Source organism: Vibrio sp. PBL-C16, from assembly GCF_034321865.1.
Lineage (GTDB): Bacteria > Pseudomonadota > Gammaproteobacteria > Enterobacterales > Vibrionaceae > Vibrio > Vibrio alginolyticus.
This window is the reverse complement of sequence record NZ_JAXLNY010000002.1, coordinates 1,499,241-1,614,583: the sequence shown is the minus strand read 5'-3', so window position 1 is coordinate 1,614,583 and position 115,343 is coordinate 1,499,241. Positions and strand designations below refer to the sequence as shown.

Sequence of the window (115,343 nt, the reverse complement as noted above, 5' to 3'; positions counted from 1 at the left end):
CGGTTTAACCAAGGAGGTTGCTCGTGATCTTGCGCGAGCCGTTCCAAATAATTTCCTTTCGGAACATTGGCTAAAAAGACCAGAAGAAGCGATACGTTTCTGGCAAATGGGGCGAGATCTCCATGACTTACGCATCGCCTCTAAACATACCGTTGGCATTGTGCGATCCGTAAAACAATTGGGGCGCACGGATATCGACTTGGATGAAGCGATTAACATCAATGATTCAATCAATCGCGCATTGGCTCTATTGCAAAGTGACTTAAGACGAGTGAGTGTTCGTTTTAGCCCTGCGGATTTACCTGCTTTTATTGGTTCTCAAACCGAACTCGTCCAAGTTTGGGTAAATATATTAAAGAATGCGTGCGATGCACTTGGTGAAACGGAGAAACCCGGTATCGAAATACATACTCGGGAGAGTAAGGGTAAAATTTTGGTCACGATTGCTAACAACGGACCAGAAATTGATGAAGCGACACGTAGAAAAATTTTCCGGCCAAACTTCACCACTAAAAAGGGGGGATTGTCGTTTGGTTTAGGGTTAGGTCTGTCGATTGTGAAGCGCATTATCGCCGGATATAACGGCTCTATTGTAGTAAAGAGCGACAGTGAAAAAACGATTTTTAGAATCAAGTTACCAGTAGAGGGTGAACATGGAGAAGCTTAATGTAATTTGCGTTGATGACCAACGAGAGGTACTAAGCGCGGTTCTACAAGATTTAGAGCCGTTAAATCAGTGGTTGAATATCGAAGACTGCGAATCAGCAGGTGAGGCTCTAGAACTGATGGATGAATTTGATGCAGAAGGCGAGATGATCGCATTGATTATTTCCGATCATGTGATGCCAGGTAAAACGGGAGTAGAGCTGCTGACCGATGTATCAAAAGACGGTCGTTTTGGCTTTACGAGGAAAGTGCTTCTTACCGGGCAAGCGACGCACACCGATACGATTAATGCGATCAACTCCGCAGGCATTGACCGCTACTTTGAAAAACCATGGCAAGCAAGCCAATTAATAGAGTGCGTTAGAAACCTGGTGACCCAATATATCTTTGATGTGGGCTTAGATTACACTCAGTATCACGAACATTTAGATCAGAGTGTGGTGTTTGAACGCCTACGTTAATAGGGGGCATTAAGCTTTGTTTTCGTCACGGCCAGTTAGTGTCTGAAATCTATAGTGAATAGTTCAGCATGTTTAACGTGGCCGTGCGGAATATTGCTCTAGTATGCTTAACTCAACGAATAGCGGCTTGCACTGGCAACAGAAAGTGGCTTAGAGAACCAATAACCTTGCAGATAATCGACGCCCATTTCGGTAAAAAATTCACACATTTTGGCGTCTTCAATTCCCTCAATCACTACTTCAATATTATTTTCCTGGCACATAGTGATAAGAAACTTCAGATATTCTTGTGAAGAGCGGTTGGTTAGTGTTTTCCACGCCATCGACCTATCAATTTTGATTTGTGTCATCGGAAGGTCGAAGAAGCTATTTAATGAACTGTAACCAGATCCAAAGTCATCCAGAGAGAGTGCAAATCCTAGTTCCCTGAGGGTATTCAGAGGGGCAATGGCTGTCTGATTATTATCCAAAATAAATGTTTCTGTTAGTTCCAACACAATAGACTCAGGAACGACACCAACCTCATCCGCCATGGCTTTAATTCGCGCAGGGAATTCACTATTCATTAACTGAAGTACAGAAACATTCACGTTGACACGAACTTGGTTTTGGTAACGCTCACGGTAGTTTTTGATAAATTCACACGCTTTGGCAAAGACTTGATATCCGAGTTCGACAATCAAACCTTTGTTCTCTGCGACGGGGATGAATTCGTCTGGATAAATTTCGCCAAACTCTTTGCTACGCCAGCGAACCAGAGATTCGAAGCTCACCACTTTTGAGCTTTTGGCGTCAATAATTGGCTGAAACTTAACGCTTAATGTCTGTTTTTCTAGTGCACTTTTTAGACCTTGTTCAATAAAGAAATAACGGTCTACGGCATGCTGAGTTTTCTCACTGTAAACCGCAACACGGTCTTTATTCTGCTCGCTTGCGTACTGACAAGTTCGTGCTGCTTTACGTAATATTTCCTCTGCTGAGTGACTTGGATCTATGCAAGGATACAAACCAATACTAATGTTACTTCCTAAGTATTGGCCCTCTTCAATCACTGCCTCGTGGTAGGTTTCCTTTAAACTTTCGGCATAACTTTGCAGCGTTTCTACCGAGCATTCATCGTGAATCAAAATCGCAAAGTCATCATCATGTACGCGATATACAGAACTATTTGGAGAAGGTAGGTGACTGAGAGTTTGTAGCAATTTTTCCACTAACCCATCGACCAACTCGCTGCCATATTGATTTAAGTAAGATTTAATCTCTTCTATCTGAATGTAACAGATAGATGCACAAGAATCGGTGGCTCGCACACTATCTTCAATATCCAGCAAGAGATGGGCGCGATTAGCCATACCTGACGCATTGTCATGAAATGCGACTTGATGAATGTAGCTTTCCATCAGCTTGCGTTCAGAAATATCACGGTGGCTACCAACCATATAATGACCATGTTCTGTTTCTTTGGTCATGGCTACGCCTTCAATCCAGACGTACTGTCCATTGGGTTTACGCACGCGGTAGGTCGTTGTGACCCTCGTGTTGTTGGTAATGATGTGAGCATCGACCCGAGTGGAGAGTCTTTCTCGATCGAGAGGGTGAACAAGGTCTAACCATTGCTCTAAGCTGATTCGACCAGCGTTGATACCAAGCTGCTCATAAAAGCCCTTGTTATAAAATACCATGGTTCCAAACTCATCCATGTAAAAGAGGCCTTCGTTAAACACATCGAAGATATGAATGAATCGTTCTTCGACGATTTTTAGGAACTCTCGGTCACTATCTGAGACTTGTTGGTCAAATATGGTGGTCAAGATATTTCCTCCTCGAGCCTTTTAGCATCAGAGATGAGTGTTGGGGTTGATAACATAGAGTTGATCTGCTGGCGTACATTACAATCACAAAAGTGTCAGTTCAAATTGTTTGGCTATCATTTTATGCGCTACTAGGTTAATAACATACTAAGATTAGGCGGCTAATCATCGACATTTATAAAAAATAGTCAACAGTAAAAATCATTTATAAAATACAGTTATTGATGCCGTCCGCAATCTATAAATATTTATGAATAATTATCCTAAAGTTATTTTCAGTTGTGTCGGTATCAATGTGCTGTTTTCTAACGTCATTTGTATATATGTTATCTTGGATAAAACCATAATAACAAAAAGGACTTAATGAGCGCGACCGATTATTAATTGACAGGATGCTCATTAATTGTAATCAATTCAAATTTATTATCACGCCAAGTAATCAAATCTCTTATAATGCGGACGTTAATATCGAGTAAGCCTTCTTTATATGCAGTACGATCCGAAAAATTCAATCAAAATTGCGCTCGCTGATATCGGCGTTGGTATGTTTGTTACCGCGATAGAGCACAACAAGCGCGTCAATTTAGCCAATGCAGGGCGGATATCTAGCCCTGAAGGCATTAAGAAGCTTGCTACAAGTGGCGTAAAGTATGTTTGGGTAGATCAAACATTATCTTCGCAGCAGTGTGTCTTCAAGCCTGTAGATGAATCAACTGATGCCACTAAAGAGACGAGAGAGCAGAAACACTCAGATTTTAAGAGGGGTCAACGAACTTATCGTTCGAGAGACATCCAACACAAGCGAGCCAAAAAGCTGATCGCCGAAGCAAAAGATTTGGCGCAGAAACTATTGAATCAAACTTTTGAAGGAAAAATCATTGAAGTTGATGAAGTAGAAGCTTGGGCTGACGATGTCATTGAAAGTGTTTTGATTGACTCAGATGCGTTGCAGTGTGTCTCTGCACTCCGAAAAAAAGACTCTTACTTATTGGAACATTCCGTCAATGTCGCTTGTCTTTTAGTGTCATTCGGTAAGTACTTGGGCTTGGATAAGCCAACGCTAAAACAGCTTGCTGTAGGTGGCATTATTCATGATGTAGGTAAAATTAAAGTCGATGATAAGATCTTGCACAAGCCAGCGAAGCTAACGCCTGAAGAATTTGAACATATGAAGCTACATCAAGTGTTCGCAGGTGAGATTATCCTTCACGTAAAAGGACTTAGTGACGTAAGCCGTGATGTTTGTTTGATGCACCACGAGAAGTTAGATGGCAATGGTTATCCTAGAGGCTTGAAGGGGGAGGAGATTCCAATTCACGGCCGTATGAGCTGTATTGTAGATATCTACGATGCGCTAACGGCTGATCGCTGTTACAAAAAAGGCATGAGTTCTGCCGAAGCGTTTAAAATCTTGTTGAGTCTAACGCCATTTCATTTAGACGCCGACTTAGTTTACAAATTCATTAATTGCATTGGGATGTACCCCGTAGGCTCTATTGTCGAGTTGAACGATGGGCGTGTTGGTATTGTTTGGTCTTCAAATGAATCTCAAGCATTAAAGCCAGAAGTGAAATGTTTCTACTCCCGCAAGTATAAACGATACATTGATGTCACGATGGTGGATTTAAAAACGAGTGCGTACAAAATTGAAAGAGCGATAGCGCCTTCATCGTTAGAGATCGATCCTAAGCCTTTTTATGATTAAGAGAAATGGATAAGCTTATACAACAGGCTTTACATCCTTGCATGTAGATCGTATTTTATTTGCATAACTATCTATTAATTTTTTCTAAGTTATTTAGATGCAAGATGGTTCTTAAGACCTCGGCTTCATGGATAGAAACCGGGCGATAAAATAGTTCTATACACAATGGGCTATAAACCTCTTTTTTCTGGAAGGGATTCCAATGCAAATAGATACATGGATTTTTTACACTCTTGCCATTCTCGTGCTCACTGCTTCACCAGGACCAAGCTCACTGTTGTGTTTGAGTAAAGGAGTGAGTAGTGGGTTTCGTATTGCTTTCATGACTGCACTTGGCAGTTTGTCTGCGATTACGATCATCCTTACGCTCTCATTTACCGGGCTGGGAGTTGTCATTGCTTCATCTGAGTTAGTTTTTAATATTATCAAATGGTGTGGTGCCGCTTATTTAATCTGGTTAGGTATTCAAGCGTTGCGCTCATCTCAGACAGATTTTAATAAAACGGCAACGACTCAAAGTTCCGCGACAGCGTTCAGCGCGTTCACTAGTGGTTTCATTGTTGGCGCTAGTAACCCCAAAGCGATAGTCTTTTTCACCGCTTTGTTTCCTCAATTCATTGAACCTTCCGCACCGCTACTGGCTCAATACGCGATTTTCGCGTCTACATTTGTGGTTTTTGAGCTTAGCTGGCTAACATTTTATGCATTGTTAGGGGTAAAAGCCTCTGATTGGTTGTTTGTCGCTGGAAGAGCGAAGTTGTTCAATCGTTTGACTGGTGGAGTATTTATTGGTGCTGGCGTGATGTTGTCGACGGCAAACCGATAAATAAGACAGACTTCGGTACGCAGTTAGGTTTTCCCATATAGTAAGTTGGAATGCGCTAATTTAGCTTTGTCTTATTTCCAGAATGGAAATAGACGTTTTGTTTATTTTCATTAGTGGCAACAGCCAAGCAGGAGTAAAATCACGTTACTCTTTAGGGGTAGAGCTCGTATTTTGTCTTGTGGGCTTGTGGTTACTTTGTAGGAATATCTTAGATGACAAGCCTTTCTAAACTACAACAACGTTTTCTAGATATCGCGACCGACGTCCGTCTTTCTCCAAAACAGAAGTCGAGTTTTTTAGCTTTAGAGGCGGAAGCGTGCATTCCTTACATGACCGTATCTCCATCACTGAGACAAGCAATGGATGAAGGCATCATCTGCGATATGTTTGAAGGTCATGCACCGTTTAAACCTCGCTATGTGTTGCCTGATTACGCTAAATTTCTATCGCAAGGCTCAGACTATTTAGAGTTGTCTCCGGCTGATGATTTCGATGATGCGTTGAACATGCTGACCATCATTTACCATCATGTTCCTTCGGTAACGAACATTCCGGTTTACTTAGGCCAGTTAGATGATGTCTTGTTGCCTTACATAGGCGACCTAACAGAGAGCCAGATTTACAAAAAGTTAAAACATTTTTGGATCATGCTGGATCGCACATTGCCAGATGCGTTTATGCATGTGAATGTCGGACCGACAGACAACATTATTTGTCGCACTGTTTTAAAAGTAGATGCGGAGCTCAAGCAGATCGCACCGAATCTCACCTTTATGTACGACGAGACAGTTACACCTGATGATTTACTTCGTCAAGCGACACAGAACATTTGTGAATGCAGTAAACCGCATATCGCCAATTACCCAATGCACGCGAAAGCCTACAACGGCTCACGCTTTGGTATTGTAAGTTGCTACAACTCGCTTCCATTAGCAGGTGGCTCGAACACATTGGTGCGAATGAATTTAAAAGAAGTTGCAAAACGAGCATCAGACTGTAACGACTTCTTAAATGCGTTGCCTTCTTACCATCGATTAATGGTCGAGCTCATAAACGCAAGAAGCACGCACTTGCATGAAAAATCGAACTTCTTTCAAGGCTTTTTGACGCAAGAAGGGTTGATAAAAGAGTCCTATTTCGCGCCAATGTATGGCGTTTACGGCATGGCCGAAGCGGTAAACCTTCTATTTGAAAAAGAAGGGCAAATAGGGCGATACGGAAAAAATGATCGAGCAAATACTTTTGCTCATGATGTTTCAGCAACACTGGCTAAACTGGTGGACTCAACCCCGGTGAAATATGGTTTAGATGGCAAAGCGCTCTTACATGCACAAGGCGGCATTAGCTTAGATCATGATGTTACGCCAGGTGTACGTCTGCCTTATGGTGCAGAGCCAGACCCTGTCACTTATGTACAAGCAACGGCGAAGCATCATCAGTATTATCGTGCGGGTATCAGCGATATTTTGACGATTGATGAAACGGTGAAATCTAACCCAGAAGCGATGTTCAATTTATGTAAAGGGGCACTAAATGCTGGTTATCGTGAGTTTACCGCGAATGTCACTTCAAATGACTTAATTCGCGTGACAGGCTACATGATCAAACTTTCAGATGTCGCGAAATATGATAAAGAAGGTTCGAGAACCAACACGACGTTTCTAGGTGCAGAAGCAGCAAAAAATACCAAAATTTTAGAACGCTCGCCACGTGTGGTGAGTCATGAAGTAACACCGACTTACACGCAGGCATAAGTTCGGTTTAGGAAAGAACAAGATGTCTAGACGAAGTGGAAGCCTTTTGGCAAAAGTCACTCGTATCCTTCCTTTCTCTTGTGTTGATGGGCCAGGAAATCGTCTAGTCATCTTTCTACAGGGTTGTAACTATCAGTGTTTGAACTGCCACAATCCTCACACGATAAACCATTGTAATCATTGTGGTGAGTGTGTGAGTGAATGTTCAGCAGGCGCATTGAAGTTCGACGAAAACAACAACGTTGTTTGGCTTAAAGAGGAGTGCACCCACTGCGATCATTGTATAGAGATATGTCAGAACCAATCTACTCCAAAAATTACTGACTACTCTGTAGTAACAATGCTCGATTTGATACGCAAACATCGCTTTTTCATCAGTGGTGTTACTGTATCCGGTGGGGAATCTACCTTACAACTTCCTTTCATTATTGAGCTGTTTAAAGGGATAAAACAAGATCCTGAATTACGGCACCTCTCTTGTTTCATCGACAGTAACGGTTCTTTAGCGGTTGCTGGTTGGCAGCGTATTCTACCTTTTCTGGATGGCGCAATGATCGATTTGAAAGCGTGGCAGACGGAGACGCATCAGTGGCTAACTGGGCGTGATAATCATCGTGTATTTAAAACCCTTCAGTACCTTGTTGAGCACGAAAAATTGTACGAGGTCCGCTTACTGCATATTCCCCAAAAAAGTGATTTAGATATAGAAATCGTAGCAATTGGACGTTACTTGAGTACTCTTCCTGAATCGGTGCTTATACGTTTAAATGCCTTTCAGCATCACGGAGTAGTGGGGGAGGCGTTAACTTGGGATATGTGCTCTCATCATGATATCGAACGCTTAAAATCAGAGCTTCGATGCTACGTGAGTAACCCTATCACAGTGCCGACAGTACTCACGTAGTACCGTTGTTTATCTATGCTTACGCATCACAGGCATCTAACATGGCGCAGGCGTCGAGTAATTGTTGCTGTAACCATTTTAAAGCGGGATCGTTTAAGCTCGCTTTGTTCCAAACGAGGCTGTAGGCTACCTGTCCGTAATCGAATGGAAGAGCTTGTTCAACCAAACCTTTTGCTTGCATTGCCGCTCTTGCCCAAAGCTTGGAGCATGTGAACAAGTAATCCGAGTGCTGACACATCACCGCAGCTGAACCAAAGTCGGCTACACGCATGGCCAAGTTTCGCTTTGAATGCCTTTGGGTGAGATTTTGCTCAAAATAAGGTTGTGACAGATCTTTATCATGAATACCGATGTGTCTTGCACAAAGGTAACTTTCAACAGATAAGGGTTGCTCAGCGAGTGGGTTCGATGCTCTCATTAAGCAAACCATTTCGTCTTTCAAAATGGTTTTCCAGACCAAGTCTTTATTTTGTGTGGGTGGTTGGCTGAGATCGTGAGGAAGCAACAAAAAATCCACTTGACCTCTTGCTAATGCATCGAAGCTCATTTCCTCTTTCGCATGGACATTCAAGTGCGCGTGGTTGCTCAGTTGTTGGGACAAGTGCTGTAGAACTGGCGCAAAGAGCTCAAATGAACTTTCACGCATTGCTAATGAAAAACTACCTTGATAGTAAGCCGGATTAAAAGAGCCTTGATGTAATAATCCATTCATACTGGAGAGTATGCCATGGATTGATGGGCCTATATGCAGCGCAAATGCTGTCGGCACTAAGCGAGTGCCATCACGGTAAAAAAGGTCATCCTTTAGCGTTTCGCGCAACTGTCCGAGCGTTTTACTGACGCTCGATGGTGTTACACACAAGCGTTCTGCCGCAAGTGTGACGCTGTGAGTGGTTAACAACATATGTAAAACAGTTAGATGTTTAAGGCTTATACGCGAAAGAGCAATGTAGTCCATAAATAGCATGGTTTCTTATGATTTTTGGCAGTATATCAGCATGAAACAAATTTTTACTATTGTTTATCTCGGAAACACGCCTGTTTCTCTTTGAGCTCAATGCATTTAATGGGTTGCATAAGGATTGATGGTGCTTATAAGTCTAGAAATTTATCTTAGTTTTGTTGGACTTTAATGCTTTCATTTATTCAATTCTAAAGCTTCTATGTAATTTTAATCAATTTGGAGGAGTTGATTGATTTGTACACGAATTAAACTTGTTTCTTGTTAATTAAAATAGATATTGTTTTGTTGATTGTTTGGTGATTTACTCATGATCCCTCAGTAACAAAGGTATAAATAATTAATGGACGACCCCTTTAGTCGACAAAACCCTTCACCATATGTCTTCTTATTATTGGAGACATGCTCATGCTAGAACTTTTTATGCAACCAGAAGCTTGGGCTATTTTCGCCACTTTGTTTGCGCTTGAAGTTGTCTTAGGCGTTGATAACGTCGTTTTTATCTCTGTCTTATGTGAAAGACTGCCGCTGCACCAACGTAAGCTGGCAAGAAGCCTTGGTATTGGTCTGGCTGTTGTTGCTCGTATTGGTTTAGTGTTTTCAATCTCTTGGATCATGCAACTGACTCAACCGCTATTTTCTTTGGCGAACCATGCGTTTACCGGAAGAGACGTCATCATGATTGCGGGTGGTGCATTCCTCTTGGCTAAAAGCCTGAAAGAGTTGTGGAGTTGGTTAAATCACAACGAGTCTGCTCACTCAACTCACGCCCGTACTGGTTTAGCGGTAGTTCTGTTGCAGATTGTTGCCGTGGATGCTGTATTCTCGATGGACTCGGTGATAACCGCCGTTGGTTTGACAAGTGATGTCCCACTTATGGTCGCAGCGATTGTTTCTTCTGCTATCGTGATGGTCATGACAGCAGAAAAAATCAATAACCTGGTGTCGTGTTACCCTGGTTTTAAGACACTTGCTTTGTTATTCCTCGTTTTGTTAGGTGGTTTATTGATGTCAGAAGGCTTCGAAATTCATATCAACAAAGGTTATGTGTATTTTGCGATGGCATTCGGCTTAATTCTGGAACTTTGTCATATCCAGTTAAAAAACAAACAACGCCCGACTATTAAACGTCTTAGTCCGTTGCGAGTTCATCCAACCAGATTAGAAGCTCGTCAATAATAAAAGATATTGCCGCTCATATGAGCGGCATTTTTATTTTCAGCCCTAAACCACCTACTTCAGTAGGTGGTTATCATCCGTTTCGGCTTTGCCTGTAAAACTACTCATGCTAAATGCGTCTTTGATTTTTCCAGAAGTCAAAGAGGACAAATAACATGAGTAGATACAATCAAGCTTCCCACGTATTTTGGCGTTGTCAATACCATATAGTGTGGACGCCAAAGTATCGATTTAGGATCTTGAAGAACAATATAGGTAAAGAAGTTTATCGATGTATTTATGTTTACTGTAATCAACTTGGATGTGAAGTCGTAGAGCTAAACGTACAAGTTGACCACGTACATTTAGTTGTAAAGGTCCCACCAAAGCTTTCGATATCCAAGTTGATGGGGGTATTGAAAGGCAAAATAGCCTTAAAGCTATTTAGCAAGTTTCCTCACCTTAGGAAGAACAGGCTTTGGGGTAATCACTTTTGGCAAAGAGGCTATTTTGTCGATAGTGTTGGAATCAATGAAGAAATAATACGCCGATATGTAAGACATCAAGAGAAGCAAGAGCGAGTAGAGCAGCAGCAATTGGCGCTGGACTAAACAAAGGCCCCCTTTTAGGGGGCTCACACAAAGCCACCTTCTTTAGAAGGTGGTAATTTACATTCGTCATCACCTATTTTTACTCTCTTTTTATTTTGTTGTCGTTTCGACAAAAAATCGCATTTGTTGTGGGGTTGAAGATTTTTTATATAGACCGCCCAACTAATATGAGTGAACGACAATAATGAATAAAATGATCGATGCGTTAGCAACCCATGGTTACTACATCTGGGATGATTTTCTTTCTGAACAAGAAGTGGATCAATTGCGAGACTGCATTCCAAGTAACTGGAAAAAAGCGCGTATTGGTCGTAATGACGATGTGACTCGTATTGAGTCAATTCGAAGTGACAAAATTCAATGGTTATCGCCCAATATGGGGCACGCGGTTACTTCTTACTTAGATAAGATGGAAGAAATACGCCAAGAAGTGAACCGTCACTTGTTTCTGGGACTTTTTGAGTATGAAGCTCACTTTGCCAAGTACGAGGAAGGGGATTTCTACCAAAAGCATCTAGATTGTTTTAAGGGCAATGAAAACCGTCGATTGACAACCGTTTTTTACATGAACGAATCTTGGACGGAAAAGGATGCAGGTGAATTGGTGGTTTACGATCTAAATGATAATAAGATAGCAACCATCCCTCCTCAATCAGGACGCTTACTTTTATTCTTATCTGAGCAATTCCCGCATGAGGTTTTACCGACCAACGCAGAGCGGTTCAGCATTGCAGGTTGGTTCAGAATCAATGGTGTGCGAGACAATGTACTTGATATTGCAAAATGATTGGTTTGCAACCTGTACAAAATCAGCAAAGGGCGTAGATACGCCCTTTATCGATTAAACATTAGTTGATAGCTCGTAACACTCGGTCATGTTTCGCTCTAGCACTGCATAGACGTCAGAACAAAGTTCTTGATTAGCGACTTGCTCGCCCATAATCGCGGCGATTTGTGCTTGAGCCATTCGTCCTCGGTAGGGACGGTCCTGAGACAGAGCTTGGAAGACATCCGCGACAGCAATGATACGCGATGGAACATCGAGCTCGGCGCCTGTTTTGTGATAGGGATAGCCCGACCCGTCTAAACGTTCATGATGATTGGAAGCCCACTCCGCTATTTTCGCGTTAGGGAAGACCTTATGCAATGCGAGCTGAGTATCAATTGTATGGCGTTTGATACGCGTATACTCTTGTTTATTAAGAGAGCCTTCTTTATGAAGAATCTCATCTGGTGTTTTTAACTTTCCGATATCATGCACCAACCCAGCAATAAATAACATCTCTTGGTCGTGCTCACAGAACCCAAGCTTGATGGCTAGATACCGAGATAACTCCGCCACTTTTTGCGAATGTTGATAAGTAAATGGGCTTTTTGCGTCAACAATTCGAGCGATAAACATTCCCAAACTATTCATATCTTGGATAGTGAGCTGTTTTTGAAGCCAATCAATGCTTTTAAAGTTTAATCCGATGGTTTCTATATTTTCAGACTCCATCGCGAACCAAAATGCGTCGGTCATAACGAGCTTAACCATTGCCTTAGCCATGTCTGGATTAAACAAAGTTCCAGCGTTTGCCATGATGCATTCTGCAATTAGTTCTTCATGAAGTGTGACAATGTCACAGTGGCAGTTCATGACGTATTTGGAACGCATAAAATCGAGACGGTCGGCTAAATAGAGTAGGGCAGCGACCTCTTTTTCAAAAGGCGGTAAATCAAGATATTTTAGTTCACTCCAATGTGTATGGTGGTAAAGAACAGGTGTAGCAAACTGACGCAACAAACGACACTGCTTGAGGCTTCGGTATCCTCTTAAGCAATGTGTTTTTACATCTTGTGGCACCAACTCCTCAAGTAACATTTTATGTTCTTGTGTTTCGGAGACCCCACAATCGTGGATCATCCCTGCGAAGTAGCAAAACTCCGCTTTTTCTGGTTCCCAGTTCATGACCCGAGCACATTGGTAAGCGATGTAAGCGACACGATGGCTATGGTGCGTATCATCAACACCTACATAGTCGAGTGCTCGAGCAACCCAGATAAGTGCTTGTTTCAGATCGACTTCAAAGCCCATGTCCGTATGGGAATGGCAAGAATGATTCATGGTTTATACCGACATTGCTAATTAGCCCACGCTAAACCCAAATCAGAAGGTGATAGGAAAAATTGGGTACGACAGCGAATAGACCCCAAAAAGGTGGGCGTTTAGACATAGTTTTGATTATGGGCGGGATAATAATCCTAGTTGCATAATAATATCACCTGAAGCTCATGGTTAAGAGTCAGATATTTGAACTAAGTATAAGTTTTGAAAGATTATTGTTGCTCTTGTTGACTTATTTGAAAACGACAATAAATCATGATGTAACGCATTCTTATTTTTATTTTTGTAAATCGTGCTCGCGCTCAACCAGAGACACACGGTATTGATGTGTGGTTAACAGAATTCATATTGTTGCTTTTGGCAAAAAATAAGAAGACTTCTTCGAGGCTCGCTCTGTAACTAACAGAGTAATAGGGAAAGAAGCTTGTTAACTACATGACAATAGAGCGTCGTTGAAAACATTTTCTCTGTAGCTCATGTCGTTGAGGAAAGATAATAAAATGGTACGGTTTCCCAGCGATGCTAGCCCTTTTAGTGAGATAAGTTTATTGAAAATGTGTGATTGCAAAGTAAGCATAGGTAGTAAAAGTAGCTAGAATGATAGCTCTAAATGAAAAGGATTTCGTATGTTGAAGCATCGTTTATACCGGAGTTACACCGCTGGGTTAAAAATTGCAGCCCATATCCTTCCTATGCCGAGACCAACCTTGTTTTCCGGCCCTGGTTCGATGAATGAGCTATTAGAATCGATGACCGAGCTGGGATTTAAACGCGTTTTGTTAGTTACCGACGAAGGGTTGGTCCAAGTCGGTATTGTAGATAAGGTGCTTGAGGCAGCAGCACAACTCGATTTACAGTTAGATGTTTTCTCGCAAGTTAAGCCCGATCCTACCTATGATCAGGTTGAGAGCGGTCTAGAGGCTTATCATCGTTTTCATTGTGAGGGCATATTAGCTTTGGGTGGCGGCTCTGCAATGGATTGTGCAAAAGTCATCGCTGCGAAAGTTACCAATAAACGGCCAATCAAAAAATTAGCTGGACTATTGAAGGTATGGCGAATGCCAGCGCCGCTTTTTGCTATTCCAACAACGGCTGGAACCGGAAGTGAAGTTACTATCGCTGCGGTCGTGTCAGATCCCTCCTCACACATTAAAACCCCTTTAATGGATCCAAAGTTGGTGCCACTAATGGCAGCTTTAGATGCGAATTTAATGATTGGTTTACCTCCTAAGATCACGGCTGATACTGGCGTTGATGCATTAACCCATGCTATTGAGGCCTATGTATCGAAAAACGCTACTCAAGAAACGATGGCTTATTCGGTTGCCGCTATTAAACTCATTTTTAAATATCTTCCTAGGGCTGTGATGCAAGGGGATGATGTCGAAGCTCGTCATAAAATGGCTATGGCATCCTATTACGCGGGTTTAGCATTTACCAAAGCGAGTTTGGGTTATGTTCATGCCTTTGCTCACACATTCGGTGCGAGATATGGAATACCTCATGGTATGGCAAACGGATTAGCCTTGTTGCCTGTGCTGCGCTTTTCATTATCAGAGATTGAGCCTCAACTAAGAAAGCTCGATGAGTTGACGGCCGAGGGGCAGTTAGGTAACGCAAGTGCTCAGCATTTTTTGGCGAATCTGGAGTCCTTGTTTTCAACTATTGATATTGAGCAAACCAGTGCGCTCATTCAACGTGAAGATGCTGATGCGCTTGTTGATTTAATTCTGAAAGAGGCGCACTGGAATTACCCTGTTCCCAAGTTCATGAACAGGGAAGAATGCACACAGTTATTGTTAAATATCAGTAAGGTGTAAATTATAGTTTACATGTGTGGTTTTTTATCCTTACACTTTGCTTGATCTTCTGCTAAAGATCCTACAATATCGACGGTAATACAAATATGGTGTTGGTTTCGGTCCGCCGTTGCCCGATCTAATACTGATAATTTCTAATAAAGTGTAAAGATTAATATACAATGAGTCGTTCTAAAGTATTCGGTAGTACGCTAATTATTGCGGGCACTACAATAGGCGCTGGTATGCTAGCGCTTCCACTTGCCTCTGCCGGCATTGGTTTTTCAACTTCTATTATCATCATGCTAGGCTTATGGGCTCTGATGGCTTTCACTGCCTTGCTTATGCTTGAGCTTCATCAACATGCGGAGAGTAGTGCTACACTTCATACTTTGGCGAAACAGCTCCTAGGTCAAAAAGGCAAGTGGGTGGCAAGTTTTGCGATGTTGTTTCTTTTCTACTCATTATGTGCAGCGTATATCGCTGGCGGTGGTGCTCAGTTCGGAGACCGCCTTGCACAATGGTTTGACCTCGATATTTCAGGGCCTACATCAACGATAATCTTTACCTTGATTGTGACTTTAGTTGTGACAGTGGGTACCGGTACGGTCGATAAAGTAAACCGAGTTCTGTTCGCGATGAAGCTCATTGCGATGGTTGCGGTGCTTTCTTTTCTTGCTCCAAACGTTACGGAATCTTACTTGTTAAGTATGCCAATCGAACAAGGCCTTGTTGTAGCGGCGATTCCGGTGATCTTTACTTCGTTTGGTTTCCACGGAAGTATACCTGCAATTGTGAATTACTTAGACGGTGACACTTCTTCTTTACGCAAAGCCGTTATTATTGGTTCGACGATTCCACTCGTTATTTATATCTTTTGGCAAATCGTGACGTTGGGTGTGGTTAGCCAAAGTACGCTTGTTGAGAACGGAGGGTTGAGCGCACTGATTGGTCAACTATCTCAGACAGTACACCAATCAAATTTGGGTAGCATTGTTGGTGTGTTTGCTGACTTGGCATTGTTGACATCGTTCCTTGGCGTGAGTTTGGGTCTATTCGAATTTTTGGGTGATACCATCAAAGGAAGTAACGATAAGCCTAATCGTTTGATTGCGGCACTAGTGACGTTTACTCCACCGCTAGGCTTCGCACTTTTCTATCCTCAAGGCTTTATTATGGCTTTGGGCTATGCAGCGATTGCCTTAGCGATTTTAGCCATCTTTTTGCCTTTGGTTATGGTGATCAAGGTTCGTAAATCGGATGATTTTACTGGGGAGTACCGCGTCGCTGGTGGTCAAGGTGCGCTAGTGATAACGGGCATCGCTGGCACTGGCATCGTATTCGCTCAGGTGTTAATTACGCTGGGTGTGCTTCCTGCTCTAGGCTAGTTGTTTAGAACGTTCTTTGAATAACCTCTAGTTACTGAATCCATCGTAATCAATCTGTATTGTTAGGCCAACGAGTTTCGCTCGTTGGCTTTTTTAATCTGGATCAAATTACCGTAAGATATCCGGTGAAAAAATTGGTAGAAATGTGCTTTTATTTCGTACACTTAAGTTGTGGTATATCGATAATTTAAGTGGAGAAAACCGCTCAAAATACCATTGAATTTGCAACACAATGAGCTTTTCTTGTTTCTCTGCTTTGGTGTGGAGGTGAAGCATGGCGCACCGGAGTTTTTACCCGTTTGCAAAACCGCTTAACGAGCAACTGCAAACGCTAAAAGGCAGGATGCAGGCGCACTTGCCATGTATTGATAGGGTGTCATTTGCAAAATATCACCCAGACCAAGATGTGCTCAAATCATTTGCAGAAAGTGAGTTTGACACTTGGTGTTTAGCCCATCACGAATCAGCATTCCGTAAACTCCACCACCTCAATATTGCCTCTAAAAACGCGGTTCCTCGTATCGTCGAAGACCTTCATGATATTAATCACTGTCCTCGGGTTCAAATTTTACTCAAACACGGATATCAGTCGTCGGCTGCTATTCCTTGTTATGACAACAAAGCTTTTACTGGTTTTGTATTTTTGAACTCCACTCAACGTGATGCGTTTAGTTTAGAAGCGCTGAATGGTCTTAAACCTTATTTCGAAATGATTCGATTTGCGGTTGAATCAGAGACTCAAGTAGTCAATGCGATAGAAACGCTAGCGAACCGAATGCAATGTATGATGCCAGGCTATTCACCTGAGTATTACGCGCATACCAAACGCATGAAGTACTACAGTCAAATTATCGCAACGCAGTTAGCGGATCGTTATCACCTGAATGACGAAATGGTCGAAGATATTGGTATTTTTGCTCAGTTCCATGCGCTCGGTGATAGTCAGCTGCCAGTTGAAATTGCTAGCCGCCGAACAAATTACTCTCAAGAACAAGAGGCGATATTGATTCAACATATTGAGCGTTGTATCGATTCAGCGGATGACATAGTTGCCCGTATCGGAAATCCGGTTCACCCGAGTGTGACTTTGTTTTTGCAGATGGTTACTTATCAGTACGAAAACTTAAATGGCACTGGTTATCCTTATGGTTTAACCAATGATGATATACCAATCGCCGCGCAAATTACGGCTGTCGCGAATGCCTTTGATTTTATGACGACGCACCATCCGTACAGACAAGCGTGGTCCATCCCATACGCATTGTTAGAACTTGAAAAATGGGTATATCAGGGATGGTTATCTCGAGAATGTGTTGATGCTCTGCGAGAGCATCAAGGTTATATAAAGCAAATCATCCACAAATATCCCGAGCACTATACAGGCTTGGGGTTAATGTGAAGAGCAGTAACAAAGTTGAAATGTTGACGAGGAGGAATATTTAAACAATACTGTTTTTATATACAGTAATGAGTTTGGAGGTGAAGTATGTTGTGGGAAACCCTTGAAAGAGTAAACCGCTTACGCCAACAAGCACTTGCAAATCCTGAGTTTGTTGAGTCAGCAAAAGAGCACGAACAAGCACTTCAGGAGCAAGAATACCATTATCAAACTAAGAAAAAGCGTTCAGCCAAAGACAAACAAGGTAAAAAGTCGCTGGCCGATATCTATAAAGAAGTAGAGTTTGGCGCTGACGCTCGTCATTAATGTATTCACTGCGGTATTTTTCATTTCTTCATACGCTGCAGTATTCGTTCAAATTTATGCGAGAGCAGTGGGAGACCGCTGCTCTCGTTGACCTGCCTATAATTTACTAATGAAGTTCAGCAGAGCAAATTATCACTAACACTTAGCAATTCTCTCAATGATCTTGTTGATGTAATGATAATGACAACGGTTTGCATTTGTATCTTTGTTGTTATATAAAACCTCCCTTATTAATCGTTCTGTTGAATAAGAACGGCAAACGTGATCAACGAATGAGAGCTCTGAATAACTGTTATTCGTAAATGGCTATTAGGTGAAGTAGGGATGTTGGAAGCTAAAGCACTCCAGTTTGAGATTGAAGGCAAGTCATTGCTAAAAGCGTTTGATGTGACATTTGAACCCGGAAAAACATACGCTCTTGTTGGACACAATGGTTCAGGAAAATCCACATTGTTAAAGTTGCTGGCACAGCAACAGCCATACACCGCTGGTGACGTGGTTCTGCATGGAACGAGCATTAACGATCTCTCAGCGAAAAAATTCGCCCAACACATTGCCTACTTGCCTCAGCATCTTCCAGTGACCGACAGTATTTTAGGTCGAGATTTAGTCGGTTTTGGTCGTTATCCATGGCATGGTTTACTTGGACGTTTGAGTAAGAAAGATCACGACATTGTTGAAGAAGCAATGGCGATGACAGGCACACTAAAATACGCAGATCGCTTAGTGGACACGTTATCTGGAGGAGAGCGTCAACGTGTGTGGCTAGCTATGCTGTTAGCCCAAAAAACCGAGTATTTGCTTCTTGATGAGCCTTTGTCTGCGCTAGATATCAGCCATCAAGTCGATATGTTGAAGCTTATCTCTAAACTCAGTCAAGAACTGGGCTTGGGCGTTATTATCGTATTACACGACATCAACTTGGCTGCACGATTTTGCGACTACATCGTTGCATTACATCAAGGTGATTTGATTGCACAAGGCAATGTTGAACAGGTGTTTACTGAACCTAAGTTGAGGGACATATATGGGATAGAGATGATGATCTCTGACCACCCTGCGGGTTACCCGGTGGCGATGCCAAGCTAAAGGTTGGAATAATGAGCAGTACAAACACTCGACTTAAACATTTCTCTTTCGCTCTCTCACTTAGTGCGCTTTTGGTCAGTTCTTTTCAAGCACTAGCTGACGCATCACCTCGGGTGATGTCGGTTGATTGGACACAAACTGAAACGATGTTGGCGTTAGGGGTTGTGCCCGTAGGCGTCGCTCAAGGGCAAGATTACGATGCTTGGGTAAAATCGCCACCGTTACCACCTCAAACTAAGGATGTAGGGTTAAGAACTCAACCCAATATAGAGCGTATTTACGAGCTCAGACCTGACCGTATTTTTATTGCCCCGTACTTCTCCTCAATGAAGCATCGTTTAGTCGATATTGCCCCCGTTACCACGATTGACTTATATGAAAGCGGGATCACAGATTGGTCGGTACTTACTCGTTTCACTCGGAGGTTTGGTGAAGAGCTGGGAAGAGAAGCGGAAGCAGAGGCGCTTATCCAACAATATGAAAAACGTTTCTCTTTATTAAAACAGCGCATAAACAAAGACCAGCCGCCGCTTTTAATGATTCAGTTTATGGATACGAAGCACGTTCGTGTTTTTGGTCAAAATAGTCTTTACTCTCAGGCTATCGAAAAGATTGGGCTGAGTAATGCATGGAATGAAAAGACGAATAGCTGGGGCTTTAGCCTAGTTGGCATCGACAAGTTAGCTGGCATAAAAGCTCAAATTGTTATCGTAGAGCCATTACCTTACGGTGGAGCGGAGCAGCTCTCTCAAGACCCATTTTGGCAATATGTTGTTCAACAATCTGGTGAAAAGGTCATGCAAGTCGCACCCGTTTGGAGTTTTGGTTCTATGCCTTCAGCTCTCCGTTTCGCAGAGTTAGTTACGGCGAGTAAGGTCGAGGAGTTAACACAATGAAAACGATGCCTTTAAGCTTTGTGGTGTTACTTTCGGCATTTACCTTTTCTATTGGTGCTTTCCAATTGTACCAAGTAAGCTCATTTTCGTTGGCTCTAAGCAGTTTATGGGAGCCTAACTTTCAATCTATCGATTCTGTTTTACTTCACTTTAGCTGGTGGCCTCGAGTCTTCACCACGATTATATCTGGTGCTGGATTAGCGGTTGCTGGGGTATTGATGCAGCAAGTGCTGCGTAACCCTCTCGCTTCACCCACGACACTTGGTGTGGCGAGCGGTTCAAGTTTTGCTTTGATGTTAGCTACGCTATTCGCACCTTGGATGTTGGATATCGCGCCTAATTTGGTTGCTCTCATCGGCGGTGTGATATCGATGGGGTTGGTGATGCTGTTGTCATGGCGACGAGCGTTATCTCCAACGGTTGTCGTCGTTTCTGGGTTAGTGATAAACCTGTACTTTGCATCATTAAGTACGGTTATTCTGATGATGAATACCGAAAAGCTGAATGGGTTAATGATATGGGGAGCCGGTTCGCTTGTTCAGAGTGGATGGGGAGATTTCTCGTATCTTGCCCCTCGAATCGCACTTGCTACGGTCGTTGCATTTGTGATTGCAAAGCCGTTAAGTCTGTTGGAACTCTCCGAGCAAGGTGCCAAGAGTTTAGGTGTCTCGCTAGCTAAGTTGCGTTTTGTCTGTCTTGGGCTTGCGGTGTTAATCACTTCTTGGGTGGTTTCTGCCGTAGGAATCATCGGTTTCATCGGGTTAGCGGCGCCAGCGATTACTCGATTGATAGGTATCAATAAAATCCAGCATAAGCTTTGGGTATCAATGCTGATTGGTGCCATGTTATTGACTTTAACCGATTTGGTTATTCAGCAACTGCCAGGGCTAATGGCGAGTTTTATACCAACGGGAGCAGCAACCGCTGCACTGGGCGCTCCGCTACTGTTATGGCTGTTACCTCGCTTATCACAAAAGACGCAGGGCCATACTCAAACAGTGTTAACTCGACACCGTCAACATGTTTACAAGCTAAACCCTAAAGCGATCTCATTGGCGTTGATCGGCACGTTAATTTCTGTTGTTCTTTTTGCCACGGTTGCTGTGCAAAATGAAGGGTGGGCAAACTTATTTTCTAGCCAAAATTGGATTTTTTTGGAATGGCGCGCACCTAGATTATTTGCAGCAGCAATTGCGGGGGCAATGTTGGCGATTGCTGGAACCATGATTCAACGCCTAAGTGGAAACCCAATGGCAAGTCCTGAAGTGATCGGTATCAGTTCAGGGACAGCGATGGGATTGATCATCGCGATGTTTACTGGGTTTGATTCGTCAATTTTCACTCTTTCTCTAGGCGGGCTCGTAGGCGCATTAGCGACGGTATTAGTCATTGTGCTGCTAAACCGTAAGTCAGGCTTTCAGCCGGAGCGTATTTTGTTGACTGGTATTGCGATAACCGCACTGATGAATGCAATACAGAGCTTTATTCTAGCCACTGGTGACCCAAGAAGTTATCAAGCATTGGCTTGGTTGTCTGGGTCTACCTACTATGTCTCGGTTGAAACGTTACTCCCATTGTCTTTATCTGCGCTTGTCTTTATAGGGTTGAGTTTTCTCTGCGTAAGATGGCTAGATATTCTTCCTGTCGGTGCCGCTTCCTCTAAAGCACTTGGAATTCGAGTTGATCGTTCACGCGCAATACTGCTTCTTTTAGTTGCTTGTCTCACGGTCAGTGCGACATTGGTTGTTGGCCCGATTAGCTTTGTTGGGTTGTTGGCTCCGCATTTAGCTCGCTTATTTGGTTTTAACAAAGCGTCACAACACATGTTATGCGCCGCGATACTGGGGGCAGGGGTGATGTTGTTGGCTGATTGGTTGGGACGACAGGTCCTTTACCCGCAAGAAATACCAACAGGGCTTATGGCGTCTCTCATTGGCGGTTTGTATTTAATGTGGGGTTTACGCCGCTTATAGAAATGAGCTAAGCCTCAACCAAGAAAGTACTTATACAAATAAGCACTCGTAGTGGCATTCGTAACCTATGCGAGTGCTTTATGCAAAACCTCTGGTTTGTCTTTTACGGAAACAACTGGCGATGCCGTAACTCGCTTTTCTTTCAGCGGTCGCTGAAGTCATGAAGGGTTGGTTTGGCTGCCGACAAAAAGGAGAAGAATATGACTCGGCAGTTTATGCTGACACCAACGTCGATGGCGGTTGTATTAGCTTTATCAACGCCAAATGTCTTGGCTCTGGAAGATGAAAATATAGTTGTGATTGGACAGCAGCAAGACAGTGCAGTTGGTCCTGATTTTAGTTATCTTGGAGCGAAGAGTCGGGCAGCGACGAAAACTGATATTGCCATCAATGAGACTCCAAGAGCGGTGTCTGTTGTTACGCGAGAGCAAATGGATGATCGTGCCTCTATTAGCATTTCTGACGCGCTACAGTACACACCAAGCATTCAAACTAACTATTTTGGCGAAGATAACAAGCAAGATTGGTTTATTATTCGTGGTTTTAAACAGGCGAACAGCGGGTTGTATCAAGATGGTACCCGTTTATATTCTTCTGGCTTCTATAGTTGGCAAATAGATCCGTTTGCGTTAGAGAGGGTTGAAGTTTTACGTGGTGCAGCGTCTGTTCTTTATGGGCAAAACCCTCCAGGTGGGGTTATCAATGTTGTCAGTAAGCGACCTCAATTTGATGGGGGGTCAGGACTTGTATCTTTGGAGTACGGTTCTGAAGACCGTAAACAACTTTCTCTTGACGTAAACTCTGAGGTGAGTGAGCAGCTAGCTTTCCGCTTTCAAGGGTTAGCGAGAAAAAATGGGACGAGAATTAGTGGGGTAGAAGCAGAGCGCATTCTTCTCTCTCCATCGATGACGTACAAATTTAATGAGACGTCTGAAATTACCTTTCTAACGAGCTATCAAAAAGACGACTCAGATCCTTATCTGCAATTTTTGCCAGTTGAAGGAACGTTAACGCCAAACAAAAATGGAAAGATCAGTGATAGTTTAGCGATAGGCAATCCTAACTGGGAGACGTTTGAGCGTGAGCAGGTGTCTTTAGGCTATGAGTTTTCTCATGCATTTAATGATACCACTTCATTTGTTCAAGCAGCTCGTTACAGCGAAATGGATGTTAAGCTAAGACAAATGTATTCGTACGTTTACTCGGCTGACGTGCCTGCGTTGGGGCCGGCTTTGGACCCATCAAATGAACGCAAAACCATACTTCGGGGTGCTTCAACAGAAGATGGGTCATCTGATGCTTTTAATATCGATAATCGTTTGATGCACCAAGTAAATTGGGGAAGTGTTGAGCATAACTTGATGTTGGGCATAGATTTTCAAATGATCAGTATCGATGGTAAAGATTTTGCCAATGACCCTATCGTTGCTAATGGTAATGCATTATTAAACACACCAATGGGAGCTTTGCCCGATCCTAGGTTTAATGTATTTAATCCTACTTATTCGGATAACATAATGTTACTCGATCCGAATATGCTACAACCATTGAGCGAAACCGATAAGCAAAGAACGAAAATCGATAATCAGCAGCTCGGCGTCTACTTTCAAGATCATATGCTGATCAACGATAAATGGGCGATGTTATTGGGCGCACGTTACGACGATACAAGTAATGAAGTACATAATGTTACCACGGGTGCTCGCACGAAAGTCGATAATGGAGAGTGGACGTTTAGCGTGGGAACGGCTTATATTTCTGATTCTGGCTTCACGCCATACTTTAGTTACTCTCAGTACTTTGATCCAATTATTCAAGAAGACAGCAATGGTAAGTCAGCGAAGCCTGAAAGCGGTGATCAATTTGAAATCGGTATGAAATACCAACCGGATTCATTTGATGGTTATTTCAATATTGCAACGTATCGGGCAACAAAAGAAAACTTGGCTCGTATCTACTTGAGTGAATTAACGCAAATAGGAAAAATAGAAAATAACGGCGTTGAGTTTGAAGCTGTAGCTAATGTGACACCATCCTTAACATTGATCGGGAACATTGCGTACGTTGATGCAGAGATAAAAGAAGACATCAATAAGGCATGGGTTGGCAAAACACCTTCCCAAGTGGCGAATACCGTATCATCAGCTTGGGCACATTATCGTTTCTTTGATGGACCTCTTGATGGCTTTGCTGTTGGCTTAGGCGCGCGCTATACAGGTGAGTCATACGGAGACAATGAAGAGAGACTAAAAGTACCAAGTTATTTCTTAATGGATGCGACGGTCAGTTATCGAATCGGCGATTACAAGCTACAAGTCGCAGCTAAAAACATCGCGGATAAAAAGTACATAGCGACATGTGATGGCTTTTGTTGGTATGGCGACCGACAAAATGTTATTGCAAGTTTAACTTACGACTGGTGAGTTAACGTATAAATAAACACCCCTCACTTTAGGGGTGTTTATTTAGAAATCGGCTTTACGGACAAAGTGCGGGTTTTTGTACTTTTTCTGCGGGCCAAACGATGATACGACAAGTTTGTTCCATAATGTTTTGTCAAACTCACCCTTTGGAATCGAAGGGTAGAGGGTTTCCTCTTCTTCTCTTGCAAAGTTCATATATTGTTTCTTTTTAATTTGATTGTACTTTTTGGCGATCTGGTTATGTTTTCTTACCCACTCCAGCTTGTAATTGTGGAGGACTTTTTCACCATCTTCGAGACTCATTCGAGATAGGAACAGTCGCTTGTATGAGACCTTTCTGTCCAGCATTGTGCGCATAACGGTTTGGATATATTTACCGTGATGCGTAATGGTAATGTCGTTTTCATCAATAGGAGTGACACACCAGCCTTTAGGTAAAAAGTCTGGCTTCTTAAATTGCTTATTACGCTCCATTAGCGCCTGATGTAAAACTAAATCAGAGGTGCCGCGGAACGTCTTTTGCCATTTACCGATACGAATTTGAATCGAACCAGGCAAGCGATAGATGTTAGTAAACTTATCTTTGTCCATGGACTTGTGTCATGAGATTAATGTGCATAATTAGAAAGCGGAATTCGGCCCAATGCCACAGGCAGTAGACTTAAGTACCGTACGATTTTACAACGACCTTGCGTGATATAGCGAGGGGTTATGTCAATAATAGGTAAGAAATAGAAAATTAGTTCACATTATGAAGAAATTGGAAGCTAACAAGGCTAGATTTTGAAGTTACACCAATTATGCCCATACCAACTAAATAAAAAGAAGGCACGGGCATAAAATCACACCGCTTCTTCGAGTTGCTTGGTGTCTTCTTCAATCTGTTGTAGATGTCGGTTTGCTTGCTGTAACTGATACATTTGAGCATAACGACCATTTTGCGTTAAGAGTGCTTTGTGTGTGCCTTTCTCGACTAACTCCCCATGATGAAGAACAATGATTTGGTCTGCATCTAAGATAGTTGAAAGCCGATGAGCAATAACAACGAGCGTCATGTCTTGTCTGAGTACCGCCAAGCTCTTTTGGATTAAAGCCTCTGTTCCTGAGTCAATATTTGCGGTTGCTTCATCTAATATCAATATCTTAGGTTTTACCACAAGCACACGTGCTAATGCCAAAAGCTGTTTCTGACCCGCAGATAAATTAGTTTCGCCTTGACCTAACTGCGTGTCTAGCCCGTTAGGGTAACGATGAATTTGTTCTGCCAAACCAACCTTGTCTAACGCATCCCATATTTGATTGTCATCAACCGCCCGACTGAGAGAGATGTTTTCTCTGACTGAAGCAGGGAGAATATGTGGATCTTGTTGAACCATTGCCACATCTTTGCGAAGTACGTCTTTCCCTAATGTTTTAAGTGGACGACCATCTATGAGCAGTTCACCACATTGAGTTGGATAAAAGCCCATTAACAGTGACGCTAATGTGCTTTTACCGCTTCCTGTATGCCCGACAAGCGCGATAAAGTCTTGGTGGTTGGCCTTCAACGAAATGTCTTTTAGGACGTCCTGTTTACCATCGTAGCTAAATGTGAGGTCTTTAAGTTCGATAGCACCTGACCTTAATGGTTGATGATCGCCCCCGTAAGTTTGTTCTTTCGCATCAATCAATTCAAAAACACGTTCGCTTGATACTAACGCCTGCTGAAGTAGAGCAAGTTGCTGAGTCATCTCAATTAGTGGTTCAGTAACTCGCGCAAGATAACTGATAAATGCATACAGTACCCCCACACCAATCAACTCAATACCATTAAAACCAAAGATCGCAACCAAGCAAAGCAACGCAAGACCAGCGAGTAAGTCCATTAATGGTCTTAGCAGATAGCCGTTTAGCCGAATCACTCGTTTAGATGCCACCAGATGCTCTGCGGTTAGCTCGTTGAACTGTTTATTAAAACGCTCTTCTTGTTGCATTAATTGGATGACACTCATCCCTTGAATGGATTCACTCAGATTCGCATTTATATCGGTCAATAGGTCACGCATCTTTCGGTAGCTTTCTGTACTTAGCTGCTTAAACAAGTACATAAAGCCGATGACGATCGGCAGCAATACAAGCACAACGAGTGTGAGCTTCCAACTCATGAAAAACATAACGCCAAGCATTACGACAATCATGACCACGTTTTTCACCACGGTCGCGATCAAAAGCTCATAAAATTGCTGTAAAGATTCCGTATCGTTGGTGATTCGCGACACCAATTTTCCAGCAGGAGTGTAATCAAACGCAGATAACGGCTGCTTAATCACGCCAGAAAATACTTGCTTACGAATCGCTTTGATCGTGTTAGCCGCGACAATGCTAAATTGCAATGACTGAAAATACTGGAATGTTGCCGATACGATCTGAAGAGCGATATAACCTACTGCTAGCGAAATCAGAACATTTTGTGAATAGTCACCTTTAGCGATGTGCTCATCAATGAAATATTGAATCAACCAAGGGCCGCCAGCGCTGGCTAACGCAGCAATAAACAGCAAGGCGAGTCCTTTAATCATTGGCTTTGGTTGAGATAATGGGTAAGACATTAACCGTTTAAACGTGCTGGTCTGGTTCATTCATTATTCCTCCATCGCCTGCTCTAGTTTCTGATACTCGAACATCTCGGCGTACCAGCCTTTATGCGCTAATAAAGCGCTATGTTGCCCACGTTCAGTAATGTGTCCGTGATTCAATACAATGATCTCGTCTGCTGCTTCCAAAGCGGTGAGGCGGTGCGCAATAACGATTAGGGCTTGATTACGGTAGTATGTTTCTAAATTCTTAAGGATTTGATGTTCGGTCCGTCCATCAACAGCGGAAAGTGCATCGTCCAAAACCAACACTTGAGCATTCAGCAGCATAGCGCGTGCTATCGCAATACGTTGTTTTTGCCCGCCGGAGAGTGTAATGCCTTTTTCACCAACTTCTGTTTGATAGCCTTCAGGAAACTTTTCAATATCGTCATGTATACAGGCTAACTTTGCTGCTCTATAGACTTCTTCTTTCTCTGCATTAGGGTTGCCTAAGGCAATATTGTCGAAGATAGATTTGGAGAATAGAAACGGACTTTGGTTAACGACAGCAAAACGGTTGCGCCACTGTGGTAGTAGGGCATCCTTGATCTCGACATCACCGAATTTAATTGAGCCGTTTTCTAAATCATGTTGACGCAAAAGTAGTGTTAACAGGGTCGATTTTCCGCTTCCTACCGGCCCTGCAACTCCCAACATTTTTCCGGGTTCCAGTTCGATGTTTACTTCCGTCAAAGCGGGCGGTAAATCACTAGACCAATGGAAATCGTCGATATCAATTTTTAACGGAAGTGGTTTATTTTCTATTGGCTTATTGCCACTGATAATTTCTGGCTTTTCATCAAAGATCTCTTGTAATCGATTCCATGCAGCAGAGCCTCTTTCTAAAATGTTAAATAGGAATGCGAATGCCAGCATCGGCCATATCATCAACCCTAAATACATCGTAAATGCGGTCAGATCACCAAGCGTGATCTCACCTTTATCAACAAGGTAAGCACCAGCAGCGACACTAAGAAGGAAAGAAAGACCGATGGTTAACTGAATTGCCGGGTCAAATCTAGCATCGACTCTTGCGACAGCGATGTTCTTTTCGCCAGTATCATCCACAACCTCTTCAAAACGTTGCTGCTCTTGGTTTTCTAATCCGAAAGCACGCAGCATTCGCACGCCATTAAGTGACTCTTGTGTCATGTCTGACATGGTAGAAAAGGCTTCCTGAGCGACACGAAAGCGTTGATGTAGGATACGCACAATAAAGAAGATGATGATGGCAAGAAATGGCATTGGAAGAAGCGCCATTACGGTGAGCTTCCAGCTTACTTGCGTTACCATAATGATTAAAACCGCAATACCAGTGATCAAAGAGTCTGCGGCGGTTAAAACCCCTTCGCCGGCTGTCATAACGATATTACGCACATCATTAGTGCCACGAGCCATCAGATCCCCCGTCTTGTAACGTTCAAAAAAACGAGGTGGCTGTGTCGATAAATGCCTATATAGACGGTTACGTAGAATGGTCCCGAGCTCCCAGCTTGCGCCGAAAAGCCAAATTCGCCATAAGATGCGACACCCATAAATAGTAAAGATCAGTACAGTTAACCCTGAGAGCCATAGAATCAGCGTATTTGTATCTAAAGTGTTGTCTACGACGCCGTCAACTATGATGCCAACTGCTTTGGGCGGAACAAGCTGTAGTGCTGATATCACAGCGAAAAGCAGAATGGATCCGACATAGTGCCTCCACTTTTGTTGGAAATACCAACGTAGCTGCCAGAATATTCTCATTACGCCTCCCGCTTTAAATTATTGAATTTGTTATAGAACTATTATTGAGCGAAATGATGAGTTTACAAGCACAAGTTATAGGCGGGTTTAAAAACGATAGATTGTTTCAATTATAGCCATGTGTCGGCGCAAATTACTGGTTTTATCTCTATGAGCTAACTGTGCGACGACATTATGTGAAATAGTTGTTAATGGTGGTTTTGGAGCCATTACCTTGCAATAACGATGAAGACACCAAAAGTAAAAGTGTTACTGCCACTCTCTATGGGAATTAGCAATCGTCAGTTTGTATTTTGTATTTCACTTGGCCACCAGGAGTTTCTGGGTAGTAAACTTCGACATAACACATATGTTCTGGACCAACAGGCTTGTTTGCAAAACCAATAAGGAAGTAGGGCTCGTCTGGACTGTCTACCCCGTACCAAGTGTTAATAGTGAGTTGTGGATCAAAGCCTGCTAGCTCTTTTGCTGGAATAACATTTTTGATAAATCCAAAGTAACCAATTAGGTCGTTATGGCCGTCATTATCTAGATCAATGTTATATTTTATGCCGCCATCTACTGTCTCTTGAGATTGAATCACTGCTTTGGTGTAGACAAAGTTGTTGGCGGTCATGAGTGCTTCTCTGGCTCCATATAGAACCGCTACTCTGGCATCTTTTTGTAAGTCAAGAAATTTAGGAAATGCAACGACGCTTACAATACCAAGAATGATGATGCACACAATGAGTTCAATAAGAGTAAATCCTTGAGAGCGACGCACAGCCTTTCTCCATGTTTTAGAAACGAATAGGCGGCTATTCTGATATAGAAACTTTCAGGTCAAGTATTAAAAAAGAATGATAGTAAGAGATCGGGATTGCAAATCTCAAATATAAAACAAGTTGCTTATTTTCGAGATGAGGAGTGATTTTGATAAAAACCAAGGAATGAACTCGAGAGGATAAAATCCTCCCGAGTAAAGCGACTAAGATTCGTGTGTCAGATCACTGCTGTTACGTTTAAAAATGAATCGCCAAATAAATAAGACAATTGCGATGTAACCTAATCCTACCCCAAGCGCTTGCCAGTGCATGCCGTTATACATCGCGATTGGCATCAAAGAGATGATGAAGATGTCAGTGATTGAGCCAGGGACATAAGCGATGGCGTAATCATCAAGCACCTTGCTACGCATTTTTGGATCAACAATACGAAGCAACGCAATACCCATGGCAACCGTACCGGTTAACCAACCCCAAGAGAAAATGCCTTTCTCGAACCAATCTTCTCCCATGATACGTGGGGCAACCCAGAAGATTAGCCATAGTGTGAAGGCGATACCGCCGATTGCAAGCACTACCATCGGCATTAAATACTGGGCTAAGACGGTAATCTTGATGGCTGAGATACCAAAGATAATCAAATAATCGGTACTGATGCCCGCAGCGTGTTTGAATGCACCGTCACAAAGATAGCGTGAAGCCTTCGTTTGTTTTGCGATGATTCGCACAAGCATGCCGCCAAGGAAGCCGGTTACGAACGTAGGAATTTGTACCTTATCGTGGAAAGAAGATAAGTAGTTAGCCGCTACATACGAGAAAGCCGTTACCACTACAACCAACGCCGCGTGAATCGCAAAAGAATCAACCGACAGGGAAGACATGGTGTCTTTCATTACCGGCGCTTGATCATCAGGCTTAACGAGCCCCTTGCGTTCGTGTTCATCCATGCTATCGAAGGTCGTAAAGCTACGAATCCAACCCATCTTCAATGCGAATTGCAGCATGAGCATGCCGACAGAAATTGAAATGAAAATACCCACGGTTGCGAATGTTAAGCCAAGTGTGAAGCCATCTTCCCAGCCAAGCCCCGTGAAGATTTCACCAACAACAGAGGCAGACCCGTGACCACCCATAAAGCCCGCAGACATTGTCACACCAAAGCCGGGATTAATCTCTGGCCAGAAGAAGGTTGTGAGAACTAGACCAAACATTGCCGCAAACAACCACTGAGAAACAGAAGCGATTTGGTTAAACGCCCACAATGAGCCAGCACGCTGTGCGACGGTTTTAGGTGATGGAACATCCGTTGCCAGACCTAACGCAGAAAAAAGTGCAGCAGTTAATAGGCTTGCGTTAGCGGTAAACGTATCGGTCCAAGGCAGTACGTCTAACAGGGCTGGTCCAAAAATTAGACCGAATAATCCTGCGAGAACCGCCGATGGAATGTACATACGCTGTAGTAATGGCGCGTGAACGCGAATGACTTTTGCCAAAATCAATAGTAAGCCAGCGATGGCTAAGTCAGTCAGCATTAGACCTTTAGGCATCTTATCCTCCAGTAAATGCAGTCAAGGGGTAGCGTCCTTGTGACCTACCTTGAATAAAAATCTCTCTCAAGCCAAAAAGTCACATACGTGACTAAAAGCGTTGAGAAATCAATGTCGTTTTCATAAGCAAAGGAATGTGCTTATGCAATTTGAAATGAGTGCAAATGTCGTGATTGCGCACGAACTTGAAGAGAAATTTGATGAAATTTCTCGATGTTATTTTGATAGTTCACTCAGGAAAGGCGGCAATCCTAGTCACTTTGTCAGAGCAATGCAATTGATGGGAATCAACAAATAGTGTTCACTAAATGAGCGTTCTATACTAACGGACTGAAAAATAAAGACAATTAACAAGAAATAATATTTGTCATATCGACAATAAAAGTTGATTGAGTGGTTAAATTGTCGCCGCTTTATGAGGTGGCGTTACGGATTCACATGCGAAAGAACAAAATCAACCAAGGTGCGGTTTTTAAGGGAAAGCTGTTTTGAACGGTAAAGCAGGTGGATCGGTTTTGGCTTGGGAGCATGTTGCTGGAGAATTTCTACCAAGGCACCAGATTGAATTTCCTGTTCAACTAAGATCTTTGGCTGCAGAAGAACACCAGAGCCTTTTAACGCGGCAAACTTAAGTACATCGCCATTATTAGATGTTAATCGGGTGTTGCTGTTTCCAAAGGTATTAGATGGCATGTTCACCACTTGTTGGCTTTCTCCTTGGTGATACTGAAAACCCAAACAATGATGATGTTCAAGGTCATCAAGCGATTGGATAGGGGCATGTTGCTCAAGGTAAGAGGGTGAGGCGCAGTAAGTCATGTGGTATTCACCCAATTTTCTCGCGACTAACGACGAATCGACCAATTCACCGATTCGAATAATCACGTCAGCTTCGCTTCGATATGGGTCAATCAAATTGTTATCCAACATCAGCTCAACGTTCAAATCGGGAAATTCAGCTAAGAAGTCAGCCACGACAGGAGCAATGACCTTTTTGCCATACGTGACAGGGCAGTTAACTTTTACTGTTCCGGTGGGACGGTTGATCAGCGTCTGGATCAGGTTCTCTGCGTTGGTGATGTCTTCAATAATGCGGTGGCACTCTTGGTAGTAGAGTCTACCGGCTTCGGTCAGGGACTGTTTGCGCGTGGTGCGATGAATCAGCTGTGTACCTAAGCTTTGCTCAAGAAAGCTCACGTGCTTGCCAACCATGGTCGGTGAAATATCAAAGTGGTGTGCTGCATTACGAAAGCTGCCGTGTTCGACCACGTAAGCGAAAACTTTCATGCTTGTTAATTTATCCATTGCACACCCAGAGTTGATAAAGAAATAACTAAAGCAGAGTTTATCAATCAAACGAGGTTAATTACAGTGGGCGTATGATTAAGAATGGAGAAAGAGATCCATCATGAATGATACGATTTTTGTTACCGCCGAACTGAAAATGAATGCCGATAAGCCAAGACAACAAGTAGTTGAAGCCATTGAACAATTTTGCCTTGATATGCAAAGCGAAGCGGGGTGCTTGCAAGCGAATGCGACCTACGATTCTAAAGATCCACAACGTGTGATTCTTTGGGAGCGATATGAAAACCGCGCCGCGATTGAAGCGCATTTTGCTATGCCGCATACACAAGCGTTTATTGCGGCTGAAATGGCAGAGTTAGTTCAAGCATTCGAAACCCAAGCTCAATAGGAGAGGCGAACATGAAATGGGGTATTTTAGGCACAAGCTTTATCTCAGGTGTCATGGCTGAGGCAATCCAAGGCGATGACAAGAGTGAACTGTACGCGGTTGCTGGGCGTTCGGAGCAGAACTTAAAGGCATTCGCTGAGCAATATGGCATCGAGAATACGTTCACCGATTACGATGCGTTGATTGCCGACGAGCAAGTCGACATTATTTACATCGCACTGCCAAATCACCTTCATCATGACTTTATCGCAAAAGCGGCTGAGCAGGGCAAAGCGATCCTGTGTGAAAAGTCACTGTCGGTAGATATGGAAAAAACCGAGTTGGCACTAAAAGCCGTCGAAACGCACAAGGTATTCTTTGCTGAGGGTTTGATGTACTTACATCACCCATTGATCAGCGAGTTGGTTTCTGTGCTTAAATCGGGAGAGATTGGTGAACTTCGCTCCATCCACACGTCTTATATTGCGTCGATTGCGCAGTTTGTTAATCCAGACAGTAAAGGTGCTTTGTATAACTTAGGTTGCTACCCAATGTCATTGGTGCATTTGGTGGTGAAAACCATGTTGGGTGAACAAGCCTTTGGAAACCGCTCTATGACGGCGATTGGTCGACGAGGTAACGATGGGAATATCTGTGAATCGAGTTTGATTATGCAATTCGGTGAGCAACAAACGGCGAGCGTACACACCGCCGAAGATCATGGATTGAAACACCAATTCACTATTCTGGGTAGTAAAGGCAGTATTACGTTAGACTCGAATCCATGGCTACCAACGCAAGACAACCAGTTTAGTGTGGAAATTTACGAGACGTCGAAGCGCGAGGTGTCTGTATCGGCAGCTGGAGACGCTTTCTTCTATCAAGTGCGCAATATTCGCCAAGCGGTTGAAGCAGGGCGTACATCGTTAGAGAACCCTTGTGCAACATGGGAAGACTCTCACCGTATTATGCAGCTACTGACTGAGTGGGAATCACTGGCTTCAAAGTAAGCCTGTGTTTAGGTGAAATAGACCAATGAAAATAAAAACGGCGCACTAACAATGATCAGTGCGCCGTTTTTATTTTGTGTTCAGTCTGGATTAAATGCGATTATCGCCGGTGCTGAACGCAATGATTTGGCTGATCTCAGACAGGCTTCTGCCACTTTCTTGCTGCCATTGAACAAACGCTTTGTTGGTTGCATCGAGCGATTTTTTCGTATCTTTGCCACCTTCAATGATCTTGCAATTGCGCAGGTAAGCCTCGACGTCGCTAGACAAGATGAAGGTATCAACGCCCATTTGACGAAGTGTGTAAGGGCCAGTATTTCCGCCTAGGCGATTACCGCGTTTCTTCCAATACGCCCACAGGTCGGTGATTTTATCTTGCGGCCAATCGGCAACCATTTTGCCAAACGAGCCGTATTCGATTTTTGCTTCGTGGATCATACGAGCGTTGGCAGGAATCGACATAACTTTAGTGAGGTGGCGAATGATGCGTTTGTCGGTTGCTTTGGTTTCCCATTGCTCATCTGACAGCATTAATAGCGGCTCAATCTTAAACCCAAAGAACACTTCTTCGAAGTTCGGCCACTTGTTGCGAACCACACTCCACGAAATCCCACTTTGGAATACTTTCATCGAAAAAGCGGCCAGCCAACGGTCGTCGGGAATCGCTGCCAATTCTTCTTTACTTAATGGATGAGACAAAAGCGCTTCAAGTTGATCTTCACCACCTTTACGCTCAGCAGCACGCTGATAAATCGCGTCAAATTTTTCGATACTCATAAAAGAAGTTAGTCCTAGTTTATGTCGATATTTGCGAAACATACTACGCTTAAGTGGCTGAATCGTAAATTGATGGAGTGTCACAAATGAAGAAGGTCACATTAACGTTTGTCGGAGAAGGTTCGGATCGTATTGCGGAAAAATTCTATGCGTGGATGACGGACGGTGGGTTAGAAGATAGCATGATTGAGAATTTATCTGACCGTGAAATCTCAGTGGTCGGCATCAGTGATATGGATAATGAAACACGTGATGTGGTGATCAATACGGAAATGAATTAACGAGTCGACTTTCGTCAGCAAGCAGAATCAGATAAAACAAAGCCCTTCTCATGAAGGGCTTTGTTGCGTTTATAAGCATGGGAGCTTAGTTGTTTACCAGCGTCAGACCGCTTGGGAGTGCATCACCAAAGATACGCTTCGATTCGCTCTCAGATAGCTCTTTGACTTCTTCAACCAGTGATACCCAAGATTCAGGCACCTTGCTTTGCTTCAGCTTGGTGAGAACTTGTTCACGGTAGTCGTCTGAGATATCAAATAGGCGGTCGCCCGTCTTACGACAAATCATTACGGCTGCGAAAGCGATCATTGGCTCTTTCTGCCAGTTCTGTTCCAACAGCTTAGGTAACCATTGTTCCGCTTGTTCACGAGGAATGACGTTATGCTGGCTGCCATACAAAGGCGTACGCGATGCCAAGCGACCCATAGCCCACCAGTGCGCTTGTTCGAACTGGTTATGGTTGATGGCTTTGCTCAAGAACCACGTAGCCAATAGAACCTTGTCTTCGACTTCTAAATGCTCCAGAGAAGCAGACAAGCGCACCATAGACTCGTAACCCATATCTTGTGCCGCTTTGGCTAATTGTGGGTTTTTCATCGCACCAGGATGTAGGTATTTCGCGATGTCCGCCAAGATGGTCTCTTGTTGCTCTTGGCTCAAACCACCTGCGATACGTCGCCAGAATACCCACCAGTCTGTCCAACCTTGATGGTTTTTGAACTGAATATTTTGTTGATACAGTCCCCAAACTTGCTCAATACGCCAAGAGTCTGTTGGATCGCCAAAGCCCGGACGCAGTGCAAAGCCCGCCAAACGAAGCCAGTTTTTCTCGTGCTGTTCAGAACGACGGCGACGCTTACGACCTTGCGCAAAGGTATCAAAAAGTTGACGTAGGGTAGTGAAATCCCACTCGTCACGTTTGCCCAGTTTCTTCTCAAGATCTTTGGCTAAGGTTTTGATCTCTTTGCTTTCTGCGCTTTTCTTATTACCGCTGTAAAGGCGAGCGATCAGCTCCTTACATTCGTTCAGTTTAGGGTGAAGCTTAACTTGTTCACTGTCGTCAGTTTGCTTGTTACGAACTTCGAATTCCAGCTCCCAACGTTTGCTGTCATCTTCTGCGCTGACACATTCCATCTTAAGCGTGCCGACTTCGGTCAACTGACACGCCAGTTGTACTTCTACACGCTCTTTCTGGTTGGCTTGCAGTTCAGCGCCTTCACCTTCAAGGGTAGTGATATAAGGTGGAAGAGGAGCAAACAAGTCAGGATCAACGTCAACCATCACACCGTTTTGAATAACGGTGTTATTGGTTAAGGTGTCGTGTGTATAAGTCAGCAGGTTAAAGCGAACAGGTTCACCTAGGGTAAGCGAGAAACGACGACCACTTAAGCGGATCTCGTGTCCTTCTTCTGTACCTTTTGCAAGCAAACAGAGCGCTTTGCCCATCTTGTTCTTCTCTTGAAGGTGCAAGAAGTAAGAACGCGCTGCACCGCCACCAATTTTAAGCTGCGCACCACGACGTGCTTTACCAAATGCAACAGCACCCAGGGCAACAGACCAATCTGGATGTGGGTTATCTAATACCGTAACCGGAGCGCCGCGCCAATCGGAAAGGAGGGTAGTGACACGCTCAGTCACAAGTTCACTATTGAACACACCACCGTTGAGTAGCAAACCTACCGGAATGGCATTTTGTTTGTCGTCTTCAATGCGAAGAGCGGCACGAGCAACTTGTTGGTGCTGAGTTAAGAACTCGGCTACGTGCTTGCTCACCGCTGGGTCAGCAACGTATGGAAGACCAAACTCGACAACCGCGCTGCGGCGTTTGTCCGGCACTTCACTGAAATCAGAAAGCGGGAAGAAGCCATCTAATGCGATTTGGTGCACTTCTTGTTTGCTTAGAGCAATACTCTTTGTGCCCCCAAGTAGCTTAGAGCCGCTACCTAACATGGTGATCTTCACTTCGTCAGGTGCGCTCGCTGAAAGCAGGTTCTCTTTCGCTTTACGCGTTTGCTGAATCAGCTTAGTCAGGCTTGCTGCAGTGAGTTTCTTACTTTGATTGAAGCGGCTCTCTGCAAGGTGTGCTAATGCTAAGTCGAGGTTATCACCACCCAGCATCAAGTGTTCGCCAACGCCAATACGATCAAGGGCTAGCTCATCTTGAGAAGAGAAACTGGCTTCAATCAAGCTTAAGTCGGTGGTACCACCGCCCACATCGCACACCAGAATCAGCGGTAACTCTTTGAGCTCATCAGCTGCGGTTTTCTGATGGCGTGCGTACCAGTCGTAACATACGGCTTGTGGCTCTTCGAGCAGGACGATTTTCTTTAAACCTGCCAACTCTGCGGCTTCAAGCGTGAGCTTACGAGCGGTTTCATCGAACGACGCTGGAACGGTCACAACCACATCTTGGTCTTCTAGCTTGTTACTAGGATGTCGGTAGTTCCATGCTTGACGAATGTGGTTGAGGTAGCTTGCACTGGCAATGACGGGCGAGACTTTATCTACGTCTTGCGCGCCAGCCCAAGGGAGAATGTCTGAGCTACGATCAACTGCTTGGTGCGATAGCCAGCTTTTTGCACTGGATACCTGACGTCCTTCCACCTTCGCGCCTAATTCACGAGCCCATTCACCAACGATGAGATTGTTAATGTCGCCAGCAACAGGTTCGTTGTCCCAAGGAAGAGTGAGATCAGAAGGGGAGATTTGACCTACAGCTGGATGATAGCGGAAAGAGGGCAGAAGTGGTTTACGAACGACTTCGCCCGGACCAATCAGTTGGTCGATGTCGAATAGGGATACTTCGGATTGTTCAAGGTTGTCGGTGATTTCACAGTAGGCCACCACAGTGTTTGTGGTGCCGAGGTCAATACCAACAAGGAAACGAGGAGATGCCATACAAAACCAAACCTTCGTGTATTTAAAAACGGCACCCGATTGGATGCCGTTTGACTTCTAATTATTGTTCTTCGTTTGAGTCACTTTTCGCGTCTTCACGCACATCGAACTCAACATGCCATTTTTGCCCGTTATCAGCGGCAATGGCTTCTAAGTAAAGCGTACCAAGCTCTGTGACGCGAGAGGCTAGGGTAACTGGAACCACTTCACCTTCACGACGACCTTCAGATACAGGCAGCGTTACTTGAATTTCTGGAAGCTCTTCAAGCTCTTCTGGTGCCCAGTAGTCTAGGTGAGTACCTGCTAGGTCATCACGACGAACCGTTGAGCCGAAGAATTGGAAGTTAACTGGCTGGCCGATGATCAAACCAAACTCTTGGCTTGGTACGTCAACGCTTGAGCCTTCTTCCATACCAAATGGTGCAACACAAAGTGCTTCCATTGGCGGCGCCATGCCCGGAATAGCTGGCATCGCACTTTCGATACCCACGTAGTACGCCGAAGCAATACCACCACGGATACGAACGCCCTGACCACGACGCACAGAGCCGTAGTAAGCCGCACCGCTAGCAACTGCAAGGTCTAGATCCACACCTGTTAGGCGTTTTGCCATTTCTGCATCTGCTTCAATTAGCCATTCGTTGATCGTGTCTTCTAGACGAGTTGCTAGAAGTTTCGATTTCAGAACACCACCGTTGAATAGGATTGCGGTTGGCTTGATGAAGTCAGCTGACTGCGCTGCATCCGAACCTGGCATACCAGGCATGTTAGCGAATGGGTTGAAATCTTGAGCTGCTGCTTCTGCGCCATTTCCTGAAGTAGAAAGAGCATTGGCTTGCTTAGACAAGAACGCTGCAATGTGACGAGTAATGCCTGCATCTTGTGCGTAAGGCAGACCCATTTGCGTTAGTGCACCACGGTTACGTTGAACAGGGTGGTCAGTAATTGCAACTTGAGGGAAGAAGCCATCAACCAGTGTTTGTTGTACTTCTTCTTGAGTCAGTTCTGTTTTTAGCGTTGCGCCAAGCAGTTTAGAACCACGGCTTGGTACTACAATTGGCACTGACTGAAGTTCGCTGTCGTTCAATAGCGCTTCTTTCGCGTCACGACATGCGTGTGTCATTGCTTGAACTTGCCATGGCTGTAGCTCTTTGCCTTCTTGCACTAGCTTCATCTTCAAGCGGTACGCAAGTGCAAGATCCATGTTGTCACCGCCAAGTAGGATGTGTTCACCTACCGCGATACGGTTCAGAGTTAGGTTGCCGTCGTCTTCAGTTACTTCAACCAAAGAAAGGTCGGTTGTACCACCACCGATATCGACCACAAGTACGATGTCGCCAACTTCAACTTCGTCGCGCCATTTGTCGTTGCTGTTATCGATCCAGTTGTAAAGTGCAGCTTGTGGCTCTTCTAGAAGCGTTAGGTGCACAAAACCAACGTTGCGTGCTGCTTCTGCAGTTAGATCGCGAGCAGCAGGATCAAAAGAAGCAGGTACCGTGATAGTCACGTCTTGATCGGCAAGGTTGTGAATTGGGTTCGCGTGATTCCAAGCGTCTTTTAGGTGCTCTAGGTAAAGCTCTGTCGCACGAAGAGGGGATACTTTTTCCACTTCTTCTGGGCTACCTGCTGGCAGGAAAGCATCACGACGGTTCACACCTGCGTGGCAAAGCCAAGATTTCGCACTTGCAACAAGACGAATTGGTGTTTTTGAACCTAGGTTACGTGCAATTGCACCAACTAGAGCTTTTGGCTCGCTCGACCACGGAAGAACGCGTGATTGTGGGTTCATTTCGTGTTCGTGCGGCTGGTAAAGGAAAGAGCCTAATTGGCTGCGAGTCTCTACCGTACCCGGCGCAGTCAACTGCGGGATAGGCATCACTTCAACGCGAGCGTCTTCGTCGTGAGTATCAACAAAAGACATCACACAGTGTGTTGTACCTAAGTCGATACCAACACTGAATTTAGGCGTCTGTTGAGTTTCAACAGACGCTTCTTGAGAATGGTTTTCTTGGTTCATGTGTTCCATTACAGCTCAACCTCAGCTGGAGCGATCACAGATGCGTCGTAGTTCTCAGCCAGTTTAGGCAACGTCATTGATGTTGCCTTCCAACCTTTGTGAACTAGCGTGCCGTTAAATGGCGCGCTGCCTGTTACGTTGCCAGTTAGGCGGATTTCTTGTGGGTTGAAGCCTTCTTCAACCGTAATGCGAGTTTCTTCGTCTTCGTTACGAACGTGCGCTAGCGTCACGTAGTCGTTCAGTACTTTCTGACCACCAGTGTGGATTACGCGAGCGGCTGCGCCTACTTCTTCATCAGAGAATGACGTTAGGTCTTCTTTTAAGAAGTCAATCAGACGAGCTTCTTGTTGCATGATAGAAAGCAGCTGCATTGCAGAGTCCGTTGATGCGGTTGCAAGTTTTGATTCAACTTCTACAACACGCTCTACGACTTTCTCTACTTCCACTACTTTTTCTACTTCAACGATCTTCTCAACTGGTTTCTCAACCTCGACGATTTTCTCGACTGGTTTTTCTACCACTTTCTCGACCACTTTTGATTTGCGCGACACTGCAACTAGAAGAAGCAAAACGCTCGATGCGGTTAGGCCTGCGTGAAGCATATCGAACGTTTGAGGAATTAGGTTCAAATCAATGTTCATGACGTTTTTTCTCTTTCTATTGATTTATTGGTGCTCAGTATTGGCTCATATTTGTTCACTAAAACGATCGTCTTTGCGATCTTGCACCAAGTTTAGACATTAAAATGATGACGGATGGTAGCATATTCAAGGCTTAAGGCTGTAATAATTCGTGACTATACCGTACGAACAGCGTGAAAAATCGACGATCAGACTCCCCAATATAGGTTGTTGCTTGATGTTTGTGCGTTGCTAACGCAGTATTTCAATAGATCCCGAAGTTTAACTTACGGAAGTATCAAAAATTACGATATGACACAAAGCACCGCTCATAAGAGCTTTATAAAACGACATTCAGACTCTATTTTAGCTTTTTTGGCGACTTTATGTGTCACTGCTGGTGTAGTAGGTGCTGCTTATACAATGCAGCAACGGTATACACAGACGACGTTTGATACTTTAGCCGACCGACAAGCAGAATCACTTAAAGCAAACGTCGAGAATGATCTAAAGTTCATTGGTGCGGGCGCAAACTTTTTCCATTCGATTGAGCGAAGCTATTGGCCATCGTTTCCCATGTATGCGGAACAAGTGATTAATAGCTCGCGAAGTCTCATTGGACTTCAATGGATGCAAAAGGTCGAATTCGAAGATCTTGATGAACATATTTTAAAGACCCGTCAAAAATTTCCAAACTTCCAACCGTTTACCGTTCCTAAAGATGGTCCCAAAACCTACGGGTACATTTTTGAACACAATGAGCCAATTTTTATCGCGTCGGATATCTACCCAAGAACACCGGAAAACCTTTCTCTATTGGGTTTCTATTTTTCGCGCAAACGCTTCGATTTAATCTTGGATGATATTTCCGAAAATGGGCGAGCGAATGTCTCGGATAAAGTTCGCTTACTGCAAGATGGTTATGACAAGTCCATACCTAAGACTGGGTTGCTGGTGTTCCATCCAGTGTTCGACTTCGAGAACAAATATTTATTAGGAGTAGTGACCGGCGTTATCCGAAGTACGGTTTACTTTGAGGATTTGATTACGAAAACCGCGACGGAGCTCGATATGTCGGTGCGCGTAGAAGACTTGGGATTCGACGCAGCAGATGACCCTGTTCTCTTTCAAAGTGCTAGCTGGGATAACATTCGAGGAACCGTTATAAGCCGAACCATTCAACTGCCTAACCGTGAATGGCGTATTGACTTTAAGCTTTCTGACGCAGTCTCAGCTTGGGAGCGTTCTATTTTAGCGGGCACGACGCTAGCCGGATTGGTAATCGCCTTTTTGATCAGTTGGATTGTAAATTTACAGTCTCGAGAAAAAGAGCGCTTAGCGGTCATGTTGGAGCTCAAAACCGTTGAATTAAAAAGAATGGCAGAGCGAGACCCTCTAACTCAACTACTGAATCGCCGAGCATTCAACGATCACTTGCTTAATCAGATAAACAAAGGTGTTAACTTCGCCTTGGTTGGTTTTGATATCGACCACTTCAAAGTGATTAATGACAAACACGGCCATTTAGGTGGAGATGAAGCGTTGCAACATGTCACTAAGCTGGTCAGTGCTAATTTAAAACCGGGAGATAAGTTTTACCGCGCTGGTGGTGACGAGTTTTGTATTATTTCTAAAGTCATTGATAGAGCGGTGCTAGAAGCTTACCTAGAAAAGTTACGGAGTGTTGTGGCAAGTACGGCTTTTGATTATGGTGATGCGTCAATCATCTGTACGTTGAGTATCGGTGCGGTTATCCATAAAGAAGAAGATCCTGAGAGCTTGTATCACAAAATGGACAGTCAACTCTATTTGAGTAAAAAAAACGGCCGTAATAATGTGTCGATCGGCGATTAAATGGGCGCACAAATTCGAGTTTTACGCCGTGTTACGATAGAATCGCACGCTTTAAATTTTTATGTTAGGAACCAAGGCAAACTATGAACCATAACCGTATTGTATGCTTCGATTTAGAAATGTGTTGCTGGAACGAAAATGGCGTCGGCAGCACGGGTGAAATTATCGAAGTGGGGTTAGCTGAAATAGATTTGTCTAAAGGTGAGATAGTCAAGCGTGCTCAATACTACGTGAAACCAGAACACGATGAAGTGTCTCTGTTCTGCGCTGAGTTAACGGGCATCACACCACGTAAGATTGAAAAACAAGGACGCCCACTAGAAGAAGTGCTTAAATCCATGGTTAAGAACTTCGGTGGTCGCAACAAAATCTTTGCATCTTGGGGGCGAGATGACCTCATTCTTCTAGAAGAGTGTAAGCAAAAAGGTATTGAAGCACCGTTCACAGAGTTCATCAACTTAGCGACACTCTACCGTATTCAAAATCGTCTTAAAGATAAACGTATAGGCCATCGAGCCGCTCAAGAAGCAAAAGGAATAGACTGGGAAGGGCGTCAACACTCTGGCTATGTAGATGCATACAACTTAGCTAAGCTTGCTTTGACCATGTTTTAGTTATTCGAACCTAGCTAGCTTGTAATTAAATTATCATCCAACCATTGTTGTTTTGTCATGCAGTCTGTTTAGTGTGGAAAGAGCTAAACACATACCTTGACCAGTATTTTAATAACAATGTCGTTGGCTTATTGAAAAACGCGCAGAGTGCGCGTTTTTTTATGGCTACAGAAGCGATATCTGTTGTCATTCTAGGGGTAGCTTAGAGTTAGCCAGCGACTTATATACTCATCTCGTCACTTTACTGAGACTGTAACTTCGCTCGAATGAACTCGCTGTGATCAACATAGAGTAGCTCTGCTGTTTTACGGATCACCGCGTCTTCTAGCGGGTCAATTTCGCCGTCTGCGTAAGCGACTTCCCACATGCTTTTGATTAAGTTGTAACGAGTTTCTTGAGTCAGTTCTCTTAGTTGAGAGGTAAAGTCGTACAGCGAAGCGGAATCTTTTATTTTCTGTTGCGCTTGCTCTAACAAAGTATTTGATTCTTCTTCATTTAACGAAAGCAGTTTCATCAATAAAGAGCGCTTTGTTTCTTGTTCTCTATCATCGACACTATGGTCTGCGCCAGAAACTTCACAAAGCAAACACGCGATAGCCATGTTAGGGGAAAGTGTGTTGGTTTGGCTTAAATCAGAGCCATCAATGAGTTGTTTAAATAATGATGTGAGAGAATTAAACATAATGAACACCGAGCTATTGTTTATTTGGTTAACATGGTAATAAATACGGAAGATCTCAAGGTGCGATACCAAATTTAGCACGCCGTTGACATTTAAGAACGGCCACTTTCTCCCCAAAAAACCTAAACTCCTGAGTTAGTTCACGGTGACTTGCCTCTTGCAAAGGGCAAGTCATTTGGGGATAGATACTCAGCTTTCAGCACGTGTGGGTGGAAAGTGAACTTCGTCACCATCACTCGTCAGAATACTAATTTGACTTGGTTTGCCTTCATCATCAAGGCGTAGCTCACCAATGGCACTATGGTTAACCAAGCGATAAAAGTTGTGTGTACTTGGTGCGCGTTTGTAAATCTTGAGTCGTTTACGTTTTGTGAACCAGTTTAAAGGTGAGCGAGGGCTGTATAGCAGTCTATCTAGGCCATCACAAATATTGAGCAGTTGTGTAGGGAACTGATTTTTAATTCCACTACAGGTGATTTGATAGATATTCGGACTGTTTTTTCGATAGCGGAGCTTAATATCGTATGCAAAAGAGTAGTGTACGTCGCCAGAGAGAATAACAAAGTTAGTTGGTGTCTTTGTGTGTGTGAAAATACTAATAAGAGTATTCGCACTTCCGGGGTGAGCCATCCAGTTTTCAGCATCAACCATCAATGGTTTACCAAGCATGGTCACCACACGTTGTAGTGCTTCGATAAATTTCACACCAAACATTGGCGCAGCAGAAACAATAACAACTTTGTCTTGGTGCACTAGCTCTTGGTGGAACTCAATCATCGCTTCCCAGTCCATTAAGCCAGAAGGTTTGTTCATTTTAGACTCAGAACGCCAGCGTCTGGTTCGTGTATCTAGCACGACAACTTTTGGTGTCGTAGGAATGGTGTAGTGCCAATTCTCAAAGCGATACAAATATTGAATAAATGCATCTTGGGTTTGCGAGGTTCGCTCATCGATAAAGCGTTGAGCGAGGCTCATAAATTCATCATTGAATTTTTCTGGCGCATTTCCCCAACCTTGGCAAAGCCAGTAAGCAATCAAGCTATTACCGATAATGCGTTTTGCAAACGTGTTGCTGTATGCGGCTTGTTCCCAGCCTATGGTGAGATTCCAATCGTCGGTGACATCGTGATCATCAAAAATCATATAGGTTGGAATGTGAGCGAGTAAGCGTTGAACCTTGTCCAGACCTGCGACGAATTTATCAATTTGTTTTTTTTCTTCGCGCCATTGCTGCTGCCATTTGGGTTCAAGAACTTCTCCGCCGACAGTAAATTCGTTTTCTAATAAACGATCCGTTCGAACAAGCTTCCACAAGGTCGGAGACCAAACCAATAAGTACATTGCAAAGCACTCAGCAAAGCTTATTAGGTGATTCTCACACTCTTTGGCGCTGAATATTGGTGTCCCTCGGTGTGGAAAAAACTTACTTAGTAAACTGTCATCACTCACATAATGAGGCAACAATTTATCTCGACCATAATAGCAAGCAGGGTGTTGGTAGAGGTCATTGGTATTTTTTATCGGAGCTTGATCGAATTCTTCGCCTGGCAAACCCAATAAAGCTATGACTTGCTCAATGGCATCGAGAGTGGGGCCTGCAACATGGTCTGCATAGATTTGATCACCACTCATGATGAGCATATCTGGTCTTTCTTCAATGGATTGAGACGCGATTTTATGATCCGCAGCGACCAATGTATCATCACTGAAGTGATGGGGATTACGGCAAGAGCCATGTAAGAGATAATCCGCTTTTTCACTAACGATGAACTCAATACCCAAGTTTGGCGTATTATCTCGCTCATAAGTTAGGTGAGGGAGCAGTTCCGTCACTAAGCCATATTGCGTTTTTATTTGATAGCGTAACGCTTGATGGGTTGGAAACTCGCCTTCTAATTTAAGTAAGCAACACCACGCATTGAGGCCGATTTGAAGCTGTTCTTTTTGTTCACTTAAAGGGGCTTGATAAAGGATGGAGGCATTTTCATCCGTAATTTGCACCATACCCTCCAAGCGTTGGGTGGTGACTAGCCAAATATTGATTTCAGTTGCGGTCACTTTACGTAGGATCGGACCTGCAACTACAAGAGGAAGTGAAGAAATTTCAGTCGTGTTCATCAATGCTGGCAAAACGGCTCCTTATGTGTCAGCTTCTTCTTCTAATATTTCGATAACTTGCGAGCTACTAAGTTCATGTCCCATAAGGAACAAACCAAGCATCGCATCGGCTTTTGACGCGTTATTACTGTCTTCATCCAAAATTTGCTGAAGCCGAGTTCTAATTAGGTCGATTTCGTGTTCGACGAAGCCACGCCCTTCTTCGTCACCTTGACCATCTTCTGGTGCATTATCAAAGTGCAAAAACAACATGTCACCATCGAGTTGAGTCCCTATCAACCTCTCTGGCAGCCATGCTTCTCCCATCACAATGTCTGGGTCTGTATCTGCGGGTAAATGATTCAAGGTAGAGATGAGTTCTGATGCTTTCACTTTTTACTTCATTATGTTTGATTTAGAACTAAGCTAGAGTTTAAGCGCTTGTTGTAATGGTAAAATATTCGCAAACAAGCTCACCTAGTCGTGCAATATTAATATGATCTTGGGACTCAAACTGTCACGAGGATGACAACATTTGCCATTGTAACGGCTATCATCAGCAGAACATAAGCTTTTAATGGCAAATCATTGATGTTTGCCTGCTTCTCAACCAACATTTTTCGAACTCATGAAGAGATTAATTCTAACAACACTCGTTTTACCTTTGGCTGCGGCAGTTTCTTCTGCGCATGGTGCAGAAGAACAAATGTGGGGGATTGCTACGATGTATCGCACAGCATCGATTCCGTTTTATACCGCCGATAATGACTCTACGGTGAGTACATTTGTACCAATGATGTTCTTTGAAAACGAACATGTGTATATCAATGGCATTGAAGGTGGCGCTTTTTTGTATAACGAGAGTGATTCCGACTGGCGTGCGAGCGCACTCATGCGATTGAGATTTGTCGATATTCCCATGTCACTACAAAATGCTAATGAAGGGGACAGAGTCGATTTCGGTGGGCAAGTGCGTTATAGCATTAACGACAATTGGCGCGCAGAAGTAGAGTTGATGGCGGACGACGAACTCCAGTTTCACTCTAATTACCGCCTTGCTGCCAATTATGTATTTGGGGATTGGGAATTAGAGCCATCGATTACGATTCGATACAAAGACGCTGATTTCAATAGTGAATATTATTCCTTTAAGGATATTACTGGCGAGAGAATTGGAGCTGGGCTTGACACCAATCTTGGTATTAAAGCGCGTTACCATGTAACTTCAAATTTGTATTTATTGGGTGAGACGAGTGTTACTCGCTTAGATGATAACACCTACAACAGTCAGCTTGTAGAAGATCGATATCAGGGAGAAGTGTTTGTCGGTTTTGGCTTTTTCAACGATAAAAGCAAAGCTCCGAAACCGACACTGAGCAATAAAGCATATCTACGTATTGCGCATGGTTGGGCGACGCCTTCGAACATCGGTGAAATATTTAGCTTTGAGAGAGAAAAAGACCCATACGACAATCAACTTACTTCATTGTTTTATGGGCATCCATTAACGGATGAGCTGTTTGGTTTTCCTCTTGATATTTATTTAACGCCAGGGTTGGTTCATCACTGGTCGTCCAGTGTTCAGTCTGCGAGCACAGAATACGTCATGGCGATTAAGGCTTATTATACGGTTAATTGGCCTACGACTTGGCGATTTGGTGTAGCGGAAGGTGTGTCATACATTGATAGCATTACCTATATTGAAGGCACAGAAATGGAAGACAAGGGTTATACACCAAGCAAGTTGCTCAATTACTTAGATTTCTCGTTTGATGTCAATGTAGGCGATCTCTTCAACCAAAAGAGCTGGAACAATATGTGGGTGGGCTATTCATTGCATCACCGCTCGGCGATTTTTGAAAGCGCTTCCCAGTTTGGGCGAATTAAAGGTGGGAGTAACTACAATACTATTTATTTCCAGTTCGAGTTTTAGCGCATCGCGAGATGCATATAAGTCGGATTTGCAACTGACTTATTTATCGCCCATTATGAGTAATGATGAATAATACTATGCTGCTTTCAACGAGAAATTTCGTATATCGTGCCAGAGTTAAGGCTGTTTGTGATGCATCTGATGAGTCGGATGGCATGAGCACCATGAGTATCGACTCCTCATTCAATCTTCAAATTGAAGCGATAAATTGTACCAACGCTGAATTTGCCAAACGCTTTTTTGCCATTCACGGAGAAGGGCATTTGGAGGGCGATGAATGGTTGGTGTTGTACGTCAACTCTCTTGACGTTAAGGCGGGAGACAATATAGAAGTCCGTAGCGATGTCGCGTTTAATGCGATGATCGAGAACATGATATGCGAAGCTGAGCGGTCTTTAGAAAAAGTCTACCTCGATGCAATACGTAACTTGGAGAAAGTGAATCGTTTTTGACGATGTAAGCGACCCTATAAACACGATCAAGGCATCTTGATCTAAAAAGGGATTGGCGCGAACCAATCCCTTTTGTATTCTGGTTTATTCTAACTTACGCCATTGTTGCAAGTTGGCTTTGCGCTTCTGAAATGCCTTTTGCAGCTGCATCTTCACCCATGTTTAGCGCTTCTGCGTAAACAAATTCCACATCAGTGATTCCTACAAAACCCAGTACAGTGCGTAGGTACGGCGTAACGTTGTCAGTTGGTGAATCTTTATGAATACCACCACGAGTCGTTACTACAATCGCCTTTTTACCTTCAATCAAACCTTGAACACCGTTTTCTGTGTATTTGAATGTCACGCCTGCACGAGCAATCAAATCAATCCAGTTTTTAAGCTGAGTCGGGATGGTGAAGTTGTACATTGGAGCGGCAATAACCAAAGTGTCTGCGGCCTTTACTTCTTCAATAAGGGTGTCAGACAAGTCGACTACCGCTTGCTGTTCTTGTGAAAGATCTTCCGTAGCGCGCAGTGCAGTCGCAACGGCGAAGTCCAAAACAGGTAGCGGGTTTGCAGCCAAATCACGAACAGTAAGCTTGTCTTGGTCTACATTTTTGATGAAGTCTTCAACCAATTTGTTTGATTGAGAGTAATCGCCAAGGATGCTTGATTTTAGAGCTAGTACACGAGACATAATGGTTATTCCTTAAATAAGTGCTTTCGACTATGGGAGCCATTATAAGCAACGTAAGTGAGTTCAAAAGCCTAGCGATTCGCTGAACATGTTCGAAAAAATTGAATGAGCTTTCGGTTATCTTGTTACAGATCTTGTGTGATACAATCCGCGCAGTTTTTGTAATGAAAAGAATAGGAAACGCTTTGACTTCGTCACAGCCCCCAAAAAAGAATCTAGCTGAAGAGCAAGCGACACCGTCAAATGGTGCGCAAAAAGCGACAGCGAAACAAGCTCAAACACCTCAGGCTCAAGTGAATAGTGCTGCATCTCTGCGTAAAGCGCTGAATCAGTGCATGATGCGCGACCGTTTCCGCTTGAGTAAACGTATTTCTGGTGCAAGCAAAATTAAGAAGGACGCAGCGCGTAATGCTGTGTTCGACGAAATCGCATTAGACATCGCAAAATCCATGATGGTTGCAGAGCAGCGCAGCAACTACAAACCAACGATTGAGTACCCAGAAATCCTGCCTGTAAGCCAAAAACGTGACGATATTGCGAAAGCGATCGAAGAAAACCAAGTGGTTATCGTCGCGGGTGAAACCGGTTCTGGTAAAACCACTCAGCTACCAAAAATCTGTGCTGAGCTTGGTCGCGGTAAATTTGGTCTGATTGGTCATACTCAGCCTCGTCGTCTTGCAGCGCGTTCGGTTGCTAACCGTATTGCCGAAGAGATGGAAACCAAGCTTGGTGAGTTTGTTGGTTACAAGGTTCGATTCAACGATCAGATCTCTGAAAATACCCAAATCAAATTGATGACGGACGGTATCTTGTTGGCTGAAATTCAGCATGACCGTTTCTTGAATCAATACGACACCATCATTATCGATGAAGCGCACGAGCGCAGCCTCAACATCGATTTCATCTTGGGTTACTTGAAAGAGTTGCTGCCACGTCGTCCTGATTTGAAAGTGATCATCACGTCGGCAACCATCGACCCAGAACGCTTCTCAAAACACTTCAACAATGCACCAATCATTGAAGTATCGGGTCGTACTTACCCGGTAGAAACACGTTACCGCCCACTAAGCGGTGATGACGACAATGATCGTGACCAGCTTGAAGGCATCTTCGAAGCGGTAGATGAACTGTGCGATGAAGGTTTAGGTGACATACTGATTTTCATGAATGGTGAACGTGAAATCCGTGATACCGCAGATGCATTGTCCAAACGTAATCTGAAGAGCACGGAAATTGTGCCGCTTTACGCGCGTTTGTCGGCAGGTGAGCAGAATAAGATTTTCCAACCTCATACTGGTCGCCGAATTGTACTGGCAACCAACGTGGCAGAAACCTCGCTAACTGTTCCGGGTATTAAGTACGTTATCGACCCGGGTACGGCGCGTATCAGTCGATACAGTTACCGTACTAAGGTTCAGCGTCTTCCAATTGAGCCAGTTTCTCAGGCGAGTGCGAACCAGCGTAAAGGTCGTTGTGGTCGTGTGGAAGAGGGTATTTGTATTCGTCTGTACTCAGAGGAAGATTTTGAGTCACGCCCAGAGTTTACTGATCCTGAAATCCTGCGTACCAATCTAGCGTCGGTTATCTTGCAAATGACGGCACTTGGTTTGGGTGATATTCAAGCGTTTCCGTTTGTGGAAGCACCGGATAAACGTAACATCCAAGACGGCGTGCGTTTGCTGGAAGAGCTTGGTGCGATTAACTCTGAGGTAAAAGATCCGAAAAAACGCCTGACTTCCATTGGTCGCCAATTAGCGCGTTTGCCAATCGATCCGCGCTTGGCGCGTATGGTATTGGAAGCGCCAAAATATGGTGCGCTTAAAGAAGTGATGATCATCGCAGCTGCCTTGTCGATTCAAGATCCACGCGAACGTCCTTCAGACAAACAACAATCGTCAGACGATAAACATCGTCGCTTCTTCCATGAAGAGTCGGACTTCCTGACATTTGTGAATTTGTGGGAATACATCCAAAAGCAGCAAAAAGCCTTGTCTAGCAATCAGTTCCGCAAACAGTGTAAGCAAGACTATTTGAACTACTTGCGCGTTCGCGAGTGGCAAGATGTGTACTTCCAAATTCATCAGTCGATGCGTGAGATGGAATTCAAGCTTAACGACGAGCCCGCTTCTTACCATGGCGTACACAGTGCCATTTTGGTTGGTTTGCTGTCGCACATCGGCATGAAAGACCAAGAAAAGAATGAATATCAAGGCGCGCGTAATGCTCGTTTCCATATCTTCCCTGCATCAGGTCTATTCAAGAAACAGCCTAAGTGGATCATGTCTGCTGAGTTGGTGGAAACCTCAAAACTTTGGGGTCGTATCATCGCAAAGATTCAGCCAGAATGGATTGAGCCGTTAGCTAAACACCTTATTAAACGCAGTTACAGCGAACCACATTGGTCGAAGAAACGCGCTGCGGTGATGGCGCACGAAAAAGTGATGCTTTACGGCGTACCAATCGTACCGAAACGCTTGGTCAACTACGGCAGTATCGATTCGACCGTAAGTCGCGAAATCTTCATTCGTAGTGCATTGGTTGAGGGTGAATGGGAAACCAAACACGCGTTCTTTAAGCAAAACCGTAAGCTTCTGCAAGAAGTGGAAGAGCTTGAGCATAAATCTCGTCGTCGAGACATCTTAGTGGATGATGATGAGCTGTTTGATTTCTATGACCAACGCGTTGGCACCGAAGTGGTGTCTGGTAAGCATTTCGATACGTGGTGGAAAAAGGCATCTAAAGAAAATCCGGAACTGCTGAACTTTGAAAAAGAGATGCTGTTCAAGGGTGATGCTAGCCATGTGACCGATTTGGATTACCCGAACTTCTGGCATCAAAATGGTTTGAAGCTCAAATTGAGTTACCAATTTGAACCAGGCGATGATAGTGACGGTGTCACAGTGCATTTGCCGTTGCCGATTTTAAACCAAGTTGAACCAGCGGGTTTTGATTGGCAGATCCCAGGTTTGCGCCATGAGCTTGTGGTTAGCTTGATTAAATCGTTGCCAAAGACAATTCGTAAGAACTTTGTACCTGCGCCGAACTATGCCGATGCATTCTTAGCACGCGTCACGCCAATGGAAGCGCCGCTGCTAGATTCATTAGAGAAAGAGTTGCGACGCATGACGGGCGTAGAGGTACTGCGTGAAGACTGGAACTTGGAACAAGTACCTGAGCACTTGAAAGTCACGTTTCGTGCGGTTGATCACCGAAATCGTAAACTGAAGGAAAACAAAGACCTTCATGAACTGAAAGAAAGTTTGAAAGACAAAGTTCAAGAAACGCTTTCCAAAGTTGCGGATGACGATATCGAACAGCAAGGTCTGCATACGTGGAGTTTTGGAGAATTGCCGAAAGTGTATCAACAAAAACGTGGCGGCTACGATGTAAAAGCGTATCCGGCGCTTGTTGATACCAAAGACAGCGTTGAAATCAAACTCTACGAAACAGAGTACGAGCAGATAACGGCAATGCGTGCTGGTCAGCGTCGCCTAATTTTATTGAACGTACCGTCGCCAATTAAATATTTGCACGCCAACTTACCGAACAAATCGAAGCTGGGTCTGTACTTTAATCCATACGGCAAAGTGCTTGATCTGATAGATGACTGCATTGCCTGTGGTGTCGATAAGCTTATTGAAGATCAGGGTGGTTTAGTTTGGGAGCCAGAGAAGTTCGAAGCGTTGAAAGAACACGTTCGTGCTGAATTGGGTGACACCGTTGTAGAGATTGCTCAACAGGTTGAGACTATTCTGACCACGGCGTTTAGCATCAATAAGAAGCTAAAAGGCAAGATCGACTTCACAATGGCGTTTGCTCTGTCCGATATCAAAGCACAAATTGAAGGCTTGATCTTCAAAGGCTTTGCAACGGAATGTGGCTGGAAACGCTTGCCGGATATTCTTCGCTACATGCGTGCGATAGAGCGCCGTATGGAGAAGTTGCCTATCGATCCAAACAAAGATCGTTTACATATGCTGAAGATTGAATCTGTGACTCAAGACTATAAAGAGTTGCTGAACAAGATCCCGAAAGGTGTGGCCATTCCTGAAAATGTAAAAGAAGTGCGTTGGATGATTGAAGAACTTCGCGTGAGTTACTTTGCTCAACAATTAGGCACTCCTTATCCTGTTTCTGATAAACGAGTCAAAAACGCGATTGATGCTTGCTAATCAACCAGTAAAATAGTGTCAGATTTGTAATTATCGCTTAAGAAGTTGCTGGTACACTAATTGCTAGTAACTCAATAAGCATTATTTTTTAGTTCTGGGAGGCAATAGTTCGCCTCCCTTTATTTGTAGTACCAACGACTGAGTTATGCAGACGTGGGAATAATAAAGAGTAAAGGTAGATGATGAAAAAAACTCTATTAGCAGTGGCGCTACTTGGCGCATCTTCTGCGGCAATGGCGGATTCTTGGATTTACGGTGGTGCAACAGTAGGTCAGTCTGACTACAAAGGTGAGACGGACACATCATACTCTGTTCACGTTGGTACAGGCATTCTACCTATCATTGGTGTTGAAGCTGGTGTAACACAACACGGTGAGTTCAACGTAAATGGTCAAGACACTAAGCTAACTTCTTACTACGCAGCACTTAAGCCAAGCATCGACTTCGGTCCGCTACACGTGTACGCAAAAGGTGGTTTCCATCAGTGGGACAAAAAAGTGAAAGGCGGCAAAGACGATGACGATTTGGACCTAATGTACGGTGTGGGTGCTGAGTACTTCATTTTTGGCCCGATGTCTGTTGGTGCTAGCTACATGAACTACACTGCTGGTAAAGACGATATCAGCACGTTCTCTGTTAACGCAACACTACATTTCCTATAAGCGTCAAGCTTTCTAACACCATATGAAACACACCGGCTTTATGTCGGTGTTTTTTTGTCTGGAAGTCACAAAACAAAAGTTGAACATAAATTATTCACTTTTAGAGTCTTAAAATGCCTATGCTTTCCAATATATAGTGGCGATTAAATGCGCATATTTGCGTAATGTTTCGCTTAGGAATCGATCAGGAAGGGATAGTATGAAAAAAACACTCTCGTTATTCGCTCCAACGTTGTGCTCAACGTCAGCAATGGCTGACTCTTGGATTTACGCTGGTGGCCAAATTGGTCAGTCCGATATCGACAGCGAAAATGATACAACCTACGGTATTCATGTCGGTACTGGTATTTTGCCGTTCATTGGCATTGAAGCAGGCTACTTTAATCACGGCAAAGTGGATTTATCTTTGAGTGGCAGCAGGGGTAGTGCTGATTTTGATTCATTCTATTTAGCGGCGAAACCTAGTATCGACTTCGGCCCGTTACACGTTTACGCAAAAGGCGGCATCAATGCATTCAACGTTGATTATGACGGCGGACTGAGAAACTTAGACAAAGATGATGGCGTCTCTTACATGTATGGTGTTGGTGCCGAATACTTCTTGCTTGACAATGTGTCTGTGGGCGCGAGTTATCAAGCGTTTGGCGTGGATATTGAAGGCGATAGCGATACCGTTAGCAGCGTAACAGGGAACATCACCTTCCATTTCTTATAACGCTCGCTGGATGAAAGGTTTGCTGATTTGGTTTCGTCGTTAATTGTGAAACCAAATCAGCGCAGGTCTTCTCTATTTGCGCAGTGACTGGCTATGAACTTAAGTATTTCTTGTGTCTTTTCTAGTCTACAACCTACGACAAAATCAATCGTTAGACATCATAATTTTTGTGTTGATATTATTTCCCCTTCATCTGTCTTGAATTGAGCTTAAAATGCAACAAATCACGACTTTTTGCAAAAATATGTGATTGCTGCTAAAATTCGTCCCGCTTTAAAACTTTAGAGTTCAAATTAATGGAGGGCGGTATTGGAGTTCTTCTCACCTGAGGGGCGTTTCAAATGCACGTTAAATTTGTATTTATGGATAATGCATTTAAAAAATATAGTATTGATACAACCGATTATCAGGTTGGACAGGATAACGTTCAAAAGTGGGGATTCGATATACATAACCCGGTTTTTGGCATTAGTGCGGGGCTCGTTGTTTTCTGTCTGATTTCACTTCTTCTTGTTGAGCCAACCACTGCTCGTGACGTATTAAACGGTCTAAAAAACGGAATTATCGAACAGTTTGATGCGTTCTTTATGTGGTCGACAAACTTCTTCTTATTGTTCGCCGTTGCTCTTCTTTTTTCTCCGCTAGGTAAAATCCGCTTAGGAGGCAAAGAAGCAACGCCGGATCACTCAACCGTTTCTTGGTTGTCGATGCTTTTCGCCGCGGGTATGGGTATTGGTCTTCTGTTCTGGAGTGTGGCTGAGCCGACCGCGTATTTCACTGATTGGTGGGGAATGCCACTTAACGCAGTACCATACACCGAAGAAGCAAAATCCCTTGCGATGGGTGCCACTATGTTCCACTGGGGTGTGCATGGTTGGAGTATTTACGCACTCGTTGCACTAGCATTAGCGTTTTTTGCCTTTAACAAAGGTTTACCACTTTCATTGCGCGCGGCGTTCTATCCAATTTTTGGTGACCGTGCATGGGGTTGGTTAGGTCACGTTATTGATATCCTTGCCGTTTTGTCGACGCTATTTGGTCTTGCAACGTCGCTAGGTCTAGGTGCTCAGCAGGCGACCAGTGGTATTAACCATGTCTTTGGTCTAGAAGGCGGCATTGGTACACAAATGATTGTGATCACCTTCGTTACCTTTATCGCGGTGTTATCAGTGATTCGTGGTATTGATGGTGGTGTTAAGCTACTGAGTAACGTCAATATGGTGGTTGCGTTTGCGCTGCTTATTTTCATTACCTTCATCACGTTTGATACGGCGTGGAGCTCGCTACGCGACACAACAATGGCTTACATTGAAAATATTATTCCATTGAGTAACCCTCACGGTCGTGAAGATGAAACTTGGATGCACGGCTGGACGGTATTCTACTGGGCTTGGTGGGTATCTTGGTCACCGTTTGTTGGTATGTTTATCGCGCGTGTGTCTAAAGGTCGTACGGTTCGAGAATTCTTATTCGCAGTCATCGTTATTCCTACAGTTGTTACTTTGATTTGGATGTCTGTGTTTGGTGGTATCGCGCTTGACCAAGTGGTGAATAAAGTTGGTGAGCTAGGTGCAAATGGCCTAACTGATATTTCATTGACTCTGTTCCATGTTTACGATGCGCTTCCGTATAGCTCAGTGATTTCAATGCTTTCTATAGTGCTGATTCTGGTATTCTTTATTACATCGTCAGACTCTGGCTCGCTGGTTATCGATAGTATTACCGCCGGTGGTAAGATTGATGCACCAGTACCGCAACGCATTTTCTGGGCGTGTATTGAAGGCGCAATTGCAGCCGTAATGCTTTGGGTTGGTGGTAAAGAAGCCTTGCAAGCATTGCAATCAGGCGTTGTTGCAACAGGGTTACCGTTTACTTTTGTTCTGCTGTTGATGTGCGTCAGTTTGGTGAAAGGGTTAAGAACTGAACTGCCAGCTTACAAATAAATACAACGCGATCCATGATTGAGTTTAAATGCCGAGCCTTATGTGCTCGGCATTTTTTATTTCTACTTTTCTTTTCCAATAATTTCGTTACAGTTTAGGCTTATTTCCACCTCATTAAACTGCATTATGTCACTGGCTAAACTCATTCTTATTCGTGGACTTCCGGGTTCAGGTAAAACAACCTTAGCAAAACAACTGGCAATAGAGCTTGGTGCTAAGCATTTTGAAGCTGACATGTATTTTGAAAATGATGAAGGTGATTATCACTTTGAACCGGTTCAATTACCTCAAGCGCATGAGTGGTGTTTTCAGCAAACTAGAAAGTGGTTGAACAAAGGGAAAGTCGTGATTGTGAGCAATACGTTTGTTCGACATTGGGAGATGAAGCGTTACATGGACTACTGCATGAAGAAGCGCATCGAGGTGGAAATTAAAGTGTGTCACGGAGCGTATCAAAGCATTCATGACGTGCCACCAGCGACGATAGAAAAGATGCGCCGCCAGTGGCAAGAGTGACTGTTACCAGAACCGGAAGCTATTGACCTCGTCCGTCAATCATCACAACGAATGTTTTGCTCATGATTGAAAGGTCCATTGAAATCCAAGAGTAAAACGAACCTAAGCTTAGTGCGTAACTGTGGTCAAACCCAACTTTGCGTCTTACATCTTCAATGCATGCATCATAGCCTTGGTTAACCTGAGCTAAGCCTGTGATACCTGGTAACACGCCATATGTGCGCTCTACAAAATAGGGGATTTCATCTTCCAATTTCTGGTAGAAAGCTGGGCGTTCTGGGCGCGGCCCAATCATCGACATTTCACCTCTCAACACATTAAACAGTTGAGGTAGTTCATCTAAACGCGTTTTGCGTAAAAAGCGTCCTACTGGCGTGATGCGGGGATCATTTTCAGTTGCCCATACTGCGCCAGAGCGTTGCTCTGCATCAATATACATGGTGCGAAACTTCATGATTTGAAAAAGATCCATTTTTTCTGGTGTACAGCGCCCAACACGCAGTTGACGATAGATCACTGGGCCTTTCGATGTGATTTTTATAGCTAGCGCGATAAATGGGAATAGCGGTGCAGTGACGAGCAAAATAAACATTGCAACCAGTACATCAAACGTTCTTTTCGCGTGGCATACATTTGAATCGTAGCGTGAGTTTTTCATGATGCTTTCCTTATTGGTTGACGCGTTTCCAACGTCCATTTTCCATTCCGAGTAAATACTTCATACCGCCGATAAAGTTGGCGAGATGACCAATGACGATGTAGCTAATCAGCTTAAAAGGTTTAATTGTGTTAAGTGCTGGCATCAAGTAAGTGATAAGCGCGATGCTATAAATACCAACTTGTGCGGACAGCATTACTTGAAACAGCGGATTGTGTGCCAGTAGTAGTGAGCAAATAAAGCAAACAATCATCAAATAGGGTGTTGCTAAGCGCAGAACCTTTCCCGATAGAAATGCAAAGGCAGTGCCACGATAACGAGGTAGCAGTAATTTCTTTAATTGCATGAGCTGCTGCATGTTACCCGCTGAAATTCTTAGGCGCCGCTTGAAATCTGCGTTGTCTGAGCTCTGTTCTAGTTCAAGAGCCAGCATGTTTGGCTCGTAAATAGCGCTATAGCCTCGCAAAACGATTCTCATAGGGAGAATAAAGTCGTCATTAATGGTGCTAACTTCCAGTGGTTCAAATAAGTGAGTTCTGAAAGTGTAAAACGCACCGTGGGAACCAATCGTTGAACCTAACAAAGATTCTTGGTGCTTTACTCGAGACTGGTATTGCCAATACGCCGCTTCACCTTGGTTATCAGTGCTCATTATTTGATATGTTGCGTTAACCACTCCAACGTTCTCATTTTGATAATGCTGACTAGCTAGCAATAGAGAATCGCAAGAAATCAATGCCGACGTGTCACTCAGTGCGGTAATGTCCGAGCTAACATGACGCATTTCTTCGTTGAGTAGGGCAACTTTACCGCGATTGACTTGGTGATCATTAATAATGAACAGAGTATCAGAGCAGATTGCTTCTTGAATTGTCGCTTGAGCAATCTCGGCTGTGTTATCTGTGCAGCCATCACATGCGATCACTACTCTTAATTTATCCCTCGGGTAGTCTAGGCTCGCAAGGTTACGGATCTTCTCTGCTATCCATTGTTCTTCATTGTAGGCGGGCACGATGACAGTAATAGAGGGTAGCTGGCTGTCTGTTTTGGAGGCTTTGTAAGCTCGCTCTACAAATGGTGCTTTGGTTTCGTCTTGCTGTTTTAAAGGAAGCCACTTAAGGAGCAGTGGGTACCCAACGTGATGATAGACAATCAAAAACGCGGATAAACCAAACCCTATAATCCAAAGTAAATCATTCATAGCTAGCCTCCTTGGCCAAACGTGAGTAGCGACTCACCATGTCTCTGATATCAAAGTGTTTGAGAATAAAAGTTCGAGGAGAATGGTGTGATGATTCCAGTTGCTGTGATAACGCTTCGGCCAACGAAAACACGCGATTTGCTTCAACCAGTGTGCTGTTGTTCGGACAGAGCGTCTCTTTCACGCCGCCAACATCCGTCGCGACGCAAGGAATGTCACATGCTTGAGCCTCGAGGGTTGAGAGAGGAAATCCCTCTTGAAGTGATGGTAAGCAAAACAAGTCTAGGCTTTGGTAAAAGCTGGGCATATCGTCGACCAAGCCTAAAAAGGTTACTCAATCTTCAAGTTTTAACGTTCTAACTTGTGCTTCCAATTGAGCTCGCTGAGAACCATCTCCAGCAATGGCTAGGTGTGTGTTTGGCGTAAGATGAGAGAATGCTTCGATAAGCACTTTATGGCCTTTAACTGCTTCTAGACGCCCGGCAACGCCAATCACGATTTTGTCGGTTGGAAGTTCAAACAAGTGTCTTGTTGCCGTTTGGTCACCGCTTTTAAACTTCTGACAGTCAATCCCGTTATGGATAGTACAAATTTTGCGATACTTTAACTTAGTCTGTATTTGATGGGCGACAAAGTTAGCATCGGCAACTACTTGCGGGCGAATCATCGTTAGCAAAAGGGACTGTAGTCGAGCTGATTTTTTGTTATTAAGGTGCCATGCGTCGTGCTCGGTATGAATCACTACAGGTACGTGCGCTAAACGTGCAGCAATACCACCATACAGAAGTGGGCCGATATGATGGGTGTGGACCACGTCAGGCTTAAGTCCTTTGAGCATGGAAGTCAGCGTACTGATGGTTTTTCCGCTGAATCCAGGTTTCTTATTAAGAAAGTGCAGTTGGCCTTGGTAGGGCAATAGTTTTTGCCAGCCTTGTAGTGCATGTTCTTTGCTTCCTTCTAAGCTCACGACAAAAACGGAATGGTTTGGCTGCGCAAAACGAAGCATTTCTAGTACGAGCGTTTCTAAACCACCAGGAGCTAAGTGTTGCACGACGTGTAATATCACTTTTTTGCTGTGCTTAGTGTTATTGTGTTTTTGTCTGAATTCCATTTTCAAACCCTCGTTGAGTTCTTTGTTTATTTAGGAGTTGCAGACTGCGTGCCAAAAAATTAATCATTTAAAAACAATAGGTTAATATTGATGTTTGTGAGACTTTATGTTTATTCTCAATTTGAGATTCATATTAGTGGACATGCTATGAGGCTGTATAAGGCAGTAGTAAAAGAAAAGCACTCGCCGACCGAGTGCTTGTAAATGAGTTCTTATGGCGGTTAGTTTCCGTACACTATGTTAGGTAAAGTGGTGATGACAGGAACACCAAGGTGTTTTTCTAATGCTCTTTTAGAGCGGATAGAGTTATCGGCTAACTCTAGTATCGTCGCTAATCCAATGCCTAAACCAGCGCCACCAATAAATCCTAAAATGACAAATACAAAACTAGGTAAGTTAGTTGGAATCGTTGGCGTGAACGGTTCATCAATGATTTTTACGCGCTTATTCTCTTCAAACTCTCCCAAAGAACCCGTTAGTTGGGCCATCTCATAGCGTTCGACGAGTTCATCATACATTTCTCTCTTCACTGCGACGTCACGAGCTAAGCGGTTGATTTCTGTTGCTGTGCTCCCAAATTGGTGCGCATTTCGCTCTAATTCTTGGATCATGTCTCGCAAGCTGTTGGTTTCTTCCGTAAGTGCTTCAAAACGTCCGCGCATCATTTGTAATTGATGTAGTTGGGAGACAAGTAGAGGCTGTGCTTCGCCAAGACTGTTTACTGTGGTATTGCTCGCGATATCCCATAGTTGAGCACTGTTTAGTTCTGGTTGTTTAGAGTTCAAGAGTACCGAGCGTTCCTGCTCCAACCGGTTTAATTCTCGCAACTTACCTTGCACTAAACTATGCGCCTCTGTGTATTTAGCGCGAAGCAGGGTAAGTTCACTACGAATGTCGATGATTTGCTCTTCCAGTTTACCGATAACCGGGTTCGTTTTGGATAGTTGTTGATCCAAACTGCCTAGACTTCGTGAAACACCAGCAAGCTCCGCCTCCTTTTCGGCTAGCGTTTGTTTGAGGCTAGCAAGGCGAGTAAGGCTTTGAGCTTGCATTTCGGGTGTCGCGTCTGAGTAAGTATTTTTATACTCTGCAAAAGCTTGTTCAGCCTTGTCTAGTTCTTCCCTGCGTTTGTTGATATGGATAGTCAAAAAATGACTCGAATCTTTAATCGAAGAACGCTCAGGAGCCAAAAGCTGTTCGACAAAATGCTCTCTGACAGACAGCAGCATCGACTCCATTCCTTCTGATTTACCACTTTGCAATTGAATTTGAATGAAGTCTTTACCGAGTGGCTGAACAGACAGGCGCGACGCAAGATCTTTTATGATGAACTCTTGCTCTTTTGCACTCATCTCGTCATTGATCAGCGATTGTTCTTTTGCGACAGAATACAAAACGTGTCGGCTTTTTAGCAGAGTACTGAGTGCGCTCAATCGGTCTTTAAGCATTGTTGAGACGGCAAGGTCTTGAAGGAACGGGTTCATTTTCGCTGTCTCTTGAATAAGCATGCTGGTATGAGCAACATAAGTCGTCGGAACCAGTTTACTTACGATGAAACCCAGCACAGGCAAGACAAGCATAGGGATAACGATCATGTAACGACGTCGCCAAGCGCCATGTAGTAATACACTAAGGTTCTCTCTCAAATCGTTCATAGCGTCCTCACTAATTTCTCAACTTGGTTGGCTCTTGCTTCCCAGCTTTGCTGTTGAACATATTGCTTTGAGTTTGCCGGGGGTGGGATCAGGTGATCGAGACTGGCGCATACATCTTCGACATTTTGAACTATGTGGAGCATATGCTTGTACGGCATTAATGCAGGAAACGACGTGCTAATAACGGGGGTTCCCGTTGCCAAATACTCAAGAAGCTTGAGGGGGTTACACGCTTTGATTTGAGCGTTATTAACAAAGGGCAACCAGCTTGCGTCCCAGTGTTGAGAGTAGCTTGGCAAAGTGTGATGAGCTCTTGGGCCGAGATAGTAAACGTTACTTCTTTGAGGTAGCGGATTGTCACTGAGTTCGTTGGGGCCGATGAAAACCAGATCCCAGTCAGGCGCTTGGTCTGCGACTTGGGCAATTAAGTCGTAATCTAACCATTCAGACAAACTGCCATAAAAGCCCAGCACTTTGCGGCCGTTGTCAGGCAAGTCTTTGGCCTTCGGTGCTGGCTCAGAAAACAGACTAACGTCGACACCATGAGGCAAAGTGACGGTTTTATGTGATGGAAATTTGGTGGAGAGCGTTTCGCTTGCCGTAAAGATAACGCTGGCCGCATTAACAAGAGTACGTTCGTGCTTAGCTACCGTGTCGTGGTCAACACCAGCTAAAGCGCTAAAGTCATCGCCACAATAGTAAATCAGTCCACGTGGGTTCATTTCTGCACAAAGATCGGCAGCAGTCGGGAGCGACGTCCAAAATACAGGCTTATCAAAACCAAGAGCTTGTAATTGTTTGTTGAGTTGGTGTTTCATCATCTTAGCGGCCACTTTTCTTGCTAATGCAGAATTAGGGGCAGGAATGGTGAGCAAGTTGATGATGTGAATGTTTGGGTTTGTTTCAGAGTCCAGTGTTGGCTTGTGTGAGCCTACGTTATGAAATACACGAGTGAGTTTGTTTAACGCACGCTGTATGTCTTTAGAATCCAGCTTAGGTTGACGAAGGCCAATGGAGTTCACCCAAAGGATTCGATGGTTCGCTGCTAGTCGCTTGACAATATGCTGAGTGGAAGAGGGTAACCCACCAAAATCTTCTCCAAATACTACGATGTCCGTCATGTGGCTCTCCTTGAGTCTTGGTTATTTGATTACTAATTAAGTGAGTAATCACAATGCGTGCCAAGGAATTAGCCATTTTAAAACAGTGAGTTATGGGTTTTGTTTATGTTTGAAACTAGGATTTCTCATTTTGACAGTCACTTTGAACAATTCGGCTAACGACAACTGTTAATGCCGCTAGAATGTAAATTGGCCAAGTGAAACCTTGAGTCAGAAACGTACCTGATACGATGGTACCGATAAGCCCACTTAACACGGCGTTTGCTCCAACAGAGAGGGTGTAATCTGATTTTGGTGTCAACAATGAGATGGAATGCAAAGAGGTGCGGATCAATGACACAATTAAAGTAATGAACACCGCGAGTCCGACAAAACCCGTTTCTGCCAACACGCCAAACCAAGTACTATGGACCGCGTGGTTGATACCATCCCAGTGTGGGCTGTAGAAATAGTAATTAAAGTAAAAGTTATCTAGACCTACGCCAGTCAACGGGTGATGCAGCGCCATTTTAAATGCCGCTTCCCACGCATAAAGTCGCCCCATCGCAGAGGCATCTATACCATCCTCAGCGGCTCCCCCCGACTCTCGTCCTGAAATACCAGCGAATGCGTAGAGTACGATCGCTGCGATGGCGCCTAGTACCAAGACTAATGTTTTGCTTTTGATGTGTTTAAAAGCAAAGTAGGCAAATACAGACAGTGAACCTAGTAACCCACCGCGGCTCTGCGTCTCAATGATCGCAAAGAACAAAACCAAACAGGTGATAAGGGCAAAGAGCCTGAGATGCTTGGGGGAATGCTTCTCCATCAATTGACTAACGGTAAAGGCAAGGGGAAACATCAGCACTAGTGCCAAATCGTTAGGATCGCCAAGTACGGAACCTATGGATCGTCCTATCGACACGCGCGTTCCTTCGACTAAATCAATGCCATTCGCTGCGTTTTGTAATGCCACTAGACCAATCAATAATCCGGCGAAAATAATTGCTTTTGACATCTGAGCGAGCTGTGAAGGTTTAGTAATAAGCCAGGTGATGGCCAACGTCATAATGATGATTTTCCAATAGGTGTTTTTGAACACCGTTATTGCGATATCACGACTGGAAGCGAATATGATTCCGATGATCACCAGACCCCAAAATATACACAGCCACTTTAATGAAGGGTGCCAAAAAGCTGTAATCTGGCGGCTTATAAGAAGGTGAAAAGCGAGTGCGGCGAGTGCCCCCAGTGATAAGAGTAATGGGATCTTGAAGTTATAGATAACAGGAAAGGCTTCGTGAATACGAAAGAATGAAAAAATAACGAACAGTGTGACAAGCCAAAACGTTTGATTGAGAACAAACAGTAACGCGAGTGGTGCGAAACACAACGCAACAATCAAAATGGGATGAGGCATAACAATCCAAAGCAGGCCGATACCGACAGTGATCGTCAGTGCTGCGATGGACTGTTTTGTTCTCACCTTGGTTTCATTCATAACGAGTATCTCTTCACCTGTCCACGCCGTTTCACTATGTATCGAGTGAGCGCATTGAGCGTCTCTTTACTCATGTAGCGAGTGGCTATCCCTGCCAGCAAACTGCATGTCAAAATGCAAATTGCGATGGCGATGCCTATTGATTGTGAAGAGTGAAGCAGGAACAGTGCCACACCGGATATAATCTGTAATAAAACCATCAGACTTAGGTGAAAAGGCAACGTCATACATTGTTGGCCTACTACATAAGTCAGGCCCAGCTTACACAGTTGTGCGTAATAAAGCGCAATGAACACACCATAAATACCCAGAGAAGATAAGCCAAACAGCAAAGCAATCGCAACGCACGCAGAGACGACATTTATACCCAGTAGCCAGCGAGTACGACGCTTGTACAAAATGGAGATGTTAATCAACTCACTCCATTCTTTTAACATGGCGATAGGTAGCAAGAATAAGCTGAATAGTACCGCCTCATGATAGGTTTCTGGCAGTAAGTAGGTGATCATCACCATTGCTAATGTGCCAACCACTACACTCAAACCTGTAATGTAAATCATACCTAAGTGTGTGATGCGCACTGCTTCAGTGTTCTTGCGCCCTTCTAAGTAGTTAAATCGACGTGGCATCCACCACATGCCAAATGGCTGCACTAAAATACACATGCCCACTGCAAATTTTACCGCTATCGCGTAAATCCCTAACGTCGCAAGAGAAGTGTTGGCACCAATGAACCAGCGTTCAGCGCCATTGAGACAAAATGCTACTAAACCGGCCATCATCATTGGTAGGCAGTAGTTTAGGTATTGTTTTGCCAATGTCAGCTTAGGAAGGGTGACATTGTAACGGTTAACGATGTGCAGCCAAACAAATTGAGTAATAGCAGCCAACAAGCCCCCCCACAAAACAGAAATAACATGGGGATGAACAGACAGCGCCGCGACGATAAAAATGACCTGAAAAATGGTGGTAGTGACCATGACGTTAAGCAGTGTTCTTGCTTTGTCGTCTTGTGTTCTTAACCAGGCAGTGCCGATTGCAATACTGCCTTCTAGAACGATGGCAAACATAACAATAGCAAATTCGACTCGCGTAAAAGGCGCGGGAATGGGGGCGATTAAAATGATAGTGAGCAAGCTAAGAGCAACGACGCCAGCGATGAGTAAAGCAAGTGAGTACAGCTGGTTTAGTAGGCTTGTGCGCGTATTTTTATCCTTTTCAACGCCGACGAATCGATAAAGCGCTTCATGCAAAGCGAAACTGACAAACAAGGTCGTAACAACACCAAAGGTTGTTAGAAGCTCAAGCTTGCCCATTTGTTCTGGTGAGAGAAAGTGGGGCAATACAGGCAGCATGATTAGGCTGATGCTTTTATTGATCACTAAGGCGATAGCAAATAGCGTCATGTTGGTCATTGCTTTAGACATGGTCATATCCTTTGATGTCTCGCGGTGTCTTGAGTGTGCAATCATTGTTGGTAGCAATTTCGCCAGCAAGGTGCTGGGCGATTGGCAAATAACAACGTTCGGCTGTGTATAGTTGAGAAACATTGAGTGCTTCGATACCCATCGTTACTTTCATCCACGGCGATTCATTCAAAAGGCGAATTGCGTTGTGTAACGAAGCCACATTGTTAGGCGTGTATTTAATACAATTTCGGCCGTGAGTTAACACGCGGTCCCAATAACTATCATCATGTGGAATGACGACACACATACCTGCAGCGAGCGCTTCCAAAATAGATAACCCAAAAGGTTCGTTGAGACTGGTGGAAACAAACACACCACACTGTGAACGCAATTCATCTAAGTTGTTTGGGCACTCATGCCATTCAACACCTTGTGTGTTGAAGTCCGGTGTTGAATATTCCACACCTGCCACGTTAGGTTTGATGTAACACACGGTGGATTTGATCTTTTTCGACTCATCAAGTGTTAAAGCATCAAGCAAAAGATCGATGTTCTTCCATTTTAGTAAGCTAGCTGCCCAGAAAACGCGGCTTGAAATCGGATTCGCTTGTTTTGGCCAGCGATCTTTCGATAATCCATTAACAAATGTAGATGTATTCAAACCACACCAATAGCGTTCGGTGGCTGGCTTCTCTGTTTTGAGGTAGGCCTGTAATGCTTCTACCATTGATTCGCGGGTGTTTGCCAAGTAGTAAATTGCCGATGCTTTTACTAAGCAGTAGCCAGCAGATCTCGATCGTCCAATAGGGCCATGAACCATCTGTACCACAGGCTTTTTGCTAATTAATCGTAGTAAGTACAAAGGCATATCATTACTTGGGCAAGATAGGCCCAAAAAGCTATCTATTTTTGGCAGCTTCATGCACGCGTAGAGAAGTTGGAGAAAGTAGTAAGCGTTCATCAACCAGTAGGTCAGTCCATGAGTCGAGTTAAATGGTGATGGTTTTATTTTTATAACTTGCACACGCGGTGTATCACTAAGCAGTGACGCCCAATGCTCTGGATTTGTAGTGAGTAGATAACCAATCACGTTCAGCTTATCGCACTGCTTAAGGAGCTCTGCATTCGCGATTTTGGATCCACCTTGCATTGGGATGGCGTCGAACATCAATACACGTTTCATGACCGGGCTCCTCAATTGATGCTCAACCAGCGTGAAAGAGGCTTCATGCAGTGAGTCATTGGCATTGGTGTAATGGCGTTGTTATTAAGTTCACCTTCGTAAATACGTTCAATAGCGTTGATAGATGCAGTCGTCGTTAAGTTCTGGCTAGCATGTAGGTAAGCGTTTTCCGCCAGCTTGTTTCTTAATGCCGCGTCTTGCATGACTTGTTGAATCGCGTTTAACAGGCTCGCCATTCCACTGTTCTGGTACAGCAATGCAGAGTGATTATGCTCGAACAACTCAGGAATGCCTCCCGTTTTAGGGGCCACGATAGGCAGTTGAGCTAAAGCCGCTTCCCCGAGCACGAGACCAAAGGCCTCTTCATAGGCGCCGCTAATAAAAGCGTCTGCATTACCACACATCCACGCTCCAGCATTGTGTTGCTCTCCGACAAAGTGCACTCGTTCTTGGATACCAAGATCCGAGGCAAGCTGTTGCAATGCTTCTCTTTCTTCGCCGTCACCAACAATAACAAGGTGAGGGTTGTGGTGGTGGTAGTTGTGCATGCGCATTGCGCGAATAAGGCGGTCGAACCCTTTGCGCTTAATCAGCGAACCCACCGACAGAAAGGTAAAGGCCTGTGATGGGATTCCGAGGCGATCTTTAATGTCGATGGGTGTATCCACGCCTTGAAGTGACACGCCGTTGTGTACGACATGAAGTTGGTTTTGCGGGTAGCCGTCCTGAAGAATTTCGCGTCCAACATCTTTGCTAACGCAAATCAATTTTGGAGAGAGGTGAAGTCCGAGAGAGAAGCGATCGCGCAATGTATAATGGCAATGAAGTTGCGTGACAAGTGGTATATGATTCATGCGAGCAGCCAAACACATCCATTGACAAGGGCCGCCGCTATTGACGTGTACCAAGTCGATGCTGTGCTTTTCGATCAAAGCTGAGCCTTGTTTGATAAGGCAATTCCACCCGCTAATATCCCAGCGTGGAGCGCTCCAACCACCCACTAAATTGAAGGCTGAATGTTCCGCTTCAATTCCGAGCGATTGGCACTTATCGATTAATGGTTGGCAGTTTGACCATACGAAAGGCTCAAACTTATTGCGGTCGATTCCTGAAATGAGATCCAGAAGCACCACTTCACTGCCGCGAATCCAATTATCACCATAATGAACATATAGAATGCGTTTTGGCGTAGTCATAAGTCACCTCTGTCTCATCATTAATCTGCGTTAACTGCTGAGCTGCAATAGAGATGCCAAAATATGCCATTAGTTTATGTGATTGAATCTTATATGATATTTATATTTAGAACTCATCATTCTCATATTGAGAACCAATATGGATTAGTGATCCGTTTCAATTTGATATTTTTGTAGCAATACGGGAATCACACTTTGCGCTGAGAAATCATCAATGATGGTTTGTCGAGCATTCTGGCGAATGAGTGATTGTTGCGCTTCACCAATCGACATCCAGTCATGAAGACATTTAGCAAGAGAGGGAATGTCTTCGACGATAAAACCATTTTTACCCGTTTGGATAATATCTGGAAGACGACCTACACGTAAGCTCATCACGGCAATGCCTCTCGACATGGCTTCAAGCGCCGCCATTGGAAGACCCTCATAACGAGAAGAGATGATAAGTACGCTGATATTTTCCCAAACACCTTCCATATTGGTTTGATGGCCGAAGAAAGTCACATTTGAAGGGGCAGTTTGATTAAGCGACTCTTTTTCCGGGCCATCACCGTACACACTAAACTGTAATGTTGGACAGAGCCTCGCTACCTCAATAAATTGATCGGCGCCTTTTTCCTGACTCAATCGGCCGACAAAAGCGATCTCCTGATAGTTGAGTTGACTTTTGGGAATCGAAACAAAGTTATTCAGCAGTTCTGAAGAACAAAAAACTTTGCGCTGAATACTTGGACTGACAGCAAAGCAATGGTCAGATAGGCTGCCTGAGCCTCTATCAAGCCAATCGTATAGCCATAGCTTTCCTGAGGACGATTCACCAGCATGATAAGTTGAAATCAAACGAGGAAACGTACGGGTGAGCAGTTTGGCGCAGCGCGACAAAATCGACGCTTTATAACCATGGGAGTGAACCACTGAGGGTTGGTGATTGGCGACGGCGCTTGTTAGGTGTTTAATTTTTAAAGCTTTATTGGGCTCGCCAGACAAATAGTTTAAGTAACTCACAGGGATCGCGGCTTCTTTTGCCTTCTGTACAATCTGAGCGGCTGGCGAATACTCAGTGGTTAGCACAACTCGAGCTTTGTTTCCAAAGGCGATTAATCCCCGAGCTAGCTCGATAACGTGACTTTCAATGCCGCCGAATAGACGGCTATCAAGCAAGATCCAAATTTCACCAATGGCAGGTTTATCAAGATTGTTCGAGATTAATTTCATCCGCTTCCCACGCTTGTTTTTTTCGGTAAACCGTAGATGGGCTTAACTCCAGCATGACAGCGGCGTTGAGGACGTTGCCATCACAGTACGCAATTGCGTTTTGAATTGCTTCACGCTCTACTTGCCACATAGGGCGAATGGTTCCATCAGAGTTAAAGTACGGTGAGGTAGCAGCAGAGGACGGTGTACCAGGCTGCTCCGCTGCGGTAATCGACGGTTCGACCGCAGAAGGTGAAGGTTCCTCAGTATAACCAGGTGGTGGTGTGATTGGTGCAATGTTTGCTGACTCTTGAGCAACATGCGCAGGCGTCGTTGTTTTCGTCACTTTAGACTTTTTAGTAAGTTGAGCGGGTAGGTGGTTCACCGTGACTTTTTCGTCGTTATTAAGCACCACAATGTTACGTATGATGTTTTGTAGTTGCCTTACATTACCCGGCCATTCGTAATGCTTGATGATATGTTGAGCTTCGCTGTCGATTGTTGAGAATTTCTTTTTGTCCTGTTTGGCGTAAGTGGTCAAGAAGTACTTGGCAAGCGTGACAATGTCACTTCCTCGTTCACGTAATGGGGGCATATCGATAGGTATAACGTGCACACGGTAGTATAAGTCTTCACGAAAACGACCTTCTTCTACCTCTGTTAATGGATCTCGGTTAGTGGCACAAATGATTCTCACATCTACTTTCATTTCTCGAGTGCCACCAAGAGGGGTGTAAGTGCCCGTTTGTAGAAAACGGAGCAACTTCTTTTGCATCTCAAGTTCCATTTCACACAGCTCATCAAGAAAAAGCGTACCACCATGTGCCAGCGTCGCCGCACCTTTTCGATCTGTTGTTGCTCCAGTAAAGGCTCCTTTAACGTGACCAAAAATCTCACTTTCCATCAAATCTCGTGGAATAGCCCCACAGTTAATTGCAATAAAAGGCTTGTCTTTACGGTCGCTCTGGCGGTGGACGGCTTCAGCACAAACTTCTTTACCTGTGCCGCTTTCTCCCACAATAAACACACTGGCAGAAGTTGGCGCAACAGCATCAATGGTCTTGTATACCGCCTGCATCGGGAGGCTTGAACCGATGAATCCGTGATAGTTGTGGCGATCAAACTTGGACTGAATATTTTCCACCAAATCTTCCAATTTGGCGCGTTTGAGGTGCAATGCGACTGATGTTTTTAGGCGATCAGCGTTTATGGGCTTTTCTAAGAAATCTTCCGCACCTTTTTGAATTAGATTAACGGCTAAGTCGACGCTGCCGTGTGCCGTAGCAATAATAACGGACGTAGGAATGTCATTCTGGTTGATCCAATCCAACACGTCTTCGCCAGACATGTCGGGCAGTTTCAAATCGAGAATGATGAGCTGAGGTTTGCTTCTTTCAATAAATTGAATCGCTTCGCGACCTGTCTCGACATGAAAAATGTCATAAGGTTCGTCTTTCACATACTGCTTATAAAGTATGGCTAGTGAAGTAGAGTCCTCTACCAGTAACACCCTTGGTCTCATAGTCCCATCCCAACGTAGTTTGTTTCATTTTTTATGATTTTTGTCAGCACTACTATTTGGCATTATGAGTGGTTTATAGCTCTCTAGTGCTGAAAATTCTCAATTTGAGAAAAGCGTTATTTAAGTATTAGCACAAGGTAGGAAATTTGCGAAAAATCCATACTTTTTAATTGATTAAGTTATGCCCAAATAATTTCAAGGTGTGTGGCTTGGCGAGGGTGATTGAATTTGGAGCCTAAATTTCTGAGATGATGTCGGCATCGCGCTTTATCAAACGCGATGCTTCGCTAGGGAGTAAGACACTGATACTACTCAAACCCTTGAGCTTTTCGCTTTTCTAACGCATCAAACGATTCATTGGCGAGTTGCGGAAGTGTTTCACAAAGCTCCAATGCTTTTGGTATTTTTCCTTCGACACAGTACTTCTCAATCATTCTTGCTTGTCTTGAAAGCGTTCGATTGCCTAAAGCGAGAGCAGAACTGCCCAGTGTGTGAACCTCGAACTCTAATGTTTGAAGGTCTTTTGTGCTTAATGCTTGCTCTATTTTCTCCATGCGATCGCGTGACTCTTCGACATAGTGATCAATCAAGGTAGGGATGATTTCGGCGCACGTATCTTTGATCATTTGCTGAAGAATATGCTCATCCACTAATTCTTGCTCGATAGTCAATGTATTATTTATCGTCATAATAGCGCTCCCTATAACATAAACAGTTCGCTTTTTTTAATTTGCTGAGACAGTTTTTCTTTCCACTTTTTTGGTAAGAAACGCAGCTTGGAAACTTGGCGGATTAACTCATCTTTCAGGCTTGGAGTGTGCTTCATGTTCAGTACAGAACCAATCAAGTTCGCATCGCTAGCATCGAGTATCTTTTTGGCTTGCTCGAGCTGGGTTGCAGTCGTAGAACCATAATGCGCTACTAACAAAGTAGCATCACATACGCCAGCAATCACTTGAGGCGCAATATTGCTTCGGTTGACACTGAGAAGTGGTGATGTATCTATCACGACGCGCTCGTACTGCGTTAACCATTGTGCAATGTTTCGTTTCAGCATTGTTGGGTCTCGGTACGCTAACTGAGTGCTGGCGAGAGATGGAGCAGGGAGGCCGACTAAAGTTTGATGTGTATTCTCTCGTGTGATCAAATGGCCAACCTTCTCGTCATCATCAAATTCGTGAACAGTGTGATAAGCGGGTTTGAATAAGTTAAGGTCTACATACAAAGTATTGTGGCCTGCTAAAACCAAGCGCTCTGCAAGAGATGACGCCACGGAAGTGACACCATCTTCAGATTTACAACCCACAACACAAATCGTTTTGTGGCCTTTCTGTTCACTCTGAAGATAAATTTGTTCAATCTCAGCGTGAGTTGCAGGAATAGTCATTACAACGCTCCTATTAACACGATGGTTGTGGTGATTTGTAAAATATCTCTTAATCCGGCCCTAGCTTTTTCAACAAAGCTTTCGTCTTTATGGGGAATGTAAATCGTGTCGCCTGCGCGAATGACTGGCAGCTCATAAATGTTGGCTGTTTTACTAAAGTTCACCAAATCAAATGTTCGGGCTTGGCCCTGGCAGCAAGACATATTGACCACACTGATCTTTTCAAGGTAGGCATTGTCAGTTGGTCCTCCTGCTTCCGCTAACAGATCAAGCACAGTCATGTTGTCATTGAATACGTATCGCCCTGGGTCTCTTACTTCACCTAATACGCGTACCGTGGACTCTTTTGAACGATCTAACCAGTTTTTGTTTTTTTCTGGAATGTAAATGGTATCACCAGGACGAACGTGGGGCAGAATTGACTCATCGCCTGTTTCAAAGTACATCGATAAATTCAATTTACTCACTTTGGCATAACCTAGGCCTCGGTGTGTGACACGGATGTTGTGAATATCTGCATCCATTGTCGGTCCATCGGCGGCAGATAAAATATCCAGAAAATGCATATCTTCGGTGAAACGATAGCGCCCAGGTGCATTGATTTGCCCGAAAACGTATATCGATGCGTCAGAGCTTTGGCTTACCCATTGCGACTTATTATCGGATGGGTCGTCAGGCAATGCATGTACCCTTACGACTGTACCAGCGGAAACTCGAGGTAGGCTTGATGTTGGTGAGCCATCCAGAATGTATTGGTCTAAGTCAAATTGTGTCATTTGACCGTTATTGGCGACTTCAATTTTGGTGGTATCAGCTCGTCGAGTTGGGCCACCAACGTGTGCAAGCAGATCAATCAAATCCATTTCGTCTGACCACTCGATGCGTCCAGGGCGAACAACTTCTCCCATCACTGCGACCGCTCGACTAGGTGCTACTTTTAACCAAGACTTCTCATTGAAATCGGTTTTCTCCGGTACGAAAATCGCGTCTCCTGGTCCAACATTTGGTGGTCTGGCTGAAGATAGTCCTTCTGTATGCGCGGTAAGATCGAATTTGATGACTTTGCCATCGGCTTTTATAACGCGAATTTGGCGAGATTCTGCGTAGCGAGTGGGCCCGCCAGCGTTGGCGAGGATATCCATGAAGCTAGCGCCTTTCTTGCCTTCGTATGCCCCAGGATGGGCGACTTCACCCATCACGTAAACCACATTTGCACCTGCTTTGATTTCTTCTTCCTGTTTTGGGACAAAGATGGTGGCACCTGGCAGGATCTCTGGCAGTAGGCTTTGGTCTCCAGTATCAAGGTACTTTTTCAGGTTAAACATGGTTGGGTTATTGTTTGTTATCACGCGAATTTGTTCAACACTGGCATATCGTGTCACGCCGCCAGCTCGCATTACGACATCAACTAGCGTGGTGTTTGGCTTGTATGAGAACGAGCCAGGTGCGTTGACTTCACCAAAGACTTTGATTGCACGAGCGGAATCTGCGCTGTCACCTGAATTCGCGAGTTTTGCTGCATCAAACTCTTGCTCAATATTCCCTACGAGTGGGGAAGCGGGGACAAATAAGACATCCAGTGATTCTAGTTTTGGCAGCTGGCTATTGTCCCCCGTATCAAGGAAGCGTTTGTAGTCAAATTCAATGTTTTTATTTCCACGTTTCACGATCATTTTATCGAGCTGAGCCCCTGCGCGCAGGCCGCCAGCTTCGTACACAAACATTTGAATGTTGGACCCAGAAGGTAAGGTATATTCACCGGGTTTGACCACGTAGCCTTGAACGGACACTAACAACTGTTGCTGTTTAATAAAAACTCGAGCGTTGTTAACGTCACGATACACGGTCTTTAGCCTGTCGATAATCACGTCTTGGAGTTGTTGTTCATTGTAGCCGGCCACTAATACAGGGCCGACTTCTGGTAAATTAATTCGTCCACGACGATCAACCTGAAACCCTTGGTTTAACGACGCCTCTCCAGGTAAGTTAATCTGTATTAAATCACCGACCTTAACAGTATTGCTCTCATCCGCTATGGAAGAAGGTACCCACGCGACCAGACACAACAACATTAAGAGGATAAATGGTTTCATCGTGTTCATAGCGCGCCTCCTGCCGTTGGGTTTCGGTTTATTGAGGTATCGCTATCTGAATTAGGGCTAATAACCTCGATGCTTACTCGACGATTAGTTAAACGCACGGCGGATGTTTCACCTTCATAGAGTGGCAGGTTATCTCCGACAGATTTGGTAGTGACTCTCTCTGAAGTGATACCAAATACGGTTAGGTAACGCTTTACTTGTTCTGCACGCGCTTGAGCAAGTTTCTGGTTGTAATCGGGTGTTCCAGTTGCATCCGCATGCCCCGTTACTACAAGAGATAGGTTAGGGTGGTCACGTAAAATGTAGGCTGCTTCTGCCAAATGTCCCATGTACTTCGGGTTGATTTCTGCTGAATCGACAGCAAACTGGTTGTCGATATTAAGTAGTGCATAGATATCCGACACTATGTTTAGGTCGCTACGTAGTGCTTCAATATCATCGGGCGGTGTGCAAGTGGTTTGGCTCAGTACGTAGTCGAGTTGTTGTTCGAGCTGGTTTAAGCGTCGACGCTGAATCACAAGGTCGTTGGCAGCGTCGAGTAAAAGCCCACCTTCCAACTCGCGCGCAATTCTATTTTGTTTTTCAATGGCCTGAACAACTGCCGCAGGAAAACACCAGCGCGCGCCCTCTTGGATTAGTGCGTCTAGATGTAACTTGGTCAGTTGCCAATCAAACCTTAACCCATGTTCTGGACCTAAAGGCTCGTCAGGCATCACAGGGGAAAACTGATAATTCTCGATCGAGATATCTTGATAGCTTTCCGCCAAGCCACCTTTTCCGTGTTCTGGGTAGTCAAACGACGAACAACCAAACATGCCGACAACAAGACCGCTTACTGCATATCGTCGTATAAGATTTACCATGCCAACCTCCGTTTAAACCGGTATTTTTAGTGTCCTTTTGAGTTAACGGGAATGGCATGGTTGATACGAAGCAAGCTCATGATTTCTAAAGGTTGGCCTGATACGTTTTCAATACTCATGCTTCTTTCACGTTCAACTAGACGCTTATATAAGTAAACAATGGCACCAATCCCTGAAGAATCAAGAAATTGGACGTGCTGTAGGTTAATTTCGACTTCTTTGTGATGATTGTTGTGAATTACTTCATCAATGTGATGTTGTGCTTGTCGACAGCCACTTGCGTCTAAGTCACCAAAAAACTCAATGGCTAACTTGTCTTGATTGATTTCTAGTTTGCGTAATTCCATGACTCTGTCTCCGTTTGTTTTTCTAATTGGATATAGAGCAGGTAACGTGCCAATTTGAAATTAATGAAAAATCAAACAGTTAAATATTGTTAATGATATTGTTCAATTTGAGAAAGGACTGATTCTCAAATTGAGAATCAAAAATGCACAGAGAAATGGTTTGCTTATAAGAGGTGTTGAACCTAAAGAAGTCATTAGAGCGGGGGATCTCGTCATGATTAGATTCCAACTCGATTGACGAACCATCCGCCTTAAGTGAACAACGTGTAACGACTAAATGCAAAACCTGTCTAAAGTTTATGATTATCTTTGCAAATTATTACTAATGTTGATTGTTATGAGTCGAAGAACAACTAGTAATAAATAGGTCATCGAGAGGACTTACGTTTCAATAAAGACGATTTTTTGTACAAGGTCTTCTTATGCCACTAAAAATGACATTAATTGCGCTGGCTGTTATGGCAGCGTCTTCACAGCCTCAAGCGGATACTTCTCTCGCACCACCAGTTTCTCTTGCACAAAGCTATCAGGATGGCATTGATGTGTCTGAATATTGGTATAGCGAAAAACTTGATGGTGTTCGCGCTTATTGGACTGGGCAACATCTCGTGACGAGAAATGGTAATCGAATCTACGCCCCAGATTGGTTTACAGGACCTTTACCTGACTATCCATTGGACGGTGAACTTTGGGCTGGGAGAGGTAACTTCCATCTTGTTCAGCAAACGGTATTAGATAAAACTCCTGTAGAGTCTGCTTGGCGACACATCGACTTTATGATCTTTGATATGCCATATTCCGCTGGTGATTATCGGAAGCGTTATTACAACATCAAAGATTTAGTGCTTGAAGTCGACCAGCCTCATATCAAATATGTCGAGCACCGAGCGATTCAAAATGAAGCTCATCTGTTTACACAGTTGGATAAAATTTCAATATCCGACGGTGAAGGGGTGATGTTGCGGAAGGTATCAAGCCGCTATCAGGCTGGACGCGGTAGTGATTTGCTTAAACTAAAACGATACGCAGATGATGAAGCGTTAGTTGTGGGTTATAAGCCAGGAACAGGGCGCTTATTAGGTATGATGGGAGCAATGTTAGTTCGCTTACCAAATGGCATTGAGTTTTACATCGGTAGCGGATTTACCGATGAAGTGCGTCGCCAGCCTCCGAAAATTGGTTCAACCATTACATTTAGATATAACGGTTTTACACATACTGGTAAACCACGTTTTGCTCGATTCTTGCGTGAAAGGTTGAAGGAATAGAACGCTCTGCACTTACTAGTTGCCAACGGTTACGCCACATCGTTTGAAGAGACCCTGCCAAAACTGAACGTGGTTTAGGGTTTCTTGCCTAAATTTCCTATGTGCCTCAATGATGCCATACTGGTGACCATGGAGTTGCATACGGTTCTCCACCAAAGTGGCACCATCATTAAGTTGTTGATAGGTACTGTCTAAATAAGCCAAATAAGGTTGCACTTCTTCAACGTAAATGGATTGAAAGACATTTCTTAAGTAGCGGAACTGGGTGGTGTCTCTGTTCGGCCCGCACAATACATTGCTCTGGTTCTGCTCAAGTAGCTGAGTTGTCGCTTTTAACCAAAGGGATGTGTTTACCATTGAATAGTAAAGTCGTCCGAGTAAACGAGATTTCTCTAACTCTTCTTGATATTGCGTAACTTCCACATCGGGTAGACGTGAGACCGCGCGGTGGGGTAAATCATACATTTCGCTGAAAATACGATAGACATCGTTAATGCGTACAATATCATTCGTCGTGTCTTGAGATAGCCAATCAGAGGCAGTTAGTTGCTTTTGCATGGCATCACTTACGAGTAGTAAGTTGTCGAGATGAATGTCTAAATGTTGCCACTTGGTTGAGTAAAGTTCTGTCAATGTCGCGCGTTCTTCATCGCTAAGTGGAAATTCGGATAAACATCGATTCATGACTCTTAAAAGGGCAGTTTGATAATCCAAATCATGAAAGGCATCCTGGACCTTTCCAAGTTGTGAGTTTTTCTCGGCAAGTAAATTAAAGAGTCCGCACTGTCGTAATTGATAGCTCTCTAGCAGACCAATAGATAGCCTTGGCAATGGCTCGAACAAAACGCGTTTCGCAGGAATCGTTACCGTAGACTGTAATTCTATTGGAATAACAGGAACTTCCAATACATTGGCTACACGTTGATGATACTTATCAAACATGGCGTTCTCTGGATTGAACCAGTTATCACAACCATTAAGAAGCAAGATTAAGAACAATAAAATAGACCGCACAAATATCCTTTTTTATAACTTCGTATCCGTTGTCTAGAGAGCAAAATCAACCACTTCGCAATCTTGTTATAAGTATACTCAACCGTGTGATTATTCGATCAAAAAAGCCAGCAGATGCTGGCTTTTTTTACTTTTTATTGAACTGAAAAGTTCAATTGCACTTCTGGCTCTTGGCGATGCATCCAACGCATTCTGACGCCTAACATAAAGGCCGCAGAAGATAGGCCGATGATAAAACCAAGCCAGAAGCCTTGTGCTCCCATTGGCTCGACAATCCAGTCTGTACGGCCAAGGACGTAACCAATTGGCAGCCCAAGAATCCAATAAGCAATAAAAGTACGGTTGAAGATGGCTCGCATGTCTTTATAGCCGCGTAATGCACCAGCTGCGATCACTTGAACCGCATCCGTACATTGATAAACAGCGGCAAACACGAGCAGGTGCATCGCCAGAGTGATGACCTCTGGGTTGCTAGTATAAAGCTCGGCGATCCACTCGCGAGACAAGACGGTTAAAATCGCTGTGAGAACGGACAAAGCTAGACCAACCATAATGCCGACTCGTGACGCTACGCGCGCGCCATCTACGTTTTCTTCACCAAGTCGATGGCCGACACGAATGCTTACTGCTGCACCAATACTCATTGGTAGCATAAATACCAACGAGGAGAAGTTAATCGCGACTTGATGCGCTGCCACAATGATAGGACCCAGTGGTGAAACGAGCAGTGCAACAACAGCAAACAGTGTCACTTCAAAAAACAGCGCTGCTGCAACAGGAAAGCCGAGCTTGAATAGACGAACTTGCGCTTTCCATTGTGGGCGATGCCATTCTCCAAATAGGTTGATGCTTTTCAATCGCTCTGATGTCATCACATACAGCAATAGCATGGCAAACATGACCCAGTAAACAATCGTGGTTGCTACACCACAGCCAACGCCGCCTAATTCAGGTGCACCAAACTTGCCGTACACGAAAATCCAGTTTAGAGGAATGTTGAGCAGTAAACCGATAAAGCCAATCACCATTGCCGGTTTCGTCAATGACATACCATCCGTAAAGCTTCTAAGCGTTTGGAAAAGTAAAAAAGCGGGTACTGCTAGTATAACGGCATGAATGTATCCCACCGTTTTTTCAGCCATCAATGCTTCAACATCCATCAGCCCGAGAATAAACTGGGTTTGAAGCAGGACTGCAATTATCGGCACACTGATCAGCAATGCCAAAACGACGCCTTGCTGAATTTCAAACGGGATTTTCACTCGACGACCAGAGCCATTTAACTGTGCGACAACAGGGACCAATGCCATTAATAAACCCACCCCAAACAAAATGGATGGTAGCCAAATACTTGAAGCGACAGAAACCGCAGCCATGTCGGTGGCGCTAACGCCGCCAGCCATTACGGTATCAACAAACCCCATACCAGTTTGAGCGACAGATGCGATCAATACCGGGGTCGCCAATTTGATAAGACTTGATGCTTCTTCTTTATAGCGATGCACGAAAAATACTCCAGAGCGGAACAATAAGTTGAAAGAATGAGAGTACTCGAGGGCAAAAGATGTGGTGAACGGATCTGATGGTTGATTTTAGTCACGATAAGGTGAAAAAATGCCTCGGAGAAACTCCGCGCAAATGATAAACAATTGTATGTTTATATTCCATAGCTAGGTAGCGAATAGTCGATAACACTGACTGGACGCTCTCCACGCTAAGGATACGCTTTTACTGAGAACAGCAGCGAATCATGGTAATGTTGAAGCATGCATGAGAACAAACCAGTGTTCATTAAGCCATGGCTTTATCGTCTGCGGTCTTTATTTCCGACCTGTAGCGCAGTGTTTAGGGCTTAGTCTTCGACTACAGTTGGTATTAAATCAATAGGTAAAAAGAAATGTTTACAGGAATAGTTCAGGGTACGGCGAAGGTCGTTAAAATTGATAAAAAAGAACGCTTTCAAACGCACGTTGTCGAGTTAAGCGATGAACTTTGTAAAGGGTTAGAAATTGGTGCATCCGTTGCACACAACGGATGTTGTCTAACTGTGACTAAGATCGAAGGCAACCTTATCAGTTTTGATTTAATGCAAGCGACATTGGCTCTTACTAATTTAGGTCGGCTGGTGGAAGGGGATAGCGTAAACATTGAGCGCGCGGCTAAGTTTGGTGACGAAATAGGCGGGCATAGCATGTCTGGTCATATTAGTTTAACGGCAGATATTGTCGATATCATCGATACGCCCAATAACCGCACGATTTGGTTCCAACTGCCGCAAGAATCAATGAAATATGTATTAGCGAAAGGTTACATTGGTTTAGATGGCTGCTCGCTAACTATTGGTGAAGTTGAAGCGTGTCGTTTTTCGGTACACCTAATTCCAGAAACCTTGCAGCGAACGCTTTTCGGAGTGAGACAAGTAGGGGAGCGTGTTAATATTGAGTTTGATCCTCAGACTCAAGCAATTGTTGATACTGTTGAGCGCGTTCTTGCAGCAAAACAGCTTTAGAATGAGAAAAAGGAGCCTAGTGCTCCTTTTTCATTTAAGCGTTTTTATATTTCTGATGTTCACATGCTCGAGCTGTTATTCGTAATTGTCATCGATAAATAGTTCGACCTTATCTTGTAACTCATCCACTCGCATATTTAGGTGGATAGCGTGGCAACAAGCTGGGCAATCATCATAAAACTCTTGGTCACCATTACTTGCATCTAATGTAATGCCGATAGAGTGTCCGCAATGCGGGCACTTTACATACCTTTCGGTATAATTTTTCATACAACAACTCCTAATCTCGCAGGGCTTTTAAACACACTATTCATCAAGGAAGTACAGCCCTTTACTTACTTTGCCTACAAGGAAAATAGGCACAATCCAAAGTTAAGTCTCCTTTGATATTAGGCAGAGTTGTTGCTAATTGAGTCGAAATAAGTACAAAACTTGACCCCAAACTCAACCTTGAGCTTAGGGTGATTTTCTGTAGTGATGTGCCTCGAGATTTTACATCTTGAAATATGCAGTGGCTTCCAAATTAATAAGAAATGATTTTATTAATAACCAGTTGAGCCTGTTCCAAGTAATGGCCGCCAAACAAATTACAATGGTTGAGAACATGGTAAAGGTTATAGATATCTTTACGTTCCTCATAGCTTGAAGAAAGTGGCATAACCGATTCGTAGCCTTGATAAAATTCTGGTTGAAATCCACCAAAAAGCTCTGTCATCGCAATATCACACTCCCTGTCCCCCCAATAGCACGCAGGATCATAACAGATAGGACCGAATACAGTGAGTGCCGCATTTCCATTCCATAAATCGCCATGCAACAAAGAAGGTTCCGGAGCATGGTTTGCTAGCCGCTGTTTTACGACGTCGATAAAGTCATCGATATCAACCAAGGTGACGCCTTTTTCTTTAAGGAGCTGTAATTGCCAACCTATGCGTTGCTCAGCAAAGAATACACACCATTTCTTGTGCCATTTGTTGGGCTGTAGAGTCGAACCGAGATAGTTGTCGGTATCAAAACCAAACTCTTTTTGCTCGCCCCATTGGTGTAGGTGAGCTAATTGCTGCCCAAATTTAAAGCTGTTGGGACCATCTTCTAATGGTTTCGTTGGAAGGTAGTTAAGAATTAGGAATGAGGCATTTTTGGTTTTACCAACCAATACCACCTCAGGTACAAATAGGGTGGATGTTTCACGCAAAAGATGCAGGCTTTCAGCTTCTACCTCAAATTTAGACAAAAACTCGCGATCGTTAATTTTCACAAAATAACGTTGCTCGCCATCATTGATCATGTAGCTTTCACTGATATCCCCACCAGACAGCCTTACTTTTTCCGTGATCTGGTAATCGAACAATAAAGTATCAGAAAGCTGTTGCGATATTGCTTGCCACATACAAAACCTCGCGAATCTATTTGACCACCAATAGTTTAGGATAAATAGCGGGGAGTTGGCGCTATGTTGAGCATACTTAGTAAAGAAACCTTCCTCTTAGTGTAGTCAATTTGTATAAATGTGAATCAAATCGCTTATAAGCCTCTGATTTGTTGGCTTAGCATATGGAGATGAACGTTTACAACAGGTATTATGATTTTTTTGACGTTAGTTCCATTGGTGGCATGAAAATACTGATATGTGATGACTCAGCTGTTGCAAGAAAGCTTATTGCGCGTTCTATCGTACAAGATACATCATTGCATCTTATTGAAGCGCAAGATGGTTATGAGGCGCTTAATATTCTTGCTGAGCAAAATATCGATATTTTGTTTCTCGATTTAACGATGCCCATAATGGATGGTTTTGAGGTCCTCGAATCATTACCTGTTAGCCAGTACCCGACCAAAATCGTCATTATTTCTGGAGATGTTCAACAAGAGGCAAAACAGCGCTGTCTCGATCTTGGTGCTCAAGCTTTTATCGCTAAGCCTCTGACAGAAGAGCAGGTGCTCCCGCTATACGAACAATTAGGGCTGCATTATGCGTTCAAACCTAGTCATTCGGTTGATTCTAAAAACCAGGGTTGCGAAGAGCTTTCCTTACTAGCCAAATTCCGTGAAATTGCGAACATTGCCCTTGGTAAAGGGGCTGCGATTATGGCCGACCATTTACATGAGTTCATCCAACTTCCTGTTCCTCATGTTGGACCTTTGTCCTACGGCGAGCTTCATATGACACTGGTTGATGTGGTTGGGCGTGACAGTTCCGTTGCGGTAGCGCAGAGGTTTGTCGGTGGTGGTATTCACGGAGAGGCACTGGTGTGTTTACGTGGTAGGGATATCAATCAGATTGGGGAAAAATTAGGTTACCTCCTTGAGTTTACGCCTCATAATGAAATCATCTTGAATATCTCTAACCTACTGGTTTCGTCATTTCTCACATCATTGGGCGATCAACTCGACAAGCAGTTCTCACTTCGTCAGCCAGGCATTGTGGATACCTTAACACCTTATTGTGAAGAGCAAGGCGAGTTGGGTGAGCTCTTTACTATCGAATACACCTACATGGCAGAAGCGCTCGATTTCGAGTGCGAGGTACTGTTTTTAATTGATAAGCCATCCGTAGAAATAATCTATGAAATCATGGAGCTAATCTAATGTCCGATATCACGCTGGACATAGCAGACTTTCATTGGGTCACACAAATTCTCGATACGATGGATTCAGGGCTTATTGTTTTGGATCAAGAGTATAAAGTGTGTGTGTGGAACAGTTTTATGCAGTCATACAGTGGCATTCTATCACAAGAAATTCTTGGTGAATGTTTATTTGAGCATTTTGAAGAGCTGCCAAGAACTTGGCTAGAAACCAAGATAAAAGCTGCCGCCGATCTGGAAACTCGTTCTTTTTCTAGCTGGGAAAACCGACCGTACCTTTTTAAGTTCAACAATTTTTCTCCGGTTTCAAACAGCAGTGATTTTATGTATCAAGATATCGTGATCACGCCGTTAATTGGGCTTTCAGGAGAGGTCAGCCACATAGCGATTCAAGTCAATGATGTTTCTGAAACTGCGAGAAATCGCATTCATTTGAAAGAAACAAATCAACATTTGTCGGAAATCAGTCGCAAAGATGGTTTAACAGGTTTATTTAATCGCGCTTATTGGGAGCAATCATTGAAAGATGAGTTTGCTCACTTAAAAGTTATCGACGGACCATGCTCATTAGTAATATTCGATATCGACCACTTTAAGAAGGTGAATGATACTTATGGTCACCCGACAGGGGACGAAGTCATTCGTCGAACCTCTGCCTTGTTGAGAAAAACAGCAAGAAGCAGTGACATCTGCGGTCGTTTTGGTGGTGAAGAGTTTACCGTACTACTTCCTCACACAAACCAGGAGCAAGCTTGCTATTTCGCAGAGCGTTTGCGCAAAAGAATTGAGCAAGAGATCGTGAAAGTGGAAGATTTTTTGATTAATTACACGATAAGTATTGGTGTTTGCGAGTATAAGCCTTATTTTGAAACTCACACTCAATGGTTAAAGAGTGCCGATGCTGCGCTGTATCGTGCAAAAGAAAATGGTCGTAACCAAACCTGTTTGCATGAAAATGGCTGAAATATAAAAAGGTTTGAAGAAACCCTGTATCCGAATTCAGTGAAGCAAAGCTCAATTGTTTGAAAATCATCCAGTTGGTTCGTGAATGTTTGTTAATATGAAATAAGTTAATGAAATTTTCTCGGCATGTCTTACTATTGAAACTATTCTGCTTTCAGCTTCGAAGGCTTGCAATAAACGGAGAAAAACAGTGGTTTTAGAAACCGATGGATATCTCGCTCTTATCGAGCACTTGTCTCTAAATCTAGATATTTTTACGACCGAAATTGGCGACACTGGATCCGAAAGCATCGAAGATGTTGTCACCGATATGGTGGCTTCAAACATCATGGCGATTTTTGAGCAAAATCCAGAACTTCACTCGAGCGTACGCTTCAAATTGTTGAAAGAGGCTGATGCAGTTGTTGAAGATCTTGGTGAGATATTGGCTGGGGTATGGCATAAAAAAGCGACCAATGAACAGATCACGTTCCTTGATGAATACATCGCTCTGGTCAAAAATCTGTTCGATAATGCTGTTGCGACTTACGACTGATATTGTTTTAACTTACAGCAATGTCCGGTTAAAGAGTGAGAGGAGTTACATTGTAACTCTTCTTATTTGCCAAAACTTAGATGCCCAGTATGGGTTGTCGATTCTTGAAATAATCACACCTCTAGACGTCGATGCATGCATGAACTGCTTGTTACCCAAGTAAATTCCGACATGATAAGTTGTACGTCTTGTTTTAAAAAACACTAGATCCCCTTGCTTGGCATCCGTCCAACTTAACTCCACACCTTGCTTTGATTGCTGCTTCGTTGTCCTTGGTAACGAGAGCTGATAAGCCTCAATAAACGCTTTTTGTACAAATGCTGAGCAATCAATTCCAGATTTCTGTGTCCCGCCTAAGCGATAAGGCGTGCCGTGCCACTCTGTGTAAAAGTCGAACAAGTCAGGGTTGTCCGACAATAGCTGATTTGTAGGTGTTGTCACCTGTGCTTGCTCACTAGGCTCAGGCCCAGAAGAGCAGGCGCTTAGTAGCACACTGATTATCAAAGGAAAATATACTCGACGCAAATCACCACCTGTCATCTCTATGACCCACAACTGAAATATTAGTGTCATAACCAATCCATAGTATGGGCTGCAAATCACGGTTTTGTCTCACAAATGTGACGGAATCACTGCAGAACCGATTCAACCTTAAGAAAGAATAAAAATTGATTATGGCAAAGCGAAAACGCTCACGCACATCACTTTCACTGATTCAGGCTGTCAGTGCAACATTTTTAACTATCATTGCTCTTGTTATAGCCCTTTCTGTCTCAAGTTTCAAAGGAATGGAACAGGTAGGGGAACAATTTGAAGACTTGTCGCAAAAAGCATTACCAATCGCGATGGCAAACGCAAAGTTAACCAGGAATGTATTGGAGATGGTTAAGCTACTCAACCATGGTATGCAGATTACTGAGCCGAAAGAGTTGCCTCTCATAAAAGAGCAAATCGACTCTCTTGCAACTCAAAGCACAACTTTGGTTGTGAAAGCGTCTGGTGTAGCTCAGCAACTCTCGGAGGAGTTAGACACCAAACTAGCGCGTTTACATAACATCACGCAGTCCATTTTGTTGAAGCAATCTTCGGTGATACAAATTCAAATGGATATTGATGCCGCTGTTGGTGGTTTTCGCTATGGGCTTAGCTCTATCGGCCCGGAAATGAATCGAATCAGTTCGTTCCTTAGTGCTGATAATCCTGAGTCGAGCGATGCCGCTAACCGTTTCATTGCTTCTGCAAGCTCAATGGAAAGTACGTTCTTAGTCATGATGATGCACTCAGAATTAAACAAAGCCGAAAAAGAATACCGAGAAATGCGAAATCGCATAGCAGGTATTAAACTCGCCTATGAAGACTTCCAATCTTTCCATCCTGAAGTAAGTGAATATGCAAGCTTAACCGCACCATATGAGATGGTGAAACAAGGCTTTAGTGAAAAGGGCGTGCTGCGTTTGATCCTCGCCAAACTAGAACAAGGGGAATTGCAACGTTCAGAGTTTAAACAGGCTTCGATGCTTGCGGATGAAACCATGCGGTTACTTGATCAAATCTCCCAAACCGCTGGTCAGTTGATCGATGAAAAGGAGCGGGTGGTCAACGAGACCGTTGAATCGGTGAGCGTTGTGCTCGTGTTTGCGGCGTGTGTGATTTCTTTTATTATTCTGGTTACTTGGTTTAGTCTCAAGTCATGGACAAACCGAGGGTTAAGGAATGTACTAACGCGTCTTTCAGCACTTACCGAACATGATTTTCGTGACAAGGCAGAAGAAGTTGGCCCCTATGAGCTGAAAGAAGTAGCACGAAAGTTGAATCAAGTAATCGATTCCACACATGACTCCATTCAAACGGTGACGCGCAATTGTGAAACGCTTTATCAGACGGCAGAAGTAAGCCACAGTGCAGCCGAACAAACAAGTGATGGGTTGGCAACACAAAATGAAGCGTTGTCGAGTATGATCACGACCATAACGCAGCTTGAAGCCTCTATTCGTGAAATAGCAATGGTGACAAATGCATCTTCACAGGACTCGCTCCTTGCAACCCAACACACTGAAAAAGGGGTTCAAGTCGTGGAACAAAACCGCGAACGTTTGGAGTCATTAGAAAGCTCTTTGGATGTAAATGAACAGTCAATGTTAGAGCTAGACCAGCGTGTTAAACAGATTCGTGAAATGGTGGATATGATCAGTGGGATCGCGGACAACACCAACTTACTTGCTCTCAACGCGGCAATAGAGGCTGCCCGTGCTGGTGAGCAAGGGCGTGGATTTGCGGTTGTCGCTGATGAAGTTCGCAAACTTGCAAGTGATACCTCTCAACAAACTACGAACATCCGAGAAATGATGAGCGAGCTTATTACTGCCGCAGAGCGCTCGCGCCAAGCAGTTAATGATTCAAGAGAAGAAATGACCCACGCGCTACAGTCCAGCAATGAAGTGAAATCGACATTCTCTGATATCAACCTCGCGGTTAAGCACATTCAAGAACGTGTTGAGCAAATCTCAGTTGCTACAGAAGAACAAGAACGAGCGACGGCAGATGTATCTCAATCCATCACACATATTTCTGATCTTGGCGAACGCACAAAGCTGCAGCTTGAGTCTATGGTTGAGAGTTCTGAGCAAGTGGCGGAAATTGCTGGGCACCAGCAAGCAATGCTGCACAAGTATGAGCTTCATCAGACCAAGTAAATGAGATGTTTCCACCGACTAAAAGCAGAACCTCGGTTCTGCTTTTTTGTTACGGCTACTCATTTAATGGCTCCTATTTGCATCGCAAAAGTGAGTTACATCTCATCTCGTTCATTTCTAAAGGGTTTAGTTATCACAACGTGATGTTAATGCTTTGTTCGAGGGACTCGTTGACTAGAATGTCGCCAGAATTCAAAGGAATGAATCATGCAACTTCACTCGATTTCTTTATATCCAGAGAAAGCTAAAGCCTTTTGCTTGAAGCATAAGGAGTGGTTTTGTGATCGATAAAGTTTGCCCCGTTGTTCTACGTAATCAAAATCAAGAGATCCTACTTTTTAAACATCCGTTGGCGGGTGTTCAGCTCGTCAAGGGCACTGTTGAAGTGTTTGATGAAAGTTACATCATAGCGGCCAAGCGGGAGCTCGCTGAGGAGTCTGGTATCACACATGTTCGTTCCGCACGATATTTATGCTCATGGGACAGTGGCTTTCAAAATCAAGCATGGCATTTTGTTTTGTGTGAGTGTGCTGATCTCGCTAATTCATGGCTGTTTCATACGCAAGACGATGGTGGACATGATTTCGCGTTCTTCTGGCACGATGTCGAGAGCGGCCTTCCCGCGAATGCACATACTGTGTTTCAGCGCGGGCTGGAAAAGGTACGAGAGTTGATAAACCAAGGCGTGATTTAAAGGAGGATTTTGTCATTGCATTGGCGGATTTGGGCGAAACGCCACAGCAAACACTATGCTTCTACTAGAAGCAAATAAAGAAGGTAGAGCAGCCGTTACTGTTCTCATCGTGTTGATAATGGCACTGTCGATCTCAAAAATGGCGATGAGATTACAAATGTTTAAGTGACTTCTATATGCTTTGCTCATTCATTCAGATAAGGAAACGGTAATGGATAAATTCGTCGTGTTTCTCTTATGCCTTTTTATGACAGTTGGCGGAGTGGTTCATCTTTATGACAACATTGTTGGTGGCTTTTTACCTTACGATTTTGCGCCACGCTGGTTGAATATGTATTGGAGCGCTTTGGGACTATTGGACTTATTAGCAGCGTATCTATTGGTCAAGCATCGCCGCTCTGGCCTAGTCGTTATGTTATTGATTCTTATAACCAATGTTATCTTTAGTTCCCACGCTCACTATACATTAGAAATATTAGATAACAACGTCGCCCTACAAATGAAGACACTGTTTTTAGGGTTCTCATTTGGGGTATCTATCTGGTTATGGAATGCGCGAAAACATAGTCAATCGCGCCAAATATTTCGTTAATTATTATTTTCACAACACTCGATTAAGGATTGTAAACAGGGACTCGTTATGAACGATTTTAAAGACTTGGCCAGTTTTGCTGGTTTCAGCGTACTGACAGGTTTGAGCTTTGCCACCACTTTCTTCAGCCTTGCTTTTCTATACAGCTCAATAGAGGCACAGCAAGTAATGAACACCAATGCTTTGGCATGTGCAGTGCTTGGTGTTGTTGGTTTATTTGTTGGTATTACTCAGTTAAACAAAAAGCGTCAGCTAGCAGAAAACTAATCTGTTCTTACACATCATGAGGATGAAGTAGTGTTTAACAGGGGTTTAGGCTTGGTCTATTCGTTTTGTTGACATACTTCATCCAACAATATTTTTTCAACCATTACTTCTTCTCTTTATTGTAGCGAAAGGGCTGCGTTAAAAGCTTATCTAATCTTTGCTCTTCTTCGTCTCTAATTTCCGGCACACCAATAACAACATCATCATGACCCAACTTAGGCTGAGCTCGGTATGTCCCAAAAAAGCGGTCCCAAACTGAAAGGAAAAAACCAAAGTTTGAGTGGGTCTCTTTTACTATCACTGAATGGTGCACGCGATGCATGTCTGGTGTAACGATGACGTTTCGCAGTTTTTGGTCTATGGATAAAGCCAGTTTTGCATTACTGTGATTAAACATCGCGCTCGCATTAAGCACAATTTCAAATACCACAATTCCGATAGGTGAAACACCTAAGATAAACACGGCTGCAATTTTTACTCCCATTGAAATGATTATTTCGAAGGGATGAAAGCGTGCGCCTGTAGTGACGTCTATGTCGAGATCGGCGTGATGCATTCGGTGAATCTTCCACAGCGGCTTTACATGATGAAAGACAACATGCTGAGCGTAAATGACGAAATCAAGCAAAATGACGGTTAGAAAAATATTTAACCAAGCGGGGAGGGACAGAATATTGAGCAGCCCCCATTGTTGCTCCTGAGCTATGACCGCAGCTTGAAAGGCGGCGATAGGCATGATTAAAGCAATAACTAGGCTGTTAAAAGCGACCAATGACAAGTTATTGACCCAGCGAAACCTGCGCGAAGCGGTCAGTGTTTTTCTAGGCAATTTGTTTTCCCAAATGGCACAAAGCAATAATACGCCAAGGAAAAAGCCTAATCTGAGCCATGAGGGTTCTTGAAATGTCGTTTCTGTCACTGTCATTCCCTTATTTATTTCTTTATCTATGACCGAGATAAGAGTGAAATTATTTCAACACACTGCTGATGGGCTTATCTTGAGGCGAAACCATAATATCAGTAGAATCGCGCTCTACTTTTTACTTGGCATTACTTACCATGAGAATTCACGCTTTCCACCGTTTATATCAGTACCGACAATCTATCTCAACCAAGCCTTTCAACGCGCGTGGATGTAAAGTGGTTCGTTGCCAATATTGCCAGGTTTCTGAGCAACACTGTTTGTGCAACCTTCAGCCAAACATCAAGGCCAATATTGCATGTATGTTGATTGTTTCTGAAAACGAAGTGTTTAAGCCAAGTAATACCGGTCGTCTAATCGCTGATACGATTCAAGAGACTTACGTGTATCAATGGAACCGAACAGAACCGTCTGAAGAGATGCTCGCGCTACTACAGGATGACAGTTACCAACCGGTGATTGTATTTCCTGCAGACTATGTGGATGATCCCTCTCGTTTAATTGAAGATCTAGAGCCAGGGCGATTGGTAAAAGAAGATGTCGAGAACAAAAAATGGTTGCTGATCTTTATTGATGGTAGCTGGCGTGAGGCACGAAAGATATTCCGTCGTTCTGATTTTCTTAAATCTTTGCCTGTGCTTTCCATTGAGCCGGAATCTCTGTCTGAATACATCATGCGCCGCTCCGAGAATGAGCAGCATCTTTCAACCGCCGAAGTCGCGACATTAGTTTTAAAACAAGCTGGTGAGCCTAAAGCTGCGGAATGCCTTCAATTGTGGTTTGAAGCCTTCAGAGAAACTTACATGCTGAGCAAGACTCGAGTCAAAAACGACCCTAACCAGCCTCACTTGAAACGTTTCAAAGAGTGGATGAAAACCGAGAGCTGACTCTAAGGAATGAGCTTTTGTTGATGGTATGTTGTTCAACTGGCTTCGGTGAGGGGATAAATCTGCATTCGGTCACGGTTTGCAGGCGTACAGATATGGATAATGCCATCAGTTTATACTTTTGACTCTAGCCATTTTGAGAGTCGTTTGAAGCATTTTTTAGGAGAGAAATACATGTATTACGGCTTTGATGTCGGTGGCACTAAAATTGAATTTGGTGCATTTAACGAGAAGCTTGAGCGTGTAGCGACGGAACGTGTACCTACACCAACAGACAACTACGAGCTGCTGGTTGATACCATTGCGGAATTGGTGAATAAATACGATACAGAGTTTGGCTGCGAAGGTACGATTGGTCTTGGCTTGCCAGGTATGGAAGACGCCGATGATGCAACGGTACTAACAGTTAACGTTCCTGCGGCAAAAGGCAAACCACTTCGTGCTGATCTGGAAGCTAAAATCGGTCGCAGCGTAAAAATTGAAAACGATGCAAACTGTTTCGCGCTTTCTGAAGCGTGGGACGAAGATCTTCAAGATGAACCATCTGTACTAGGTTTGATCCTTGGTACTGGTTTTGGCGGTGGCTTTATCTACGAAGGTAAAGTATTCTCTGGCCGCAACCACGTAGCGGGTGAGGTGGGTCACACACGTCTTCCTATCGACGCATGGTTCCACCTGGGCGAAAACGCACCATTACTTGGCTGTGGCTGTGGCAACAAAGGCTGTTTAGATAGTTACCTATCTGGTCGTGGTTTCGAGCTTCTTTACGCGCATTACTACGGCGAAGAGAAGAAAGCGATCGACATTATTAAAGCGCACGCAGAGGGTGAAGAGAAAGCAGTAGAGCACGTCGAGCGCTTTATGGAGCTGCTAGCAATCTGCTTTGCAAACCTGTTTACTGCAACAGACCCACACACCGTTGTACTTGGTGGAGGCTTATCTAACTTCGAATTGATTTACGAAGAGATGCCAAAACGCATCCCTAAACACTTATTGTCTGTAGCTAAGTGTCCTAAGATCATCAAAGCAAAACACGGTGATTCAGGTGGTGTACGCGGCGCTGCGTTCTTAAACATCAAGTAGTGACTGAAACCTTACTCGATACAAAGTAAGAAGAAATTTAAAGCCCCGTTTAGACCATCAAGGTAAAACGGGGCTTTTACTTGTATATCGAAGTAACTTATATACCCAAGTAACTTCTATATGCTTGGGTATAGAGCACGAACAAAAAATAGCATGCATAAAAAACTCGCGACGAATCGCGAGTTTTCTGTTTACAGCTAAGCTTATTTGTTCTTTTTGCCTACGCCTAGGTTTTCTTTTTGAGCTAGGATGATTTTACTAAAGCCTAATTTTCTGAAGTAGTTGTCGCGGTAGTTGCGCACCGCTTTAGTGTCAGACACTGCTTCGATTTGTTGCTCCATCTTTAGGAACTCAGTGATATCGATACCTTCTGCCTCGGCAACTGCTTCTTGAATGTTGCGGTGTTGCTGGTATGAGAATGTCAGTTCTTTGTCTTGGTCTTTGTAAGTGTAAAGAATGGTGCGAGCCATAGCTGTCTCTCTGAAAAGGTTTCTGTATTAAACAAAAAGGCCAGACTCGCTGACCTTTGAATTTCTAGTTTGAGCTAGATTCTGCCTTGAAGTGGGATAATTGTCACGCTTTCTCCCGCTTTTACTGTATCAATAGCTGGGGAGATTTCGATCAAACAGTTTGCCTCACTCATTGAGCGCAAAATACCAGAGCCTTGCTTGCCTGTTGTACGAACGGTTAAACGGCCAGTTGCATCCAGTTCATAGACGCCACGGCTAAACTCGGTACGACCTTGTCGAGAGCGAAGGTTTTCAGTCGCGATGGCATTCACTTTCAGAGGCTTCCAGCCTTGTTCGCCTTGCATCTTACGCAGTGCAGGCTCAACAAAGTTGATGAATGAAACCATCACTGCCACAGGGTTGCCCGGCAGACCAAAGAACGGCTTGTTGTTGATTTGACCAAACGCTAATGGACGTCCCGGACGCATGTTGATTCGCCAAAAATCGATTTGACCAAGTTTATCCAAGGCAAGTTTGATGTAATCCGCATCACCAACGGATACGCCACCAGAAGTCATAACCACGTCCGCTTGCGCCGATGCGTTTTCCAATGCTTCAATCATTAACTGTTCGTTGTCTTCCAGAATACCGAAGTCCAAGATCTCGCAGCCGAACTTTTCAAGCATGCCCATGATGGTAAAACGGTTGGAATCGTAGATAGAATTCGCTTTTTGCTCTGTTCCCGGCGCTTGTACTTCGTCACCGGTGGAGAACACGGCAACTTTCAATTTTCGGAATACATTCGCTTCACCAAAGCCAAGCGAAGCGATCATGCCCATTTCTGGAGAGGCGAGGCGAGTGCCTGCGGTAAAGACGTCACTGCCGATAGCGAGATCTTCACCTGCTTGACGAACGTTTTGGCCTGCTTTGATATTCGCACCGTTAAAAGTGACCCTGTCACCTTCTTGAATGGCTTGCTCACGCATGACCACTGTATCGCCGTTACGTGGTGTTGGTGCGCCAGTCATGATCTTAACTGCTTGACCAACTTCCAGAGGCTGATCGTAAGCATGGCCCGCCATCACTTCAGCAACCACTTGGTAGCTATCACGGTCAACATCATCACTGCGGATGGCATAACCGTCCATCGCGGAGTTGGTGTATTGCGGCACATTTACTGGTGAAACGATATGTTCCGCAAGAACGCGGCCATAGGCGTTTTCAATCTTGCATGCTTCTATTTCCGAAACCGTGTTCACCAAAGAAAGGATTTTCTCTTGGCCTTGAACCACAGAAAGGAAAGCAGGAGAAAGTGTGTCGCAACATGCGGCGTCTTTCTCTTTAGATTTTGGTGCTTTTGCATCTTGAACGTATTGAAGAACAAATTGAGCGATGGCATCCAAATCATTGATGTTCATTTGAGGGAGCTCAGAATCTAACCCCGCAGTGTCTGAAGCGATAGCGATGATGTTTTCATCGTTTGGATAAAGCCAAGGCTTGCCGACTTCTTCACGGTGCAATTCGATTTTAGGAAACGCGATGTTTTTGCAGCCTTCGACCAAAACCACATCAAGCATGTCTTCATCAAAACGTGTTAATAGGTATTCAAACTCCGCTTCGGCTTCTGGCGTTTCTGTCATTAACGCAAAACGGTTGCGAGAAGCAATCAGCATTTGAGATGCGCCAGCTTTGCGTAAACGGTAGCTGTCTTTACCCGGCTTATCGACATCGAAGTTGTGGTGCGCATGTTTTAGCATGCCAATGCGTAAACCTGCTTCAGTCAGCTTTGGCAATAGGGCTTCAAGTAGCGTGGTTTTGCCTGTGCCTGAATAAGCTGCAAAACCAAGAATAGGAATGTTTAGCGTGTATTTCATGATTCTAATTGTCCAAATTGCGCCAGTTCTTCCGGAGTGTTCAAGTTGACGAAACAGTTTGGTGAGTCGCTAAAGTCAACGTAACTGGTGTTGCACTCTTTGTAGAGCAGAATGATTTTGCGGTCGCCACGTTCTAAAAACGCGGTGAGTTTTGGCAGTACGCGCTTGTGGTAGAGCGTAAAAACAGGTTGCTGATGGTCACCATCATGCGCGACCAAAATATCGCTGTCTTCTTTGACGAACTGGCAGAAACGCTCGACAAGGTCGGTGTTAATTTGTGGACTATCGCAAGGTACAAATCCGACCCAGTCAGTTTCAGCATGCATCAAACCCGCGTGAATACCGCCCATAGGCCCAGGGAAATCTTTGAATTGATCACTAAATACGAAACCAAATTTGCTGTACGCATCTTGGTTTCGGTTGGCATTAATTAAAATGCGTGGAGTTTGTGGAGATAAACGTTCAATAACGTGTTCGATGAGTGGCTTCTGATTTAACTCAATCAGACCTTTATCTTTTCCACCCATACGGCTGGCTTGGCCACCAGCCAAAATGACCCAACTAGTTTGTGTTGGTTGAAGCATATGCATTCTCTTGGGATGTTTCTTTTGGTATGACATACAGCAGAGGAGACTCTATCAAAGTCTTGTCTTTAATCCACCACTGTTTTTTACATAAGTCGGTCAGTGCGTTGGCCTGATGGCTTGTCACCACGATACTGGAACCACGATCCAAAAGATCTTTCGCCATCACTACCAATCGTTCAATGGATTCTTGGTCTAAAGACGCACTTGGCTCATCCATCAATAAAATCGACGGTTTTAAAATCCAAGCCCTTGCCATGGCAACGCGCTGTTTTTCACCGCCGGACAACACGGAAATATGTTCGTCCGCTAAGGTTTCTAAACCTACCATGCGCAGCGCGTGAATAACTTGAGCTCGCTTATCTTTTTGCGTGTCTTGTTGATATTTCACTCCATAGACTACGTTTTCATATACAGTGCCGTCAAAAAGGTAAGGGGATTGATGGAGATAAATCACATCGACACGACCATTGCGACACGTCAGTCTTTTCAGCCACGTATCTTTTGGCGCAACAACATCGCCAGTAGAGGGTTTGAGCAAGCCAGCAAGGATTTTGAGTAGGGTAGTTTTGCCCACACCATTGTCACCCTTGAGATAAATGGCATCATTTGGGCCGATGGCTAACTCAGGGATGTGGAAAAGCACACGCTCTTTAAAGCGCATGGATAACTGTTCGGCGGTGATTTTTATAGTCATAATTCGCCTCGACATGGGGTTAATGGTGAGTCGTTTGTTTGCTTCATGTTCTATGTTCTGAGGTAGCCTTTGCCTCTCATGCTTGACAAGAAGAAGTTTAGAGCCAACGCTAAAGATAGTAATACAATTCCTAATGCAACTCCTTGCGCAAAAGCACCTTTACTGCTTTCCATTGCGATAGCCGTGGGAATATTTCGCGTCACGCCCATAATGTTCCCACCAACCATCATTGAGCAGCCCACCTCGGTCACGATACGTGAAAACCCTGCAATGATAGCCGCAAGTAGAGGAAAGCGGGTTTCCCAAATCATCGTAGCTGCCAAGCGCGGAATGGAGACGCCCAGCGTGATGGCAGTTTCCACTACACGACGGTCGCTAGATTGTAATGCACCATGCATCATCGATACCAAAACAGGGAAGCAGATCACCATTTGGCCGAAGATCATTGCCTTCTGAGTGAACAGCATTTGCCAGTCTCCCCAAGGGCCAGCACGCGACAGCAACATGTACAGCAACAGGCCAATCACCACGGTAGGGACCGCTTGCAGCGTATTTACGATCGACAACAAAAACCATTTACCGCGAAAGTCGGTATACGCCAGTACAAAGGACATCAAAATAGCCGGCAATACCACTAGTGATATTGCCGTGATAGAAACACTAAAGGAGACCGCAACGATCTCCCATAGGTCTGCATCAAAATTCACCAGTAAGCGAAGCGCTTCCAGTGTTGTATCAGCAAGATTCATATTGCGTTATTTGCTCTCAGCATTCGCAACAAACAGTTGTTTACCGTTTAGGCGGAAACCATTGATAAGTTCCTGTCCGCGAGGGTTTACCAACCAATCACTGAATGCCTTCGCACCTTGGTAGTTAATCGTTGGGTAACGCTCAGGGTTAACAAGAATAACTTGGTACGGGTTAAACAGTTTTTCATCGCCTTGGAACAGAATTTCTAGATCCAATTTGTTTTGGTAAGCCAGCCATGTGCCGCGATCCGTCATGGTGTAGCCTTGCATTTCAGACGCCATGTTTAGAGTTGGGCCCATACCTTGACCTACGCTACGGTAGCCACCAAAGTTCGGTTCGATTTTAGTTTGAGCCCAGAAGCCCATTTCTTTTTTGTGCGTACCAGAATCATCGCCGCGAGAGATGAACGTTGCGTTTTTGTTTGCGATCTCTTTGAATACATCTAACACGCCTTCGTCATTTTTGATTGTTGCTGGGTCAGCTTTCGGGCCTACAATCACAAAGTCGTTGTACATTAGCTTGCGAGGTAAAACGCCGTAGCCTTTCTCAACAAATGCGCCTTCAGCTTTTGGTGCATGTGTCATCACCAAATCTACGTCACCGTTTTCGCCCATTTTTAAGGCTTTACCCGTACCTGCAGCAATAACATCGACTTTGTAGCCCGTGTCTTTTTCAAATTGTGGAAGCAGGTAATCAAGTAAACCTGAATGGTAAGTACTGGTTGTGGTTGCAAGGCGAACATGTTCTCCGTCTTGAGCAGAAAACGCAGAGTAACTTACAAGCGTGATAGACGTTGCAGCCAGAGTTAGCGCAATTTTTTTCATTTTTATGTGTTCCTTTCCAATGATTCTTTGGAATCTCTCCAGGTTTTAGGGAGAAGCCTTTTTGGACGAGAGCGATTAGCGTAATACGCAAGTTGTCTTAGGGTGTTGGAATAAGCAAACATCAACATCCTGAGATCACTTAAATGCGCTCCGTATCCACCTTATAGCAAACAAGATGCCAACCTTTTACAAGCTTAAAGTGCTTGGTTTATGCACTAAATCATGGGGTTATTTGCATAAAAGTTTGCGTTGGTACAAAATGTCGCACTTTTTGTAGGGTATCTCTGTTTAAACTTGGTACACTCTGTCCCATCGAAATCCATCTGGGGTAAATATGTCTACTCAATCCCATCTTAGTACAAACCAACAATATAGCGCCTTTTCCGTACTGGTCGTCGATGATGAATTAGGCATGCAAGCCATCTTGAAAAAGGCATTGGGTAAGCTTTTTTCACATGTCGATACAGCTGGTAGCATCGAAGAAGCAGAACTACTGCGTAATTCTCGACATTATGATCTGATCTTACTGGATATTAATCTGCCAGGGCGTTCTGGAATTGAGTGGGAAGAAGCGTTTGAAGATGATGACAAACGTGCCGATGTGATTTTTATGACGGGTTATGCGGATTTAGAAATTGCCATTCGAGCGCTACAGCTCGGTGCTTCCGACTTTATCCTCAAACCATTCAACCTTGAGCAGATGTTAAAAGCGGTCAGTCGCTGTATGGATCGCCGTTTGAACGAACGCATGCAGTACGCCATGACACGCGATTACCAACGTCACAATACCTCAGAGATCATCGGCGGCTCAGAAAAAACGCGTCTGCTTAAGCAACTTATTAACCAATTTGCACCATCACGCGCTTCTGTTTTGGTGGAAGGTGAGTCGGGTACGGGTAAAGAACTAGTTGCACGAGGTATCCACCAGGCGAGTGGGAGAACGGGCCCGTTTGTGCCAATCAACTGCGGCGCGATTGCACCAGAGCTTTTAGAAAGTGAGTTGTTTGGTCATACATCGGGCGCGTTTACCGGTGCAAAAAAATCGCGTGAAGGTTTGTTCCGTGTTGCGAACGGTGGCACCTTATTTCTTGACGAAATCGGGGAGATGCCACTTGCAATGCAGGCATCATTATTACGTGTGTTAGAGCAGCGTACGATTCGCCCTGTCGGTTCAGAAAGAGAGATCAGTATTGATGTCCGTATCGTAGCGGCAACCAACCGAAACCTGCAAGAAGAGGTCAATCAAGGTAATTTCCGCAGTGACCTCTATTACCGTTTAAACGTTCTGAAAATTGAAGTGTGTCCGCTGCGAGAGCGCAAAACCGACTTATTTGAGTTGGTGCCATTTTTCAGCAATATGCTGACGCGCGAGCTCGGTATGCCTGCGCCCAAATGGGCTCACGAGGATATGGAAGCCATGAGTGAGTACGATTGGCCGGGAAACATTCGTGAGCTGAAAAACTTGATTGAGCGTTGTATCTTGCTTGGCAAACCACCTGCACACTATTGGCGAGAGCTGAATGGCGGGCATTCACTGCCTAATGTATCGATTACTGTTTCTCACTCTGCTGAGTTACCAACCTTTAGAGAAGGCAAAGAATTTACTGGCGAAGGCTATCCAAACAGTTGGACGTTAAAAGAAGTCGAGAAAGCACATATTAAACAAGTCGTTAACTTGCATGAAGGCAATAAGTCTGCTGCTGCTCGTGACTTGGGCGTAGCTCGCAAGACCTTAGAGCGTAAGTACAAAGAATGGGATTCTGAGGGTGAGGAATATGCCGACTAACGGCCCACAGCACAAAGGATTGTCAAAATGGACGCACCGTTTTAAAACCATGGTGCGTTATCGCTTGTTATTCTTAACCTCTGCGCCGATTTTCCTCACATTGTTAGCTCTGATCGGCATTACCATTTATTGGTCTATTCATTACACGTGGCAAAATGCGCTGCTTGATGTCTCGGAACGTCTTGGTGTTGCAAATAACAGTGTAACGTTGTTACAGCAAAAGCAAGCCAATTACGTGCGGGCGTTTGCCGATTCGTACGATTTCCGTATTCGCATTAATCAAGGAACGCCACAAGGTGACCTGCAAAAGTGGGTCACAGAGCAGAAGAAAAGATATGCTTTAGATTTTCTCTCTTTCCAACGCGTTAATTCCATGGAAAACAAATTCCGCTTTATGGATCTCACCAAGCGCGAATCGTTTTTTGATGTACTTAATAAAGAAGAACTCGAACGCCTCGATCCTGAACTCGCCAAACGAGCAGAAGTGCCTATTCTTGCTGATGGTGACAGGGAGGCGCGTGGGTTAGTCAGTCGAACCGTGATTCCGGTATACAGCCAAGCGAACGATTTGATCGGCTTTCTGGATGGTGGTTTGCTCCTTAACAATAGTACAGTGCTGGTGGATCAAATCCGCGATCTCATATACTTAAGTGATAATGACCGCCTTCGCCCTGTGGGTACGTTGACGGTATTTCTCGATGATTTGCGTGTGAGCACCAACGTTCCTTTAGACAGCGATCATAGGCTAGGGCGCGCCATAGGCACTCGCGTGAGTGCAGAAGTGTATAACCAAGTACTTTCGAAGGGTGAACAGTGGGTTGATCGCGCTTATGTGTATGACGCTTGGTATATTACGGCGTATCAACCAATCAAAGACCAATACGACAATGTTATTGGTATGCTTTATACGGGTTACCTCATGTGGCCATTCGTTAAAGCCTACATGACGAACATTGCCGAAATCAGCTTGATTACGGTTATGTTATTGCTGGTTTCCGGCGTGATGGTATATCGCGGTTCTTATGATCTGTTTCGACCGATCGAACGCATTCATAAAGTGGTGAAGCAGGTCCAACAAGGTAAAGAAAAACGGATTGGTCCGTTAGGATTAGATGCCGATCATGAACTTGCGCAGTTAGCCAGACAGTTTGATGATATGTTAGACGCGCTAGAAGAGCGCAAAATTGAATTGAAAAACTCCGCAGCTCAACTTGAATGCAAAGTTCAAGAGCGTACGGCAAGCCTGAGAGAAAAAACCCAAGATCTTGAGCTGCATATTCAATTGCTTAACCAAACTCGCGACAAACTCGTTGTTCATGAAAAACTGGCAGCATTGGGAGAACTCACCGCGGGGATTGCTCACGAAATTAATAACCCAACCGCCGTGATTCTTGGCAACGTAGAATTGATCCATTTTGAATTGGGTGATGATGCAAGTCGAGTACAAGAGGAGATTGATGCGATTCACGCGCAAATTGATCGTATCCGCAATATCACGCGCAGTTTATTGCAATACAGTCGCCAAGGTGGTGTTCAAGATGAAATCACTTGGCAACATGTCAATCCTATCATTGATGAAAGCATCACCTTGGTTAAAACGGGCACCAAGAAACGCGACGTTGAGTTTGTGACTGATCTACAAGCACATACGTCAGTTGAGATAAACCGCCATCATTTGCTACAAATCTTAGTTAACCTGCAAATGAACGCCATTCACTCAATGAGCGGTAAAGGAACATTAACAGTAGTCAGTGAAGACTGGATTGAAGAGGGCGAAGTGAAAGGAGCCGCGATTCATGTTATCGATGAGGGCTGCGGTATTAAACCAGAAAACTTGAGTCGAATCTTCTCGCCATTTTACACAACGAAACGAGAAGGCACAGGGTTAGGGCTATCGGTCTCCCAAAGTATTCTCAGCCAAACGGGTGGTGAGTTAAAAGCAGAGTCTGAATGGGGAAAAGGCAGTAAATTCAGTATTTATTTACCTAAAAAAGCCGAACTGATCCTAGAGGTGACGAACATCGCTTAGTCACTTTTTTGAAGTATTAATGGAAAAAGAGCCACTGACGATAGTGGCTCTTTTTTGTATTTAATGACGCATTTATGTTTACGCTTTTGCTTCTTAGAAACCTTACAATGATTTCACTTGGAGTGAATTAATAAAAACAACACTTGCAGTATGTAGCATGAACAAGTACCGTTGCCCGGTTTTTCTAAATACACCCCAATTGCTAAGGTAAAGGTTTTGATCTCCACAGCGAATATTACTCAACAATTCGGCGCTAAGCCGCTATTCGAAAACATTTCAGTTAAGTTCGGCGAAGGCAATCGCTATGGCTTAATTGGAGCTAACGGTTGTGGTAAATCAACCTTTATGAAGATCCTCAGCGGCGAGCTTGAGCAAACCAGTGGTAACGTAAGCTACGATCCAAACGAGCGCGTTGCAAAACTGAACCAGGACCAGTTCGCTTACGAAGAATTTACGGTAATCGATACCGTTATCATGGGTCATAAAGAGCTATGGGAAGTGAAGAAAGAGCGTGACCGCATCTACTCACTTGCTGAAATGAGCGAAGAAGACGGCATGAAAGTGGCTGACTTAGAAGTTCAGTTTGCTGAAATGGACGGCTACATGGCAGAAGCCAAAGCGGGCGAACTTCTTCTTGCGGTGGGTATTCCAATGGAGCAGCACTTCGGTCTAATGAGTGAAGTAGCACCAGGCTGGAAACTTCGTGTGCTTCTAGCGCAGGTTCTATTCGCAGACCCAGATGTGATGCTTCTTGACGAACCTACCAACAACTTGGACATGGACACAATCCGTTGGTTGGAAGACACGCTAAACGCGCGTAACTGCACAATGATCATCATTTCGCACGACCGTCACTTCCTAAACTCAGTATGTACACACATGGCTGACTTGGACTACGGTGAACTACGTGTTTACCCAGGTAACTACGACGAGTACATGACGGCGGCTTCTCAAGCTCGCGAACGTCTACTAAACGACAACGCTAAGAAGAAAGCACAAATCGCTGAGCTACAAACGTTCGTTGCGCGTTTCTCTGCAAACGCATCGAAAGCAAAACAAGCGACATCTCGTGCGAAGCAAATCGACAAGATCAAATTGGACGAAGTGAAAGCGTCTAGTCGTCAAAACCCATTCATTCGTTTTGAACAGTCTAAAGAGCTGTTCCGTAACGCTCTGATTGTAGAAAACCTGAGCCAAGGTTTTGAAGAGGACTTGTTCTCAGACTTCAATGCAATTTTTGAAGTGGGAGAGCGCGTTGCGATCATCGGTGAAAATGGTGTGGGTAAAACAACACTTCTAAACACGCTTGCTGGTGTACTTGAACCGCGTGCTGGTGAGTTCAAATGGTCTGAAAATGCAAACATCGGTTACTACGCGCAAGACCACGCGCATGAGTTTGCCGAAGACATGAATCTAACGGATTGGATGGGTCAATGGCGTCAAGAAGGCGACGACGAGCAAGTGGTTCGTGGTTTCCTAGGTCGTATGCTGTTTGGCCAAGACGACATTAAGAAGTCAGTAAAAGTACTGTCTGGTGGTGAACAAGGTCGTATGCTGCTTGGCAAGCTGATGATGCACAAGCCAAACATGTTGCTAATGGACGAACCAACCAACCACATGGATATGGAATCGATCGAATCTTTGAACACTGCGCTTGAGCAATACAAAGGCACGTTGTTCTTCGTATCTCACGACCGTGTATTCGTAGACTCACTAGCAACGCGTATTATCGAAATCCGCGATGGTAAAATCACAGACTTTAAAGGCACTTACTCTGAGTTCCTAAAATCTCGTGGTGTTGACGCGTAATTACTCGCAAAGCGTTTAAAAAGCAAAAGCCTCGCTATTTAGCGAGGCTTTTTTGATATTTGGCCTTAATCCTTAAACTGACCGGTTATATACGCATAGATCCCGACCACGCCAAAGGTAATAATCATAGAAAGCATGATACCGCTGGGCGTAAGCAGAAAATTCCACAATTGGTCATTATTCATAGTCCACATCCTCTGTGAATCCGCATTATTGGTTTTAGTTTACACTGAAAAGGTGTTATTGGTTGCCTTTTACATCAAATTCAACCTTGTCGGCTCCTGTAAACACTTGGAAGCGCAAACCTTTCGCACGCGCAATGGTCGTAATACCAAATTGCTTCGCTAGATCTAACCCCATTTGAGTAACGCCAGAGCGAGAAAGCAGAACAGGAATGCCCATTTGAGCCACTTTAATCACCATCTCTGATGTAAGGCGACCAGTTGTGTAGAAAATTTTATCTTCACCTGTCTCTTCTTTGAGCCACATCTCACCTGCAAGTGTATCCACTGCGTTGTGACGGCCGACATCTTCCACAAATGACAACACCTCATTCCCTTTGCAAACCGCACAGCCGTGTACTGCGCCCGCTTTTTTGTAGGTGTCGTTGTAATGGGTTAACGCTTCCAGCGCAGAATAAATTTCTGACTGCTTAAGAGAAACTTGAGGCACTTGATAATTTTCAAGTTGCTTCATCACGTTGCCATACATAGTGCCTTGGCCACAACCTGAGGTGACGGTTTTCTTTTTCAGGGCGCCTTCTAAGTGCTCAGTGTTTTCTTTAGTAATCACCGCAGCGGAATGCGTTTCCCAGTCAATAATAACGGATTCGATCGCGGCTGGATCGGACAGGAAGCTTTGGTTTTTTAAATAACCGAGTACTAGTGCTTCTGGACGCGAACCTAGCGTCATGAGCGTGACCACTTCTTTCCAGTTCAGCATGACCGTAAGAGGACGCTCGCAAGCGATTTGCTTCGTGAGCTTTTCGCCGTACTCGTCGTACACATCGACTTCAATGGTTTGCAGGGGATTTTCACTGGTTTTAATAATATTTGGTTTCAGCACAGTCGTGTCCTAGTGATTAAGAGCGTTAGGTTGCTACGCATTTTAGCTTTTTAAGTGGCTAGCAAATCTCATTCCAAAATAGCGGTTCCCACAGAAATTGCGAGGTTTTATGTCAACAATGCATTAAAACTGCGAGTTCGCAGTAATGACACATCAATACATTTGAGTTTCGTCTAGTTTGCTACTTATAGCCTGAGGGAGTATATAGACTAAGTTATATCAGCTTGGCGCGTTTATTGCTTCGAAGACAATAAAAATGGTCGAAAACGGGGGCAAAATGTCCTGTGTGTTTTCAGACCAAAAATAGAAAGACTGGGTGAGTTATGTCGGATAAGAAAGATTTCGAAAAAAATTACGAAAAGACTGAGGATACATGGCCAATCGGCGTAGAGCTTGTTGAGCATGAGATCAGTACAGGGATTTGGGTGACAACCCAATGGCAGTTGACAGGATTTGCGCTGAATCCGACGGAAGAGACTCCAGATGTTTGTCTGTTGCAATTACATAAAGACGAGCGTACAGACTACCGTTTTAACTTAAGCTCTCAGCAACCTAAACTCTTTTTAGTGATGGATAACGTCGAGTCTGGTGAAAAACCAGCGATACAGCTACTGACGGCCTCACAATCTGTTGCGGCGCAATATATGGATGGTGATAACCTTGTACTATCCAACGATATGCCGTTAGCCGTTCAGGCTTGGATGGAAGCCTTTATTGGTCGTCACGGTGAGTTGTTAGAAGTAAGACGCAAGAAACGCAAAGGAGCAGGCAGAGCAAATGGCAACTAGTTTTTTAAGCCGTTGGTCGAAACGTAAACTAGAAGAATCTTCCCAACATGATGAAGAGATTACGCCGATAGCAGAGACGGAGCAATCCGAAGATAATGTCACAGCGCTTTCAAACGCTGACGAAAGCTCAGATGCTTTGAACATCGATGAGGATAGTCAGGCTCCAGACATTACCGCGAGTGTAGAGACTGAAAAAACCGAAGAAATGTCTGTGGCGCAACTGCTGGTTTCTGAAGCTTCAGAAAGCGTTAAGAAAGCCGCGCTGCGCAAAATGTTCTTGTCCGAAGAATTTAACGTGCGTGACGGCCTAGACGATTACGATGATGATTACAGTAACTTAAAGTCACTTTCTCAAGACGTCGCTGAGACGCTGCGTGATTGGGTTAAAGACAAAGTGGAAGACGAACCAGACGCTGAAACTGCGCAAGGGTCTGAGCTTAATGTTAACGATATCGCATCTGAGGTAGTTGAAGACGCAGAGTCAAACACCGACAAAAATGCCCAAATTACTCAAGATGAAAATGAACTGTATATAAATACAGTGCTTGGCGAAAGTGATACTTTTGCTGAAGAATCACCGCCTAACGAGGTGAGACAAAATATACCACACAAAGAATAGGTACATTTTGACTAAACACTCAATGAGCCGGCTGAGACAAAATGTCTCAACCGGTTTTTTTATCCCTACTATTTGTCAGTAAAACTGATAACCTATTGATTTTTAGTTGATATTTCATTGGCATGACACTTGCTATCTGTTGCTCAATACCAATCTGGTTGAAGTTAGTACGGACGCACTGCGTAGTATTCATCGCCTATAGATGGCGGAATAAGAATGCTCATTGATAAGTTAATCAGCAGAATCTCCGGCGCTAACTACACTAAGAGATGGAAAAGACTATCCATGTTCATAAATGGAATTGAGCAATGCTGAAACAATTATTAGAACAAGCAACTTCCAATAACGGTAAAGCGAGGCTGTACGCTTTCGAAAATACCGTAGAGTTGACCAATCTTATTCCACCAACCGTAAGCTATGAAAGCGGCGGTAATACTTTGATTGTGGGCCCAACAGCAATCATCGAAAGTGCGGCAGCGCAATTGTCGCAAATGAACAGCCTAACGCTGCTTTCTACCGATGGCGAAAAGGGCACAAATCCCGAGCTTTATTACGCCAATTCGGTTCAGGTTTCAGGGTTCTTAGGTACGTTTGAAGTTCTGATTGAAAATCATGGTTCGACCAACAATCTTGCCAAGGTCGCGATCAATAGCGATTGTTTCGATATCGTACTCGATCTTTGCCTTAACAGCTGCATGTCGGAAGAAGTCCCAGTACCGGGCTACTACCCAGTAGGTCGTGGCTATCCGAAACTGGCTGAAGCGTTGGAAGAGATTCCAACCTTAATGGGGACGTTCGATAAACCGAAATTCTTCCGTTTAGATACCGATTTATGTGCACACAGCTCTCGTGGCGTAAAAGGTTGCGAACGGTGTGTGGATGCTTGTCCGGCAGGGGCACTATCGAGTGAAGGCAGCGACAGAACGGGCCATCGCATCGAGATCAACCCATACCTATGTCAAGGCGTGGGTACTTGTGCTACAGCGTGTCCGACAGAAGCGATTCATTACGCACTGCCAAACCCTGAAGATACGCAAAAGTTTATTGAACGTACGCTCGCCAACTATGAGCAAGCGGGTGGTTTAGATCCTATCGTATTGATTTGTAGTTCTCGCCACGAGAGCTACAACGTGATGGCACTAAAAGCACTGCCAGATAATGTGATTCCAATTGTGGTGGAAGAACTGCCTTCGGTTGGTATTGATACTTGGTTCGCCGCGCTTGTGAATGGTGCTACTCAGGTGCTGTTTGCGGCTTCACGTTTTATGCCTCAAACCATTATTCGTGTGCTTAATAGCGAAGTAGGTATTGCTCAAGAGCTGCTCGGTCAGCTTGGTATCGCCAAAGAAACCATCGACATTCTGTATCTAGAGTCACTACGTGAAGGTGCTCCGACACTTTGTACCGAGTCTTTTGATTTGGCATTAGGAGACTTGCAAGGTAACAAACGTCAGCGTCTATTTACGGCGTTGGATGCGTTGTCCGCATCACGTATTCCAGTTGAGAACATTGTTGAACTTCCAGCGAACGCACCTTACGGCACAGTCTCTTGTGAAAGTAAAGGTTGTACGTTGTGTATGAGCTGTGTGGCAGTTTGTCCTACACGTGCACTTCATACCGATGGTCAATCTCCGTCGCTTAAATTCGTCGAGCAAGACTGCATTCAATGTGGGCTGTGCGAGAAAGCGTGTCCAGAGAAAGTGCTGACGCTTACTCCTCGTATGAACTGGGTGAAAGAAGAACGCCAGAAAGCGGTTGTGATTCATGAAGAAAAGGCAGCCGAGTGCATTCGTTGTCACAAGCCTTTTGCTCCGCAATCGATGATCGACATGCTACAAAACAAGTTACGCGGTCACTCTCATTTCTCTGATGAAGCGGCGATCAATCGTATCGCGATGTGTGAAGACTGCCGTGTGATCGACATGTTTGAGTCGATGGCAGAAGACCCAATGAAACAACTGAAATACTAGGAGCTCGCAGTGGACACACAACAAGAACAAACACTGAGAACAGACATTTATCTCGTACTATCTGCACTTTTTCGTAGTGCGCCTAGTGATGAAATGCTGGCGTTCCTGAAGTCGCTAGAAATTGAACCGTCTGAGAGCGCGATGCAAAAAGCTTGGCTCGCACTGCAACAAGCCGCGAACGAAACACAGCGAGAAGCGTTAGAAGAAGAATATCAAGATCTGTTTATTGGCATTGGACGTGGTGAAGTTGTGCCATTCGGATCTTGGCATCGCACTGGCTCGATGATGGAAAAACCGTTAGCGGAAATTCGTCGCGATTTGGATCTTTTAGGCATCGAACGAGAAGAGAACGTGAAAGAGCCTGAAGACCATATTTCTGCACTGTGCGAAGTGATGGCAATGCTGACAGGTGAAGAGGAAGAACTTCAACAAGCGGTGTTTAACAAACACATCGCCCCTTGGTTCCAATCTTTTACGCGCCAACTAGAGAGCGCAGAAAGCGTGAACTTCTACAAGCCAGCTGCACAGCTTTGCGATGCGTTTTTAACGTTAGAGCAAGTGCGCTTTAGCGTGAACACCAAAAGCAGTAAGAACAAATTAAAAATTGATGTGAAAAACGTCACTGATTACGAGTAATCGAGCAGTACTTGGTCATATCGATAGATAGGCATGAGTCTCCAAAGATCTACCGTAAGGTAAGGAAGCAATGATGAAAGATAATAAAGAAATAAACACAAGCCGTAGGGATCTCCTAAAAGGCTTCACAACCGCTGCCGTTGCCGGTGCTGTTGTTGCGGGAACCACGAAAGTGGCCGTTGCTTCAGAAACGGTTGAGCCTTCTGAAAACGACGTGAAGAAGAAAGGGTATCGTGAAACTCAACACATTCGCGATTACTACGACACACTTTAGGAGATAACGGATGAAACTTGTCAAACGCTCCGACAGTGTGAGCAAAGAAACGAACCAGCTTGGCGTATCTCGTCGTGCATTCATGAAAAACACTTCGCTTGCCGCTGGTGGCGCAGTGGTTGGTGCTAGTCTATTCGCACCGGGAATGATGAAAAAAGCGCAAGCAAAATCTGTCGATCCAGAAGCGAAAACAGAAATAAAACGTACTATCTGTTCTCACTGTTCAGTGGGTTGTGGTATTTACGCAGAAGTTCAAAATGGTGTTTGGACGGGTCAAGAGCCTGCATTTGACCACCCATTTAACGCCGGTGGTCACTGTGCAAAAGGCGCAGCACTGCGTGAACATGGCCACGGTGAGCGTCGTCTAAAATACCCAATGAAGCTTGAAAACGGTAAGTGGAAAAAGCTTTCTTGGGATCAAGCGATCGAAGAAATCGGTAACAAGGTGATGGACATCCGCAAAGAGTCTGGCCCTGATTCGGTTTACTTCTTGGGAAGCGCAAAGCACAGCAACGAACAAGCGTACTTGTTCCGCAAAATGGCATCACTTTGGGGTACGAACAACGTTGACCACCAAGCGCGTATTTGTCACTCAACAACCGTGGCGGGTGTAGCGAACACTTGGGGTTACGGTGCGATGACCAACTCTTTCAATGACATGCACAACTGTAAGTCGATGCTATTCATTGGTTCAAACCCAGCTGAAGCACACCCAGTAGCGATGCAGCACATTCTGATCGCAAAAGAGAAGAACAACTGTAAGATCGTCGTAGCGGATCCTCGCCGTACGCGTACTGCTGCGAAATCAGATCACTACGTTTCTCTTCGTCCAGGTTCTGACGTAGCATTTATTTGGGGTGTGTTGTGGCACATCTTCGAAAACCAATGGGAAGATAAAGAGTTCATCCGTCAACGTGTATTCGGTATGGATGAAATCCGTGCTGAAGTGGCGAAGTGGACGCCAGCAGAAGTAGAGCGCGTAACAGGCGTAAGCGAAGAAGACGTTTACCAAACAGCAAAACTGCTTTCTGAAAATCGCCCGGGCTGTATTGTTTGGTGTATGGGTGGTACTCAGCATACTACTGGTAACAACAACACACGCGCTTACTGTGTGCTTGAGCTAGCGCTTGGTAACATTGGTAAATCAGGCGGCGGTGCAAACATCTTCCGTGGTCACGATAACGTACAAGGCGCAACCGACCTTGGCGTACTTTCTGACACGCTACCTGGCTACTACGGCCTTTCTGAAGGCGCTTGGCGTCATTGGTCAAAAGTGTGGGAAATCGATTACGAATGGATCAAAGGTCGTTTCGATGACAACGCTTACAGCGGTCAGAAACCAATGCACAGTGCAGGTATTCCTGTATCTCGTTGGGTTGATGGTGTACTGGAAAACAAAGACAACATTCGTCAGCGCGAAAACATCCGTGCAATGTTCTACTGGGGACACGCAGTGAACTCTCAAACACGTGGTGTTGAGATGAAAAAAGCGATGCAGAAGTTGGACATGATGGTGATTGTGGACCCTTACCCAACGGTTGCTGCGGTAATGAACGACCGTACCGACGGCGTTTACCTGCTTCCTGCAACAACACAGTTTGAAACACACGGCAGCGTTACCGCATCTAACCGTTCTCTACAATGGCGTGATCAGGTGATTGAACCTTTGTTTGAATCAAAACCAGACCACGAAATCATGTACCTGCTTTCGAAGAAACTGGGCTATTCCGATCTTCTGTTCAAAAACATCCGTGTTGAAAACAACCAGCCGGTGATTGAAGACCTAACGCGTGAATTCAACAAAGGCATGTGGACGATTGGTTACACAGGCCAAAGCCCAGAGCGTTTGAAAGCGCACCAACAAAACTGGCATACGTTCCACAAAACCACATTGGAAGCGGAAGGTGGCCCTGTCAACGGTGAAACCTACGGTCTACCTTGGCCATGCTGGGGCACACCAGAAATGAAACACCCAGGTACACACATTCTGTACGATACGTCTAAGACGGTTGCAGAAGGTGGCGGTAACTTCCGTACGCGCTTTGGTGTGGAATTCGAAGGCAAAAGCCTTCTTGCAGAAGACAGTTATTCGAAAGGCTGTGAGATCAAAGACGGTTACCCAGAGTTCACTGATAAGTTATTGAAACAACTTGGTTGGTGGGACGACCTAACTGCTGAAGAGAAAGTGGCAGCAGAGGGTAAAAACTGGAAGACTGACCTTTCTGGCGGTATTCAGCGTGTCGCGATCAAGCACGGTTGTATTCCATTTGGTAACGCGAAAGCGCGTGCGATTGTTTGGACGTTCCCAGACCGTGTGCCACTGCATCGTGAACCACTTTACACACCACGTCGTGACCTTGTAACGGATTACCCAACTTGGGAAGACAAAGATGCAATCTTCCGTGTTCCTACGTTGTATAAATCCATTCAAGAGCAAGACAAATCGGGCGAGTACCCAATCGTTCTGACTTCTGGCCGTCTGGTTGAATACGAAGGTGGTGGTGAAGAGACGCGTTCAAACCCTTGGCTTGCCGAGCTTCAACAAGAAATGTTTGTTGAAGTGAACCCGAAAGACGCGAACGATCTTGGCTTTAGAGATGGTGATGATGTTTGGGTTGAAGGTGCAGAGAAAGGACGAATCAAGGTGAAAGCGATGGTAACACGTCGTGTGAAACCTGGTTTGGCGTTCATTCCGTTCCACTTTGGCGGTAAGTTCGAAGGTGAAGACCTACGCCCTAAATACCCAGAAGGTACACAACCTTACGTTGTTGGCGAATCGGCTAACACGGCAACCACTTACGGTTACGACCCGGTTACCTTGATGCAGGAAACCAAAGTAACCCTATGTAACATTCGTAAAGCGTAAGGAGTCTGACAATGGCACGAATGAAATTTCTATGTGACACCAAACGCTGTATCGAGTGTAACGGCTGTGTTACTGCATGTAAGAACGAAAACGACGATGCGCTTGAATGGGGCATTCACCGTCGCCGCGTGGTAACACTAAACGACGGTGAAGCTGGTGAAAACTCTATCTCTGTTGCTTGTATGCACTGTACCGATGCGCCTTGTATGGCAGTTTGTCCAGCTGATTGTTTCGAACATACCGAAGACGGCATCGTTCTTCACAATAAAGATCTGTGTATCGGTTGTGGTTACTGTTTGTTTGCTTGTCCGTTTGGCGCACCTCAATTTCCTAAACAAGAGGCGTTTGGTGAACGTGGCAAAATGGATAAATGTACTTTCTGCGCGGGCGGCCCAGAAACAGAGCCTGGCTCTGAGGAAGAACGTCAAAAATACGGTGCGAACCGTATCGCAGAAGGCAAGTTACCGATGTGTGCATCGCTTTGTTCAACCAAAGCGCTGCTTGCGGGTGACGCAGAGAAAGTCTCTGACATTTTCCGTCAACGTGTGGTAGAACGCGGCGCGAAAAACGCAGGTTGGACAGACGGAAACGATCTTTCTTACGATGCGACGAAAAGCTAAGTAAGGAGAGGCACATGTTAAACACGCTTAAACGTGCATCTCTAGCAATGCTGTCAATGATGACGGCATTGCTGCTGACTTTCGCAATGCCTGCTTCAGGAGAGGAACAATCTTCTAAAGTTATTCAACAGGAGATCACGCAACTCGCCGGGGCAGACTATTGGCGCGAAGTCAGAGAGGGGCAAGAAGGCCACACCACGTCCCAATCGCCAGAACATGGCGTATTGATCAGTAAACCTGGTGAGACTTGGTACATTCTAAAAGAGAAATGGATGTCTCCTGCTGGTGCTGTCGCGATTTTCGGCAGTATCGCGATGGTTATCATGGCTTACGTATTCGTTGGTCCTTTGATGCTTAGCAAGCCGCGTACTGGTAAAAAGATGAAGCGTTGGTCTCGTTTAGACCGCGCGCTTCACTGGAGTATGGCGTTTACATTCTTAACGTTGGCATTCAGTGGTTTGATGCTGGTTTACGGTAAGCACTTCTTAAAACCGTACGTTCCTACTGAGTTCTGGGGCTTTATCGTCATGTTGGCGAAGCAGTACCACAATTACATGGGACCATTGTTCTTCATTTTGCTGATGCTCGTGCTCTTTAAATGGTGGCGCAAGTCGATTCCAAACATGACTGATGTTCGTTGGTTCATGAAAATGGGCGGTATGGTTGGTAAACACAAAGGCACACATCCGTCAGCTGGTTTCTCAAACGGTGGCGAGAAGGCAATCTATTGGTTGTTGATCTTCTTTGGTGCTATCGCGGCAGTGAGTGGCTTAGTTCTGGACTTTCCTATCTTTGGCCAAACTCGCCGTGACATGGAGCTTTCTAACTTAGTTCATGCGATTTCGGCACTGATTCTAATCTGTGGCTTTATCTTCCACATCTATATTGGTCTATTCGGTATGGAAGGTGCGTTAGAAGGCATGGTGACTGGTGAAGTTGACGAGACATGGGCGAAAGAACACCACGATCTTTGGTATAAGGAAGTGAAGTCCAAAGAAGCAATGGGCGAAACAGATACGGCACAAACGGAAGTAAAAGGAGCGAAAGCGAATGAACAAACCTCATAACGGGATTTGGGTTGCGTACATCCTGAGCTGTCTGACCCCGTTTACGTTTCTGATCTCAGGCGTTATCGCAATTATCTATGCGGGTTACCGATTAGATAAGGGAGAAGACAGCGACGTAGTGATTTCTCATTACTACGGTTTAATTCGCACCTTCTTTCTCTACCTGACGTTTTTTGTTGTGTTGATCGTCACCGTCGCGACTTCTAACGGTGTACTCGTTGGCGTGAGTGATTATTGGTTGCATAGTACTTTGCTTGAAACCATCGCTTACTTTATTCCTTGGGTAGGGATGGTGTTTGCTGCATTAGCCATCTTGGTGTGGTTTATGCGAATGTTTCAAGGGATGCAGCAACTGCTCAATAACCAACCACACAGACCATCGACAGGTCCAAACCTTTAATCAGTATTCTTTAAGCAAAACCGCCGTAATAGGCGGTTTTTTTGTTGCTGTTTTGTCTCAAATATGAAGCGTTGAGTCGCAGTGGTGATACTTGATGCAACTTATTGAGTGAATTTACGTAACTGGGCAGAAAATCATAGTTAAGTAAGAAACATGTAAAAAAATCGCGTCACGATGAGACATTAGTCTCACTCACGCTATTGTTCATTTACTCAGGATTCATCGTCCCGTTAAAGTACGCTGTGCTCAGAAATTCAAAGAGTTGCATACGTGAAAATTGCCATCAATACATTCAGTCTACGCATACAGAGGAATCTCTATCGGAGGATGTTTGATTAAGGCATCTTGCTCTCACAAATAAAAAGAGCGAAACGAGCATTAAATGATGCGGCAAGGTAAGAAAAGGACAAACACGTTACGGCTATGATCCCTCAATTCGTCATTCCTATCACGAATCGCTTTGGCGAAAGTTATCACTTCTCTGGTCAGTTACTTACTAGCGGCGAACCTAAAACATTCGTGACCAAACAAGAGGCAATAGAGTTTCTTGAGAGCTTTGGTGAGCTTGACCTTCGCTCTGTCGAGGATTTGTTCTATGCGATTGGTCAATTCAAGCCAAACATACCTGACGGTGAGCTTACTTCCCAACACTATAATTCAACGTTTGCCAATGCTTTGGTGAACGGTGACTTACATGTCGCTCGAATTGTACCTACCGGCGAAAACTACGCGCTCTCGTCAGCGGTTACGCCTCCACCGACTCAAAATACCGTCAATGCAAAACCATCGAAGGGAAAGGGGAAGTCGAATAAAAAGAGTGGCAGAAGTGCCGCATCCGCCAAGCCTCAGCAACAAAGCAGTGAAAAACATGAGAAAGCCGGTGACCCTGTATCACTTGTGACGGGTGAAGAAATTCTCGAACTCTATGATATCGAGCTACAACAAGGTACTACTTGGCAGCGTACTTACCGCTCATCGCAGTCGGATGTAAATCATGGAATGGGCTTTGGTTGGCGACATGCATTTCAGTTTGAATTGCACGAGAAGACCGACGAGAAAGACAATGTTATCGCTTGGAAGTTTGTTGACGATAAGGCAGATATCACAGAATTTGAGCCAGTAGATATTGGAGCGACAAGTTACCAGATATACGCTGGTGCGAGCTGTTATTTCCTAAATTCAGCAACTCGGATCGTGACGCTCGCTAGTGGGCATCAATATCGGTTTGAGCAAAAAGATGATCGTTGGCTTGTTAAACAAGTTAGAAATGGCACGTTTTCAACGTTTCAATTGCAGTATTCTCGAAACCATCGATTGATCGAGATCGCATATAACAAGCGTCCGGTTCTTGAATGTCAATATGATAAGCAAGGACGCCTTGTAGAACTGCTTAATGCAAAGTCCCAAAAAGTTCTGACAACTTATACCTATGATAAGCACGATGATTTGGTCAGTGCAACTAATCATTTGGGCTTAAAGGAACAATATCAATATAGCGGTCATTTAATTGTTAAGCGTGTACGACCAACTGGCTTTACTCATTATTTTGAATGGGATGGCGAAGGTGCTAACGCGAAATGCATCAGGAACGTTGGGGACGCAGGAATTTATGACTATCGCTTCCATTATCAGGGAAATCATTCTTCTTATTCTGACTCGTTAGATCATCAATGGTCTTTCTTGCATGACGAGCAGGGTAACCTACTTGAGAAAATAAGCCCCACAGGTAGAACTTGGCGATGGCAATATGATGAATTAGGACGAAAAGCACAAGCTATCTATCCTGATCAGTCAACGGTCAATTATCAATATAATCAGCATGGTCAATTAGTTTCTAAGTTTCATTCCTCTGGCAAAGAAATTCAATATGGTTATGACGGCTTAGGTAAGTTAGTTAAAACGGTTTCACCTGATGGGGATATCGAGAAGGCTTACTACAATAGCCTCGGTCAAAGAGTTTGGGATACCGATCAGTTCGGCTGTGTCACGGAATATGATTACGATAAACACGGTCAAGTCGTCAAAAAAGAGTCTGAAGATGGTAAGAAAAGTCAATGGTGGTGGGATGAACAACAAAGACTTATCGCGAATGAAATAGACGGTACATTACTTCGTTACAGCTACAACGAAGAAGATCTGGTGAATGGCGTTGCTTATCCCGATGGGTGTATTGCTCAACTCGCTTATGATCAATTTGGCAGGCGTACATCAGTTCGTTATTTTAACGACGAAGACAAAGTCGGTTATAGCGAAGAATATTCTTACGATGAGCACAGCCGTGTTGCTCAGATTCGAACGCCAGCAGGCATTACCTCGTATCAATGGGGAGCACTCGCGCAACAAGAAGCAGTCATCTTTCCCGATGGCAGCCATATTTCTTACGAATACGATCAACAACGTAACCTGACTAAATTAGTTCGGAGTGACGGCTTAGAATTCGAATTTATGTATGACGATGAAGGCCAGCTATCAGGAACTGTTGGGTTTGATAATCTACAAAGCCAATTTGATTATGACGATATGGGGCGGATCCATCGTAAGCAAGTCGCCGATAGGACTGTGCTGTATCGCTATGACGCTGCGGGTTATCTCAAGCACGTCAAAGCAGGAAATGGTAGCAGTATTGTAGAGAACCACTTCAATTATACGCTTGGTGGTCGACTTACTTTCGCATCCAATCGCCATCAAACATTGCAATACCAATACTCTTCATTCGGGCATTTAACAAAGCGCATTCAAGGTCAGTTTGAGATAGCGCAGGAGTTTAACAGAGTTGGCCAACGCGTATCTCAGGTACTGCCAGATAATACGGAGCTGAACTTCTCTTACGATCGATATGGGCGTTTTTCAGCGATTCGGTTTGGAAACCTAGATTTACCTCAAATCAAATTTCATTACGATGAAATGGGACGAGTTTCCCAAATTGAAACGGCACATTTTAATGAGCGCATCATTTATGATGGTGTTGGTCGTTTGGTCGAACAACATTGGCCTGATAGAGAGAAAAAGTACGTTTACAATGCGCAAAACCGTATTTCATCAATCATTGATAATACGGCAGGAGCAACACACTATCAGTACGATGCCTTAGGGCAACTGAAACGAGTCAATGCTTCCGGAGAAGTGACTAAGTTTGAATACGATAGTTTTGGCAATCCTACTTTGCCATCTTCAGAGGTATTCGCTGATCGTATTGAAGTGCACGATAATGTCCGGTTCAAATATGACGCGCAAGGAAATCAGACAAAACGTGAGGGGCAAGGACACGTTCAGACTCGCGTATTTGAT

Annotated in this window: 99 protein-coding genes and 1 pseudogene (2 of these 100 cut by a window edge); 54 read left to right on the top strand and 46 right to left on the bottom strand. The window is 44.2% G+C overall.

Translation table 11 applies throughout. The features are described 5' to 3' along the window. A protein-coding gene (locus UQW94_RS15660; protein ID WP_005389108.1) for an ATP-binding protein crosses the window boundary here: on the top strand, nt 1-667 show its 3' portion. It extends 671 nt beyond the left edge of the window; 667 of the gene's 1,338 nt are visible here — the last part of the coding sequence; its start codon lies off the left edge, out of view; its stop codon occupies nt 665-667. Beyond that, nucleotides 654-1,127, top strand: coding sequence for a response regulator (locus UQW94_RS15655; protein WP_053303110.1), 474 nt, complete (start codon nt 654-656; stop codon nt 1,125-1,127). Before UQW94_RS15660 ends, UQW94_RS15655 begins: the two co-directional genes overlap by 14 nt. 107 nt (nt 1,128-1,234) lie before the next feature. On the opposite strand, the gene UQW94_RS15650 is transcribed toward UQW94_RS15655, so the two are convergent. Then, nucleotides 1,235-2,938, bottom strand: coding sequence for a putative bifunctional diguanylate cyclase/phosphodiesterase (locus tag UQW94_RS15650; protein WP_213901119.1), 1,704 nt, complete (start codon nt 2,936-2,938; stop codon nt 1,235-1,237). A 487-nt stretch (nt 2,939-3,425) separates the two neighbouring features. On the opposite strand from UQW94_RS15650, the gene UQW94_RS15645 reads away from it, so the two are divergent. The 4 genes from UQW94_RS15645 (at nt 3,426) to UQW94_RS15630 (ending at nt 8,127) form a co-directional block, all read left to right on the top strand. Then, nucleotides 3,426-4,643, top strand: a complete 1,218-nt coding sequence (locus tag UQW94_RS15645) for an HD-GYP domain-containing protein (RefSeq protein ID WP_025766705.1) — start codon at nt 3,426-3,428, stop codon at nt 4,641-4,643. Between the two features lie 202 nt (nt 4,644-4,845). Beyond that, nucleotides 4,846-5,469, top strand: a complete 624-nt coding sequence (locus UQW94_RS15640; protein ID WP_005377741.1) for a LysE family translocator — start codon at nt 4,846-4,848, stop codon at nt 5,467-5,469. Nucleotides 5,470-5,681: 212 nt separating this feature from the next. Further along, nucleotides 5,682-7,223, top strand: coding sequence for a YjjI family glycine radical enzyme (locus UQW94_RS15635; protein ID WP_151514746.1), 1,542 nt, complete (start codon nt 5,682-5,684; stop codon nt 7,221-7,223). Between the two features lie 22 nt (nt 7,224-7,245). Then, a complete protein-coding gene (locus UQW94_RS15630) occupies nt 7,246-8,127 on the top strand; it encodes a YjjW family glycine radical enzyme activase (RefSeq protein WP_225472886.1) in 882 nt (293 codons plus the stop codon). 19 nt (nt 8,128-8,146) lie between these two features. Here UQW94_RS15630 and UQW94_RS15625 read toward each other — a convergent pair whose 3' ends face one another. Continuing rightward, nucleotides 8,147-9,085, bottom strand: coding sequence for a LysR family transcriptional regulator (locus UQW94_RS15625; protein WP_005377737.1), 939 nt, complete (start codon nt 9,083-9,085; stop codon nt 8,147-8,149). Nucleotides 9,086-9,496: 411 nt separating this feature from the next. Here UQW94_RS15625 and UQW94_RS15620 point away from each other — a divergent pair, with 411 nt between their 5' ends. From UQW94_RS15620 to UQW94_RS15610, 3 genes are all read left to right on the top strand, one after another. Further along, a complete protein-coding gene (locus UQW94_RS15620) occupies nt 9,497-10,267 on the top strand; it encodes a TerC family protein (protein ID WP_225472887.1) in 771 nt (256 codons plus the stop codon). A gap of 155 nt (nt 10,268-10,422) precedes the next feature. Further along, nucleotides 10,423-10,857: an IS200/IS605 family transposase gene (gene tnpA / locus UQW94_RS15615; protein ID WP_017633711.1), complete on the top strand. Its 435-nt coding sequence runs from the start codon at nt 10,423-10,425 to the stop codon at nt 10,855-10,857. Nucleotides 10,858-11,041: 184 nt separating this feature from the next. After that, nucleotides 11,042-11,644: a 2OG-Fe(II) oxygenase gene (locus tag UQW94_RS15610; protein ID WP_033905235.1), complete on the top strand. Its 603-nt coding sequence runs from the start codon at nt 11,042-11,044 to the stop codon at nt 11,642-11,644. Between the two features lie 54 nt (nt 11,645-11,698). Here UQW94_RS15610 and UQW94_RS15605 read toward each other — a convergent pair whose 3' ends face one another. After that, nucleotides 11,699-12,964 (bottom strand): HD domain-containing phosphohydrolase, encoded by a 1,266-nt coding sequence (locus UQW94_RS15605; RefSeq protein ID WP_005389088.1) that lies wholly within the window; start codon nt 12,962-12,964, stop codon nt 11,699-11,701. A gap of 626 nt (nt 12,965-13,590) precedes the next feature. Here UQW94_RS15605 and UQW94_RS15600 point away from each other — a divergent pair. The 8 genes from UQW94_RS15600 (at nt 13,591) to UQW94_RS15565 (ending at nt 24,237) form a co-directional block, all read left to right on the top strand. Then, nucleotides 13,591-14,784, top strand: coding sequence for an iron-containing alcohol dehydrogenase (locus tag UQW94_RS15600; RefSeq protein ID WP_017634023.1), 1,194 nt, complete (start codon nt 13,591-13,593; stop codon nt 14,782-14,784). 161 nt (nt 14,785-14,945) lie between these two features. Beyond that, complete coding sequence (locus UQW94_RS15595) at nt 14,946-16,151, top strand: aromatic amino acid transport family protein (protein WP_225472888.1); 1,206 nt, start codon at nt 14,946-14,948, stop codon at nt 16,149-16,151. 274 nt (nt 16,152-16,425) lie between these two features. Continuing rightward, nucleotides 16,426-17,550: an HD-GYP domain-containing protein gene (locus tag UQW94_RS15590; RefSeq protein WP_054574122.1), complete on the top strand. Its 1,125-nt coding sequence runs from the start codon at nt 16,426-16,428 to the stop codon at nt 17,548-17,550. Between the two features lie 87 nt (nt 17,551-17,637). Then, nucleotides 17,638-17,856 carry a hypothetical protein gene (locus UQW94_RS15585; RefSeq protein WP_005377723.1) on the top strand — a complete coding sequence of 73 codons (219 nt, stop codon included), beginning with the start codon at nt 17,638-17,640 and terminating at the stop codon, nt 17,854-17,856. 324 nt (nt 17,857-18,180) lie between these two features. After that, nucleotides 18,181-18,945: an ABC transporter ATP-binding protein gene (locus tag UQW94_RS15580; protein WP_005377721.1), complete on the top strand. Its 765-nt coding sequence runs from the start codon at nt 18,181-18,183 to the stop codon at nt 18,943-18,945. Between the two features lie 11 nt (nt 18,946-18,956). Then, nucleotides 18,957-19,841 carry an iron-siderophore ABC transporter substrate-binding protein gene (locus UQW94_RS15575; protein WP_054574124.1) on the top strand — a complete coding sequence of 295 codons (885 nt, stop codon included), beginning with the start codon at nt 18,957-18,959 and terminating at the stop codon, nt 19,839-19,841. Then, nucleotides 19,838-21,814, top strand: a complete 1,977-nt coding sequence (fhuB, locus tag UQW94_RS15570; RefSeq protein ID WP_322142375.1) for a Fe(3+)-hydroxamate ABC transporter permease FhuB — start codon at nt 19,838-19,840, stop codon at nt 21,812-21,814. Before UQW94_RS15575 ends, fhuB begins: the two co-directional genes overlap by 4 nt. Before the next feature lie 200 nt (nt 21,815-22,014). Next, complete coding sequence (locus UQW94_RS15565) at nt 22,015-24,237, top strand: TonB-dependent siderophore receptor (RefSeq protein WP_322142374.1); 2,223 nt, start codon at nt 22,015-22,017, stop codon at nt 24,235-24,237. A gap of 42 nt (nt 24,238-24,279) precedes the next feature. Here UQW94_RS15565 and UQW94_RS15560 read toward each other — a convergent pair whose 3' ends face one another. From UQW94_RS15560 to UQW94_RS15540, 5 genes are all read right to left on the bottom strand, one after another. Further along, the gene (locus tag UQW94_RS15560) at nt 24,280-24,828 is read right to left on the bottom strand and encodes a hypothetical protein (protein WP_005377712.1); all 549 of its coding nucleotides are present in this window, start codon (nt 24,826-24,828) and stop codon (nt 24,280-24,282) included. 251 nt (nt 24,829-25,079) lie between these two features. Continuing rightward, nucleotides 25,080-26,855, bottom strand: a complete 1,776-nt coding sequence (locus UQW94_RS15555; protein WP_169644495.1) for an ABC transporter transmembrane domain-containing protein — start codon at nt 26,853-26,855, stop codon at nt 25,080-25,082. A gap of 3 nt (nt 26,856-26,858) precedes the next feature. After that, nucleotides 26,859-28,598, bottom strand: a complete 1,740-nt coding sequence (locus UQW94_RS15550) for an ABC transporter transmembrane domain-containing protein (RefSeq protein WP_025998567.1) — start codon at nt 28,596-28,598, stop codon at nt 26,859-26,861. Nucleotides 28,599-28,869: 271 nt separating this feature from the next. Beyond that, a complete protein-coding gene (locus UQW94_RS15545; protein WP_005389069.1) occupies nt 28,870-29,361 on the bottom strand; it encodes a type II secretion system protein in 492 nt (163 codons plus the stop codon). Between the two features lie 204 nt (nt 29,362-29,565). Then, nucleotides 29,566-30,909, bottom strand: coding sequence for a sodium/glutamate symporter (locus UQW94_RS15540; protein ID WP_322142373.1), 1,344 nt, complete (start codon nt 30,907-30,909; stop codon nt 29,566-29,568). 142 nt (nt 30,910-31,051) lie between these two features. Here UQW94_RS15540 and UQW94_RS15535 point away from each other — a divergent pair, with 142 nt between their 5' ends. Further along, entirely contained in the window at nt 31,052-31,207 is a 156-nt protein-coding gene (locus tag UQW94_RS15535; protein ID WP_192947914.1) for a hypothetical protein, read from the top strand. A gap of 128 nt (nt 31,208-31,335) precedes the next feature. On the opposite strand, the gene UQW94_RS15530 is transcribed toward UQW94_RS15535, so the two are convergent. After that, nucleotides 31,336-32,214: a LysR family transcriptional regulator gene (locus tag UQW94_RS15530; protein WP_322142372.1), complete on the bottom strand. Its 879-nt coding sequence runs from the start codon at nt 32,212-32,214 to the stop codon at nt 31,336-31,338. A gap of 103 nt (nt 32,215-32,317) precedes the next feature. On the opposite strand from UQW94_RS15530, the gene UQW94_RS15525 reads away from it, so the two are divergent. Further along, complete coding sequence (locus tag UQW94_RS15525; RefSeq protein WP_115385959.1) at nt 32,318-32,605, top strand: putative quinol monooxygenase; 288 nt, start codon at nt 32,318-32,320, stop codon at nt 32,603-32,605. A gap of 11 nt (nt 32,606-32,616) precedes the next feature. Then, nucleotides 32,617-33,594 carry a Gfo/Idh/MocA family oxidoreductase gene (locus UQW94_RS15520; protein ID WP_322142371.1) on the top strand — a complete coding sequence of 326 codons (978 nt, stop codon included), beginning with the start codon at nt 32,617-32,619 and terminating at the stop codon, nt 33,592-33,594. Nucleotides 33,595-33,684: 90 nt separating this feature from the next. Here the strand turns inward: UQW94_RS15520 and UQW94_RS15515 are convergent, their stop codons facing one another. Continuing rightward, complete coding sequence (locus tag UQW94_RS15515; protein ID WP_322142370.1) at nt 33,685-34,371, bottom strand: DNA-3-methyladenine glycosylase I; 687 nt, start codon at nt 34,369-34,371, stop codon at nt 33,685-33,687. A gap of 86 nt (nt 34,372-34,457) precedes the next feature. Here UQW94_RS15515 and UQW94_RS15510 point away from each other — a divergent pair, with 86 nt between their 5' ends. Next, a complete protein-coding gene (locus UQW94_RS15510; protein WP_005377692.1) occupies nt 34,458-34,652 on the top strand; it encodes a hypothetical protein in 195 nt (64 codons plus the stop codon). 85 nt (nt 34,653-34,737) lie between these two features. On the opposite strand, the gene UQW94_RS15505 is transcribed toward UQW94_RS15510, so the two are convergent. The 3 genes from UQW94_RS15505 to UQW94_RS15495 form a co-directional block, all read right to left on the bottom strand. Continuing rightward, nucleotides 34,738-37,548, bottom strand: a complete 2,811-nt coding sequence (locus UQW94_RS15505) for an Hsp70 family protein (protein ID WP_322142369.1) — start codon at nt 37,546-37,548, stop codon at nt 34,738-34,740. Between the two features lie 61 nt (nt 37,549-37,609). Next, nucleotides 37,610-39,574 (bottom strand): Hsp70 family protein, encoded by a 1,965-nt coding sequence (locus UQW94_RS15500; protein WP_322142368.1) that lies wholly within the window; start codon nt 39,572-39,574, stop codon nt 37,610-37,612. Further along, nucleotides 39,574-40,206 (bottom strand): DUF2760 domain-containing protein, encoded by a 633-nt coding sequence (locus UQW94_RS15495; protein WP_017634945.1) that lies wholly within the window; start codon nt 40,204-40,206, stop codon nt 39,574-39,576. Before UQW94_RS15495 ends, UQW94_RS15500 begins: the two co-directional genes overlap by 1 nt. A gap of 291 nt (nt 40,207-40,497) precedes the next feature. Between UQW94_RS15495 and UQW94_RS15490 the strand changes: the two genes are divergently transcribed. Together UQW94_RS15490 and UQW94_RS15485 are read left to right on the top strand one after the other, a co-directional pair. After that, nucleotides 40,498-42,039 carry a sensor domain-containing diguanylate cyclase gene (locus UQW94_RS15490; protein ID WP_005377686.1) on the top strand — a complete coding sequence of 514 codons (1,542 nt, stop codon included), beginning with the start codon at nt 40,498-40,500 and terminating at the stop codon, nt 42,037-42,039. Nucleotides 42,040-42,122: 83 nt separating this feature from the next. Further along, entirely contained in the window at nt 42,123-42,653 is a 531-nt protein-coding gene (locus UQW94_RS15485; RefSeq protein WP_005377684.1) for a 3'-5' exonuclease, read from the top strand. A 241-nt stretch (nt 42,654-42,894) separates the two neighbouring features. On the opposite strand, the gene UQW94_RS15480 is transcribed toward UQW94_RS15485, so the two are convergent. The 3 genes from UQW94_RS15480 to UQW94_RS15470 all read right to left on the bottom strand — a co-directional run bounded on the left by UQW94_RS15480 (nt 42,895) and on the right by UQW94_RS15470 (nt 45,825). Continuing rightward, a complete protein-coding gene (locus UQW94_RS15480) occupies nt 42,895-43,335 on the bottom strand; it encodes a TerB family tellurite resistance protein (RefSeq protein WP_017820644.1) in 441 nt (146 codons plus the stop codon). A gap of 189 nt (nt 43,336-43,524) precedes the next feature. Continuing rightward, nucleotides 43,525-45,465, bottom strand: coding sequence for an alkaline phosphatase D family protein (locus tag UQW94_RS15475; protein ID WP_318070731.1), 1,941 nt, complete (start codon nt 45,463-45,465; stop codon nt 43,525-43,527). 9 nt (nt 45,466-45,474) lie between these two features. After that, complete coding sequence (locus tag UQW94_RS15470) at nt 45,475-45,825, bottom strand: hypothetical protein (protein ID WP_017634942.1); 351 nt, start codon at nt 45,823-45,825, stop codon at nt 45,475-45,477. A gap of 235 nt (nt 45,826-46,060) precedes the next feature. Between UQW94_RS15470 and UQW94_RS15465 the strand changes: the two genes are divergently transcribed. Both UQW94_RS15465 and UQW94_RS15460 read left to right on the top strand, forming a co-directional pair. Beyond that, nucleotides 46,061-47,365, top strand: a complete 1,305-nt coding sequence (locus UQW94_RS15465; RefSeq protein WP_322142367.1) for a MipA/OmpV family protein — start codon at nt 46,061-46,063, stop codon at nt 47,363-47,365. A 65-nt stretch (nt 47,366-47,430) separates the two neighbouring features. Continuing rightward, complete coding sequence (locus UQW94_RS15460) at nt 47,431-47,817, top strand: hypothetical protein (protein WP_104975299.1); 387 nt, start codon at nt 47,431-47,433, stop codon at nt 47,815-47,817. A gap of 94 nt (nt 47,818-47,911) precedes the next feature. Here the strand turns inward: UQW94_RS15460 and UQW94_RS15455 are convergent, their stop codons facing one another. Continuing rightward, the gene (locus UQW94_RS15455; protein WP_005377667.1) at nt 47,912-48,496 is read right to left on the bottom strand and encodes an FMN-dependent NADH-azoreductase; all 585 of its coding nucleotides are present in this window, start codon (nt 48,494-48,496) and stop codon (nt 47,912-47,914) included. A gap of 185 nt (nt 48,497-48,681) precedes the next feature. Here UQW94_RS15455 and hrpA point away from each other — a divergent pair, with 185 nt between their 5' ends. From hrpA to UQW94_RS15430, 5 genes are all read left to right on the top strand, one after another. Continuing rightward, nucleotides 48,682-52,668 (top strand): ATP-dependent RNA helicase HrpA, encoded by a 3,987-nt coding sequence (gene hrpA, locus UQW94_RS15450; RefSeq protein ID WP_171053514.1) that lies wholly within the window; start codon nt 48,682-48,684, stop codon nt 52,666-52,668. Between the two features lie 182 nt (nt 52,669-52,850). Next, nucleotides 52,851-53,330, top strand: coding sequence for an outer membrane beta-barrel protein (locus tag UQW94_RS15445; protein WP_021033871.1), 480 nt, complete (start codon nt 52,851-52,853; stop codon nt 53,328-53,330). 199 nt (nt 53,331-53,529) lie between these two features. Then, entirely contained in the window at nt 53,530-54,045 is a 516-nt protein-coding gene (locus UQW94_RS15440; protein WP_322142366.1) for an outer membrane beta-barrel protein, read from the top strand. A 362-nt stretch (nt 54,046-54,407) separates the two neighbouring features. After that, on the top strand, nt 54,408-55,988 hold the full coding sequence (locus UQW94_RS15435) for a BCCT family transporter (RefSeq protein WP_005377659.1): 1,581 nt from the start codon (nt 54,408-54,410) through the stop codon (nt 55,986-55,988). 126 nt (nt 55,989-56,114) lie between these two features. Continuing rightward, the gene (locus UQW94_RS15430) at nt 56,115-56,504 is read left to right on the top strand and encodes an AAA family ATPase (RefSeq protein WP_151514762.1); all 390 of its coding nucleotides are present in this window, start codon (nt 56,115-56,117) and stop codon (nt 56,502-56,504) included. A gap of 19 nt (nt 56,505-56,523) precedes the next feature. Here UQW94_RS15430 and UQW94_RS15425 read toward each other — a convergent pair whose 3' ends face one another. The 16 genes and pseudogenes from UQW94_RS15425 to UQW94_RS15350 form a co-directional block, all read right to left on the bottom strand. After that, nucleotides 56,524-57,162, bottom strand: a complete 639-nt coding sequence (locus UQW94_RS15425; RefSeq protein WP_005394228.1) for a sugar transferase — start codon at nt 57,160-57,162, stop codon at nt 56,524-56,526. 10 nt (nt 57,163-57,172) lie between these two features. Beyond that, the gene (locus UQW94_RS15420; RefSeq protein ID WP_042522924.1) at nt 57,173-58,363 is read right to left on the bottom strand and encodes a glycosyltransferase family 2 protein; all 1,191 of its coding nucleotides are present in this window, start codon (nt 58,361-58,363) and stop codon (nt 57,173-57,175) included. Beyond that, nucleotides 58,356-59,474, bottom strand: a pseudogene (locus tag UQW94_RS15415) (glycosyltransferase). The gene UQW94_RS15420 and the pseudogene UQW94_RS15415 overlap by 8 nt, the downstream one beginning before the upstream one ends. A gap of 221 nt (nt 59,475-59,695) precedes the next feature. Then, a complete protein-coding gene (locus tag UQW94_RS15410; protein ID WP_322142365.1) occupies nt 59,696-61,129 on the bottom strand; it encodes a chain-length determining protein in 1,434 nt (477 codons plus the stop codon). Continuing rightward, nucleotides 61,126-62,250: a glycosyltransferase gene (locus UQW94_RS15405; RefSeq protein WP_213968810.1), complete on the bottom strand. Its 1,125-nt coding sequence runs from the start codon at nt 62,248-62,250 to the stop codon at nt 61,126-61,128. The genes UQW94_RS15410 and UQW94_RS15405 overlap by 4 nt, the downstream gene beginning before the upstream one ends. A gap of 115 nt (nt 62,251-62,365) precedes the next feature. Beyond that, nucleotides 62,366-63,730 carry an O-antigen ligase family protein gene (locus UQW94_RS15400; protein WP_175413444.1) on the bottom strand — a complete coding sequence of 455 codons (1,365 nt, stop codon included), beginning with the start codon at nt 63,728-63,730 and terminating at the stop codon, nt 62,366-62,368. Further along, nucleotides 63,727-65,157 carry a lipopolysaccharide biosynthesis protein gene (locus UQW94_RS15395; protein WP_175413445.1) on the bottom strand — a complete coding sequence of 477 codons (1,431 nt, stop codon included), beginning with the start codon at nt 65,155-65,157 and terminating at the stop codon, nt 63,727-63,729. Before UQW94_RS15395 ends, UQW94_RS15400 begins: the two co-directional genes overlap by 4 nt. Further along, nucleotides 65,150-66,322 (bottom strand): glycosyltransferase, encoded by a 1,173-nt coding sequence (locus UQW94_RS15390; protein ID WP_137281979.1) that lies wholly within the window; start codon nt 66,320-66,322, stop codon nt 65,150-65,152. Before UQW94_RS15390 ends, UQW94_RS15395 begins: the two co-directional genes overlap by 8 nt. Before the next feature lie 11 nt (nt 66,323-66,333). After that, nucleotides 66,334-67,518, bottom strand: a complete 1,185-nt coding sequence (locus UQW94_RS15385) for a glycosyltransferase (protein WP_322142364.1) — start codon at nt 67,516-67,518, stop codon at nt 66,334-66,336. 144 nt (nt 67,519-67,662) lie between these two features. Continuing rightward, the gene (locus UQW94_RS15380) at nt 67,663-68,733 is read right to left on the bottom strand and encodes a glycosyltransferase family 4 protein (RefSeq protein ID WP_239932146.1); all 1,071 of its coding nucleotides are present in this window, start codon (nt 68,731-68,733) and stop codon (nt 67,663-67,665) included. Further along, the gene (locus UQW94_RS15375; protein WP_025766673.1) at nt 68,708-70,234 is read right to left on the bottom strand and encodes a sigma-54-dependent transcriptional regulator; all 1,527 of its coding nucleotides are present in this window, start codon (nt 70,232-70,234) and stop codon (nt 68,708-68,710) included. Before UQW94_RS15375 ends, UQW94_RS15380 begins: the two co-directional genes overlap by 26 nt. A gap of 308 nt (nt 70,235-70,542) precedes the next feature. Then, nucleotides 70,543-70,923, bottom strand: coding sequence for an Hpt domain-containing protein (locus UQW94_RS15370; protein WP_005377636.1), 381 nt, complete (start codon nt 70,921-70,923; stop codon nt 70,543-70,545). A gap of 11 nt (nt 70,924-70,934) precedes the next feature. Then, nucleotides 70,935-71,621, bottom strand: coding sequence for an AAA family ATPase (locus UQW94_RS15365; RefSeq protein WP_054730238.1), 687 nt, complete (start codon nt 71,619-71,621; stop codon nt 70,935-70,937). Beyond that, nucleotides 71,621-73,723 (bottom strand): SLBB domain-containing protein, encoded by a 2,103-nt coding sequence (locus tag UQW94_RS15360; protein WP_322142363.1) that lies wholly within the window; start codon nt 73,721-73,723, stop codon nt 71,621-71,623. The genes UQW94_RS15365 and UQW94_RS15360 overlap by 1 nt, the downstream gene beginning before the upstream one ends. Beyond that, on the bottom strand, nt 73,720-74,586 hold the full coding sequence (locus tag UQW94_RS15355) for an OmpA family protein (protein WP_322142362.1): 867 nt from the start codon (nt 74,584-74,586) through the stop codon (nt 73,720-73,722). Before UQW94_RS15355 ends, UQW94_RS15360 begins: the two co-directional genes overlap by 4 nt. A 26-nt stretch (nt 74,587-74,612) precedes the next feature. Beyond that, a complete protein-coding gene (locus UQW94_RS15350) occupies nt 74,613-74,933 on the bottom strand; it encodes an STAS domain-containing protein (protein ID WP_017634929.1) in 321 nt (106 codons plus the stop codon). A 422-nt stretch (nt 74,934-75,355) separates the two neighbouring features. Between UQW94_RS15350 and UQW94_RS15345 the strand changes: the two genes are divergently transcribed. Further along, nucleotides 75,356-76,201 (top strand): DNA ligase, encoded by an 846-nt coding sequence (locus UQW94_RS15345; protein WP_017634928.1) that lies wholly within the window; start codon nt 75,356-75,358, stop codon nt 76,199-76,201. Nucleotides 76,202-76,216: 15 nt separating this feature from the next. Here the strand turns inward: UQW94_RS15345 and UQW94_RS15340 are convergent, their stop codons facing one another. Further along, nucleotides 76,217-77,215 (bottom strand): DUF3080 domain-containing protein, encoded by a 999-nt coding sequence (locus UQW94_RS15340; protein ID WP_322142361.1) that lies wholly within the window; start codon nt 77,213-77,215, stop codon nt 76,217-76,219. 134 nt (nt 77,216-77,349) lie between these two features. Further along, entirely contained in the window at nt 77,350-78,720 is a 1,371-nt protein-coding gene (locus UQW94_RS15335; RefSeq protein ID WP_005377626.1) for an MATE family efflux transporter, read from the bottom strand. Between the two features lie 392 nt (nt 78,721-79,112). Here UQW94_RS15335 and UQW94_RS15330 point away from each other — a divergent pair, with 392 nt between their 5' ends. Next, entirely contained in the window at nt 79,113-79,724 is a 612-nt protein-coding gene (locus UQW94_RS15330) for a riboflavin synthase (protein WP_005377625.1), read from the top strand. 75 nt (nt 79,725-79,799) lie between these two features. Here the strand turns inward: UQW94_RS15330 and UQW94_RS15325 are convergent, their stop codons facing one another. Both UQW94_RS15325 and UQW94_RS15320 read right to left on the bottom strand, forming a co-directional pair. Next, on the bottom strand, nt 79,800-79,994 hold the full coding sequence (locus UQW94_RS15325; protein ID WP_017634925.1) for a CPXCG motif-containing cysteine-rich protein: 195 nt from the start codon (nt 79,992-79,994) through the stop codon (nt 79,800-79,802). 253 nt (nt 79,995-80,247) lie between these two features. Continuing rightward, complete coding sequence (locus tag UQW94_RS15320; protein ID WP_322142360.1) at nt 80,248-81,114, bottom strand: fructosamine kinase family protein; 867 nt, start codon at nt 81,112-81,114, stop codon at nt 80,248-80,250. Nucleotides 81,115-81,338: 224 nt separating this feature from the next. On the opposite strand from UQW94_RS15320, the gene UQW94_RS15315 reads away from it, so the two are divergent. The 3 genes from UQW94_RS15315 (at nt 81,339) to UQW94_RS15305 (ending at nt 83,810) form a co-directional block, all read left to right on the top strand. After that, nucleotides 81,339-82,313, top strand: a complete 975-nt coding sequence (locus UQW94_RS15315) for a response regulator (protein ID WP_021033872.1) — start codon at nt 81,339-81,341, stop codon at nt 82,311-82,313. Beyond that, nucleotides 82,313-83,275 (top strand): GGDEF domain-containing protein, encoded by a 963-nt coding sequence (locus UQW94_RS15310; RefSeq protein WP_005377621.1) that lies wholly within the window; start codon nt 82,313-82,315, stop codon nt 83,273-83,275. Before UQW94_RS15315 ends, UQW94_RS15310 begins: the two co-directional genes overlap by 1 nt. A 190-nt stretch (nt 83,276-83,465) precedes the next feature. Next, a complete protein-coding gene (locus UQW94_RS15305) occupies nt 83,466-83,810 on the top strand; it encodes a DUF3802 family protein (RefSeq protein WP_005377620.1) in 345 nt (114 codons plus the stop codon). Between the two features lie 45 nt (nt 83,811-83,855). On the opposite strand, the gene UQW94_RS15300 is transcribed toward UQW94_RS15305, so the two are convergent. After that, nucleotides 83,856-84,350, bottom strand: coding sequence for an NlpC/P60 family protein (locus UQW94_RS15300; protein WP_025998640.1), 495 nt, complete (start codon nt 84,348-84,350; stop codon nt 83,856-83,858). Nucleotides 84,351-84,484: 134 nt separating this feature from the next. Between UQW94_RS15300 and UQW94_RS15295 the strand changes: the two genes are divergently transcribed. The 4 genes from UQW94_RS15295 (at nt 84,485) to UQW94_RS15280 (ending at nt 88,056) form a co-directional block, all read left to right on the top strand. Continuing rightward, a complete protein-coding gene (locus UQW94_RS15295) occupies nt 84,485-86,503 on the top strand; it encodes a methyl-accepting chemotaxis protein (protein ID WP_322142359.1) in 2,019 nt (672 codons plus the stop codon). A gap of 280 nt (nt 86,504-86,783) precedes the next feature. After that, nucleotides 86,784-87,197: an NUDIX hydrolase gene (locus UQW94_RS15290; RefSeq protein WP_322142358.1), complete on the top strand. Its 414-nt coding sequence runs from the start codon at nt 86,784-86,786 to the stop codon at nt 87,195-87,197. Nucleotides 87,198-87,408: 211 nt separating this feature from the next. Then, on the top strand, nt 87,409-87,789 hold the full coding sequence (locus UQW94_RS15285) for a hypothetical protein (RefSeq protein WP_005377611.1): 381 nt from the start codon (nt 87,409-87,411) through the stop codon (nt 87,787-87,789). 48 nt (nt 87,790-87,837) lie between these two features. Further along, nucleotides 87,838-88,056: a hypothetical protein gene (locus UQW94_RS15280; RefSeq protein ID WP_005389537.1), complete on the top strand. Its 219-nt coding sequence runs from the start codon at nt 87,838-87,840 to the stop codon at nt 88,054-88,056. Between the two features lie 103 nt (nt 88,057-88,159). On the opposite strand, the gene UQW94_RS15275 is transcribed toward UQW94_RS15280, so the two are convergent. Next, nucleotides 88,160-88,975 (bottom strand): sterol desaturase family protein, encoded by an 816-nt coding sequence (locus tag UQW94_RS15275; protein WP_031781345.1) that lies wholly within the window; start codon nt 88,973-88,975, stop codon nt 88,160-88,162. Between the two features lie 140 nt (nt 88,976-89,115). Between UQW94_RS15275 and UQW94_RS15270 the strand changes: the two genes are divergently transcribed. Next, nucleotides 89,116-89,865, top strand: coding sequence for a tRNA-uridine aminocarboxypropyltransferase (locus tag UQW94_RS15270; protein ID WP_054576894.1), 750 nt, complete (start codon nt 89,116-89,118; stop codon nt 89,863-89,865). Between the two features lie 174 nt (nt 89,866-90,039). Continuing rightward, nucleotides 90,040-90,948 carry an N-acetylglucosamine kinase gene (gene nagK, locus UQW94_RS15265; protein WP_005377586.1) on the top strand — a complete coding sequence of 303 codons (909 nt, stop codon included), beginning with the start codon at nt 90,040-90,042 and terminating at the stop codon, nt 90,946-90,948. A gap of 203 nt (nt 90,949-91,151) precedes the next feature. Here the strand turns inward: nagK and UQW94_RS15260 are convergent, their stop codons facing one another. The 6 genes from UQW94_RS15260 to UQW94_RS15235 form a co-directional block, all read right to left on the bottom strand. Then, nucleotides 91,152-91,418: a DUF2960 domain-containing protein gene (locus tag UQW94_RS15260; protein WP_322142357.1), complete on the bottom strand. Its 267-nt coding sequence runs from the start codon at nt 91,416-91,418 to the stop codon at nt 91,152-91,154. Nucleotides 91,419-91,492: 74 nt separating this feature from the next. Beyond that, entirely contained in the window at nt 91,493-93,271 is a 1,779-nt protein-coding gene (locus UQW94_RS15255) for a bifunctional molybdopterin-guanine dinucleotide biosynthesis adaptor protein MobB/molybdopterin molybdotransferase MoeA (RefSeq protein WP_322142356.1), read from the bottom strand. Beyond that, nucleotides 93,268-93,855 (bottom strand): molybdenum cofactor guanylyltransferase MobA, encoded by a 588-nt coding sequence (gene mobA, locus UQW94_RS15250; RefSeq protein WP_005377572.1) that lies wholly within the window; start codon nt 93,853-93,855, stop codon nt 93,268-93,270. The genes UQW94_RS15255 and mobA overlap by 4 nt, the downstream gene beginning before the upstream one ends. After that, nucleotides 93,833-94,552, bottom strand: a complete 720-nt coding sequence (locus UQW94_RS15245) for an energy-coupling factor ABC transporter ATP-binding protein (RefSeq protein WP_017820675.1) — start codon at nt 94,550-94,552, stop codon at nt 93,833-93,835. Before UQW94_RS15245 ends, mobA begins: the two co-directional genes overlap by 23 nt. A gap of 50 nt (nt 94,553-94,602) precedes the next feature. Further along, complete coding sequence (locus tag UQW94_RS15240; RefSeq protein ID WP_322142355.1) at nt 94,603-95,301, bottom strand: ABC transporter permease; 699 nt, start codon at nt 95,299-95,301, stop codon at nt 94,603-94,605. A gap of 6 nt (nt 95,302-95,307) precedes the next feature. Further along, on the bottom strand, nt 95,308-96,126 hold the full coding sequence (locus UQW94_RS15235; protein WP_005389522.1) for a substrate-binding domain-containing protein: 819 nt from the start codon (nt 96,124-96,126) through the stop codon (nt 95,308-95,310). A 334-nt stretch (nt 96,127-96,460) separates the two neighbouring features. Here UQW94_RS15235 and UQW94_RS15230 point away from each other — a divergent pair, with 334 nt between their 5' ends. From UQW94_RS15230 to UQW94_RS15220, 3 genes are all read left to right on the top strand, one after another. Then, a complete protein-coding gene (locus UQW94_RS15230) occupies nt 96,461-97,912 on the top strand; it encodes a sigma-54-dependent transcriptional regulator (protein WP_151514778.1) in 1,452 nt (483 codons plus the stop codon). Next, entirely contained in the window at nt 97,902-99,941 is a 2,040-nt protein-coding gene (locus UQW94_RS15225) for a cache domain-containing protein (protein WP_322142354.1), read from the top strand. The genes UQW94_RS15230 and UQW94_RS15225 overlap by 11 nt, the downstream gene beginning before the upstream one ends. 216 nt (nt 99,942-100,157) lie before the next feature. Further along, complete coding sequence (locus tag UQW94_RS15220; RefSeq protein ID WP_031781344.1) at nt 100,158-101,750, top strand: ABC-F family ATPase; 1,593 nt, start codon at nt 100,158-100,160, stop codon at nt 101,748-101,750. A gap of 240 nt (nt 101,751-101,990) precedes the next feature. Here the strand turns inward: UQW94_RS15220 and UQW94_RS15215 are convergent, their stop codons facing one another. Beyond that, nucleotides 101,991-102,815, bottom strand: coding sequence for a formate dehydrogenase accessory sulfurtransferase FdhD (locus UQW94_RS15215; protein WP_005377552.1), 825 nt, complete (start codon nt 102,813-102,815; stop codon nt 101,991-101,993). Between the two features lie 323 nt (nt 102,816-103,138). On the opposite strand from UQW94_RS15215, the gene UQW94_RS15210 reads away from it, so the two are divergent. The 10 genes from UQW94_RS15210 to UQW94_RS15165 form a co-directional block, all read left to right on the top strand. Further along, nucleotides 103,139-103,603 (top strand): DUF3305 domain-containing protein, encoded by a 465-nt coding sequence (locus UQW94_RS15210; RefSeq protein ID WP_005389514.1) that lies wholly within the window; start codon nt 103,139-103,141, stop codon nt 103,601-103,603. Continuing rightward, on the top strand, nt 103,593-104,222 hold the full coding sequence (locus UQW94_RS15205) for a DUF3306 domain-containing protein (protein WP_005389513.1): 630 nt from the start codon (nt 103,593-103,595) through the stop codon (nt 104,220-104,222). The genes UQW94_RS15210 and UQW94_RS15205 overlap by 11 nt, the downstream gene beginning before the upstream one ends. Before the next feature lie 308 nt (nt 104,223-104,530). Further along, entirely contained in the window at nt 104,531-106,192 is a 1,662-nt protein-coding gene (locus UQW94_RS15200) for a 4Fe-4S dicluster domain-containing protein (RefSeq protein WP_054574151.1), read from the top strand. A gap of 9 nt (nt 106,193-106,201) precedes the next feature. Further along, complete coding sequence (locus UQW94_RS15195) at nt 106,202-106,828, top strand: TorD/DmsD family molecular chaperone (protein WP_005377544.1); 627 nt, start codon at nt 106,202-106,204, stop codon at nt 106,826-106,828. A 73-nt stretch (nt 106,829-106,901) separates the two neighbouring features. Beyond that, nucleotides 106,902-107,102, top strand: a complete 201-nt coding sequence (locus UQW94_RS15190; RefSeq protein ID WP_005377542.1) for a twin-arginine translocation signal domain-containing protein — start codon at nt 106,902-106,904, stop codon at nt 107,100-107,102. A 10-nt stretch (nt 107,103-107,112) separates the two neighbouring features. Beyond that, nucleotides 107,113-109,968: a formate dehydrogenase subunit alpha gene (locus UQW94_RS15185; protein WP_021033875.1), complete on the top strand. Its 2,856-nt coding sequence runs from the start codon at nt 107,113-107,115 to the stop codon at nt 109,966-109,968. Nucleotides 109,969-109,979: 11 nt separating this feature from the next. Continuing rightward, the gene (fdh3B, locus tag UQW94_RS15180) at nt 109,980-110,588 is read left to right on the top strand and encodes a formate dehydrogenase FDH3 subunit beta (RefSeq protein WP_274013918.1); all 609 of its coding nucleotides are present in this window, start codon (nt 109,980-109,982) and stop codon (nt 110,586-110,588) included. Nucleotides 110,589-110,602: 14 nt separating this feature from the next. After that, nucleotides 110,603-111,655 (top strand): formate dehydrogenase subunit gamma, encoded by a 1,053-nt coding sequence (locus UQW94_RS15175; RefSeq protein ID WP_222716691.1) that lies wholly within the window; start codon nt 110,603-110,605, stop codon nt 111,653-111,655. Next, entirely contained in the window at nt 111,639-112,055 is a 417-nt protein-coding gene (locus UQW94_RS15170) for a membrane protein (RefSeq protein WP_005377532.1), read from the top strand. The genes UQW94_RS15175 and UQW94_RS15170 overlap by 17 nt, the downstream gene beginning before the upstream one ends. Before the next feature lie 423 nt (nt 112,056-112,478). Continuing rightward, nucleotides 112,479-115,343, top strand: partial view of an RHS repeat-associated core domain-containing protein gene (locus tag UQW94_RS15165; RefSeq protein WP_322142353.1) — the 5' portion only. It continues 1,311 nt past the right edge of the window; the window shows 2,865 of its 4,176 coding nt (coding positions 1-2,865); the start codon lies at nt 112,479-112,481; its stop codon lies off the right edge, out of view.

Excerpts from the sequence above, each read along its gene's own strand:
- UQW94_RS15655 (WP_053303110.1), top strand. The coding sequence starts at position 654 with ATGGAGAAGCTTAATGTAATTTGCGTTGATGACCAACGAGAGGTACTA.
- UQW94_RS15645 (WP_025766705.1), top strand. The coding sequence starts at position 3,426 with ATGCAGTACGATCCGAAAAATTCAATCAAAATTGCGCTCGCTGATATC.
- UQW94_RS15640 (WP_005377741.1), top strand. The coding sequence starts at position 4,846 with ATGCAAATAGATACATGGATTTTTTACACTCTTGCCATTCTCGTGCTC.
- UQW94_RS15635 (WP_151514746.1), top strand. The coding sequence starts at position 5,682 with ATGACAAGCCTTTCTAAACTACAACAACGTTTTCTAGATATCGCGACC.
- UQW94_RS15630 (WP_225472886.1), top strand. The coding sequence starts at position 7,246 with ATGTCTAGACGAAGTGGAAGCCTTTTGGCAAAAGTCACTCGTATCCTT.
- UQW94_RS15625 (WP_005377737.1), bottom strand. The coding sequence starts at position 9,085 with ATGGACTACATTGCTCTTTCGCGTATAAGCCTTAAACATCTAACTGTT.
- UQW94_RS15620 (WP_225472887.1), top strand. The coding sequence starts at position 9,497 with ATGCTAGAACTTTTTATGCAACCAGAAGCTTGGGCTATTTTCGCCACT.
- tnpA (WP_017633711.1), top strand. The coding sequence starts at position 10,423 with ATGAGTAGATACAATCAAGCTTCCCACGTATTTTGGCGTTGTCAATAC.
- UQW94_RS15610 (WP_033905235.1), top strand. The coding sequence starts at position 11,042 with ATGAATAAAATGATCGATGCGTTAGCAACCCATGGTTACTACATCTGG.
- UQW94_RS15605 (WP_005389088.1), bottom strand. The coding sequence starts at position 12,964 with ATGAATCATTCTTGCCATTCCCATACGGACATGGGCTTTGAAGTCGAT.
- UQW94_RS15600 (WP_017634023.1), top strand. The coding sequence starts at position 13,591 with ATGTTGAAGCATCGTTTATACCGGAGTTACACCGCTGGGTTAAAAATT.
- UQW94_RS15595 (WP_225472888.1), top strand. The coding sequence starts at position 14,946 with ATGAGTCGTTCTAAAGTATTCGGTAGTACGCTAATTATTGCGGGCACT.
- UQW94_RS15590 (WP_054574122.1), top strand. The coding sequence starts at position 16,426 with ATGGCGCACCGGAGTTTTTACCCGTTTGCAAAACCGCTTAACGAGCAA.
- UQW94_RS15585 (WP_005377723.1), top strand. The coding sequence starts at position 17,638 with ATGTTGTGGGAAACCCTTGAAAGAGTAAACCGCTTACGCCAACAAGCA.
- UQW94_RS15580 (WP_005377721.1), top strand. The coding sequence starts at position 18,181 with ATGTTGGAAGCTAAAGCACTCCAGTTTGAGATTGAAGGCAAGTCATTG.
- UQW94_RS15575 (WP_054574124.1), top strand. The coding sequence starts at position 18,957 with ATGAGCAGTACAAACACTCGACTTAAACATTTCTCTTTCGCTCTCTCA.
- fhuB (WP_322142375.1), top strand. The coding sequence starts at position 19,838 with ATGAAAACGATGCCTTTAAGCTTTGTGGTGTTACTTTCGGCATTTACC.
- UQW94_RS15565 (WP_322142374.1), top strand. The coding sequence starts at position 22,015 with ATGACTCGGCAGTTTATGCTGACACCAACGTCGATGGCGGTTGTATTA.
- UQW94_RS15560 (WP_005377712.1), bottom strand. The coding sequence starts at position 24,828 with ATGGACAAAGATAAGTTTACTAACATCTATCGCTTGCCTGGTTCGATT.
- UQW94_RS15555 (WP_169644495.1), bottom strand. The coding sequence starts at position 26,855 with ATGAACCAGACCAGCACGTTTAAACGGTTAATGTCTTACCCATTATCT.
- UQW94_RS15550 (WP_025998567.1), bottom strand. The coding sequence starts at position 28,598 with ATGAGAATATTCTGGCAGCTACGTTGGTATTTCCAACAAAAGTGGAGG.
- UQW94_RS15540 (WP_322142373.1), bottom strand. The coding sequence starts at position 30,909 with ATGCCTAAAGGTCTAATGCTGACTGACTTAGCCATCGCTGGCTTACTA.
- UQW94_RS15535 (WP_192947914.1), top strand. The coding sequence starts at position 31,052 with ATGCAATTTGAAATGAGTGCAAATGTCGTGATTGCGCACGAACTTGAA.
- UQW94_RS15530 (WP_322142372.1), bottom strand. The coding sequence starts at position 32,214 with ATGGATAAATTAACAAGCATGAAAGTTTTCGCTTACGTGGTCGAACAC.
- UQW94_RS15525 (WP_115385959.1), top strand. The coding sequence starts at position 32,318 with ATGAATGATACGATTTTTGTTACCGCCGAACTGAAAATGAATGCCGAT.
- UQW94_RS15520 (WP_322142371.1), top strand. The coding sequence starts at position 32,617 with ATGAAATGGGGTATTTTAGGCACAAGCTTTATCTCAGGTGTCATGGCT.
- UQW94_RS15515 (WP_322142370.1), bottom strand. The coding sequence starts at position 34,371 with ATGAGTATCGAAAAATTTGACGCGATTTATCAGCGTGCTGCTGAGCGT.
- UQW94_RS15510 (WP_005377692.1), top strand. The coding sequence starts at position 34,458 with ATGAAGAAGGTCACATTAACGTTTGTCGGAGAAGGTTCGGATCGTATT.
- UQW94_RS15505 (WP_322142369.1), bottom strand. The coding sequence starts at position 37,548 with ATGGCATCTCCTCGTTTCCTTGTTGGTATTGACCTCGGCACCACAAAC.
- UQW94_RS15500 (WP_322142368.1), bottom strand. The coding sequence starts at position 39,574 with ATGGAACACATGAACCAAGAAAACCATTCTCAAGAAGCGTCTGTTGAA.
- UQW94_RS15495 (WP_017634945.1), bottom strand. The coding sequence starts at position 40,206 with ATGAACATTGATTTGAACCTAATTCCTCAAACGTTCGATATGCTTCAC.
- UQW94_RS15490 (WP_005377686.1), top strand. The coding sequence starts at position 40,498 with ATGACACAAAGCACCGCTCATAAGAGCTTTATAAAACGACATTCAGAC.
- UQW94_RS15485 (WP_005377684.1), top strand. The coding sequence starts at position 42,123 with ATGAACCATAACCGTATTGTATGCTTCGATTTAGAAATGTGTTGCTGG.
- UQW94_RS15480 (WP_017820644.1), bottom strand. The coding sequence starts at position 43,335 with ATGTTTAATTCTCTCACATCATTATTTAAACAACTCATTGATGGCTCT.
- UQW94_RS15465 (WP_322142367.1), top strand. The coding sequence starts at position 46,061 with ATGAAGAGATTAATTCTAACAACACTCGTTTTACCTTTGGCTGCGGCA.
- UQW94_RS15460 (WP_104975299.1), top strand. The coding sequence starts at position 47,431 with ATGAATAATACTATGCTGCTTTCAACGAGAAATTTCGTATATCGTGCC.
- UQW94_RS15455 (WP_005377667.1), bottom strand. The coding sequence starts at position 48,496 with ATGTCTCGTGTACTAGCTCTAAAATCAAGCATCCTTGGCGATTACTCT.
- UQW94_RS15445 (WP_021033871.1), top strand. The coding sequence starts at position 52,851 with ATGAAAAAAACTCTATTAGCAGTGGCGCTACTTGGCGCATCTTCTGCG.
- UQW94_RS15440 (WP_322142366.1), top strand. The coding sequence starts at position 53,530 with ATGAAAAAAACACTCTCGTTATTCGCTCCAACGTTGTGCTCAACGTCA.
- UQW94_RS15435 (WP_005377659.1), top strand. The coding sequence starts at position 54,408 with ATGGATAATGCATTTAAAAAATATAGTATTGATACAACCGATTATCAG.
- UQW94_RS15430 (WP_151514762.1), top strand. The coding sequence starts at position 56,115 with ATGTCACTGGCTAAACTCATTCTTATTCGTGGACTTCCGGGTTCAGGT.
- UQW94_RS15425 (WP_005394228.1), bottom strand. The coding sequence starts at position 57,162 with ATGAAAAACTCACGCTACGATTCAAATGTATGCCACGCGAAAAGAACG.
- UQW94_RS15420 (WP_042522924.1), bottom strand. The coding sequence starts at position 58,363 with ATGAATGATTTACTTTGGATTATAGGGTTTGGTTTATCCGCGTTTTTG.
- UQW94_RS15410 (WP_322142365.1), bottom strand. The coding sequence starts at position 61,129 with ATGAACGATTTGAGAGAGAACCTTAGTGTATTACTACATGGCGCTTGG.
- UQW94_RS15405 (WP_213968810.1), bottom strand. The coding sequence starts at position 62,250 with ATGACGGACATCGTAGTATTTGGAGAAGATTTTGGTGGGTTACCCTCT.
- UQW94_RS15400 (WP_175413444.1), bottom strand. The coding sequence starts at position 63,730 with ATGAATGAAACCAAGGTGAGAACAAAACAGTCCATCGCAGCACTGACG.
- UQW94_RS15395 (WP_175413445.1), bottom strand. The coding sequence starts at position 65,157 with ATGTCTAAAGCAATGACCAACATGACGCTATTTGCTATCGCCTTAGTG.
- UQW94_RS15390 (WP_137281979.1), bottom strand. The coding sequence starts at position 66,322 with ATGAAACGTGTATTGATGTTCGACGCCATCCCAATGCAAGGTGGATCC.
- UQW94_RS15385 (WP_322142364.1), bottom strand. The coding sequence starts at position 67,518 with ATGACTACGCCAAAACGCATTCTATATGTTCATTATGGTGATAATTGG.
- UQW94_RS15380 (WP_239932146.1), bottom strand. The coding sequence starts at position 68,733 with ATGAAATTAATCTCGAACAATCTTGATAAACCTGCCATTGGTGAAATT.
- UQW94_RS15375 (WP_025766673.1), bottom strand. The coding sequence starts at position 70,234 with ATGAGACCAAGGGTGTTACTGGTAGAGGACTCTACTTCACTAGCCATA.
- UQW94_RS15370 (WP_005377636.1), bottom strand. The coding sequence starts at position 70,923 with ATGACGATAAATAATACATTGACTATCGAGCAAGAATTAGTGGATGAG.
- UQW94_RS15365 (WP_054730238.1), bottom strand. The coding sequence starts at position 71,621 with ATGACTATTCCTGCAACTCACGCTGAGATTGAACAAATTTATCTTCAG.
- UQW94_RS15360 (WP_322142363.1), bottom strand. The coding sequence starts at position 73,723 with ATGAACACGATGAAACCATTTATCCTCTTAATGTTGTTGTGTCTGGTC.
- UQW94_RS15355 (WP_322142362.1), bottom strand. The coding sequence starts at position 74,586 with ATGGTAAATCTTATACGACGATATGCAGTAAGCGGTCTTGTTGTCGGC.
- UQW94_RS15350 (WP_017634929.1), bottom strand. The coding sequence starts at position 74,933 with ATGGAATTACGCAAACTAGAAATCAATCAAGACAAGTTAGCCATTGAG.
- UQW94_RS15345 (WP_017634928.1), top strand. The coding sequence starts at position 75,356 with ATGCCACTAAAAATGACATTAATTGCGCTGGCTGTTATGGCAGCGTCT.
- UQW94_RS15330 (WP_005377625.1), top strand. The coding sequence starts at position 79,113 with ATGTTTACAGGAATAGTTCAGGGTACGGCGAAGGTCGTTAAAATTGAT.
- UQW94_RS15325 (WP_017634925.1), bottom strand. The coding sequence starts at position 79,994 with ATGAAAAATTATACCGAAAGGTATGTAAAGTGCCCGCATTGCGGACAC.
- UQW94_RS15320 (WP_322142360.1), bottom strand. The coding sequence starts at position 81,114 with ATGTGGCAAGCAATATCGCAACAGCTTTCTGATACTTTATTGTTCGAT.
- UQW94_RS15315 (WP_021033872.1), top strand. The coding sequence starts at position 81,339 with ATGAAAATACTGATATGTGATGACTCAGCTGTTGCAAGAAAGCTTATT.
- UQW94_RS15310 (WP_005377621.1), top strand. The coding sequence starts at position 82,313 with ATGTCCGATATCACGCTGGACATAGCAGACTTTCATTGGGTCACACAA.
- UQW94_RS15300 (WP_025998640.1), bottom strand. The coding sequence starts at position 84,350 with ATGACAGGTGGTGATTTGCGTCGAGTATATTTTCCTTTGATAATCAGT.
- UQW94_RS15295 (WP_322142359.1), top strand. The coding sequence starts at position 84,485 with ATGGCAAAGCGAAAACGCTCACGCACATCACTTTCACTGATTCAGGCT.
- UQW94_RS15285 (WP_005377611.1), top strand. The coding sequence starts at position 87,409 with ATGGATAAATTCGTCGTGTTTCTCTTATGCCTTTTTATGACAGTTGGC.
- UQW94_RS15280 (WP_005389537.1), top strand. The coding sequence starts at position 87,838 with ATGAACGATTTTAAAGACTTGGCCAGTTTTGCTGGTTTCAGCGTACTG.
- UQW94_RS15270 (WP_054576894.1), top strand. The coding sequence starts at position 89,116 with ATGAGAATTCACGCTTTCCACCGTTTATATCAGTACCGACAATCTATC.
- nagK (WP_005377586.1), top strand. The coding sequence starts at position 90,040 with ATGTATTACGGCTTTGATGTCGGTGGCACTAAAATTGAATTTGGTGCA.
- UQW94_RS15260 (WP_322142357.1), bottom strand. The coding sequence starts at position 91,418 with ATGGCTCGCACCATTCTTTACACTTACAAAGACCAAGACAAAGAACTG.
- UQW94_RS15255 (WP_322142356.1), bottom strand. The coding sequence starts at position 93,271 with ATGAAATACACGCTAAACATTCCTATTCTTGGTTTTGCAGCTTATTCA.
- mobA (WP_005377572.1), bottom strand. The coding sequence starts at position 93,855 with ATGCTTCAACCAACACAAACTAGTTGGGTCATTTTGGCTGGTGGCCAA.
- UQW94_RS15245 (WP_017820675.1), bottom strand. The coding sequence starts at position 94,552 with ATGACTATAAAAATCACCGCCGAACAGTTATCCATGCGCTTTAAAGAG.
- UQW94_RS15240 (WP_322142355.1), bottom strand. The coding sequence starts at position 95,301 with ATGAATCTTGCTGATACAACACTGGAAGCGCTTCGCTTACTGGTGAAT.
- UQW94_RS15235 (WP_005389522.1), bottom strand. The coding sequence starts at position 96,126 with ATGAAAAAAATTGCGCTAACTCTGGCTGCAACGTCTATCACGCTTGTA.
- UQW94_RS15230 (WP_151514778.1), top strand. The coding sequence starts at position 96,461 with ATGTCTACTCAATCCCATCTTAGTACAAACCAACAATATAGCGCCTTT.
- UQW94_RS15225 (WP_322142354.1), top strand. The coding sequence starts at position 97,902 with ATGCCGACTAACGGCCCACAGCACAAAGGATTGTCAAAATGGACGCAC.
- UQW94_RS15210 (WP_005389514.1), top strand. The coding sequence starts at position 103,139 with ATGTCGGATAAGAAAGATTTCGAAAAAAATTACGAAAAGACTGAGGAT.
- UQW94_RS15205 (WP_005389513.1), top strand. The coding sequence starts at position 103,593 with ATGGCAACTAGTTTTTTAAGCCGTTGGTCGAAACGTAAACTAGAAGAA.
- UQW94_RS15200 (WP_054574151.1), top strand. The coding sequence starts at position 104,531 with ATGCTGAAACAATTATTAGAACAAGCAACTTCCAATAACGGTAAAGCG.
- UQW94_RS15190 (WP_005377542.1), top strand. The coding sequence starts at position 106,902 with ATGAAAGATAATAAAGAAATAAACACAAGCCGTAGGGATCTCCTAAAA.
- UQW94_RS15185 (WP_021033875.1), top strand. The coding sequence starts at position 107,113 with ATGAAACTTGTCAAACGCTCCGACAGTGTGAGCAAAGAAACGAACCAG.
- fdh3B (WP_274013918.1), top strand. The coding sequence starts at position 109,980 with ATGGCACGAATGAAATTTCTATGTGACACCAAACGCTGTATCGAGTGT.
- UQW94_RS15175 (WP_222716691.1), top strand. The coding sequence starts at position 110,603 with ATGTTAAACACGCTTAAACGTGCATCTCTAGCAATGCTGTCAATGATG.
- UQW94_RS15170 (WP_005377532.1), top strand. The coding sequence starts at position 111,639 with ATGAACAAACCTCATAACGGGATTTGGGTTGCGTACATCCTGAGCTGT.